This window comes from Saccharothrix sabaoui, assembly GCF_051756985.1.
GTDB lineage: Bacteria > Actinomycetota > Actinomycetes > Mycobacteriales > Pseudonocardiaceae > Actinosynnema.
This window is the reverse complement of the sequence record NZ_JBPKJK010000004.1, coordinates 1-114015: the sequence shown is the minus strand read 5'-3', so window position 1 is coordinate 114015 and position 114015 is coordinate 1. Positions and strand designations below refer to the sequence as shown.

The following is a 114015-nucleotide window of genomic DNA, read 5'->3' as shown; positions in this document are numbered from 1 at the left end:
CAGCAGCGCGACGCCGAGGTTCCACAGCAGCTCGTAGAGGAACGTCGGGTGCACGACCTCGATCGGCGTGTGGTCCAGCGCGACGCCGGCCAGGTCGTCCTTGAAGCCGGTGTCCGGGTTGACCCGCTCGTAGATCTCCAGGCCCCACGGCAGCGTGGTGGGACCGCCGTACAGCTCCTGGTTGAAGTAGTTGCCGAGGCGGCCGATGGCCTGCGCGACCACGATGCCGGGCGCCAGCGCGTCCGCCATCGCGGGCAGCGGGATGCCCTTGCGGCGGCACGCGATCCACGCGCCCACGCCGCCCAGCGCGATGGCGCCCCAGATGCCCAGGCCGCCGTTCCAGATGGCCAGCGCGTCCAGCGGGTTGCGGCCCTCGCCGAAGTACTTGTGGTAGTCCGTCGCCACGTGGTAGAGCCGGCCGCCGACCAGGCCGAACGGCACCGCGAACACCGCGATGTCCGTGACCTCGCCCTTCAGCCCGCCGCGGGCCACCCACCGGCGCTCGCCCCACCAGATCGCCACCACGATGCCGGCGATGATGCAGAGGGCGTAGGCGCGGAGCGGGATCGGTCCGAGCTGCCACACGCCCTGGTCGGGGCTCGGGATCGTCGCGAGGTAAGTCGTCACCACGCCGACCACCGTAGTGGGTGGCCGGGGGTGCTCTGCGCCGACAGCTCGATTGTTACCGGGAAGGGTCGTTCGAGCCGGAGCACGCCGTCCTGGCCGCGCGCCGCCTCGACGTGCTCGACGCCGTCCGGCGTCCGGGGACCCACCCCCGAACGGGCTGGTTCACTCGAACGTGCGTGCTACACGGCAGCCGCCGTGCGGCGCACCCCGCCCGCCAGCTCCTCGGTCAGCGCGGCCACCGTGCCGTCCTGTACCGCCGACACGAACGCCGACCCGACGATGACCCCGTCCGCGAACCCGGCCAGCTCCGCCGCCTGCGCGCCGTTGCGCACGCCCAGCCCCACGCCCACCGGCAGGTCGGTGTGCTCGCGCACCCGCCCGACCAGCGCCGGGGCGGCCGAGGACACGACGTCGCGCGCCCCCGTCACGCCCATCACCGAGGTCGCGTACAGGAACCCGCTCGACGCCCGGGCGGTCATCGCGACGCGCTCCTCGGTGGACGACGGCGCGACCAGGAAGATCCGGTCCAGGTCGTGGGCGCGCGCCGCGGCGATCCACTCCTCGCCCTCGTCGGGCACCAGGTCGGGGGTGATGACGCCGAGCCCGCCGGCCGCCGCGAGGTCGCGCGCGAAGCGGTCCACGCCGTAGGCCAGCACCGGGTTCCAGTAGGTCATGACGACCGCCCGGCCACCCGCCGACGCGACCGACTCGACCACGCCGAACAGGTCGCGCACCCGGAAGCCCTCGCGCAGCGCGGTCTCGGCGGCGCGCTGGATGGTGGGCCCGTCCATCACCGGGTCGGAGAACGGCAGGCCGACCTCCACCAGGTCGCACCCGGACGACACCATCGTCCGCAGCACGTCCTTCGAGCCCTCGACGGTCGGGTACCCGGCGGGCAGGTAGCCGATCAGCGCCGCGCGCGACTCGGCCCGGCACGCCTCGAACAGCGGGGACAGCCTGCTCATGCGTCCACTCCCAGCCCGAACCACTTGACGGCGGTGTCCATGTCCTTGTCGCCGCGACCGGACAGGTTCACCAGGATCAGCGACTCCGGTCCCAGCTCGCGGCCGAGCTTGATCGCACCGGCCAGGGCGTGCGCCGACTCGACCGCCGGGATGATGCCCTCCTCGCGGGAGAGCAGGGCGAACGCGTCCATCGCCTCGGCGTCGGTCACCGGCCGGTACTCGGCGCGCCCGATGTCCTTGAGGTGGGCGTGCTCGGGGCCGACGCCGGGGTAGTCCAGGCCCGCCGAGATGGAGTGCGCCTCGGCGATCTGCCCGTCGGCGTCCTGGAGCACGTACGACATGGCGCCGTGCAGCGAGCCGGGCGTGCCCTTGGTGAGCGTGGCGCCGTGCCGCGCGGTCTCGACGCCGTCGCCGCCCGGCTCCAGGCCGACCAGCCGCACGGACGGGTCGTCGATGAAGCCGTGGAAGATGCCGATCGCGTTGGACCCGCCGCCGACGCACGCGGCGACGACGTCGGGCAGGCGACCGGCCTTCTCCAGGATCTGCTGCCGCGCCTCGATGCCGATGACCCGGTGGAAGTCGCGCACGAGCACCGGGAACGGGTGCGGCCCCGCCGCGGTGCCCAGCAGGTAGTGCGTGTCGTCGACGTTGGCGACCCAGTCGCGCAGCGCCTCGTTGATCGCGTCCTTGAGCGTCCGCGAGCCGTTCTTGACCGGGATGACCTGCGCGCCGAGCAGCCGCATCCGGGCCACGTTGAGCGCCTGCCGCTCGGTGTCGACCTCGCCCATGTAGACGACGCAGTCCAGGCCCATGAGCGCGCAGGCGGTGGCCGTGGCCACGCCGTGCTGGCCGGCGCCGGTCTCGGCGATGACCCGCTTCTTGCCCATGCGCTTGGTCAGCAGCGCCTGGCCCAGCACGTTGTTGATCTTGTGCGAGCCGGTGTGGTTGAGGTCCTCGCGCTTGAGGAACACCCGTGCGCCGCCCGCGTGCGCCGCGAACTTCGGCGCCTCGGTGAGCAGCGACGGGCGTCCGGCGAAGTCGCGCAGCAGCCGGGCGAACTCGTCCAGGAACTCCGGGTCGACCCGCGCCTTCTCGTAGAACGCGGCGAGCTCGTCCACCGCCGCGATCAGGGCTTCCGGCATGAACCGGCCGCCCCACGGCCCGAAGTGACCCCGCTCGTCCGGGTCGTGGGGTGTCGGAGCCAACTGGCCGCGCGACATGCGCACTCCTCCTACCGGCTGTGTCTTACCTGCTGGGCCGGGGGCACGCGGGGTGGGACCCCGCCGTCACCAGCTTGTTCACCGCGACCTTGGGGTCGCCGCTCGTCACCAGGCTCTCGCCGACCAGCACCGCGTCGGCGCCCGCGCCCGCGTACGACATCAGGTCGCCCGGCCCGGTGACCCCGGACTCGGCGATCTTGATCGTGTCGAAGGGCAGGCCGGGCGCGATCCGCCCGAAGACGTCCTTGTCCACTTCCAGGGTGTGCAGGTTGCGGGCGTTCACGCCGATGACGCTCGCCCCCGCCTCCAGCGCGCGGTCGGCCTCCTCGGCCGTGTGCACCTCGACCAGGGCGGTCATGCCCAGCGACTCGACCCGGTCCAGCAGCGAGACCAGCGCGTTCTGCTCCAGCGCCGCCACGATCAGCAGCACCAGGTCGGCGCCGTGCAGGCGCGCCTCGTGCACCTGGTACGGGCTGACGATGAAGTCCTTGCGCAGCAGGGGGACGCCCACCGCCGCGCGCACCGCGTCGAAGTCCTCCAGCGAACCGCCGAAGCGGCGCTGCTCGGTCAGCACGCTGATGCACCGCGCGCCGCCCAGCTCGTACTGGACGGCCAGCTCCGCGGGCTCGGGGATCTCGGCCAGCGCCCCCTTCGAGGGGCTGCGCCTCTTGACCTCGGCGATCACCCCCACGCCCGGCCCGCGCAGGATCGACATCACGTCCTGCGGCGGCGCGACCTTGGCCGTCTTGGCCCTCAGCACGTCGAAGGGCAGTGCCGCCTCGCGCACGGCGAGGTCTTCGCGGACGCCTTCGATGATCGACTCGAGAACGGTCATCCGAGCACCTCGCCCGACTCCGTCAGACCTTCCGGTTCCCTCGCAAGCTCCCGCACGTCATGCTCCCCTTCCCGCCACGTGGATGCTAACCCCGTCGCGGACCGACTCCGGCCACCGGGGTCGCCGCGTTCACGCTGCTGATAAGGGTCCTCACGAGCCCACGTGCGCAAACGTGCGGCACCGGCCGGTCCGGCGGGCGTCACTCCCGCTCGGTCGGGTCGTCCCCGCGCTCCAGCGCGTTCCACAGCTCGCGCTCGGGGTCGGCGCTCCGCCGCGCCGCGCCGGGCGTCTGGTAGCCGCCGCCCAACCGGGGCATCGCCGCGCCCCTGACCAGCAGCAGCAGGCCCGCCGCGGCCATCAGCAGCAGGCCCAGGAGGACGACCGCGTACGCCGCCGCCGGCGGGGAGGCCGCGGTCACCATCCGGCTGACCGCGACGGCCGCGAGCAGCACCAGGGCGCCCAGCACCCGGCGCATCCAGCCCGCGAGCGCCACCGCGGCGGCGACGGCGGCCACGCAGAACAGCGCCACCGGCACCAGGGCGGGCTGGACCTCGGCGCCGGTGGCCTCCGGCTTCACCCGGGTGGCGCCCCAGGTCATGGTCGAGGTGGCCCACAGCGCGCCGGCGGCCAGCAGGAGCAGCAGCACGGCGATCCACAGTGGACGCCTCCGGGCCGCCCCCGCCCGCGCCGCCGCCGCGGCTTCGGGGTCGGCTTCGGGCCGGTGCGGGTCGTGGTCAGACACCGGCCGGGTCCACCGCCGGGGCCATCGTCTGCGCGGTGGCGATGGCCGACAGGACAGCGCCCGCCTTGTTCAGGCACTCGTTGTCCTCGGCCACGGGGTCCGAGTCGGCCACGATGCCGCCGCCGGCCTGCACGTACGCCACCCCGTCGCGCACCAGGGCGGTCCGGATGGCGATGGCGGTGTCCGCGTCGCCCGCGAAGTCCAGGTAGCCGACGACGCCGCCGTACAGGCCGCGCCGGGTGGGCTCCAGCTCCTCGATCAGCTCCATCGCGCGCGGCTTGGGCGCGCCGGACAGGGTGCCCGCCGGGAAGCAGGCGGCCACCGCGTCGAACGCGGTCCTCCCCTCGGCCAGCTCGCCGCTCACCGTGGACACGATGTGCATGACGTGCGAGTACCGCTCGACCTTGAAGAAGTCGACCACGGTCACCGAGCCCGGCTTGCACACCCGGCCCAGGTCGTTGCGACCCAGGTCGACGAGCATGAGGTGCTCGGCGCGCTCCTTGTGGTCGGCCAGCAGGTCCTTCTCCAGCAGCGCGTCCTCCTCGGCGTCCACGCCGCGCCACCGGGTGCCCGCGATGGGGTGCGTGGTCGCCTTGCCGTCGCGCACCGTGACCAGGGACTCCGGGCTGCACCCGACGATGTCGAAGTCGTCCAGCCGCAGCAGGTACATGTACGGGCTGGGGTTGGACGTGCGCAGCACGCGGTAGATGTCGAGCGGGTCGGCGTCGGTGCGCATCTCGAACCGCTGCGAGAGCACGACCTGGAACGCCTCGCCCGCGCGGATGGCCTCCTTGGCCTTCTCCACGACCGCGTGGTGCTCCTCGCGCGTGCGCCGCCGGGTGAACTCCGGCTTGGGGCGGGAGAACACGGCGGCCGTCGCCGGGGCTGCGGACTGGAGGTCCCGGGTCATCCGGTCCAGCCGGGCCACCGCGTCGTCGTAGGCCGCGTCCACGCGCTCCGGGGAGTCGTCCCAGTTGATGGCGTTCGCGATGAGCGTGACGGTGCCCTCGTGGTGGTCCAGCGCCGCGAGGTCGGTGGCGAGCAGCATCACCAGTTCGGGGACCCGCAGGTCGTCCTCGGCGAGTTCGGGCAGCCGCTCCAGGCGGCGCACCGCGTCGTAGCCGATGTAGCCGACCATGCCGCCGGTCAGCGGGGGCAGGCCGGGCAGCGGGTCGGTGCGCAGCACCTCGATGGTCTCGCGCAGCGCCACCATGGGGTCGCCGCCCTCGGGCAGGCCCACGGGGTGCGGCCCGATCCAGGACGCCTCGCCGCCGGTGGCGGTCAGCGCGCCCGCGCTGCGCGCGCCGACGAACGACCAGCGCGACCAGGAGCGGCCGTTCTCGGCCGACTCGAACAGGAACGTGCCCGGCCGGTCCGCCGCCAGCTTGCGGTACAGGCCGACCGGGGTCTCGGCGTCCGCCAGGAGCCGCCGCACCACGGGGACCACCCGCCGCTCGGCGGCCAGCTCGCGGAACTCCTCGCGCGTGGGACTGACCTCGCCCAGACCCGCGCCTGCACCGATGAGGCTCACCATGGGCGACATTGTGACCGATGCCGGCGGGAGGTCCCGCGCCCGGTGAAGTCCATCGTCCGCCGAACGATTTGCGGTGGTCGCCCATGATGGGGGGGTGGACCAGAGCCCGAACCGCACCGGACCGAAGCGCCGAGGCCGCCGCGCCGGCGGCGAGGACACCAGGGCCGCGCTGCTCCAGGCCGCGCGCGAGGTGTTCGTCGAGCGCGGTTACGAGGGGGCCACGGTGCGCTCGATCGCGACGCGGGCCGGCGTGGACGCGGCCATGGTCAACCACTGGTTCGGCGGCAAGGAGGGCCTGTTCGCCAAGGCCGTCCTCCAGGTGCCCATCGACCCGAACGCGCTGGTCGAACAGCTGCTCGACGGTCCGCCCGAGGAGATCGGCGAGCGGATCGTGCGCAACTTCGTGACCATCTGGGACGCCACCGGCGGCGGCCAGTTCGCGGCCCTGGTCCGCAGCGTCACCTCGCAGGAGCAGGTCGCCGGCGTGCTCCAGGAGTTCTTCGTGCAGACCCTGCTCAAGCGCGTGGTCTGCCGGCTGGACGTGCCCGACGCCGACCTGCGCGCCACGCTGCTGGCCAGCCAGATCTTCGGCATGGGCATCATCCGGTACGTGGTGCGCTTCGAGCCGTTCGCCTCGGCCGACGTGGACACCGTGGTCCGGGCGATCGCGCCGAACCTCCAGCGCTACCTGACCGGCGACCTCGACCGGCCGGTGCCCTCCGAGGGGACGACCCCCTAGTCGGGCGTCCCCTGGTCGGGCGTCCCCTGGGCAGGTGGTCGTCCGGCGGGCCCCAGCAGCAGGTCGGCGTCGAAGCAGGTCGCGTCGCCGGTGTGGCACGCGCCACCGACCTGGTCCACGACCACCAGCAGCGCGTCGCCGTCGCAGTCCAGCCGCACCTCGTGCACGTACTGGGTGTGCCCGGACGTCTCGCCCTTCACCCACTGCCGCTGCCGGCTGCGCGAGAAGTACGTGGCGCGGCGCGTGGTCAGCGTGCTGTGCAGGGCCTCGTCGTCCATCCAGGCCACCATCAGCACCTCGCCGGTCCCGCGCCGCTGGACGACGGCGCACACCAGCCCGTCGGCGGTGCGCTTGAGGCGGGAGGCGATCGAGGGGTCGAGCGCGCCGGTCACGGGCGTCCTCCGCGGAAGTGGACCAGGGCGGGTCGGGTGTTGAGCAGCACCACGGCGAACACGTGGACGGCGGAGAGCAGGCCGGACAGCACCCTGATCCACACCGGCCCCTGGTTGAGCACGGCCAGCAGGTGGACCAGCGCCACCAGGCCGAAGACGAACGCGGCGGTCAGCCGGGCGGGTCGCCAGCCGGCGAGCAGGCCGGCCACGGCGAGCAGCGACAGCACCGCGAGGATCACCGGGAAGCGCACCCAGTACGGGTCCGACTCCACCTGCCACCGCACGACGCCCATGAGCACGAACAGCACCGCGCCGGCGGCGCCGATGGCGGTGGCGAGCAGCACCTCGGTGGGCGCGTTGCGCGGGCCGGCCATCAGCGGACCTCCACGCCCGCGTCGCGCAGGCCCTTCTTCACGTCGCCGATGCGCAGCGCGCCGAAGTGGAACACGCTGGCCGCGAGCACGGCGTCCGCGCCCTCGGCCACGGCGGGCGGGAAGTGCTCCAGCCGCCCGGCGCCGCCGCTGGCGATGAGCGGCACGTCGACGACCGCGCGGGTGGACCGGATCAGCTCCAGGTCGAACCCGGCCTTGGTGCCGTCCGCGTCCATCGAGTTGAGCAGGATCTCGCCGACGCCCAGCTCCTGGCCCCGCGCGGCCCACTCGACCGCGTCGATGCCGGTGCCCCGGCGACCGCCGTGCGTGGTGACCTCGAAGCCGGACGGCGTGGGCCGCTCCCCCTCGGGCACGCGGCGCGCGTCGACCGACAGCACGATGCACTGCGCGCCGAACCGGCGGGACAGCTCGCCCAGCAGCTCGGGGCGGGCGATGGCGGCGGTGTTGACGCTCACCTTGTCCGCGCCGGAGCGCAGCAGCTTGTCCACGTCCTCGGGCGTGCGCACGCCGCCGCCCACGGTGAGCGGGATGAAGACCTGCTCGGCGGTGCGGCGGACGACGTCGAACGTGGTCTCCCGGTCGCCGGACGACGCGGTCACGTCCAGGAAGGTCAGCTCGTCGGCGCCCTCGGCGTCGTAGGCGCGCGCCAGCTCGACCGGGTCGCCCGCGTCGACGAGGTTGGTGAAGTTGACGCCCTTGACGACCCGCCCCCGGTCGACGTCCAGGCAGGGGATCACGCGCACCGCTACTGACATGGGTAAAAGCCTACGGGGATCACCCGATCGTGGATCGCGCGGGACATCCGGCCCGAAGTGTGGTTAACTAGAGGAGGTCGAAGGTTTTGTGTCCGTGTCTTCCACGCTCGCGAAACGCGTTTGAGCGTGTGATTCCTCAGGGTCCATGCGTTTGGACCGGCCCCGTCGGTGCGTTCGCCCGGCGGCAGCAGTATGAGGAGATTTGAAGATGGCTCAGGGCACCGTGAAGTGGTTCAACTCCGAAAAGGGCTTCGGCTTCATCACCCCGGAGAACGGTGGCGCGGACGTGTTCGTCCACTACTCGGAGATCCAGAGCGGCGGCTACCGCAGCCTGGAGGAGAACCAGCGGGTGAGCTTCGACGTCGGCCAGGGCGCCAAGGGCCCGCAGGCCACCAACGTCCAGGCCATCTGACCTGACGTGACGTCGAGGCCCTGTCCCCCACCAGGGGGGCGGGGCCTTTGCTCTTTCCCGGGGCACCCTACGTTGTGCCCATGGACCTCGGAGACGGCAAGTACCTGCTGCTGACCACGTTCCGCCGCAGCGGCGCGGCGGTGCCCACCCCGGTGTGGGTGGTCGGCGACGGCGACGCGCTCTACGCGTGGTCGGCGGCCGACGCGGGCAAGGTCAAGCGCATCCGCAACAGCGGTGACGTGCGGGTGGGGCCGTGCGACTTCAAGGGCAACCCGACCGGTGAGCAGGTGCCCGCCACGGCGACCCTGCTGGACCGGGCGGGCAGCGACCGGGTCCGGTCGATGATCGCGCGCAAGTACGGCCTGATGGGCAGGCTGACCCTGCTGGGCAGCCGCCTGCGCCGGGGTGCCGGGGGCACGGTCGGCATCGAGATCCACCCGTCAACCGGGAGTTGACGCCTCTTTACCGTCAACCTAGAGTTGACGCATGGTGGTCACCCCGGTGCAGCTCACCGACCTCATCGTCGCCGTCGCGGCCGAGCACGCCGACGCGCTCGGCCGGTTGGCGGTCGCCGTCGAGATGAGCGGTCAGCTCGACGAGCTCGGCGACCACCTCATCGGGCACTTCGTGGACGAGGCGCGCCGCTCCGGCGCGAGCTGGACCGACATCGGCGAGAGCATCGGCGTGACCAAGCAGGCCGCGCAGAAGCGGTTCGTGCCCAAGGAGTCCGCCGACTTCACGCCCGCCGCCCACGACCGCTACACCGACCGGGCGCGGCGGGTCGTCGTGCTGGCCCGCCACCACGCCCGGTTCAGCGAGCGGATCGGCACCGAGCACCTGCTGCTGGGCCTGCTCGACGAGTCGGGCGGCCTGGCCGCGAAGACCGTCGCGAAGCTGGAAGCCGCCGAGGGCACGACGCGGCTGGCCGTGCTCAACGCCCTGGACCCGGCCGTGCACGAGCGCCCCGACCCGCAGCCGTTCAGCACGCGCTGCAAGAAGGCGCTGGAGCTGGCCGTGCGCGCGTCACTGCGCCTGGGTCACCGCTTCGTGGGCACCGAGCACGTGCTGCTCGGCCTGCTCGCCGAGCGCGAGGGCGCCGCGGCCAAGGCCCTGGGCGACACGGGGGTCACCCTGGAGGCCGCGGAGGCCCACGTCGTGCGGGAGATCGGGGACGCGATCAGCCGCGCACGGCGGCAAGCGCCTCGGGGAGCGTGAACGCGCCCGCGTACAGCGCCTTGCCGACGATCGCGCCCTCCACGCCGTCGCGGTCCAGCGCGGCCAGCGCCACCAGGTCCGCCACGCTGGACACGCCGCCGGAGGCGATCACCGGGGCGTCGGTGCGCGCGCAGACCTCGCGCAGCAGGTCCACGTTCGGGCCGGTGAGCGTGCCGTCCTTGCTGACGTCGGTCACCACGTAGCGGGCGCAGCCGTCCCGGTCGAGCCGTTCCAGCACCTCCCACAGGTCGCCGCCGTCGGTCGTCCAGCCCCGGCCGGCGACCCGGTAGCCCTCCGGGGTGATCCGCACGTCCAGGCCAACGGCGATCTTCTCGCCGTGCTCGGCGATGGCCTTCGCGCACCACTCGGGGTCCTCGATCGCGGCGGTGCCCAGGTTGACCCGGGCGCAGCCGGTGGCGAGCGCGGTGGCCAGCGAGGCGTCGTCGCGGATGCCGCCGGACAGCTCGACCCGCACGTCCAGCTCGCCGACCACGCGGGCGATCAGCTCGCGGTTGCTCCCCCGGCCGAACGCGGCGTCGAGGTCGACCAGGTGGACCCACTCCGCGCCGTCGCGCTGCCACGCGTGCGCGGCGTCCAGCGGGCTGCCGTAGGAGGTCTCGGTGCCGGCCTCGCCCTGGACGAGGCGGACGGCCTGGCCGTCGACCACGTCGACGGCGGGGAGGAGCGTGAAGGTCACGCGAACAGCCTAGTTGACGCTCTTGAGCCAGTTCTCCAGCAGGTGCGCGCCCGCGTCGCCGGACTTCTCCGGGTGGAACTGGGTCGCCCACAGCGGCCCGTTCTCGACCGCGGCGACGAACCGGTCGCCGCCGTGCTCGGACCACGTCACCAGCGGGGGCTTGAGCGCGCCGGTGTCGTTCAGCTCCCACTTCCGCACCCCGTAGGAGTGGACGAAGTAGAACCGGGTGCCCGCATCGAGGCCGGCGAACAGCGCCGACCCCTCGGGGGCCTCGACCGTGTTCCAGCCCATGTGCGGCACGACGGGCGCCTCCAGCCGCTCCACCGTGCCGGGCCACTCGCCGCAGCCCTCGCTGTGCACGCCGTGCTCGATGCCCTTCTCGAACAGGACCTGCATGCCGACGCAGATGCCGAGCACGGGCCGCCCGCCGGCCAGGCGCTGCCCGATCAGGCGACCGCCCCTGACCGCGTTCAGGCCCTCCACGCAGGCGGCGAACGCCCCGACGCCGGGCACGACGAGCCCGTCGGCCTCCAGCACGGCACGGTGGTCGGCCGTGACCTCCACCTCGGCGCCCACGCGCTGCAGGGCGCGTTCGGCGGAGCGGAGGTTGCCTGATCCGTAGTCCAGAACGACGACTCGTGCCACGTGACCAGCCTACCCGCGGGGCCGGCGCGCGCCGGTCAGGCCAGGGGCGAGCCGCCCTGGGTGACCGGGACCACCGGCAGCACGGTGTTGATCGGCAGGCCCGCACCGGTCGGCAGGTTCGTCACCCAGGTGTCGGCCCGGCCCTCGTCGACCAGTGCCCGGACCTCGGCCACGTCGGGGGGCAGGGCGGCGGGGCCCGGTCGCGCGTCCAGGCGCCACCAGTGGAGCAGGCCCACCAGGCGGCGCGGCGCGCCGGTGAAGCCGGCCGCCCCGCCGTCCGTCCACACCTCGGCGTTCGGGCTCCACCGCACCAGGAGGGCCGAGGTGCCCGTCGCGCGGACGCGCTCGGCCAGCTCGGCGGCGGCCCGGAACGTGATCTGCCTGCGCGGCAGCAGCACCGTCCCGGACGCCACGGGCACCAGCGCCGCCGGGCCCGCGACCGCGCGGTGCAGGTTGAGCTGGAGCTCGGCGGTCGGCGCGGGTGTCCAGATCAGGGTTCTCGGCACGCTCACAGGCGGAGATCATGCCGCAGCCGTCGGTCGGCCGAACATCCGACGCACGGCCGCGGCGACGCCGGGCACGTCGAGGTCGTGCGCCGAATCGTGGTCCTCGGCCGTGCCGTAGGCGCGCAGCTCCGCGTCCCGGCGCACGCCGAGCGACCGCAGCCGGTGCGGCACGTCACCCAGCGCCTCGGCCGCCGCGTGCGCCGACGTGCCCTCCAGGTACGGCTCGACCAGCAGCACGTCGTTCGCCCGCCCCGCCCGGACGGCGGCGCGCAGCCCCTCGGCGTCGAACGGCCGGACCGTCGTCGCGTACAGCACGGTCACGTCGACGCCGGCGGTGGCCGCGAGCACGGTGTCCAGCACCGGCCCGACCGCCACGACCACGCCCCGCGCGCCGCGCCGCACCTCGGTGAACCCCTCGACCACCGGGTGCGGCGCGGCGTTCTCCCGCAGGGAGAGCCTGAGGTAGACGCGGTCGTCCCCGGCCAGCGCGCGGCGCACGAGCGGGCCCACCTCGTCGCGGTGCCCCGGCACGTGCACGGTCCAGCCGGGCAGGGTGTCGAACAGCGCCACGTCGCCGGGCGCCTGGTGCGTGCGCCCCCACGCCGGGTCGTCGTAGGAGGCGCCGACGCTGACCAGCACCCCGCCCACGTCCTGGTGCCCGAAGTCGAGCTTGACCTGCTCGAAGGGCCGCTCGACCAGGAACGGCGCGTAGCTGTGCACCACGGGCCGCATCCCGGCCAGCGCCAGCCCCCCGCCGACGCCGACCATGGCCTGTTCGCGGATGCCGACGTTGACCACCCGCTCCTGCGGGCGGAACGCGTCGCGCGAGATCTCGGCGAGCACGACGACGACCCGCGGGTCGTGCCGCATGACCTCCTCGACGGTGTCCACGAACACCTGCCGCATCCCGCTCATCGCTCCCCCACCACCTTCGCCACCACGGCCAGCGGACGGCCGGCGTGCTCCCGCGTGAACGCCCCGTGCAGCGCGTCGTGGTCGCGTCCGTCCACTGTGGAGGTGTCCCACCCCTCGACGGCGAACCGCGCGGCCACGCCGCCGGGCCACCCGTGCGTGCCGGACTCGTTGTCCACCACCACGGCGGTGAGCGAGTCGAGCGCGAACCGGCCGGCCAGCGCGATGGCCTCGTGGTTGCTGCCCTCGTCCAGCTCGGCGTCGCCGACCAGCACCACCGTCCGCGCCGCGCGCCCCTGGAACCGCAGGCCGAGCGCGGTGCCGACGGCCAGCGGCAGGCCGTGCCCCAGCGACCCGCTGCCGATCTCCGCGCCGTTGACCAGCACGCGGTCCGGGTGCTGCCCCAGCGGCGAGCCCCACGTCGTCCACCCGTCCAGCAGGGAGGGGTCCAGGAACCCCTTCGCGGCCAGCACGGCGTAGTACGCCATCGGCCCGTGCCCCTTCGACAGCAGGAACCGGTCGCGGTCCGGGTCGTCCACCCGGTCCGGCGACACGTCCAGCACCCGGTCGTAGAGCACCCACAGCACGTCGAGCGTCGACGCCGCCGCCCACTCGTGCTTCTCGTCCCCCGTCATGCGCCCGAACAACGCGGGGAGGTCCGCGTGGCCGAGCCTGTCCGCAACCGTCATGGACCCAGCGAACAACTTCGACTTAAGTAGAGGTCAACCCATAGGATGCGCACGTGAGCAAGTTGCCGGAGATGTTGACCATCGGTCAGGTGGCCGAGCGCAGCGGCGTGCCGCACACCGCGCTGCGGTTCTACGAGGAGCGCGGGCTGATCGCGTCCGAGCGCACGGCGGGCAACCAGCGGCGGTACGCGCGGTCGGTGCTCCGGCGGCTGGCGTTCATCCGCACCGCGCAGCGGGTCGGCCTGTCGCTGGAGGACGTGCACGACGCGCTGGCGGCCCTGCCCGACGGCCGGACGCCCACCAAGTCCGACTGGAGCAGGCTGTCGGCCGGCTGGCAGGGCGAGCTGGACGCCCGCATCGACGCGCTGATCCGGCTGCGCGACAGGTTGACGTCGTGCATCGGCTGCGGGTGCCTGTCGCTGCGCAGCTGCTTCCTGCACAACTTCGAGGACGGCCAGGCCGCGGACGGTCCGGGCGCGCCGAAGCTGAAGCCCGCCAGCGAGGGCGGCACCTGAAACCCGCTTGCCCGGCGTGCTGCACTGGGGCCGTGCAGGAGAAGGAGATGACCCGCCTGTCGAAGCGGATGTCCAAGGTGCTGCGGCACGCCCCGGAGTCGGTCGGGCTGGTGCTCGACGAGGCGGGCTGGGTGGACCTCGACCGGTTCACGGCGGCGCTGGGCGTGCCGCGCGACCGCGTGCTGGAGGTCGTGGCGCGCAACGACAAGAAGCGGTACGAGGTGGTCGACGGGCGCATCCGCGCCAGTCAGGGCCACACGGTGGAGGTCGAGCTCGGCCTGCCCGTCGCGGAGCCGCCCGCGGTGCTCTACCACGGCACGGTCGGCGCGGTGCTGGACGACGTCCTCCGCGAGGGGCTGCTGCCGATGCGGCGGCACGACGTGCACCTGTCGGCGACCGAGGAGACCGCGGTGCGGGTCGGCGCGCGGCGGGGCCGGCCGGTGGTGCTGGTGGTGGACGCGGCGGCGATGCGCGCCGACGGCCACGAGTTCCGGGTGAGCGCGAACGGGGTCTGGCTGACGTCCGCCGTGCCGCCTAGCTACCTGCGTAGACACGTCTCGTGAGCCAGTCGAGGCCCGCCACCACGTCGTCGGCGGCCAGGCCCCGCACCTGTCTCTGGTAGCGGTAGACCTCGGGGGCCAGCGGTGCCATGAGCGCGTCCACGACGGCGCTGGGCGCGCCGTCGACCAGCCCCTCCACGTGCCGCCGCCAGAACTCGTAGGCCCCGGCCCGGAACCTGGCCCCGCCGGTCTCGGCGCCGAGGACCAGGTGGAGGTGCCGCTCCAGCAGCGCCACCATGACGCGGTAGAAGGCGGCCAGCCGCTCGTCCGGCGGCGCGCCCGGCCCCAGGGGCGGCGGGCCGGCGAGGACGCGGTCCTTGATCTCGGACTCGTGCTCGTCCAGCAGCGCCTGCGCGATCGAGGTGACGTCCGGGTAGCGCCGGTAGAGCGTCGCCCGCCCCACGCCCGCCGACCGCGCGATGTCCTCCATGGTGACCCCGACGGCCCCGCCGGCGGCGAGGAACACCTCTTCCGCGGCGGCCAGCACCCGGGCCCGGTTGCGGGCCGCGTCGGCGCGTTCACGGGGGCGGGTGGCCACTGCGGTGGCCCGGCCTGGTGACGACATGTGACCAACCATACGCAGACAGCCAAGGCGATCCACGATGCATCGTTCAACAATCCAACAGTGTGCCGTTGGATTGTTGAACGATCCAACGAGGCTACAGCAGCCAGGCGACGGCCGCGCCCACCGAGACCAGCGCCAGGACCAGCAGCACGATCGACAGGCCCCGGACCGTCTTCCAGGTGCTGTAGACGCCACCGGCCAGGAAACCGGCCAGCGCCAGCAGCCCGATCACCACCAGCGACTGGGACACCTACAGCACGCCCTTGGTGGAGGGCACGCCCCCGACGCGCGGGTCGGGCTCGACCGCCGCCCGCAGCGCCCGCGCGACGGCCTTGAACTCCGCCTCGGTGATGTGGTGCGGGTCCCGGCCGTACTCCACGCGCACGTGCAGCGCGATCCCGGCGTGGAAGGCCAGCGAGTCGAACACGTGCCGGTTGAGCACGAACGGGTAGTTGCCGCCGATCGTGAAGGTGGTGAACTGCTCCGGCTCGCCGACGTGCACGCAGTACGGCCGCCCCGACACGTCGACCGCCGCGTGCGCCAGCGTCTCGTCCATCGGGATCCACGCGTCGCCGAACCGGCGGATGCCCGCCTTGTCGCCCAGCGCCTCGCGCAGCGCCTGCCCGAGCACGATCGCCACGTCCTCCACCGTGTGGTGGGCGTCGATCTCCACGTCACCCGTCGCCCGCACCACGAGGTCGAACGACCCGTGCACGCCGAGCGCCGTCAGCATGTGGTCGTAGAACGGCACCCCCGTGGCGATCTCGACCTTGCCCGTGCCGTCGAGGTCGATCTCGACGTGCACCGACGACTCCCTGGTGGTGCGCTCCACCTTGCCGACCCGGCTCACCGGTCAACCTCCCTGCTCGCCGCGAGGAACGCGTCGTTCTCCTCCGGAGTACCGACCGTCACCCGCAGATGTCCGGTGATGCCGACGTCCCTGATCAGCACCCCGTGTTCCAGATACGACCGCCACGTGGCCCGCGCGTCCTCGAACCAGCCGAAGAGCACGAAGTTCGCGTCGCTCGGCACCACCGCGAAGCCCATCGCGGTCAGCTCCGCCACCACCCGGTCCCGCTCGGCCGCGAGCTTCGCGACCGACCCCAGCGTCTCCGGCGCGTGCCGCAGCGCCGCCCGTGCCGCCGCCTGGGTCAGCACCGACAGGTGGTACGGCAGCCTGACCAGCAGCAGCGCGTCCACGACGGCGGGCGCGGCGGCGAGGTAGCCCAGCCGGCCGCCGGCGAAGGCGAACGCCTTGCTCATGGTCCGGCTCACGACCAGCTTCGCCGGGTACTCGGCCAGCAGCCGCACCGCCGAGGGCCGCGAGGAGAACTCCGCGTACGCCTCGTCCACCACGACCACGCCGCGCGCGGCCTCGACCAGCACCCGCAGGTCGTCGAGCGGGAGGCTCTGGCCGGTGGGGTTGTTCGGGCTGGTCACGAACACCACGTCGGCGGCGGACGCCGCGACGGTCTCGGCGGCCCGCGCCACGTCCAGCGAGAAGTCGGCGCGGCGCGGCGCGGGCGCCCACTCGGTGCGCGTGCCCGCCGCGATGATCGGGTGCATCGAGTACGACGGCTCGAAGCCCAGCGCCGTCCGGCCCGGCCCGCCGAACGCCTGGAGGAGCTGCTGGAGGATCTCGTTCGACCCATTGGCGGCCCACAGGTTCGCGGCGGTCAGCGGCACGCCGGTCGAGGACGACAGGTAGGCGGCGAGGTCGTCGCGCAGCGCCACCGCGTCCCGGTCCGGGTAGCGGTGCAGCTCGGCGGCGGCCGCCGCGACCTCCTTGGTCACGTCGTCCACCAGGCCCGGCGTGGGCGGGTACGGGTTCTCGTTGGTGTTCAGCCGCACCGGCACGTCGAGCTGCGGCGCACCGTAGGGCGTGCGACCGCGCAGGTCCTCGCGCAGCGGGAGGTCGGCCAGCTCCACCCGCTCGCCGATCGGCTTCACCGGCGGAACCTGGCGGTGACCGCCTGGCCGTGCGCGGGCAGGTCCTCGGCCTCGGCCAGCGCGACCACGTGGTGCGCGACGGAGCGCAGCGCGTCCTCGCCGTAGTCGATCACGTGGATGCCGCGCAGGAACGTCTGCACGGACAGCCCCGACGAGTGCCGCGCGCAGCCGCCGGTGGGCAGCACGTGGTTGGAGCCCGCGCAGTAGTCGCCGAGCGACACCGGCGAGTGCGGGCCGACGAAGATCGCCCCGGCGGCGCGGACCCGCGCGGCGACCGCGCGCGCGTCGGCCGTCTGCACCTCCAGGTGCTCGGCCGCGTACACGTCGACGACGCGCAGCCCGTCGTCCAGGGTCGACACCAGCACGACGCCGGACTGCGGCCCGGTCAGCGCGGTGCGCACCCGCTCGTGGTGCTTGGTCTCGTCGACCAGGCGCCCCAGCTCGCGGTCCACCGCGTCGGCCAGCGCCTCGGACGTGGTGACCAGCACGCTCGCGGCGAGCGGGTCGTGCTCGGCCTGGCTAATCAGGTCGGCGGCCACGTGCACCGGGTCGGCCGTGTCGTCGGCGAGCACCGCGATCTCGGTCGGCCCGGCCTCGGAGTCGATGCCGATCAGGCCGCGCAGCAGCCGCTTGGCCGCGGTCAGGTAGACGTTGCCGGGACCGGTGACCAGGTCGACCGGTTCCAGCTCGGAGCCGTCGGTGTCCGTGCCGCCGTGCGCGAGCAGGGCCACGGCGAGCGCGCCGCCCACCGCCCACACCTCGGTCACGCCCAGCAGCGCGGCGGCGGCCAGCACCGCCGGGTGCGGCAGGCCGCCGAACGCCGCCTGCGGCGGGGAGCAGACCACCAGCGACTCGACCCCGGCGAGCTGCGCCGGGACCACGTTCATGACCACGCTCGACGGGTAGACGGCCAGGCCGCCCGGCGCGTACAGGCCGACGCGCCGCACGGGGACCCACCGCTCGGTGACCGTCCCGCCGGGCACGACCTGGGTGGTCGTGTCCGTCCGGCGCTGGTCGGCGTGCACCGCGCGGGCGCGGGCGACCGACTCCTCCAACGCGGCGCGCACGGCCGGGTCCAGCTCGGCCAGGGCGCGCCCCAGCTCGGCGACGGGCACGCGGACGGCGGCCGGTCGGACCCCGTCGAACCGCTCGGTGTGCTTCAGCACGGCGTCGACGCCGCGGGTGCGCACGTCCTCCACGAGCGGTCGGACCTGATGCAGCACCGCGTCCACGTCGACCTCGGCGCGCGGCAGCGCGGCGCGCAGTTCGGCGGGTGACGGGACTCGACCTCGCAGGTCGATGCGGTTGAGCATGCCCCCAAGGGTAAGCGGTCGACAATTCCGTCAACTGTCAGCCCGGGGCCGCGCGGCGAACCCGACAAACGGGGGCTACCTCGATCAGTGAGCGAGGCGCGACGCTGCGTGTGCACATCTCCGTCGCAAACCCTGCTGATGATGGAGGCTTGATGTTCACCAAGCGACGCGGCCTCGTGGCCGCCGCGCTTGTCGCGAGCGCGACCCTGGTGCTGCCCCTGCACACCGGGTCGGCGCAGCCGTCGACGGCGCAGTCCCCCGAGCGGACCCTCTTCGAGGTCACCGCCACCACGCCGGAGGCGCGGACGAAGGTCGCCCGCACCGGGGTCGACGTCCTCGGCCAGACCGGCGACACGCTCACCGTGATCGCGGAGCCCCGCCAGCAGTGGGCGCTGCGCGCGACCGGCCTGCGGCTGAAGTCCCTCGGCGACGCGGACGCGGAGCTGGCGGCCCTCGGCGAGGCCGACTTCACCGACCGCGTGCCCGGCGAGGTCGGCGCGCAGGACTTCCCGTCCGGCTACACCGGCTACCACAACTACGCCGAGATGGTCGCCGAGCTGAACCAGGCGGTCCGCGACCACCCGACGCTGCTCACCCTGCGCAGCATCGGCAAGTCGTACGAGGGCCGCGACATCTGGGCGGTCAAGATCAGCGACAACCCGGGGTCCGACGAGGCGGAGCCCGAGTCGCTGTTCACCTGCAACCAGCACGCCCGCGAGCACCTGACCGTGGAGATGTGCCTGCGCATCGTCCAGCGGTACACGGACAACTACGCGTCGAACACGACCATCAAGAACACGGTCGACAGCCGGGAGATCTGGGTCATCCCCAGCGTCAACCCGGACGGCGCGGAGTACGACATCGCCACCGGCTCGTTCCGCGCGTGGCGCAAGAACCGGCAGCCGAACTCCACGGCGGTCGGCACCGACCCCAACCGCAACTGGGGCCACCAGTGGGGCTGCTGCGGCGGTTCCAGCGGCAGCGGCTCGTCCGACACCTACCGCGGCACGGCGGCGTTCTCCGCGCCGGAGGTCGCCCGGGTCCGGGACTTCACCAACAGCCGCGTGGTCGGCGGTGTGCAGCAGATCAAGTCGCACATCGACTTCCACACCTACTCGGAACTGGTGCTGTGGCCGTACGGCTACACCTACAACGACACCGCGGCCGGCCTGGACGCCACGCAGGCCAACGTGTTCCAGACGATGGGCCGGCGGCTGGCCGCGCTGAACGGCTACACGCCGCAGCAGGCCAGCGACCTCTACATCACCGACGGCAGCGTCGACGACTGGATGTGGGCCGCGCACAAGATCTGGAGCTACACGTTCGAGATGTACCCGAAGTCCGCCAGCGGGACGAGCGGGTTCTACCCGCGCGACACCGTCATCGCGACCCAGACGGCGCGGAACGACACGGCGGTCCAGCTCCTGCTGGACTACACCGACTGCGTCCCCCGCATCACCGGCCGCACCTGCTGACCGACCGCACCGGGACGTGCCCGTCGGGGGTCCCCCGGCGGGCACGTCCGCGTCGGCGGGCGGTGCCCCCGCGTCAGCGTCGGCGGGCGGTGCCCCGCGTCAGCGTCGGCGGGCGGTGACCTCGCCGACCAGCTCCACGGCCCGGTCCACCTCGTCCAGCCCGACGAAGTAGTGCGGCGAGGCCCGGACCACCTCGGTGAGCCCGCGCCGGGTCATGTCGAGCAGCGTCGAGGACGCCGAGCTGACGGTGACCGTCACCCCGCGCTCCGCGAGCCGGCCCTTCACCTCGCCGGCGGTCAGGCCGTCCGCGGTGAAGGTGACGATGCCGGACCGGCGCTCGCCGATGTCGCGGACGGTCACGCCGGGCAGCGCGGACAGGCCCGCGCGCAACCGCCCGGCGCGTTCGGCGACCTCGCGCTCGATCACGTCCAGGCCCCTGGCCAGCGCGTACCGCACGGCGGCGAGCAGGCCGAGGCGGTCGGCGACGCTCGTCTCCCAGATCTCGTGCACGCGGGCGTCCTCGCGCAGCCGGATCTCGTCCGGGCCGGTCCACTCGGCGCTGTGCAGGTCCACCAGGCGGGGCCGGAGCACCTCGGCCGCCGCGCGCCGCACCACCAGCACGCCGGTGCCGCGCGGGCCGCGCAGCCACTTGCGGCCGGTGCCCGTGATCAGGTCGACGCCCAGCTCGTCGGCGCGCACCGGCATCTGGCCGATCGACTGGCACGCGTCCAGCAGCACCAGCGCGCCCACCTCGTGGGCGGCGGCGGCGACCTCGCGGGCCGGGTTGACCAGGCCGCTGTTGGTGGGCACGTGGGTCAGCGAGACGAGCTTGACGCGCTCGTCCAGCATCCCGGCCAGCGCGTCGAGGTCGAGCTGCCCGTGCCGGTCGGACGGCACGGCCTCGGCGACCGCGCCCACCTCGCGCGCCCGGTGCAGGATCGGGATGGCGGTGCCCGCGTACTCGGCCTCGCCGAACAGCACCCGGTCGCCCTCGGCGAGCGGCACGGCGTCGAACGCGGTCAGCCACGACCGGGTCGCGCTGTCGGTGAACGCGACCTCGTCCGGCCGCGCGCCGAGCAGCTCGGCGACCAGCCCGTACCCGGCCGCCAGGTCGGCCTCGCGCTCCTGCGCGGCGAGGTACCCGCCGACCTCGGCCTCCCGGCGCAGGTGCCCGACGACCTCGTCGAGGACCTCCCGCGGCGGGAGCGAGGACCCGGCCGAGTCGAGGAACACCGTCACCGGGCAGTCCACCTCTCCAGGTTCCACCACGGGCCCCAGGACAGCGCGCCGTGCACGCCCGGGTCCACCACGGCCTGGTAGCCGTTCCAGTTCTCCCGCACGACGTACGCGTGCTGCACGGACGCCAGCACCACCATGCCCGGCGAGGCCAGGTAGGCGCGCTGGAACTGCTTGTAGGCCGCCGCCCGCTGCGCCGGGTCCAGCAGCGCCCGGCCGGTGTCGAGGGCGGCGTCGACCTGCGGGTTCGAGTAGCCCCACGGGTTGCCGGTGTGCAGCGCCCGGTAGGTGGCCAGGTCCGGGTCGAACGGCGTGCCGCCGCCGTGCAGCAGGGCGTCCACGCCGACCCGGCCGGCGATCGCCTCCCGGCCCAGGCCCGCGAGCTGCACGTCCACCCCGACCGCCTTGGCGTCGGCGGCGAACGCGGTGGCCAGGTCGGCGCGCACCGCGTCGCCGAGCGGGTACATCAGCGTGAACCGGGCCGGCACGCCGTCGCGCGCGCGCACCCCGTCCTCGCCGCGCACCCAGCCCGCCTGGTCGAGCAGCAGGTTCGCCAGCGCCTCGTCGTGGGCGAACCGCGCGCCGGGGTCGAGGAACTCGGGCAGCGCGTCCGGGATCGGCGTGCTCGCCGGGCTGCCCTTGCCGCCCAGCAGGCCGTCCACCAGGCCCTCGCGGTCGACGGCGTGGTTGAGCGCCACCCGGATCGCGCTGTCGCCGGTCACCGGGCCGGTGGGCAGGGTGACGGCGCGCAGGTCGGCGCTGCGGTGCGTGATGACGCGCAGCCCGTCGCCGTCGGACTCGTCCGCGAGGCGCGGCGGCAGCTCGGTCCCGTCGAACTCGCCCGCCCGCATCCGCTGGGCGCGCGTGTTGTCGTCCGGCACGAACACGACGGTGAGCCTGCGGATCTTCGGCTCGCCGGCGAAGTGGGAGGCGTTGGCCTCCAGCACCATCCGGTCGCCCTTCTTCCACTCCACCAGCTTGTACGGGCCGGTGCCGACGGGCTTCACCTCGGCCAGCGGACCGCCGAGCGCCTCGCTGGGCAGGATGCCGAGCGTGAGCAGGTGCGGGAACGCGGCCCACGGCTTGTCCAGGGTGAACCGGACGGTGTGCGCGTCGAGCCGCTCCACGCCGGTCAGGCCGGTGAACTCGGTCCGCTCGGTCGAGCCGGACGCGGGGTCCAGCAGCGCCGTGTACGTGGCGAGCACGTCCTCGGGGCCGAACGCCGTGCCGTCGGCGAACGTCACGTCCCGGCGCAGCTCGACGGTCCAGCTCAGGCCGTCCGCGGCGGGTTCGGGCGGCTCGGCGGCGAGCTGGGGCCGCACGCTGCCGTCCGCGCGGTGCCCGACCAGGCCGTCGTAGATCTTGGAGACGCCGCCGCGGCCGTAGCCGAGCAGCGGGTTCAGCGTGGTCGGCTCCACCGGGTCGGCCAGCACGATCGAGCTGCCGTCCGGGGTGCCCTCGGCGCTCGGTGTCGGGCCGCCCGTGCACCCCGCGGCGACGAGGGCGACGGCGGCGACGACGAGCGGGGGGAGGAGGGAGCGCACGGGTCCCGACACTACCTAGAGTGGGCTCATGCGTGTCGCCCTGTGCCAGATCAACTCCTCCACCGACCCGGCGGCCAACCTCGACCTGGTGCGGGAGGGGACGGCGCGGGCGGCGGCGGGCGGCGCCCGGGTGGTCGTGTTCCCGGAGGCGACGATGTGCCGGTTCGGCGTGCCCCTCGGGCCGGTCGCCGAGCCGCTGGACGGGCCGTGGGCGTCGGCGGTGGCCGGGGTCGCCCGTGAGCACGACGTGGTCGTCGTGGCGGGCATGTTCACGCCGTCACCCGACGGTCGGGTGACGAACACCCTGCTGGTGACGGGTGCGGGGCATCACCTGGGCTACGACAAGATCCACCTGTTCGACGCGTTCGGGTTCACCGAGTCGCGCACCGTGGCGCCGGGGTCCTCGGTGGTGACCGTCGAGGTGGACGGCCTCGTGCTGGGCCTGGCCACCTGCTACGACGTGCGGTTCCCGGAGCTGTTCCGGGCGCTGGCCGACCGGGGCGCGCAGGCCGTGCTGGTCTGCGCGTCGTGGGGCGCGGGGCCGGGCAAGCGCGAGCAGTGGGAGCTGCTGGTCCGGGCGCGGGCGCTGGACTGCACGTCGTGGGTGCTGGCGTGCGGGCAGGGCGACCCGGCGACCGACCACGGCGGCGCGCCCACCGGCATCGGCTTCAGCACGGCGGTCTCGCCGCTGGGCGAGGTGGTGGCGCAACTGGCGGGCGAGCCGGGGTCCCTGCTCGTCGACGTGGGCGCGGAGGCCGTCGAGGCGGCGCGGCGCACGGTGCCGGTCCTCGCGAACCGTCGGCTGTGAATTTCCTTCGGGGGAACGTCCGTCCCCCGGCCGCGTGACGGCCGCTTAGGTTTCCACGTCGCTCGGGAAGCCCTTCCTGGTCAGGGAGACCCAGGGCGAAGGGGAGCACGGGCATGATCAACCAGGCCGAAGTGGACCGACTGTACGACTGCGAGGTCGTCGACGAGCACGGCGAGCGCATCGGCTCCGTGAAGCAGATCTGGCTCGACGACCGCGACGGGCGACCGATGTGGGCCTCGGTGCACACCGGTCTGTTCGGGCTCAGGGAGTCGTTCGTCCCGATCCAGGACGCGACCATGGGCAACGGCACCATCACCGTGCACGTGGACAAGCAGCAGGTGAAGGACGCGCCGCGGATCGACGTGTCCGACCAGCACATGTCCGATTCCCAGCAGGACGAGCTGTACGAGTACTACGGGATGATCCCGGCCAACCGCAGCGGCGACCACGACCGCCTGCCCGGGCGCGGGAAGGCCGGCGGCACGGCGGGCGGCATGGCCGCGAGCGGCACGGCGGGCGGCACGGCCGCGTCGGGCGGCATGGCGGACCGGACGCCCGGCGAGGTCGACGAGCACGGCATGACCGGCCGGCAGGGCCGCCACGGGACCCGCGGCGACGACGCCGTGACCCGGTACGAGGAGGACATCCACGTCGGCAAGCGCGACGTGGAGGCCGGCCGGGTGCGGTTGGTCAAGCACACCGTGACCGAGCAGCGGGACATGACCGTGCCGGTCACGCACGAGGAGGTCAGGGTCGTCCGCGAGCCGGCCGACGGCGCCGCTGGCGGGCGGGCGTTCGCCGAGGAGGAGGCGTCGGTCACCCTCCGCCGCGAGGAGCCGGTGGTGGAGAAGACCGCGAAGCCGGTCGAGCGGGTGCGGCTCGACAAGGAGACCGTCACCGAGCAGGAGCGCGTCAGCGGCCAGGTCCGCAAGGAGCGCGTCGACGTGCAGCGCGACGACTCGGGCCGCACCGAGGTGCGCGACACCGACCGCCGCGACACCTGACCGCCGCGACGCCGACCGGGCGCGCACCCCGGCCCGCGCCCGCGTCCCCGTGCCCCGGGACGCGGGCGCTTCCGGCGCGGGGCACGGGCCCGGGGTCCGGCGCAGGTCCCGGGGTCCGGCGCAGGTCCCGGGGTCCGGCGCAGGTCCCGGGGTCCGGCGCAGGTCCCGGGGTCCGGCGCAGGTCGAGCCCGCGCGGTGGGGCCCGCGGTCAGCGCAGGTCGAGCCCGAGGTCCAGCGCGGGCGCCGAGTGGGTCAGGCCGCCCACCGCCAGGTAGTCCACGCCGGTCTCCGCGTACGCCCGCGCCACGTCCAGCGTGAGCCCGCCGGACGCCTCCAGCGCCACCCCGCCGGCCCGCCGGACCGCCTCCGCGCAGTCCGCGACGGTGAAGTTGTCCAGCAGCACGAGCGCCGCCCCCTCGCCGACCGCCTCGTCCAGCTGCTCCAGCGAGTCCACCTCGACCTCGCACGGCAGGTCCGGGGCGTGCGCGCGCACCGCGGCCAGCGCGGCCCGCACCGACCCCGCCGCCCGGACGTGGTTGTCCTTGATCAGCACGGCGTCGCCGAGGCCCAGCCGGTGGTTCACGCCGCCGCCCGCGCGCACCGCGTACTTCTCCAGCAGGCGCAGGCCCGGCAGGGTCTTGCGGGAGTCCCGCACGGCCGCCCGGGTGCCCGCGACCGCCTCCACCCACGCGGCGGTCAGCGTGGCGACGCCCGACAGGTGGCACACCAGGTTCAGCGCGGTGCGCTCGGCGGTCAGCAGGCCGCGCACGGGACCGCGCACGACCAGCGCCGGCTCGCCCGGCACCGCCTTCGTGCCGTCCTCGCGCCGCTCCAGCACCTCCACGTCCGTCACCTGGCGGAACACCTCCAGGGCGGCGGGCACGCCCGCGAGCACGCCGGCCGCGCGCGGCGTCAGCTCGGCCACCGCGACGGCGTCCGCGGGCACGGTGGCCGCGGTCGTCGCGTCCGGCCCGTAGCGCAGGTCCTCCTCCAGCGCCGTCGCGATCACGCGGCGCAGGTCCTCCACGTCGATGGTCACGTCGGTGGTCACGCCACTCCCCTCGCCACGACCGGGTCGGCCAGCACGGGCTGCCCGGACGGGTTGAGCCGGACGACCTGGCTGCGCTGCCCGCGCACGTCGTCGCGTTCGGTGAAATCGGTGCGCACGTGGCAGCCGCGCGACTCCTCGCGCTCGGCCGCCGCCGCGATCAGCGCCCGCGCCGCCACGGTGAGCGCCGCGTCCTCGACCAGTTCCCGGGTGTCGAGCACGCGGTCCACAGTGGACAGGTCGAGCACGGAGCCGACGACCGCGAGGCCCTCGGCGTCGCGCCCGATGGCCGCGTAGCGGGACATCACGCGCTGGAGCGAGTCGCGGTCCGCGACCGGGGCGGTCGGCAGCGCCGCCGTGCCGGTGCAGCGCGCCAGCACGCCCACCGCCAGGTCCGCCGCGACCGCCTCGGCCGCGCGCGTGCCGACGACCAGTCCTTCCAGCAAGCTGTTGGACGCCAACCGGTTCGCGCCGTGCAGGCCGGTCCGGGCCACCTCGCCCGCCGCGTACAGACCGGTCACGCCGGTTCGCCCGTCCACATCGGACACCACGCCGCCGCACGCGAAGTGCGCGGCGGGCGCGACCGGGATCGGCTCGGTCGACGGGTCCACGCCCGCGGTCAGGCACGCCGAGTGCACGGTCGGGAACCGCCGCGCGAAGTCCGGGACGCCGGTCGCGTCGAGGAAGACGTGGTCGTCCACGCCGCCGGGCGCGCCCGCGACGTGCCGGGTGATGGCCGCGGCCACGACGTCGCGCGGCGCCAGGTCCTCCAGCGGGTGCACGCCGCGCATGACGCGCGCGCCGGTCGCGTCGACCAGCACCGCGCCCTCGCCGCGCACCGCCTCGGTGACCAGCGGGCACCGGCCGCGCGCACCCCGCCCGGTGTAGAGCACGGTCGGGTGGAACTGCACGAACTCGACGTCGGCCGCGACCGCGCCGGCCCGCAGCGCGAGCGCCAGGCCGTCGCCGGTGGCCACCTCGGGGTTGGACGTCGCCTGGTAGAGCTGCCCGAGGCCGCCGCTGGCCAGCAGCACGGCGGGCGCGGTCAGCACGCCCGGCACGCCGTTGCCGTCGAGCACCAGCAGCCCGCACACCTGGCCGAGCGGCGTGCGCACGGCGTCCACCGCGATGTGGTTCTCCAGCACGGGGACGCACCCGTCGGACGCGGCGAGCAGCGCGCGCTCCACCTCGGCCCCGGTCGCGTCGCCGCCCGCGTGCACGACGCGGAACGCGCTGTGCCCGCCCTCCCGCGTGCGGGCCAGCGCGCCGGTCGGCCCGGGGTCGAACACCGCGCCGCGCTCGCGCAGCCGGGTCACCGCCGCCGGACCGCCCGAGATGATCGCCCGCACGGCGTCCTCGTCGCACAGGCCCGCGCCCGCGACGAGCGTGTCCCGCACGTGCGCGTCGACGGAGTCGCCCTCGTCGTGCTCGTCGGGCAGCACGACCGCGACGCCGCCCTGGGCCCAGCGGGTGTTGCCGTCACCGCCGGACGCCTTGGTCACGACCAGGACGCGCAGCCCCAGTTCGCGCGCGCGCAGCGCCGCCGTCAGACCGGCCACCCCCGTGCCGACGACCACCAGGTCGGCGCGGGCCTCCCAGAGCGCGGTGCTCACTCGCCGCCGCCGGGCTGCCCGATCTCGATCATGCGCTGCACCGCACCCCGGGCGCGCCCGGCCGTCTCCGGGTCCACGTGCACCTCGTCCTTGCCCTCGCGCAGGCCGCGCAGCAGGGCCGCCGGGGTGATCATCTTCATGTACCGGCACGACGCCCGGTCGTTCACCGCGCGGAAGTCGATCTCCGGCGCGGCGCGGCGGAGCTGGTGCAGCATGCCGATCTCGGTGGCCACGAGCACGGAGGTGGCGCTGGTGCTGCGGGCGGCGGTGATCATGTCGCCGGTCGAGAGGATCTTCACCTTCTCCGCCGGGACGGTGCCCTCGCCCGCGAGGTAGAGCGCCGAGGTCGCGCAGCCGCACTCGGGGTGGATGAACAGGTCGGCGTCCGGGTTGTCGGCCGCCCGCTGGGCCAGCTCGGGGCCGTTGATGCCCGCGTGCACGTGGCACTCGCCGGCCCAGATGTGCAGGTTCTCGCGGCCGGTCTCGCGCTTGACGTGCGCGCCGAGGAACTGGTCCGGCAGGAACAGCACCTCGCGGTCGGCCGGGATGGAGGCCACCACGTCGACGGCGTTCGACGACGTGCAGCAGATGTCGGTCTCCGCCTTCACCTCGGCGGTGGTGTTGACGTAGGAGACGACGACCGCGCCGGGGTGCTCGGCCTTCCACGCCCGCAGCTCGTCGCCGGTGATCGAGTCGGCCAGGGAGCAGCCCGCGCGCTCGTCCGGGATCAGGACCGTCTTGTGCGGGGCCAGGATCTTGGCGGTCTCGGCCATGAAGTGCACGCCGCAGAAGACGATGGTGGACGCGTCGCTCGCGGCCGCGATGCGGCTGAGCGCCAGCGAGTCACCGGTGTGGTGCGCGATGTCCTGGATCTCGGGCAGCTGGTAGTTGTGCGCGAGGATGACCGCGTCCCGCTCGCGCGCCAGCCGCAGCACCTCGTCGCGCCAGTCGGCGTCGGGCTCGATGCCGTCGTACGCGCCGTCCGAGGTTCGCTCCACGTAGGCGGTAGCGACCATGCTTCCTCCTTGGGACAAGGTTTTCGCCTATCGGTCGAAAACGCTGCCGATAGTATCAGCCGGTGGGTCTCGCGGGACATGAGGTGTTGGCCGCAGTGCTCCAGGTGAGAGCCGGATCACTCCAGGTGATGTTGTGGCGACGCGCGCGGGAACCGCACGCTCACCGCTGGTCACTGCCCGGGGGCGGTTTGGGCGATTTCGAGGACGTGGAGTCGTCGATCCGGCGCCAGTTGGCGGAGAAGGTCGACGTGCGACAGTTGTCACACGTGGAGCAGCTGGCCGTCTTCAGCAACCCCGGGCGGGTGCCCGGACCCCGCGTCGTGGCCACCGCGTTCCTCGGCCTGGTGCCCTCCGACATCGACCCGGTGGTGCCGTCGGACACCGAGTGGCACCCGGTGGACTCGTTGCCCCCCACCGCGTTCGACCACGAGTCCATCTGCCGCCGGGCGCGCAGCAGGCTCGCGTCCAAGCTGTCCTACACCAACCTCGGGTTCGCGCTGGCGCCGCCGGAGTTCACGATCTCCGCGCTGCGGTCGCTGTACTCGGCGGCCCTGGGCTACAAGGTGTCGGCGACCAACCTCCAGCGCGTGCTGTCCCGCCGGGGCCTGCTCGAACCCACCGGTGCCACCGCGCCGCCCGGCCCGTCCGGCGGCCGACCTGCGGCGCTGTTCCGCTTCGTGTCGGGCGAAATGCGGGTCACGGACCCGTTCGCCGTGCTGCGGCCACCGTCCACCCGTAGCTTGGGTTCGTGACCACGACGCTCCCCCTGTTCCCGCTGGGCACCGTGCTGCTGCCCGGGGCGTCCCTCCCCCTGCACGTGTTCGAGCCGAGGTACCGCCAGCTGACGGTGGACCTCGTGACGGGCGCGGTACCGGAGCGGACGTTCGGCGTTGTGTCGATCAAGCAGGGCTGGGAGGTCGGGGCGGAGAACATCGAGGCGCTCCAGGTGGTCGGCTGCACGGCCGTGCTCCAGGACGCGAAGCGCCTGCCGGACGGCCGCTTCGACCTGGCCACGCTCGGCGGTCGGCGGTTCCGCCTGCTGGAGGTGGACGAGGACAGCGCGCCGTACCTGGTCGGTTCGGTCGAGTGGCTGCCCGACACCGCCACGCCGCCGGAGCTGGAAGCCGTGATGCCCGTGCTGGCGGCCAGCGCGAGAGCCGCCCACGGCCGCTACCGGGAAGCCGCCTACCAGGGCAACGGCCACCGGCCGCCGGCGGAGGACACGACCCCGGACGAGCTGGCCTACGCCCTGGCCGCCGACTGCCTGCTCACCATGGAGGACCGGCAGCACCTGCTGGAGGAGACCTCCCCGGCCCGCAGGCTGCGCCTGATCCGCAAGGTCATGCACCGCGAGGCCGGAATCCTGACCGCCCTGAGCGCCGTCCCCGCCCCGCTGTCCGAACTGGGCCACCTCCCCCACCGCAACTGACCACCCCGGGTCGGTAGCCCCCGGTCCCGGTAGGCTCCGATCCCGGTCGGCCCCGATCCCGGTCGGCCCCGGTCCGGCAGTCCTCGGCACCGGTGGCCCTCGCCCCAGTCGATCCCGGCCCGATAGCCCCCGGCTCCGATAGCCCCCGGCTCCGGTCGACCCTGGTCTGGTCGGCCCCCGGCCCGGTCAACCCTGGTCCCAGTCCTCGATTTCGGTTCGCTCCGGCGGCCTTCCCCCCTCTCCCGCCCTGGCTGCGCAACCCAGTCCAGCCTCAGCTCCAGCCCCGCACCCTTCGCCCGGCCCCGGCCTTGCGGCTCTGCGTCCCTTTCCCAACCCCGGCTCCAGCCCTGCGGTTCTGCGGCTCTTGTCCAGCCCCGTGCCCGGTCTCGGCCCCGCGCCCGGTCTCGGCCCCGCGCCCGGTCTCGGCCCCGCGCCCGGTCTCGGCCCCTGCCCCCGTCTCTACCTCGGTTCCGAGTCCGGCCTCGCGCGACCGCCACCCAGCCCTGGCCCCTGGCCCCGGACTCCGGGCCTGCGACCGCCGCCCATCCCCATCTCCCCTTCGGCCTTGAACGCCTGGTCACAGGCCCGCGCTGGCCCGCCTCTTCTCCGCCACCCCGGCCCTCTCCTCCGCCTCCGCCGCGGGAAGGCCGGGGTTTTGCGCGTTCGCAGGCGCAGGGCGGTCGTGAAAGTTGTTCTCGTGTTGATTCGTCCTATTGCCCTCTAGTGGGATTGTTCAACAATCCTCTAGCGTGTGTCCCACGGCACACCCCTCTGGCAGCGAGGTGATCCCGACATGAGCACCACCGACACCACCCCCACCGCCACCGGGCCGTTCGCGTGGTTCCACACGCTCGGCCGCAACGGCAAACGGGCGTTCATAGGCGCGTTCGGCGGCTACGGGCTCGACGCCTACGACTTCCAGGTCCTCCCCCTGGGCCTGTTCGCCATCACCGCCTACTTCGGCATCAGCCAGGGCCAAGCGGGCCTGCTGAACACCGTCACCCTGGTCGTCTCGGCCATCGGCGGCGCCGTCGCGGGCATCCTCGCCGACCGCATCGGCCGCGTCCGCACCCTGATGATCACCGTCATCACCTACGCCGTCTTCACGGTCGCCTGCGGTTTCGCCACCAGCTACGAGATGCTGATGGTCTTCCGCGCCCTCCAGGGCCTCGGCTTCGGCGGCGAGTGGGCGGCGGGCGCGATCCTCGTCGCCGAGTACTGCAAACCGCAGTACCGGGGCCGCACGGTGGCGTTCATCCAGAGCTCGTGGGCCGTCGGCTGGGCGCTCAGCGTGGTCGTCTACACCGCCGTCTTCACCTTCGTGCCGCAGGACACGGCCTGGCGCGTGCTGTTCTGGACCGGCGCGATCCCCGCCGTGCTCGTCTTCTACATCCGCCGCAACATCCAGGACGCCCCGCGCGCCGACGCGGCCCTCGGCACCAGCACCCGCAAGGGCAGCTTCCGGGAGATCTTCCGCAACCCCCTCGGCCGCACGACGTTCTTCGCCGCGCTCCTCGCCACCGGCGTCCAGGGCGGCTACTACACGCTCGCGAGCTGGGTGCCGACGTTCCTCAAGACCGAACGCGGCCTCAGCGTCGTCGGCACCGGCGGCTACCTGACCCTGCTCATCGGCGGCGCGTTCGCGGGCTACCTCACCGGCGGCTACCTGACCGACCGGCTCGGCCGCAAGCGCACCTTCACCCTCTTCGCGGTCCTGAGCGCGCTGCTGGTGGTGGCGTTCACCCAGATCCCGGCGGGCGGGAACGGCATCCTGCTGCTCGTCACGTTCCCGCTCGGCTTCAGCACGTCGGCGATTTTCAGCGGGTTCGGCTCGTACCTGGCCGAGCTGTACCCGACCGACCTGCGCGGCACGGGCCAGGGCTTCACCTACAACTTCGGCCGGGGCATGGGCGCGCTGTTCCCGACCGCGGTGGGCTTCCTGTCGACCACGATGGGCGTCGGCGGCGCGATGGTGTTCGGCGCCATCGGCTACGGCATCGCGGTGCTCGCCCTGCTGGGCCTGCCGGAGACGAAGGGCGTGGAACTGCGATGACCCCGAACACGACGAACCCGGCCACGACGACCCCCGCGGCCCTGTCCCCGGCGGAGGTCCGGCGCACGCACACCGGCCCCACCGCCGGCCTCGCCGACGGCTACGCCCAGGCCAACCTGATCGCGGTGCCCGCGGACTGGGCGTACGACGTCCTGCTGTTCACCCAGCGCAACCCCAAGCCGTGCCCGGTCCTCGACGTCACCGACGCCGGGAGCACCACGACCGCGCTGGCGGACAACGCCGACCTGATGCGCGACCTGCCCCGCTACCGCGTGTGGGAGAACGGCCTGCTGCGCGGCGAGTTCACCGACGCCACGCCGTTCTGGCGCGACGACCTGGTGGCGTTCCTCATCGGGTGCAGCTTCACCTTCGAGTCGCAGCTGCGGACCGCCGGCGTCCCGCTCCGCCACGTCGAGCAGGGCCGCAACGTGCCGATGTACGTCACCGACCTCGCGTGCCGCCCCGCCGGGCGGCTGCACGGGCCGGTGGTCGTCTCGATGCGCTACGTCCCGGCCGACCTGGTGGGCACGGCGCGGGAGGTGACCGCCCGGATGCCCGCCGTCCACGGCGCGCCGCTGCACGTGGGCGACCCGGCCGCACTGGGCATCGCCGACCTGGGCGCGCCGGACTTCGGCGAGCCCACCGAACCGCACGACGGCGACGTGCCCGTGTTCTGGGCGTGCGGCGTCACCCCGCAGGCCGCGGTCATGGCGTCGAAGCCGCCGTTCGCGATCACCCACGCGCCGGGGCACATGTTCGTCACCGACGTGCGCGACACCGCGTACGCGCTCTGAGGAACCGGCTAGCCCAGCCGCCGACCGAGGTCGTCCAACCCGTTCCACGCGGCCAGGCAGCCGTAGGCCAGCGCCGCGCCCAGGGGCCACGCGAGCAGTCCCCACCACGTCTCCAGGACGGGGGCCAGCGCGATCACGTCACCGACCTCGGGCGCGGCGCCGAGCGCGTAGTCGCCGGCCGCCGTGCCGAGCCCGGTGCGCTGCGCCAGGAACCCGGCGACCGTCGACCCCAGCACCGCGCCCAGCATCACCACGGGGCCGCGCCGCTCGCGCAGCATCCACACCGCGATGCCGGTCAGCAGCCCCACGACCAACCCCATCAGCACGAACAGCATCAGCCCGTCGAGCCGGTGGTAGCTCTCGCCGGTCACCGGGACCAGCGAGGCGTCCTCCTGCACGACGACGTTCTGCCCCGGCGCGAGCCACGCCCACAGCCACCCGGCGGGCAGCCCGACCAGGGCGACGGCCGACAGGACGGAGAACGCGGGCAGCAGGTCGCGCTTCACCACGACCCGCGGCCGGCGCACCACGTAGTAGTGCTCGAACGTCGGCACGGGTGGCACCCGGACCGGGGCGACCCGCTCGTCCACCGGTTGCTCCGCCACCCGACGACCTCCCTGCACCCCGCGGCCACCGCACCCGTGACCGATGCAGGGCAGGTTACCGCGCGGAGGTGATCTCCCCGTGACGGCTGCACGTGGCGGTCCAGCCGGCCGGGGTCACCTGCACCACCATCCGGCGGGCGCACGCGGCGCAGAAGCGCGGCGGGTCGATCACGCCCAACCGCGCCGCGCACGGCGAGTGGTCCGCGACGGCCAGCTCGCCGCCGCAGTAGCCGCAGTACGTCACGGCAACCGCCGCCCCGGTACCCGTCGTCACAGCGTCTTGCTCAATTCCTTGATCGGCATCGACAGCTCGGTCAGCATGTCCAGGTCCTGCTGCGCCGGGCGGCCGAGGTTGGTCAGGTAGTTGCCCACGATGATGGCGTTGACGCCGCCGAGCATCCCCTGCTTCGCGCCCAGGTCGCCGAAGGTCAGCTCACGGCCGCCCGCGAAGCGCAGGATCGTGCGGGGCAGGGCGAGCCGGAACGCGCCGACCGCGCGCAGCGCGTCGGGCCCCTCGACCACCGGGTAGTTCTCGTACGGGGTGCCCGGGTTGGGGATGAGGAAGTTCAGCGGCACCTCGTCGGGCTCCAGCGCGGCCAGCTGCACGGCGAACTCGGCGCGCTGCGCCAGCGTCTCGCCCATGCCGATGATGCCGCCGCAGCACACCTCCATGCCCGCCTCGCGGATCATGGTGAGCGTGTCCCACCGCTCCTCCCACGAGTGGGTGGTGACCACGTTGGGGAAGTGGGAGCGCGCCGTCTCCAGGTTGTGGTTGTAGCGGTGGACGCCCATCGCCACCAGCTCGTCCACCTGCTCCTGGGTGAGCATGCCGAGCGAGCACGCGATCTGGATGTCGTTGCCGTCCTCGCGGATGGCCTTGATGCCGTCGCGGACCTGCGACAGCAGGCGCTTGTCCGGGCCGCGCACGGCGGCCACGATGCAGAACTCGGTCGCGCCGGTCTCGGCGGTCTGCCGCGCGGCCTTGACCAGGCCCGGGATGTCGAGCCACGCCGAGCGCACCGGGGACGGGAACTGGCCGGACTGGGAGCAGAAGTGGCAGTCCTCCGGGCAGCCGCCGGTCTTGAGCGACACGATGCCCTCGACCTCGACCTCCGGCCCGCACCAGCGCATCCGCACGGCGTGCGCCAGTTCCAGCAGGTCGGGGATGCGCTCGTCGGGCAGCTGGAGGACTTCGAGCACCTGCTCCTCGGACAGCCCGACGCCCTGCTCCAGCACCTGCTCGCGCGCGACGCCGAGGACATCGACCTGTTCAGGGGCTGCGGTCACGACTTCTCCTCCATCGTCGACGGTGGTCCGGCGGTCAGTCTGCCGCACGGACCACCCGGCAGACAGCGACGTACGTCACTGGTCGGGTCGGCACGGGTGCGGGGCGGCGAACTCGTCCGGGTCGAACGTGCCGCCGAACCACGGCGACAGGCCGGCCCGGGCCACGTCGGTGAACTCGGCCCGGCCGAGCGCCGCGGCGCCGTCGGGCAGCGCGCCGAGCAGCGGCGCGCCGGCCGCCTCGGGCAGGTCGACGAGGTTGGTGAGGGAGGCGAGGTCGGGTTCGGCGGGCCAGCGGCCCACCACGACGCCCACCGACTCCAGGCCGCGCCGCAGCAGGGCCTCGGCGGTCAGCGCGGTCGTGTTCAGCGTGCCCAGGCCCGCCTGGGCGACGATGAGCACCGGGGCGTTGAGGGCCCACGCGGCGTCGGCGATCGTGGAGCCGGCCTCGTCGAAGCGCACCAGCAGCCCGCCCGCGCCCTCGACGAGCACCAGGTCGTGCGTGGCGTCCAGCTCCGCGGCGGCGGCGGCCACCTCGCCGGGGTGCACGGTCGGCAGCCCGGAGCGGCGCGCGGCCGTGGCCGGGGCCAGCGGTTCGGGGTAGCGGCGCAGCTCACGGGTGGTGACGGGGCCGGCGAGCCGGACCACCTCCGCCAGGTCACCCGGTTCGCCGTCGGCGATGCCCGTCTGCGCGGGCTTGAGCACGGCGACCCGCCGGCCGTCGGCGGAGGCCAGGGCCGCCAGGGCGGCGACGACCACGGTCTTGCCGACCTCGGTGCCCGTGCCGGTGATCACGAGGACGCTCACGGGCCCTCACCTTAGGCGTACGCGGAGCGTGGCGGTCGTCCGCGTTCTACAGTCACCGCCATGGGTGAGATCGTCCTCTACGGTGCGAACTGGTGCGGTGACTGCCGCCGGGCGAAGGCGTGGCTGCGGGAGCACGAAGTGCCGTTCACGGAGGTCGACGTCGAGCACGACGACGCGGCCCGCGACCGCGCCGTCGAGCTCGCCGGCGGCCGGAAGAACATCCCGGTCGTCGTGCTCCCGGGCGGTCGCGTCCTGGTCGAGCCGACGAACACCGAGCTGGCCGCCGCGGTCGGGACCTGACGTGGGCAAGCCCGGCCGGCGCAAGCGGCGTCAGCGGAGCGGTCAGCGCGAGCGGGACGAGACGGCGTACACCGCCGCGCGGCAGGCCGTGCGGGCGCAGCGGAACTGGTTCAACCGGCAGGGCGGCGGCACGCAGGTCCTCGTGGTCTTCGGCGGGGTCGGCCTCGTCGTCGGGCTGCACTTCCTGCTGTGGGGCGAGCTCATCCCCGCGGTGGGCGTGCTGGTGGGCCGGGTCCCGGTGCTGTCGACCGTCGCCGGCTGGCTGTACGGCGGCGGCGCGGTGATGGCGTGGGGCGTCTACGTCGTCAACCGCGCGACGGCGGGCCCCGAGGTGCGGAAGAGGCTGCTCACCACGGCGTGGGCGTGGACGCCGGTCGCCCTGGCGTGCTTCCCCAGCGAGTTCGCCGACTCCACCGCGCTGCCCGCCGACTACTGGGCGGGCGTGTACGCGAGCGCGTACGGCCTGCTCATCGTCCCCCTGGCCGTCGTGGTGCTGGCCCTGCTCGCGGCGTTGCTGATCAAGCTGTTCCCCCGCCTGGAGGGCGTGGGGGACGGCTGGGTCGGCTGGCTGTGCATCGGCTACTCGTCCCTGCTGCTGGTCTGGGCGTCAACGCTGCTGCGCATGTGACGCCCCGGCCGCGGCCACCACGGCGGCCGAGATGGCGGCCACGTCGTCGTCCGTGCTGATGAACGGCGGCATGGTGTAGATCAGGTCCCGGAACGGCCGCAGCCACACCCCGCGCTCGACGGCGGCGGCGGTGGCGGCGGCCACGTCGACCTGGTGGTCGAGCTGCACCACGCCGATCGCGCCCAGCACCCGCACGTCGCCGGGCGCGCCGGCGAGCCCGGCGCGCAGCCCGTCCGAGACGCGCGCCACGGCCCCCCGCCAGTCCTGCGACAGCAGCAGCTCCGTCGAGGCCAGCGCCACGGCGGAGGCCAGCGGGTTGCCCATGAACGTCGGGCCGTGGGCGAGCACGGGCACCTCGCCGCGCGAGATGCCGTCGGCCACCGCCGCCGTGCACAGGGTCGCCGCCATCGACAGGTAGCCGCCGGTCAGGGCCTTGCCCACGCACATGATGTCGGGGCTCACCCCGGCGTGGTCGGCGGCGAACAGCTCCCCGGTGCGGCCGAAGCCGGTGGCGACCTCGTCGAAGACCAGCAGCACGTCGTGCGCCAGGGTCAGCTCGCGCAGCACGTGCAGGTAGCGCGGGTCGTGGAACCTCATGCCGCCCGCGCCCTGCACGACCGGTTCCACGACGACGGCGGCCAGCTCGTCGGCGTGCTCCTCCACCAGGTCGGCGAGGACCCGCACGTAGTCGGTCTCCAGCTCGCGCGGCGGCGCGGGGGCGAACACCTGCTCGGGCAGCACGCCCCGCCACAGCGAGTGCATCCCGCCCTCCGGGTCGCACACCGACATCGGCTGGAACGTGTCGCCGTGGTACCCGCCGCGCCAGGTCAGCAGCCGCCGCTTCGCCGGCCTGCCCCGGGAGCGCTGGTACTGGAGGGCCATCTTGACCGCGACCTCGACCGACACCGACCCCGAGTCGCACAGGAACACGTGCTCCAGCGGCGCGGGCGTGATCTCCACGAGCTTCGCGCACAGCGCCACGGCGGGCTCGTGGGTGAGGCCGCCGAACATGACGTGGCTCATCCGGCCGAGCTGGTCGCGCACCGCCGCGTCGAGCACGGGGTGCCGGTAGCCGTGGATGGCGGCCCACCAGGACGACATGCCGTCGATCAGCTCGCGCCCGTCGTCCAGCCGCAGCCGGACCCCTGAAGCCGAGGAGACCACCAGCGGCTCCAGGGTGCCCGGCATGGGGCCGTACGGGTGCCAGACGTGCGCCCGGTCCAGCTTCAGCAGATCATCGCGGTCCACGGGGCGTGAGGTTAACCGGCAGCCGGACGAGGCCCCGGATCAACGTCCCCGGCCGCCACGGCAGCGCGTCCAGGTCGGCGGCGGGCGTCACGTCGAACCGGTCGACCAGCGTGCCGATCGCGATCTGCCCCTCCAGCCGGGCCAGCGGCGCGCCCAGGCAGAAGTGGATGCCGTGGCCGAACGCCAGGTGCCCGCCGCCGGGGCGGGTGATGTCGAACCGGTCGGCGTCCGGGAACCTCCCGCTGTCGCGGTTGGCGGACAGCAGCGACACCAGGACGAGGCTGTCGCCCGGGATGACCACGTCGCCCAGCTCGACGTCGTCGGTGGTGTAGCGCAGCGTCGCCTGGTTGACCGGGCTCTCGAAGCGCAGCACCTCCTCGACCGCGCCGGCCAGCAGCGACGGGTCGGCGCGCAGCGCGGCGAGCTGGTCTGGGTGGCGCAGCAGGTGGTGCACGCCGTTGGCGATCAGGTTGACCGTCGTCTCGTGCCCGGCGACCAGCAGCAGGAACGCCATCGAGATCAGTTCGAGGTGGTCGAGCCGGTCGCCGTCCTCGTCCGCGTGGATCAGCGCGGAGAAGAAGTCGTCACCCGGGTTGGCCCTCTTGTGCTCGACGAGCTGGTACAGGTAGGCGCCCATCGCCTTGCCCGCCGCCTCGATGTCGCCCGGCTCGACGCCGCCGCTGACCAGCACGTTCGACCACTCGCGGAACTCGTCGCGCCGGTCGAGCGGCACGTCGAGCATCTCGCAGATGACCGTGATGGGCAGCGGGAACGCCAGGGCGTCGACCAGGTCGACCGGTTCGCCCGCGGGCACCGCGTCGAGCAGCTCGTCGGTGATCTCCTGCACCCGCTCGCGCAGCTGCTCGACCCGGCGCGCGGTGAACGCCTTGGTGACGAGCTTGCGCAGCCGCGTGTGGTCCGGCGGGTCCATGTTCAGCATGTGCCGGCTGAGGGCCTCCTCGAAGGCGACCACGTCGCCGCCCTCGACGACGCGGGACTTCTCCACCACCTCGGGGAAGCCCTCGTAGTCCTTGCTGAAGCGCGGGTCGGCGAGCGCGACCCGCGCCTCGTCGTAGCGGGTCACCAGCCACGCCCGCGACCCGCGCGGGGTCACGATCTCGGTCGCGGCCCCCTCTTCGCGGAGCCTGGCGTGGAAGGCGTGCGGGTCTGCGTAGTACTCCTCGCCCAGGACTTCGAGTCCGGCGATCTTCTCCCCCACGGGGAACCCTCCTCATTTGAGTTAACCCTGTTCACTCAAACGAAGCGAGCGGCTCTCGTGTCCCCGCATCCCGCGGGTATCACCCGATCAGCCCAAGCACCCCGGTCCGAGGAGGGCCTTCAGATCGCCCATCAGGGACGGCGTGGGAGCGACCCGGAGCGCGTCGTCCAGCTTCAGCAGCGTGTTGCGGCTGCTGTTGATGATCAGGTTCAGGTGCACCTCGGTCGACCCCGGGTGGGCGCGCAGCACCTCCTTGAGGGAGGTCACCAGCTTCGGGTCGCACCGCGACGCGGACAGCTTCAGCTTCAGCGCCTGCGAGCCCATCTCGGCCAGGTCCGGCACGACCAGGTCGTTGGCGATCAGCGACGTGCGGTCGTCCCGCTTCGCCACCCGCGCCTTGACCAGCACGATCGCGTCCTCGGCCACGGACATGCCGTGCACGACGTAGCTCTTGGGGAAGAACAGCACCTCGATGCCGCCGGCGAGGTCTTCGAGCATCGCCGACGCCCACGGCTCGCCGTTCTTGTTCACCCGGCGCGTCACCGAGGCGAGGATGCCGCCCAGCGTGACCTGCTGCCCGTCCGGCACGTCGCCTTCCAGGATGCGCGCGATCGAGGTGTCCGAGTACGACGAGAGGATCTGCTCCACGCCGTTGAGCGGGTGGCCCGACACGTACAGGCCCAGCATCTCCCGCTCCAGGGTGAGCTGGTGCTTGGACTCCCAGTGCTCCACGGGGATCTTCACGTCGAACACCGACGCGCCGTCGTCCCCGCCGCCGTCGCCGAACAGGTCGAACTGGCCGCGCGCCTCCTCCTTCTTGGTCAGCATGATCGCGTCGACCGCCTCGACGTGGACCATGTGCAGGCCCTTGCGCGGGTGGCCGAGCGAGTCGAACGCGCCCGCCTTGATCAGCGACTCGACGACCTTCTTGTTGCACGCCTGCGCGTCGACCTTGCGCAGGAAGTCGGAGAAGTCGGTGAACTTCCCCTTCTCCTTGCGGGTGGCGATGATCGCGTCGACCACGTTCGCGCCGACGTTGCGGATCGCGCCCAGGCCGAACCGGATGTCGTCCCCGACCGCGACGAACTCGCGCTCGGACTCGTTGACGTCCGGCGGGAGCACGGTGATGCCCATCCGGCGGCACTCGGCCAGGTAGATGGCCGACTTGTCCTTGTTGTCCGAGTTCGTGGTGAGCAGGGCGGCCATGAACTCGGCCGGGTAGTTCGCCTTCAGGTAGGCGGTCCAGTAGGAGACCAGGCCGTACGCGGCGGAGTGCGCCTTGTTGAACGCGTAGTCCGCGAACGGGACGAGGATGTCCCACAGGGTCTTGATCGCGTCGGCCGGGTAGCCGTTGTCGAGCATGCCCTTCTCGAAGCCGGCGAACTCCTTGTCCAGGATCTCCTTCTTCTTCTTGCCCATGGCGCGGCGCAGCAGGTCCGCCTGGCCGAGCGAGTAGCCCGCCAGCTTCTGCGCGATCGCCATGACCTGCTCCTGGTACACGATCAGGCCGTACGTCGTGCCCAGGATGTCCTCCAGGGCGTCGGCCAGCGCCGGGTGGATCGGCGTGATCTCCTGGAGCTTGTTCTTGCGCAGCGCGTAGTTCGTGTGCGAGTTCGCGCCCATCGGCCCCGGGCGGTACAGCGCGCCCACGGCCGAGATGTCCTCGAAGTTGTCGGGGCGCATCAGCCGCAGCAGGTCCCGCATGGGCCCGCCGTCCAGCTGGAACACGCCCAGCGTCTCGCCCTTCGACAGCAGCGAGTAGGTCTTCTTGTCGTCCAGGCCCAGGTGGTCGAGGTCGACCGGCGGCTTGCCGTTCAGCTCGATGTTCTTGAGCGTGTCGTCGATCGTGGTCAGGTTGCTCAGGCCCAGGAAGTCCATCTTCAGCAGGCCGAGCGTCTCGCACGTCGGGTAGTCGAACTGGGTGATGATCGACCCGTCCTGCGGGCGCATCCAGACCGGGATGTGGTCCGTCAGCGGCTCCGCGGACATGATCACCGCGCAGGCGTGCACGCCCGCGTTGCGGATCAGGCCCTCCAGGCCGCGGCCGGTGTCGATGATCTCCTTGACCTGCGGGTCCGTCTCGTAGAGCGCCCGGACCTCGGCGGCCTCGGAGTACCGCTTGTGCTGCGGGTCGAACACGCCCGACAGCGGGATGTCCTTGCCCATCACGGCGGGCGGCATGGCCTTGGAGATGCGGTCGGCCACCGCGTAGCCCGGCTGCCCGTACAGCACGCGGGCGGAGTCCTTGATCGCCGCCTTCGCCTTGATCGTGCCGAACGTGATCACCTGGGCGACCTTGTCGGCCCCCCACTTGTCGGTCACGTACCGGATCACGTCGCCGCGCCGGCGCTCGTCGAAGTCGATGTCGATGTCGGGCGGGCTGACGCGGTCCGGGTTGAGGAACCGCTCGAAGATCAGGCCGTGCGCCAGCGGGTCCAGGTCGGTGATGCCCATCGCGTACGCGATGAGCGCGCCCGCGGCGGAACCGCGGCCCGGGCCGACGCGGATGCCGTTGGCCTTGGCCCAGTTGATGAAGTCGGCCACCACCAGGAAGTACGACGGGAAGCCCATCTGGAGGATGACGCCGATCTCGAACTCGACCTGCTTCTCGTGGACCTCGTCCACGCCCTCCGGGAACCGGCGGCGCATCCCGGCCCAGACCTCCTCGCGGAAGTACTCGGCCTCGGTCTTGCCCTCCGGGACCGGGTAGCGCGGCATGAGGTTCTGGAAGGCGAACATGCCGGTCGTGTCGACCTTCTCCGCCACCAGCAGGGTGTTGCGGCACCCCTCCTGCCAGGCGTCGGACGAGTCGATGGCGCGCATCTCCTCCGGCGACTTCAGGTAGTAGCCCGTGCCGTCGAACTTGAACCGGCTCGGGTCCTGGAGCGTCTTGCCGGTCTGCACGCACAGCAGCGCCTCGTGCGCCTCGCGGTCCTCGGCGTAGGTGTAGTGCGAGTCGTTCGTCACGACGAACGGGATGGCGAGCTTCTTCGCGATCTCCACCAGGCCGCCGCGCACCCGGCTCTCGATCTCGATGCCGTGGTCCATCAGCTCGACGAAGAAGTTGTCCGCGCCGTAGATGTCGCGCCACTTGGCGGCGGCCTCCAGCGCCTCGCGCTCGTGGCCCAGCCGCAGGCGGGTCTGCACCTCGCCGGACGGGCAGCCGGTGGTCGCCATCAGCCCGGCCGAGTGCTCGGCGATCAGCTCGGCGTCCATCCGGGCCCACTTGCCCAGCTGGCCCTCGGTGGAGGCGCGGCTGGAGAGCTTCATCAGGTTGTGCAGGCCCTCGTTGGTGCGGGCCCAGATGGTCTGGTGGGTGTACGCGCCGCTGGCGGAGACGTCGTCCGACTTCTGCCCCGGGTCGCCCCACAGCACGCGCTTCTTGTTGAAGCGGGACTCGGGGGCGAGGTACGCCTCGATGCCGATCACCGGCTTGACCCCGGCCGCCTTCGCCTGCCGGTAGAAGTCGTAGGCGCCGTACATGTTGCCGTGGTCGGTGATGGCGGCGGCGGGCATGCCCATCCGCTCGCACTCGGCGAACATGTCCTTCAGCTTCGCCGCGCCGTCGAGCATCGAGTACTCGGTGTGCACGTGGAGGTGCACAAACGAGTCAGCCACGCCCAAACCCCCTTGTATACCACGTACAACGAGCCATCAGCGGAGACGAGAGCGCCGCCCGCAGCACACTAGTCCGGACGTGGAAGGGACCACCACCCGACGGGCCGATGCCGCGCGGATCCCCGTGAACGGGTAGCGTTTCGGGTGTGGTGACGCCGGACCCAGTCGACGCACGTCTGCTCGCGCTGCTCGCTGAGTCGGGCCGGGCGGCGGTCCACGAGCTGGCGGCCAAGCTGGGCATGGACCCCCGCGAGGCGGCCACCCGGTTGATCACCCTCTCGGGCAGCGGGCTGCCGCTGCTGGTCGGCGTCGAGTGCGACCCGAACGGCATCCGCAAGGCCCTCGCCAACAGCGTGGCCTGGGGCAACTACTCGGGTCCCCCGGCCGGCCAGGTGCGCGGCACGCCCAGCGGCCCGTACCCGGGAGCGGCGGGCACCCCGTCCGGCCCCTACCCGCCGTACGCGCCGCCGCAGGGCCCGCCCAGCCAGCCCTTCCCCGCCCAGCCGCAGCCGCAGCCCCACCAGTCGGGCCCCGTGCCCGCCCCGGAGCCGATGAGCGTGTGGGGCGTGCCCGGCACGTCGGGCTGGGCGCGCGGCGACCAGCAGCCGGCCCCGCGGGCGCGCACCGGCAAGATCGGCAGCACGCTGGAGACCGAGGGCCTGGAGGGCGCCCGGTTCACGATCCAGCTGGTGGAGGTCGTCGACCCGGCGGACTTCCTGTTCACCGCCGCCGGCTACAAGCTGGCCGCCGGCGAGCGGGCCGTGGTCGTGCACACGGAGCTGGCGAACACGGGCAAGGTGCCGTTCACCGCGCTGCCCGACATGTACCTGGTGCTGATGACGACCACCGGCGAGACGGTGGGCAAGGCCCCCGTCTCCCTGTCGTCCCGGCCGCCGCACAAGATCGGCGTGCAGCCGGGCGAGACGGCGGGCGGGCACACCGTCTACGTGCTGCCGGAGGACACGGCGATCTTCTCGGTCCGCTGGAGCTCCCGCCCGGAGACCGACCTCAACACCCTGGTCTGGACGATCGACGACTGACCCGGTCGGGCGGGTCGGGACGCCGGGCGCCGCGGGCGACGGGTCCGCTCCCTCACCCGTCCCGGCGGAGGAGCCGGTCGAGGAACGAGCGCTTCGCCGACCCCGCCGGCGACCCGTCCCCCCGGTCGGGACCCGCGACGGGCGGCGTGGTCGGCGGCGCGGCGGGCGGCAGCGGTTCGGGTTCCGGCAGCTCTCCCCCGATCACGGCGGGGGCCACGCTCCAGCCGCCCTCGGCGGCCGGCAGCCGGGTACCCCGCGGCGGTGTGAGATCCAGGTCGTCGTCGCCCGTGGACACCACACGTACCTCCCCTCACGAGCGTGTCGTCGGGACCACGCTACGCGAGGTCGGCTCGCGGTCAGTAGCCCTCGGCGCGCAGCAGCTCCAGCGCGTCGCGGAGGTCGGCCGGGTACTCGCTGGTGAACTCGACCCACTGGCCGTCGGCCGGGTGGTGGAAGCCGAGCCTGCGGGCGTGCAGCCACTGCCGGGTGACGCCGAGGCGCTTGGCCAGGACCGGGTCGGCGCCGTAGGTCAGGTCGCCCACGCACGGGTGGCGCAGCGCGGAGAAGTGCACCCGGATCTGGTGGGTGCGGCCGGTCTCCAGGTGCACGTCCAGCAGGGACGCGGCGCGGAACGCCTCGACCACCTCGTAGTGGGTGATGCTCGGCTTGCCGTTGGCCATCACGGCGAACTTGTAGTCGTGCTTGGGGTGCCGGTCGATGGGGGCGTCGATGGTGCCCTTGATCGGGTCCGGGTGGCCCTGCACGAGCGCGTGGTAGAGCTTGTCGACCGTGCGCTCCTTGAAGGCGTGCTTGAGCGCGGAGTAGGCGTGCTCGCTCTTGGCGACGACCATGACGCCGGTGGTGCCGACGTCGAGCCGGTGCACGACGCCCTGCCGCTCGGCCGCGCCGGAGGTGGCGATGCGGATGCCCGCGGCGGCCAGGCCGCCCACCACGGTCGGGCCGGTCCACCCCGGGCTGGGGTGCACGGCCACGCCCACCGGCTTGTCGACCACGATCACGTCGTCGTCCTCGTGCAGCACGAGCAGGCCCTCCACGGGCACCGCCTGCACCTGGACCGGCCGCTCGGGCTCGGGGAGGGTGACCTCCAGCACGGCGCCGGCGACGAGCCGGTCGGACTTGCCGGCGGCCTGACCGTCCAGCACGACGTCACCGGCCTCGGTGAGCGCGGCGACGGCGGTGCGCGACAGGCCGAGCAGCTTGGCCAGGCCCGCGTCGACGCGCATGCCGTCCAGGCCGTCGGGCACGGGCAGGGTGCGGTAGCCGCTCATTCGCCCGCCTCCTTCTCCGCCTGGGCGGGCTTCTTCTTCTCCACGCGCGTCCCGTCGTAGTCGCGCTGGAGCAGGGCCATCAGGACGATGACACCGCCGCCCACGCAGATGGCCGAGTCGGCCAGGTTGAACACCGGGAAGACCCGGCCCCAGGGGTCCAGCACCGAGATGTAGTCCACGACGCCGCCGCGCAGCGGGCCGGGCGCCCGGAAGACCCGGTCGACCAGGTTGCCGGTGGCGCCGCCGAGCACGAGCCCGAGGCCGATGGCCCAGCCGACCGACCGCAGCCGGCGGGCGATCCACAGGATGAACCCGACGACGCCGAACGCGATCAGCGCGAGGATCACCGTCCAGCCCTCGGCCATGCCGAACGCGGCACCGGTGTTGCGGATCAGCGGCAGGTACAGCAGGCCGCCGAACAGCTCGACCGGCTCCCGCCCCTCCAGCTCCTCGACCGCGATCACCTTGACGACGACGTCGAGCGCCAACACGATCGGCGCGATGACCGCCAGCAGCGCGACGCGTCGCTTCGGCAGCGGCGGCTCGGGCTGGTCGGCGTCGTCGGCCGGCTCGGCGCTGGGATCGGTGCTCACCCGGCCATTGTCCAACACGCTGCTCAGCGCAGGAACGGCGGGAGCGCGCGCTGGTCGTCGCACGGCGCCCAGCGGCCGTCGCGCTGCTCGTAGGCCCACCGCGAACCCTCGGTGACGAGACGGCGCAGCGCGGCCACGAACCGGTCGACGTGCTCCTCCGAGCTGCCCAGGCCGAGGGACGCGCGCAGGGCCCGCCCGCCCCCGGTGAGCCGGTGCACGGCGACGTGGGCGCAGAACGCGCCGTCGCGCACGCCGATGCCGTGCTCGGCGGACAGCGCCGCGGCCAGGTAGCCGGCGTCCTGGCCGCCGACGGTGAAGCTCACCACGCCGACCCGGTCCTGCCCGCCGCCGAACAGGGCCAGCTCGTGCACGCCGGGCACGGTCGCCAACCCCTCGCGCAGGCGGGCCAGCAGGACGCGCTCGTGCTCGGCGACCCGCTCCCAGTGCCGCCCGAGGACGTCGCAGGCCACGGCGAGGGCGTGCACGCCGACCACGTTGGGCGTGCCGGCCTCGTGCCGCTCGGGCACCGCCGACCAGGCCACGCCCAGCCGGTCGCCGTGGTCGGTGACGCGGGCCGTGGCACCCCCGCCGACCAGGTACGGCTCGGCGGCCTGGAGCCAGTCGGAGCGGCCGACCAGCGCGCCGGAGCCGAACGGCGCGTACAGCTTGTGCCCGGACAGCACGGTGTAGTCCACGTCGAGGGCGCGCACGTCGACCGGGCGGTGCGGGGCGAGCTGGGCGGCGTCCAGGGCGACGCGCGCCCCGTGCCGGCGGGCGACCCGGGCCAGCTCGGCGACCGGCCACAGCTCGCCGGTCACGTTGGACGCGCCGGTCACCACGACCAGGCGCGGTCCGACGGGGGCCTCGCGCAGCGCGCGGTCCAGCTCCAGCACGGCCGCGGCGGGCGAGGACGGGGTGCGCAGGCGGCGCACGTTCGGGCCGCGCCACGGCAGCAGGGCGGCGTGGTGCTCGGTGTCGAACAGCAGCACGGCGGTGTGCTTCGGCACGCTGCGGGCCAGCAGGTTCAGCGCGTCGGTGGCGTTGCGGGTGAACACGACGGCGTCGGTGGACCGGGCGCCGAGGAAGCGGCGGACCGACGCGCGGGCCTGCTCGTAGACGCGGGTGGAGACCTGCGAGGCGAAGCCGGCGCCCCGGTGCACGCTCGCGTACCAGGGCAGCAGCTCGTCGACGGCGTCGCGGACCTGCTCCAGGCACGGCGCGCTGGCCGCGTGGTCGAGGTTGGCGTACTCGACGCGCTCACCGGTGACCAGCGGCACGCGCAGCGCGGAGCCGACGACGCGGGGCAGGGCGGCGGTGGTAGTGGCAGCGGTCGTGCTGGCAGTGGTCGTGGTGGCAGTGGTGACGGCGGTGGTGGGCCTGGGGACTGCGACGGTCATGACACCCTCCGGGGAGTCCGGGACTCCACCCGTGGGAAGGGAGTCCGCGCTTGCCGGACGCCCTGCGCGCCGGCCAGGTCCTCATCGGGGGCACCCCACCGCGGTAGGAGGGTTGCCGGCCAGCTAGCCCGAGCTTGTCGCTGGCACTCATGACCTTCACCCCGAAGGTAACCGGAACACCGCGCCGCCGTCGAGACGCGCCCACATCGTGGGAGGTCGCGGCTACGGCAGCCCCGCGTCGCCCTTCCAGCGCGCGAACCGGCCGGCCCGGTCGACCGCCCTGATCCGCTGCTCCGTGGCGGTGCGCGCGACCTCCGTGCACACGACCAGCAGCTGGTCGTGCTCCTGGAGCCGGGTGGTCGGCTGGGGCGTGAAGCTGTTCTCCGCCCGCACCACGAGGCTCACCGACGAGCCCGGCGGCAGCCGCAGCTCGGACAGGTAGACGCCGTGCAGCTTGGAGCCGCGCTGGATGCGCACCTGGAGCAGCTCCGCGCCCAGCTCGTCCAGCGCCGAGGAGTCGACCTGCACCTCGTGCGCCTCGCCGGACTTGACCAGGCCGAGCCACTTCGCGAGCCACGGCAGGGTGGTGCCCTGCACCAGGGTCAGCACCACGACCAGCACGAACACCGCGTCGACCAGCCGCTGGGCGCCGTCGACGCCCTGGATCAGCGGGATCAGCGCGAACACGATGGGCACCGCGCCGCGCAGCCCGGACCACGAGATGAACACCTGTTCGCGCCACGGCACCCGGAACGGCAGCGCCGCGCACAGCACCGACAGGGGTCTGGCCAGCAGCACCAGCACCGCGCCCGCGACCAGGGCGGGCACCAGGGCGTCGAGCACCCGACCGGGCGAGGCGTACAGGCCGAGCAGCACGAACAGGCCGATCTGGGCGATCCAGCCGAGGCCCTCGGCGAACGACAGGGTGTCCGCGCGGTGCGGCAGGCGGGCGTTGCCGAGGACCAGCGCGGCGATGTAGACGGCGAGGAAGCCGGAGGCGTGCGCGAGGTCGCCGGCGGTGTAGGCGAGCAGGCACACGGCGACCGTGGCCAGCGGGTACAGGCCGGTGGAGGGCAGGGCGGCGCGGCGCAGCCCCACCCCGCCGAGCCAGCCGAGCGCGATGCCGATCAGGGCGCCCGCGACCAGCTCGTACACCATCAGGGCGGGCGCGGTCCACGTCACCGGGTCGGGCGAGGCGAGCAGCACGACGGCGATGTAGACCGGCGCGTCGTTGATGCCGGACTCCAGCTCCAGCGCGCCGATGAGCCGCTTGCCCACGCCCACCCCGCGCAGCACGCTGAACACGGCCGCCGCGTCGGTGGACGACAGCACCGCGCCCCACAGCAGGGCCGTGCGCCAGTCCATGTCCAGCAGGAAGTGCAGCGCGAAGCCGGTGACCGCGATGCTGACGCCGACGGACACTGTGGACAGTGCGATGCCCAGCCCCATCGCCGGTTTCACCGCGCTCCACCGCGTGGTCAGGCCGCCCTCGGTGAGGATGAGCACGAGCGCGGCCGTGCCGAGGGAACGGGTCAGGTCGGCGTCCTCGAACTGGATGCCGAGCACCGCCTCGCCCAGCAGCACCCCGATGCCGAGGTAGAGCAGGAGCGAGGGCAGGCCGAGCCGGATCGACACCCGCACCGCGATGACCGAGAGGAGCAGCACCGCGGCGGCGAGGCCGAGGAAGCCCGTCACACCACCCACCCGACCTCCCGCCGCCGCCCGTCGGGGCCATTCTTCCCGCTCACGCGGAAATGGACTAATCCGGCAGCAGCGGCGACCACCATCCGAACGCCCCTAGCGCGACCGATGCGCGGGCGTGCATGTTGATGTGCGGGTCCGCCGCCCCGGTCACCTCCACTTCCCTGCGGGAGAACACCGTGAAGTTGCGAACGATCTCCACCGCGCTGCTCCTGACCAGCGCGCTCCTCGGTTCGGGTGCGGCCACCGCCGCGCCCGCCGCCGTCCTGGCCGGGCCGAACATCCCGGTCAGCGCCGTCCAGGCCGACCTCGCCCAGCTGCAGTCGATCGCCACGTCGAACGGCGGCAACCGGGCGCACGGCAGGCCCGGCTACCTCGCGTCGGTCAACTGGGTGAAGTCCAAGTTGGACGCCGCCGGCTACACCACCCGGGTGCAGTCGTTCACCAGCAACGGCGCCATCGGCTACAACCTGATCGCCGACTGGCCGGCGGGCGACGCGAACAACGTCGTCATGGTCGGCGGGCACCTCGACAGCGTCTCCGCCGGGCCGGGCATCAACGACAACGGCACCGGATCGGCGAGCATCCTCGAAGTGGCGCTGGCCGTGCGGTCCAGCGGTTTCCAGCCGGGCAAGCGCTTGCGCTTCGCCTGGTGGGGTGCCGAGGAGCTGGGCCTGGTCGGCTCGACCTACTACGTGAACTCGCTGTCCACAACGGACCGGTCGAGGATCAGGAGCTACCTGAACTTCGACATGACCGGCTCCCCGAACCCCGGCTACTTCGTCTACAGCGCGTCCGGGCAGCCGTCCGGCTCGCTCGCCCTCCAGCAGGTGCTCCAGGGGTACTTCGGGTCCATCGGCGTGCCCACCGAGCTGACCAGCGTGGGCGGCCGGTCCGACCACGCGGCGTTCGCCCGCGCGGGCATCCCGGTCGGCGGCACGTTCACCGGCGCGGAGGGGGTCAAGACCTCGGCGCAGGCGCAGAAGTGGGGCGGCACGGCGGGCACGGCGTTCGACCGCTGCTACCACCGCTCGTGCGACACCTCGTCGAACGTGAACGCGACCGCGCTGGACCGCAACGCGGACGCCATCGCGCACGCCGTGTGGACGCTGGGCGCCTGACAGCGGGCAGGCGGCGCGGCGGGCGGCGGGCGGCCTCAGTCGCCGAGCAGCCGTTCCAGCACGTCCCGGGCGTCGGCCGGGGCGGGGTCGACCTGCACGACCTTGTCCCGGCCGCGCTCGCCCGCGACCACCTCGACGTCCTGCCTGCGCACGCCGAACGCCCTGGCCAGGGCCTTGCGCACGGCCTCGTTGGCCTTGCCCTCGACAGCGGGCGCGGCGACCGCGACGACCAGCGCGCCGCCGTCCCACCGACCGCCGACGGCCTCCCGCCGCGCGCCCGGCTTGACCCGGACCGCGAACCGGAACGCCTCAGGCACGGCCGACCACCGCCGCCAGCGCCTCGTCCACCGCCGCCGCGTCGACCTGCCCGGAGGACGCCAGGTGGGCCTGCCCGAGGTAGACCGAGCAGGCGAGCACCGCCCGCCGCCGGGCCGCGTCGGGCGGGAACCCCAGCGCGCGGAACAGCGCCTCCAGGCAGGCTGCCCGCCGTTCGGTCACCCGGCGCAGCACCGGCGCCACCGCCGGGGCGTCCCGGGCGGCGAGCATCGCGACCTCGACCGCGGTGTCCGCGGGGCGCTCCAGCGCCGCGGTGAGCAGCAGCCGCAGCCCGTCCTCCGGGCCGGCCGCCGCGACCGGGGCGAGGACGGCCTCGGCGTAGTCGCGCTCCCAGCGTTCGAGGGTGGCCCCGAGCAGGTCCTCCCGGTCGGCGAAGTGCCAGTAGGCGCTGCCCTTGGTCGCGCCGAGCCGGGCCGCCAGCGGCTCCACCGCGACCGCCGCCACGCCCCCCGCGGCCAGCGCCTCCAGGGCGACCGCGGTCCAGTCGTCCCGCGTCCTCCTGGCCACGTTTCCATACGCTACCGTACGGTCGCCCGCCGCGCGGTTCACCCCGACAGGTGATCACCGCGGGTCCGCTTGCCGCCCGCCGCCACGAGGAGGAGCGTCGGACGACCGGCGTGACGGGTTTCCTCCACAACCCGCGGTCCCGTCCGTCTACTCGGTACGGGCACCGAGCGAGGGGGAGGAGGGTTCGTGCCGGAAGACCCCGACGACGAGGCCGGCTTCACCGACTTCTACCACCGCGAACGCACCAGGATGTGCCGGTTCGCGGCGGTGGTGTCGCCCCACCTCGACCACGAGTCGGCGGTGCAGGACGCCTTCGTCGGCGCCTGGCGGAACTGGCCGGTGATCGCCCCGTCGGCGCGACGTGCTTGGCTGGTGAGGACGATCCGCAACCTGCTGGTGGACCAGGCCCGCCGGCGGGAGCGGCCGAGCGAGCTGTCCGACGAGGTCGTCGCCCGGCAGCGCGGCACGTTCCGCGTCCTGGTGCAGCGGCACCGGGACGCCGAGGCGTGGCACGAGCTGACCAGCACGCTGGCCGCCGTCGCGGCCCTGCCGGAGCACCTGCGCACCGCGCTGGTGATGCGGTTCTGGGACTTCGACGACGACGAGATCGCCGACGTGCTGGGGTGCCGGCGGGACTCGGTGCGCCGGTACGTGTCGGAGGCGCGGGCGAAGGTCAGCACGCGGGTGGGCAACGAGGAACGCCGCGTGCGCGGGAAGGGGACTGCATGAGCGACGAACTGGACCCTCGGCTCGACCACCTGCGCGCGGAGCTGTCCGAGGCCATCCCCGACGACCCGGAACCGGACGACCTGGGCCTGGCCGCCGTCATGGCGCAGGGCTCGCCGCACGACCGCCAGGCCGCCCTCGTGGTCGCCGGCCGGGCCGGGTCGCGCGAGGCGCTGGACGCCCTGGTCGTCGAGCTGACCCCGCTCGTCTGGCACGTGGCCCGCGGCAACGGCCTGGACCAGGCGACCGCCGAGGACGTCGTGCAGACGGTGTGGCTGAGCCTGCTGCGCCACCTGGACCGCCTGGCCGAGCCGCGGGCCGTCGCCGGCTGGCTGATCGTGGCCACCCGCCGCGAGTCCCAGCGCGCGTGGCGGGAGCGCCACGGCCGCCCGGCCCTGTCCGCGGACTCGGCCCTGGACGTGCCCGACGACCGCTGGCTGCCGGAGCCGGAGGCCCTGCGCGACGACCGCGACCGCCGCCTGTGGCGCGCGTTCGGCGAGATGACGAGGCGCTGCCAGGAGCTGCTCCGCCTGACCGTGCTGGCGGGCCGGGCCGAGTACCGCGCCGTGGCGGAGGCCCTGTCCATGCCGAGGGGCTCCATCGGCCCCACCCGGGGTCGGTGCCTGGGGCAGCTCAGGGACCGGTTGGAGAAGGACGGCGTCATCTGACGGCGGGTCCCCGCGGACCGCCGACAGGCCCGGCACCGCCGTACCCGACCCGCCACCGACAAGCCTGGCCCACCGCCGACCTGCCCAGGCCGCCACCGACGTGCCCGGCCCACCACCAACGTGCCCGGCCCACCGCCGACCTGCCCCGATCGTCCGGCGGACCCCGGATTGTCGGTGCCCGCCGGCAAAATAAAAGCAGGGGTCCCCCGGGCGGGGACCCCTGCGGTCAGCTCAGACCCTGGCCACCGAGACCCGGACCTTCTTCCCGTCACCCACGACGCCGTCGGAGCCCTCGGCCACCGCGCCGTACTCGACGGCCTCGGTGAGGGTCTCCTCCCGCACGAACGCCTCGAACGCGCGCACCGCCGCGTCGACGTCGCCCGGCAGGTCCAGCACCAGCGAGATCCGGTCCGACACGTCCAGCCCGGCGTCCTTGCGCGCCTGCTGCACCACCCGCACCAGGTCGCGCGCGACGCCCTCCGCCGCCAGCTCCTCCGTCACGACCGTGTCGAGCACGACGAGACCCGAGTTGTTCGGCAGCGCCGCCGTCGCGCCCCGGTCCGTGGCGACCAGCCGCTGCTCGTACTCCTCCGGGAACAGCTCGATCCCGGCGGCCACGACGCGGCCGTCCACCTCGGCCCAGTCACCGGCCTTGACGGCCTTGATGACCTTCTGCACGTTCGGCCCGAGCCGCGGCCCGGCCGCCCGCGCGTTGACCGCGAGCTGGAAGTGCCCGTGCGCGTCCACGTCGTCCGTCAGCTCGACGGACTTGACGTTCACCTCGTCCCGCAGCACCTCGGCGAACGGCTCCAGCAGCGCCACGTCCGGCGCGGCGATGACGAGCTTCGCCAGCGGCAGCCGCACGCGCAGCTTGTTCGCCTTGCGCAGCGACAGCGCGGTGGACGCCACCTGCCGCACCTTGTCCATCGCCGCCACCAGGGCGTCGTCGGCCGGCAGGTCGGCGGCGGCCGGCCAGTCGGCCAGGTGCACCGAGCGCCCGCCGGTCAGCCCGCGCCACACGGACTCGGCCGTGAGCGGCAGCAGCGGCGCCGCCACCCGGCTGACCACCTCCAGCACGGTGTGCAGGGTGTCGATCGCGTCCTGCTCGCCCGCCCAGAACCGGTCGCGCGAGCGCCGCACGTACCAGTTGGTCAGCACCTCCAGGAACTCGCGGACCGTCGCGCACGCGCCCGAGATGTCGTAGGCGTCCAGCTGCCCGGTCACGGTCGCGACCAGGTCGTGCGCCTTCGCCAGCGCGTACCGGTCGAGCACGTGCGCCGAGTCGGTCCGCCAGGTCCCCTCGCGCCCCTCGGCGTTGGCGTACAGCGCCAGGAAGTACCAGGAGTTCCACAGCGGCAGCACGGCCTGGCGCACCGCGTCCCGGATGCCCCGCTCGGTGACGACCAGGTCGCCGCCGCGCAGGATCGGCGACGCCATGAGGAACCACCTCATCGCGTCGGACCCGTCGCGCTCGAACACCTCGTTGACGTCCGGGTAGTTCTTGCGCGACTTGGACATCTTCTGGCCGTCGTCGCCCAGCACGATGCCGTGCGCCACGCAGTTGCGGAACGCGGGCCGGTCGAACAGCGCCGTGGCCAGCACGTGCATGGTGTAGAACCAGCCGCGCGTCTGGCCGTTGTACTCGACGATGAAGTCACCCGGGTAGTGGTCCTCGAACCACTCGCGGTTCTCGAACGGGTAGTGCACCTGGGCGAACGACATCGAGCCGGACTCGAACCAGCAGTCCAGCACCTCGGGCACGCGGCGCATCACCGAGCGACCCGTCGGGTCGTCCGGGTTCGGCCTGGTCAGCTCGTCGATCACCGGCCGGTGCAGGTCGGTCGGGCGCACGCCGAAGTCGCGCTCCAGCTCGTCCAGCGAGCCGTACACGTCGACCCTCGGGTACGCCGGGTCGTCCGACACCCACACCGGGATCGGGGAGCCCCAGAACCGGTTGCGGCTGATGTTCCAGTCGCGGGCGTTCTCCAGCCACTTGCCGAACTGGCCGTCCTTGATGTGCTCCGGCACCCAGTTGATCTGCTGGTTCAGCTCGACCATGCGGTCCTTGAACTTCGACACGGCGACGAACCACGACGACACGGCGCGCTGGATCAGCGCGTTGTCGCACCGCCAGCAGTGCGGGTACGGGTGGTCGTAGGTCTCGTGGCGCAGCAGCAGGCCCGCGTCCTTCAGGTCGCGGATGATCGGCTTGTTCGCCTCGAACACCTGGAGGCCCTCGTACGGCGGCACCTCGGCGGTGAACCGGCCGTGCGCGTCCACCGGCACGACGACCTCGATGCCCGCCGCGTCCGTGACGACCTTGTCCTCCTCGCCGAAGGCGGGGGCGATGTGCACCAGGCCCGTGCCGTCCTCGGTGGTGACGTAGTCGGCGGCCAGCACCTGGTGGGCGTTCTCCCGGCCGACGAAGAAGTCGAACGGCGGCGCGTACTTCCGGCCCACCAGGTCGGCGCCCTTGCAGCGGGCCACGACCGGCGGCTCCTCGCCCAGCTCGCGGGCGTAGGCGGGCACGCGGGCCTCGGCGAGCAGGTAGCGCTCGCCGTTCGCCTCGACCGTGACGTAGTCGACGTCCGGGTGCACGGCGGCGGCCAGGTTCGACGGCAGCGTCCACGGCGTCGTCGTCCAGACGAGCGCCAGCTCACCGGTCTCCAGGCGCAGGCCGACGGTCACCGCCGGGTCCTGCCGGTCCCGGTAGGTGTCGTCCATCTTCGTCTCGGTGTTGGACAGCGGCGTCTCGCAGCGCCAGCAGTACCAGAGCACCCGGAAGCCCTCGTAGACCAGGCCCTTGTCCCACAGGGTCTTGAAGGCCCACATGACGCTTTCCATGTAGTCCAGGTCGAGGGTCTTGTAGTCGTTGTCGAAGTCCACCCAGCGGGCCTGCCGGGTCACGTAGTCGCGCCACTGGTCGGTGTAGCGGAGCACCGAGGTGCGGCACGCCTCGTTGAACTTCTCGATGCCGAACGCCTCGATCTCGCTCTTGGACGAGAACCCGAGCTGCTTCTCCGCCTCGACCTCCGCGGGCAGGCCGTGCGTGTCCCAGCCGAACCGGCGCTCGACGTGCCTGCCGCGCATGGTCTGGTAGCGCGGGACGACGTCCTTGACGTAGCCGGTCAGCAGGTGGCCGTAGTGCGGCAGGCCGTTGGCGAAGGGGGGGCCGTCGTAGAAGACGAACTCGTTGGACCCGTTGTCCCCCGCCGGGCGCGCGTCGATCGACGCCTGGAACGTCCCGTCGGACTTCCAGAAGTCGAGGACGCCCTCTTCCAGGGCGGGGAAGGACGGCTGGGAGGGAACGGACCCCTCGCCTGCCTTCGGGTAGGCCATCGTGCTGCTCCTCGCGTGCGTCCATCCGGCTCACGGGGACGACGCGCCGACGGACGGCGCACCGCGGTACCACCCCGCTTGCCAGGGCGCGAAGGCTCTGGCCTCTCGTTGACGGCTGTCACGGGCCGCACCCGTCCGGTTCTACTGGGGCTCGCGCCCGTTCTTCCGGAGGCTCCCCGGTGATGGCCGGATCGACGCCTTGCTACGACCAAGGGTAGCCGAGCGGTGCAAACCGCTTTGAGTAGTTCCCCCCATGGCGGCGGGACAAGCCGGCTCGACAACCTGGTGGGGCAGGTACCGATCACGAGGGGGACACCGTGGGAAGAACCACCGCACTGCTGCTGGCGGCCCTGGCGCTGCCGGCGCTGGCACCACCGGCACTGGCATCACCGGCGCCGGCACTGCCGGCACTGGCACTGCTGGCCTCGGCCACCGAGGAGCGGGTCGCGACGTTCGAGGTCCGGTCCGAGGCGGGGTCGTTCCCCGTCGGCGAGCGGGACGTGGACTGGTCCACCCCGGGGGACGACGTCCGGGTCTGGGAGTCGGGGGGCGTCCTCAAGTTCGACGTGGACTCGGTCGCGGGTCCCGACCTCATCCGGGTCGAGCTGGCGGCGGCGGGCGGCGCGACGCTGGAGGTCGGCACGTACACCGACCCCACCTGGCGGGCCGACCCGGCGAAGCCGACCCTGCGGGTGATCGCCAAGGGGCTCGTGTGCGCCCCGGTGTTCGGGCACTTCACGGTCCACCACGTCGAGCGCGACCCCGGGACGGGGGCGCTCACCGACGTGGACGTGGAGGTCGAGCAGCGCTGCGGCGCCGCCGACGCGCCCGCGTTCCGGGGGCGCGCCACGCTGAGCAGCTGAACACCTGACCGGTCGAGCAGACCGGTCGGTCCGCTGATCCGCTAGGACGCCTCGGTCTCGGCCGGTTCCCCGGAGCCGGCCGAGCGCGCGGCCGCGGCCAGCGAGGAGTCCGGGCGGCACACCGCGCACGGCGTGAACCCGAGCTGGCGCGCCTCCCCGATCGGCAGCCCCAGCGAGGTCCGCTCCCCCAGCCACGAGCACGTGGCCAGGTGGTAGCGGGGTCGCTCGTCGAGCACCCTGACCTCGTCGGTCAGGTCGGCCACGACGAGCGCGTCGGCGGCGTCCGCGTCCTCCTCGCCGGGCTCGGCGTCGGAGCGGTCCACCTGATCGGGTGAACGGGGGGTGTCGCGCACCCCCTCGGTCCCGGCCTGTTGATCACCATCGCTAACCTGGTGGTCGGCGACGACCGCCGCGGCGCCGGCAGCCCCGGCGCCCGACCGGCGGCGGAGCCACCAGTCGAGCACGAGGACCACGGCAGCGGCCCCGCTCGCACCCACCGACAGCCACGCCCAGAACGTCTGGGTCGTGGTGAGGGCGGGCACGAGCAACCCCAGGGCTGCCAGCACCAACAGCAGGACGATGAACAGCACGTCGAGCAGACTAGATCAGCAGCGCCGATCAGCCGGCCTCGGCACGCGCCCCGAACGAGTAGCCACCGGGCTGGCGGCTGTCGGACGGTGCGGCCGGGCCCCGGTCCTGGAGGTCGCGCAGCGACGACTCCAGCATGGTCTTGAGCCGGGTCCGGTACTCGCGCTCGAAGGTCTGGAGCTTGTCGATCTGCTTCTCGAGCGTGTTCTTCTCCTGGGTGATGTTGCCCATCACCTCGGCGTGCTTGCGCTGCGCGTCGCGGTCGAGCGCACCGGCCTTCTCACGGGCCTGCCGCTCCAACGTCTCGGCACGCGTCCGCGCGTCGTTGAGCATGGTCTCGGCACGCGTGCGCGCCTCGTTGACCATGGTGTCGGCCTTCGCGCGGGCCTCGCTCAGCAGCTGCTCGGACTTCGTCCGCGCCTCCGACAGCATCCCGTCGGCCTCGGCCTTGGCCTCGCCGGTGAGCCGGTCGGCCATCTCCTGGGCCAGACCGAGCACCTTGGCGGCCTGGACGTGGTGGTCCCCACCACCACCGGGCGACGTCTGCTCCAGCGCCGAGGGGGGCGGCACCGGCGCGAGCCTGCGCGGCTCGTCCACCACTCGGCTGGGACCGACGCCTGCCGCGACCTTGGCACGGGCGTCTTCGAGGTCGGCACGCGCGGTCTCGACCTGCTGGTCGAGCTGTTCGACCTGCTGGCGCAGGTCGTTGTTCTCCTCGATCAGGCGAGCGAGCTCGCCCTCAACCAGGTCGAGGAACGCGTCCACCTCGTCCTCGTTGTAGCCCCGCTTGCCAATCGGCGGCTTGCTGAACGCGACGTTGTGCACGTCCGCGGGGGTCAACGGCATCAGATCACCTCACGCACTCCTGGGCTGTGGACATCCCCGGTCCCCTCACCTGGGATCGGCTACTCGCATCAGAATGATAACGACCAGCAACAGCACAATAATGGACAAGTCCAGCCCGATGCCCCCGATCCGCACGGTCGGGATGAGCCGACGCAGCAGGCGGACCGGGGGATCGGTCACGGTGTAGACGGTCTCCAGAGCAACTGCCACCCCGCCCGCAGGCCGCCATCCCCTGGCGAAACTGCGGACCAGCTCGACGACGACACGCGCCGTGAGCAGCAGCCAGAACGAGAACAGGACGTAGTAGACCACGAGCCAGAGGGCATCCACATCGTCAACTGTGCCACCACTCAGTCCCGCTTGAGGAACCCGCCCTCGGCGAGGCGCCTCCGGTCCTCCGCAGTCACCTCGATGTTCGGAGGTGAGAGGAGGAACACCTTGTGGGTCACCTTGTCCATGGACCCGCGCAGCGCGAACACCAGGCCGGCGGCGAAGTCGACGAGGCGCTTGGCGTCCGCGTCGTCCATGTCGGTGAGGTTCATGATCACCGGGGTGCCGTCGCGGTAGTGCTCGCCGATGGTGCGCGCCTCGTTGTAGCTGCGCAGGTGCAGGGTGGTGATCCGGGCCAGCGGGTTGCCCGCCGGCTCGGGGGTCGGGCGGAGCCTGCTCACCGGCTCGCGCTGCGGCTCCACGGCCAGCGCGCCGTGCGTCTCCGGGCTCCACGACGACCGGCGCGACCGGGTGCCGCGCTCGGGCTCGTAGTCGTCCGCCTCGTCCAGCTCGGCGCGGTAGGCGCCGGCCGGCCTGCGGCGGGGGCCGCGCTGCTCCGGGTACGGCTCGTAGTCGTCGGACTCCGGGTACTCGGACCGGTAGTCCGAGTAGCGGCGCTCGCCCTCGTAGGCGTCGGGGTCGTCGGCGTACTCGGCGGGGACCATCCCGAAGTAAGCCTTCAGCTTGTGAAACCCGCTCATGGTTCGAGCCCTTCCTCCGCCGATCCCTACCCGCAAGGACGTCGCGGTCGTCCCAGAGGTTCCAGACAGTTACGGCGAGGCTAGTCTCCGGCTGCCCATCAACGCTGTTCCGACACGCACGCACGTCGAACCGTGTGCGATGGCATCTTCCAGGTCACCGCTCATCCCCGCCGAGAGCACGGTGGCATCGGGATGATCGTCCCGCAAGCGGGTTACCGCTTCGTATAGAGCGGCAAACGCCTGCTGTGGAGACATGGAGAGGGGTGCGACGGTCATCACACCTCGCAGAAAAAGTTCACTCGTAAGTGCTACGTGATCGGCCAGTCGCGGTAGGTCACGGATCGGGTAGCCGCCGCGCGCCTCGTCGCCGTCGATGCTCACCTGGAGCAGCACCTCCACCGGCTCCGTCGCGGCCTTGGCGAGGGCGTCGGCGAGCCGGGTGGAGTCGACCGTGTCGACCCGGTCGGCCCAGCCGAGCACCGAGCGCGCCTTGTTCCGCTGGAGGGACCCGACCATCCGCCACGCCGCGGTCGCACCGGGCCGCAGCTCGGCGAACTCGGCGACCTTGCGGCCCGCCTCCTGGTCCCGGTTCTCGGCGAACTCGGTGAGCCCCAGGTCGGACAGGATCGCCACGTCGGACGCGGGCCACGTCTTCGTGACCGCGAGCAGCGACACCTCGTCCTCCGACCGCCCGGCGGCCCGGCAGGCCCGCGAGATCCGCCCGCGCACCTCGGCCAGCGACCGCGCCAGCTCCTCCCGGCGTTCCCCGTCGTCCACCCGCACCGCCCCGCGCTCCACGCCGTCGCGCTCCACGCCGCCGTCTGCCACGCCGCCGCCCTCCCGCTCGCTCACCGCTCCTCCACCCACACCACACCGGCCAGCCGCCCGGTGCCGGGCGTGCGGCGGTGGCTGAACAGCGTCCGCTCCTCCACCGTGCAGCGGGGGTCGACGCCGATCTTCCCGATCCCGGCGTCCGCGAGCTGCTGCCACAGCCCGGCCCGCAGGTCGAGCGCGGGCCGGCCGGCCCGGGTCTTGCTCGCGCTGCCCGGGAGGTGCTTCTCGACGTCGGCGCGCATGTCGGCGGGCACCTCGTAGCACTGGCCGCACACCGCGGGCCCCAGCAGCACCTCGACCCTCTCGCGGACGGCGCCCAGCTCGACCATCCGCTCCACCGCGGCGGGCACCACCCCGACCCGCGCGCCGACCCGCCCGGCGTGCACGGCGGCGACGACCCCCGCCTCGGGGTCGCCCATCAGCACCGGCACGCAGTCGGCGGTCAGCACCACCAGCCCCAGCCCGGCCTGGTCGGTGACCAGGGCGTCGGTGGCCTCCAGCGGTTCGGCGACCGGACCGCGCACCACCCCGACCGTCCGGCCGTGCACCTGCTCCATCCAGACCAACCGGTCGGGCGCCAACCCGATCCCCTCGGCCAACCGCTTCCGGTTGGCCTCGACGGCCGCCGGGTCGTCACCGACGTGGTCGCCGAGGTTGAACGAGTCGTAAGGCGGCTTGGACACCCCACCCTCACGGGTGGTCAGGACACGACGGATGCGCACCCCCCAAGCCTCCCAGACCCGCCCCACCCCCGAGAGTCCAACACCCAGGACCCGAGAGTCCAACGCTCAGGTCCCGAGAGTCCAACGTCCAGGCCCCCTGAGTTCTTCACCCAGGACCCGCACCCGGCAGGTGCCGAAAACGCTCAGGACCCCCGAACGTAGAACTCGGGGGTCCTGAGCGTTGGACTCTCTAGGCCCGGGTGTTGGACTCTCGGGGCCTGGAGGTTGGACTCTCGCGGGTCAGCGGCGCATGAAGGGGGGGACGTCCACCTCGTCGTCGGGGTCGTCGGTCACCGGCACGGCGCGGTTCGGCAGCGAGCCGGTGCCCGGGAGGCCCGGGGACAGGGTGCGCGGCGCGGCGGGCTGCGGCGCGCCGTAGGGGGACGCGCCGTTGCCCTGCACGGGCTGGGGCTGCTGCGGCACGGTCGGGCGCTGCGGCACGACCGGGGGCTGCTGCTCCACCGGCGGGGGCGGGGGCGGGGGCGCGACGACCGGCGGGGGCTGCTGGGGCGCCGACAGCTCGCCCGCGGTCGCCGTGGCGACCGGGTTGCCCCGGGCGGGGCCGGCCAGCACCTGCGGCTCCAGCTTCTTGTGCGTCGGCCCACCGCTGTCGAACCCGGCCGCGATCACCGTCACCCGCACCTCGTCGCCGAGCGAGTCGTCGATGACCGTACCGAAGATGATGTTCGCGTCGGGGTGCGCGGCCTCCTGGACCAGCGACGCCGACTCGTTGATCTCGAACAGCCCGAGGTCGCTGCCGCCCGCGATCGACAGCAGCACGCCGTGCGCGCCCTCCATCGACGCTTCCAGCAGCGGCGAGTTGATGGCCTTCTGCGCGGCCGTCACGGCTCTGCCCTCGCCGCGCGCCGAGCCGATGCCCATGAGGGCGCTGCCCGCCCCGGACATCACGGACTTCACGTCGGCGAAGTCGAGGTTGATCAGACCGGGGGTGGTGATGAGGTCGGTGATGCCCTGGACACCGGACAGCAGCACCTCGTCGGCCGAGCGGAACGCGTCCATCAGCGAGACACCGATGTCGCCGAGCTGGAGCAGCCGGTCGTTCGGGATCACGATGAGCGTGTCGCACTCGTTGCGGAGGGCCTGTATGCCCTCCTCGGCCTGCTTGGCGCGGCGCTTGCCCTCGAACGAGAAGGGCCGCGTCACGACGCCGATGGTGAGCGCGCCGAGCTTGCGCGCGATGGAGGCCACGACGGGTGCGCCGCCGGTGCCCGTGCCACCGCCCTCGCCGGCGGTCACGAAGACCATGTCGGCGCCCTTGAGGACTTCTTCGATCTCCTCGCGGTGGTCTTCGGCGGCCTTGTGGCCGACCTCGGGGTTGGCGCCTGCTCCGAGACCGCGGGTGAGTTCGCGGCCGATGTCGAGCTTCACGTCGGCGTCCGACATCAGCAGAGCCTGGGCGTCGGTGTTCACCGCGATGAACTCGACGCCCTTGAGCCCGACCTCGATCATGCGGTTGACGGCGTTCACGCCGCCACCGCCGATGCCGACGACCTTTATCACCGCGAGGTAGTTGTGCGGGGGCGTCATCGGTCCGCCTTCCTGATCGTGTCCGTGCTCATGTGCTGGAGTGGATGACCACCGGTGTCACAGCCCGGACGGATCTCCACCCGGATTGAAACTCTCAACCAGAGGTCGAGAGTTGTGTCAACCCCGTATGTTCCTGCTGGACGTTATGCACCATGAATGCCTCGGTCCAGCAGCCACGCCGTGTCGTGTCCTGACCGGGTGAGCGGTCCTTACTCGCCGGTCGTCCCGTCGAGCAGTTCCCGCACCGCGTCCAGGTGTCCCGCGTGCCGACCCGTTTCCTCGATCATGTGGATCAGCACCCAGCGCGCGGAAAGGCGTTCGCCGCCGCGGAACGCCACCTCGTGGTCGAGGTCGAGGCCCGCGGCGAGGTCCCGACTCGCCGTGCACTCCGAAGCGTAGTCGGCGAGCAATCCGGAGATCGTCTCGCCCGGCTCGACCCGCCAATCCACGTCCGGGTCGTCCCGGTCGTAGGGGGCCTCGCTGGGCTTCCCGGCGAGGACCACCTGGAACCAGTAGTGCTCCACCCAGCGCAGGTGCTTCACCACGCCCGCTGCCGTGGTGAGCCGCGAGGGCAGCACCGGGCGCGTGGCGTCCTCGTCGGCGAGGTCACGGCACTTGTGCGCGACCGTGCCGCGCAGGTAGTCCAGGAACGACGACAGCAGGGTCCGCTCGTCCCCGGTGAACGGCACGTCGACGCGGTCGTCCGCCTTCTGACTGGTCATGGTGCGGCAGTATCGCCGGCCCGGCGGCCCCTGACGAACGGGTTTCCCGCCGCCAAACCCGTTCCGGGTGTGGGGGTTTTCACTCGTCGTCGCCACTCACGGTGGGCAGTTCCGGGCTGGAGACGTCGAACACCGTGCCGCTGCGGGTCAGCAGGACCTCCAGCACGGCGGCCTTGCGCGGGGTGTCGTCCGGCGAGCCCCAGCGGACCTCGCGCCCGGCGGGGAGGGTGAGCCGGACGTCGGCGGGCGACCCGGCCACGACGGTCAGCACCTCCCGGCGCAACCCTTCGGGGAGCTGCGTGAGCACGCTCACCGCGGCGGTCACCGCGGCCGGCTGCGCGGCGGTCAGCTCGGGCAGGCCCACGGGCGGCTGCGCCACGACGGCGTAGTCGCGCCCGGTCGCGTCGACCAGGTGCGCGCCGTCCTCGGCCCTCAGCACCGCGACCGGCTCGCGCTCGTCGACGGTGAGCCGCACGGTCGACGGCAGCACGCGCTCGACCGTGACGCCGGCGACCCGGGACAGCCGGTGCACGCGGTCGGCGACGGCGCGGGTGTCCAGCTGCACGAGCGGCGTGCCCTCGTCGATCGCGGCGACCTCGCGGACCTGCGCCTCCGTGAGGTCCACCACACCGGCGACCTCGACCTGGCGGACGCCCAGCGCGGGCGTGAACCAGACCGTCACGACCAGTGCCGTGACGACGACCAGCACGAGGACCGCGACCAGCCGCCTGCGCAGCACCGTGCGCCGGGACGGGCCGCGCGACGGGCGTCGCCGCGCGGCGGCTGCGGTGCTGGCCGGGCGACGACGCGCCGTCCGCGTGCTCACGGGCGGTCCAGTTCCCCGACGATCTCCGGGCCGAGCATCGTCACGTCGCCCGCACCCATGGTGACGACGAGGTCACCGTCCGACACGAGGCCCTTCACGAGCGCGGGCACCCGGTCGAACGACGGCTCGTAGTGCACCTTCGCCGCGTCCAGCGGCACCTTCCCGGCCACCAGCGCGCCGGTGACGCCCGGTTCCGGGTCCTCGCGCGCGCCGTAGACGTCGAGCACGACGACCTCGTCGGCCAGGCCCAGCGCGGCGCCGAACTCGTCGGCGAACAGCCGGGTCCGCGAGTACAGGTGCGGCTGGAACACCACGACCAGCCTGCCCTCCCCCGCCACCGGGCGGGCGGCGGTGAGCTGCGCGGCCACCTCGGTGGGGTGGTGGGCGTAGTCGTCGTAGACCCGCACGCCGCCCGCGACGCCCTTGAACTCGAAGCGGCGGCGCACCCCGCCGAACGCGGCCAGGCCCTCCAGCACGCCGGCGCGGTCCGCGCCCAGCTCCAGCGCGGCGACCAGCGCGGCCACCGCGTTGCCGGCCATGTGCTCGCCGGGGACGGCGACGCGCACGTCCACGACCTCGCCGTCCAGTTCGACGCGCGCCAGGCCGCCGTTGCCCTCGGGCCGGTGGTCGACCAGGCGCGCCGAACCGGGCCCGGTGGCCGTGCGGCCGTACGAGCGGACCCGGATGCCGAGCTTCGCGGCCCGTTCGGCCAGCGCCGCCGAACCCGGGTCGTCCGCGCACGCGACGAGCACGCCGTCGGGCTGGACGCGCTCCAGGAACGAGTCGAACACCGCCGTGTACGCCTCGACGGTGCCGTGGTGGTCGAGGTGGTCGGCCTCGACGTTGGTCACCACCGCGACCGACGGCGCGAAGTGCAGGAACGACCCGTCGCTCTCGTCGGCCTCGGCGACGAACACGCCGCCGGAGCCCTGGTGGGCGTTCGCGCCCGACTCGTTCAGGTCGCCGCCGATGGCGAACGACGGGTCCATCCGGCAGTGCTGGAGGGCCACCGTGAGCATCGACGTGGTCGACGTCTTGCCGTGCGTGCCGGCGACGCAGGCGACGCGGTGGTCGTCCATGAGCGCGGCCAGCGCCTCGGCGCGCCGCAGCACGGTGACGCCGCGTTCGCGGGCGGCGACCAGCTCGGGGTTGTCCGCGCGGATCGCGGTGGACACCACGACCGCCGTGGGGCCGCCGTCGAGCTGGTCGAGGTTCGCGCCGTCGTGGCCGACCGCGACCGCCGCGCCCTGCGCGCGCAGCGCGAGCACGGTGCGCGAGTCCTTGGCGTCCGATCCGGAGACCTGCGCGCCGCGGGCGAGCAGGATGCGCGCGATGCCGCTCATGCCGGCACCGCCGATGCCGACTAGGTGGACCCGGTCCAGGACGTCGCTCACTTCTTGACCACTTCCAGGACGATGCGGGCCAGCACCTCGTCGGCCTCGCGGTGACCGGTGCTCAGGGTGGCGGTGGTCATCGCGGCCAGCCGGTTGCGATCGGCGACCAGCGGCACCACGTTCCGGGCGACCCACTCGGGGGTGAGCTGCTCGTCGGGGACGAGCAGGCCGCCGCCCACCGCGACGACCGGGTCCGCGTTGAGCGCCTGCTCGCCGTTGCCGTGCGGCAGGGGCACGAACACCGCGGGCAGGCCCACGGCGGACACCTCGGCCACCGTCATCGCGCCCGAGCGGCACAGCACCGCGTCGGCCGCCGCGTAGGCGAGGTCCATCCGCTCCAGGTACGGCACCGGCACGTACGGCGGCGCGCCGGGCACCGACTGCACGGCGACGGTGTTCTTCGGGCCGTGCGCGTGCAGCACGCCGATGCCGGCCTGCGCGAACGCGGGCGCGGCGGCGGAGACGGCGTTGTTGATCGACCGCGCACCCTGCGAGCCGCCGAACACCAGCAGCACCGGCGCGGTCGGGTGCAGCCCGAAGTGGGCGCGGGCCTGCTGCCGCAGCGCGGCCCGGTTCAGCGAGGTGATCGAGTGGCGCAGCGGGATGCCGATGACCTCGGCGTCGGTCAGGCCGGAGTCGGGCACGGCCGCGGCGACGCGCTCGGCGAACTTCGCGCCCACCTTGTTCGCCAGGCCGGCCTTCGCGTTGGCCTCGTGCACCACGATCGGCACGCGGCCGCGGGCGGCGAGGTAGGCGGGCAGGGCCACGTAGCCGCCGAAGCCGACCACCACGTCCGCCCGCACCCGCTCCAGGACTTCCCGGGTGTGCTTGACCGCGCCGCGCACCCGCAGGGGGAGCTTGAGCAGGTCGGGGGTGGGCTTGCGGGGCATCGGCACCGGCGGGATCAGCTCCAGCGGGTAGCCGCGGGCGGGCACGAGCCTGCTCTCCAGGCCGCGCTCCGTGCCGAGCGCCACCACGCGCGCGTCGGGCCGCAGCCGCATGACGGCGTCGGCCAGGGCCAGTGCGGGCTCGATGTGCCCGGCGGTGCCGCCGCCGGCGACCACCACGCACGGTCCGTTGGGGACAAGCCGATCGCCGGACAGGGGGACCTCCAGGGTGCGGGAAAGCTCGTCGAGTCGACGGGGCGAGCCTAGCAACGGCCTCGCCGGGCACCGGGCGGAACCACACCGCCGCACCCCTCGGGCGGCCGGGCGGGGCGGGTCAGCGGCCGTCGCGGCGGCGGGAGCGGACGTCGCGGTCCTGGGTCACCCGGCGGGTCTCGCGGCGGCGGTACTCGGACGGCGGGGCGTGCCGGCCGGCCATCCGCCTCTCGTCGACCGGCGGCGGGGCGGCCTTGCGGCCCCTGGGCGGCGTGGAGGGGCGCGACGGGCGGCGCTTGGGCGGCGGCTTGTACGCCTCGGGGGCGGGGAGCTTCAGCGCGCCGCCGACCCGGCCCGGCCCCAGCGAGCGCAGCGCCGACACGGCTTCCGGCTCGTGCCGGGCGCAGCTGGCCAGGATGCCGAACACCACCATCGTGGTGACCACCGACGTGCCGCCGGAGGAGATCATCGGCAGCGTGATGCCGGTGACCGGGAGCAGCTGCACGACGTAGCCGATGTTGATGGCGGCCTGCGCGACCAGCCACACCGTGAGGGTGGCCGAGACCATCCTGATCCACGGGTCGGTGTTGCGGGCGGCGATGCGCAGGCCGACCACCGCGAGCAGGGCGAACAGGCCCAGCACCAGCAGGCAGCCGATGAAGCCCAGCTCCTCGCCGATGACCGCGAAGATGAAGTCCGAGTGCACGTTCGGCAAATAGCGCCACTTGGAGCTGCCGTTGGTCAGTCCCTTGCCGAAGAACCCGCCCTCGGCCAGCGCGTACAGCGCCTGGAGGGCCTGCAGGCCCGCGCCCTGCGGGTCGGCCTCGGGGTTGAGGAAGGTCTGCACGCGGGCCAGCCGGTAGGACGCGCCGATCGCCAGCACGACCGCGCTGGTCACCGCGGCGACGGCGATGATGCCGAACAGCCGCATGGGCGCGCCGACGAACCAGAGCAGGCTCATCAGCACCACGCCGAGCGTGATCGTGCCGCCGAGGTCGGGTTGCAGCATCACGAGGGCGAACACGACCAGCGCCACCGGCACGACCGGCACCAGCAGGTGCCGGTACTGGTCGAGCAGCGCGCGCTTGGTGACCAGCACGTGCGCGCCCCACAGCGCCAGCGCCAGCTTCGCCGGCTCGATGGGCTGGAACGACACGGGACCGACCGTGAACCACGACTGCGCGCCGCCCGCGACCGTCCCGAGTGGAGTGAGGACGAGGCTCAGCATGATCACGCAGACGAGCATCGCCATCGTGCTGCCGTGCCGGAACCTGCGCAGCGGGATGCGCAGCACGACGAGGAACGCCACCGCGCCCACGCCCACGTACAGCAGCTGCTTCTTGAACACGCTGTACGCCGACGCGCCCTCGGCCACCTCGCCCGGCGCGGACGCCGAGAGCACCATGATCAGGCCGAGCGCGGTCAGCATGCCGAAGATCGCGAGCAGCAGGTGGAAGTCCGCCAGCGGCCGGCCCAGCCACGCGGTCAACGACGTGCGCGACGGTCGCCGCGGGCGTCGTGGTCGGGCCGCGCGCGCGGCGGGTCGCTGTTCCACCGCAGTCATGCCCCCATGGTCTCCCGCGGGTGCGGAGAAAACATGAACATCCACCGCGTGTCGCGTGAGGAGCCGGTGGCGCGCGGCGGGCGCTCAGCCCCCGACCAGCGCCCGCACGGCTTCGGCGAACGCCTGGCCCCGGTGGGCGTAGTCGCTGAACATGTCCATCGACGCGGCGGCCGGGGCGAGCACCACGGCGTCGCCGGGCCGCGCCATCGACCGGGCCGCGCGCACGGCGTCCTCCATGGTCGCGTCGTCCAGCACGGCCACCGGCACGGCGGGCGCGTGCCTGGTCAGCGCGGTGGCGATGACCTCGCGGTCCGCGCCGATCAGCACGGCCCCGCGCATCCGGTGCGCCTCGGCGCGCACGAGGTCGTCCACCGACGCGCCCTTGAGCAGCCCGCCCGCCACCCACACGACGCTCGCGTGCGACCGCAGCGACGCCGCCGCCGCGTGCGGGTTGGTGGCCTTCGAGTCGTCCACGTAGAGCACGCCGCCGGCGGAGGCGACGACGACCGCCCGGTGCGCGCCCGGCCGGAACGCCCGCAGCCCCGCCGCGACCGCCTCGGCCGGCACGCCGTGCGCGCGGGCCAGCGCGGCGGCGGCCAGCGCGTCGGCCACCCCCGGCGGACCGGCCGGTCGCACGTCGGCGACCGGCAGCAGCACCGCGTCCGGGCCGAACGCCCGGTCCACCAGCGCGCCGTCGCGCACGCCGAGCTGCCCCTCCCCGGGCTCGGAGAGGGTGAAGCCGACGCGCGCGCGGGCGGGCGCGTCGGTCAGCAGCCCGGCGACCACCGGGTCGTCCACGCCGCCGATCGCCACGTCGCCGGTCAGCACCCCGGCCTTCGCCGCCGCGTACGCGTCGAACGTGCCGTGCCAGTCGAGGTGGTCCTCGGCCAGGTTCAGCAGCACCCCGGCGAACGGCCGCACCGACGGCGACCAGTGCAGCTGGAAGCTCGACAGCTCCACCGCCAGCACCCGGTGCCCGGCCAGCAGCGCGTCCACGACGGGCAGGCCGACGTTGCCGCAGGCCACCGCGTCGATGCCGGCCGCGCGCAGGATCGACTCCAGCATCCCCACGGTGGTGGTCTTGCCGTTGGTGCCGGTCACCGCGAGCCACGTCGGCGGGTCGGCCAGCTCCGCGCCCATCCGCCAGGCCAGCTCGACCTCGCCGATCACCTCGACGCCCGCCGACCGCGCCGCGACCAGCAGCGGGCTGTCGGGGCGCCACCCCGGGCTGGTCACGACCAGGTCGGTGCCGGGCGGCGGCGCGACCAGGCCGGGCACCAGCTCCACGCCGGGCAGCAGCTGCTCCAGCGCGGCCAGCCGGTCGGCGGAGCCGTCGGTCACGGTGACCTCGGCGTCCGCCGCCAGCAGCGCCTCGGCCGCGGAGCGACCGGTCACGCCCGCGCCGGCGACCAGGACGTGGCGTCCCGCGAGGAAACCCACGGCGTCAGCTCTCCACCGCGGTGAGCCACTCGCTGTAGAACAGGCCGAGCCCGAGCATGCAGCACATGCCCGCGAGCAGCCAGAACCGGATGATCACCGTGGTTTCCGCCCACCCGGCGAGTTCGAAGTGGTGGTGGAACGGCGCCATCCGGAACAGGCGTCGCCGCGACGTGCGGAACACGGCGACCTGGAGCACCACCGACAGCGCCTCGACCACGAACAGGCCGCCGATGACGACCATGAGCAGCTCGGTGCGGGTCGTGATGGACAGACCGGCGACCAGGCCGCCGAGCGCGAGCGAGCCGGTGTCGCCCATGAAGATCTTGGCGGGCGCGGCGTTCCACCACAGGAAGCCGATGCAGCCGGCCATCGCGGCGGCGGCGACGAGCGCCAGGTCCAGCGGGTCGCGCACGTCGTAGCAGCCGGCGACGAGCAGGTTGGAGCAGTTGTAGCGGAACTGCCAGAAGCTGATGACCACGTAGGTGCCGAGCACCATCGCGGACGTGCCGCCGGCCAGGCCGTCGAGGCCGTCGGTCAGGTTCACCGCGTTCGACCACGCGGAGATCGCCGCGTAGCAGAACACCACGAAGCCGACGACGCCGAACGACACCACGCTGATGTCGCGCACGAAGGACAGGTTGACCGACGCGGGCGTCCAGCCGTCCTTGTTCGGGAACTGCACGACCAGGACGGCGAAGATGATCGTGGCGACGAACTGGCCGACCAGCTTCGCGGTCTTGTTCAGGCCGAGGTTGCGCTGCTTGCGGATCTTGATGAAGTCGTCGAGGAAGCCGACGACGCCGAGCGAGGTCGTCAGCATCAGCACGAGCAGGCCGGACGCGCTGGGCGTCTGGTCCTGCGCGGAGGCCGACATCGAGTTCACCAGGTGCGACCCGAGGTAGCCCGCCCACATCGCCACCAGGATCGCGACGCCGCCCATGGTGGGCGTGCCGCGCTTGGTCTTGTGGCTCTGCGGGCCCTCTTCGCGGATCTCCTGGCCGAAGCCCTGCCGCGAGAAGATCTTGATCAGGTACGGCGTCAGCATGATCGACGTGATCAGCGCGATGGCCGCCGCGATCAGGATGCTCTTCACTTGCTGCCCGCCTCCAGGAGAGCCTCGGCAACCCGCCACAGGCCGTATGAATTGGATGCCTTCACCAGCACGACGTCACCCGGTCGCACCTCGTCGCTCAGCAGCTGGACCGCCGCGGCGACGTCCGGCACCAGAACCGCTTCTTCGCCCCATGATCCTTCCAGGTGCGCTCCCTGGTGCATCGCGCGGGCGTCCTGCCCGACGACGACCAGCTTGTTGATGTCCAGGCGGACCACGAGCCTGCCGATCTCGTCGTGCGCGCGGACCGAGTCCGCGCCGAGCTCCGCCATCGGGCCGAGCACCGCCCAGCTGCGGCGGGGCGGGGTGGCGGACCGCGAGATGGTGGCCAGCGACTTCAGCGCCGCCTTCACCGACTCGGGGTTGGCGTTGTACGCGTCGTTGACGACGGTCACACCGTCAGGACGTTCGGCGACCGCCATGCGGTGCGCCGACACCCGCTCGGCCTTGCCGAGGGCGTCCGCGACCTGCTGCGGCGTCGCGCCGAACTCCAGCGCGACGGCGGCGGCGGTGAGCGCGTTGCCGACCTGGTGCGGGCCGTGCACGGCGAGCCGCACGCGCGCCTCGCCCTGCGGCGCGACCAGCGTGAAGCCGGCGCGGGCCTGCTCGTCCAGCTCGACGTCGACCGCCCGGACGTGCGCGTCGGGGCGTTCGCCGACCAGCACGACGCGGGCCCGCGTGCGCGGCGCCATGCCCGCGACCAGCGGGTCGTCGGCGTTGAGCACGGCCACGCCGTCGGCGGGCAGCGCCTCGACCAGCTCGCCCTTGGCCTGGGCGATGCCCTGCTTGGAGCCGAACTCGCCGACGTGCGCGCTGCCCACGTTGAGCACCGCGCCCACGCGCGGCGGCGCGACCTCGCACAGCTCGGCGATGTGCCCCTTGCCGCGGGCGGACAGCTCCAGCACCAGGAACCGGGTGGTCGCGGTGGCGCGCAGGGCGGTCCACGGGTGGCCCAGCTCGTTGTTGAACGACCCGGGCGGCGCGATGGTCTCGCCGAGCGGCGCGAGGACCTGCGCGATGAGGTCCTTGGTGGAGGTCTTGCCCGACGAGCCGGTCACGCCGACCACGGTGAGGTCCGGCAGCCGGTCGACGACGTGCCGGGCCAGCTTGGCCAGCGCGGCCAGCACCGCCGCGCCCGCGCCGTCGACGTCACCGGACAGCACGTACGCGTTGCCGGTCTTGACCAGCGGCGGGACCACCACGGACGGCGCGTCGACCGGGCGGCCGGCGAGCACCGCCACCGCGCCCGCCCCGATCGCCCGCGCGGCGAAGTCGTGGCCGTCGACGCGTTCGCCGGGCAGGGCCAGGAACAGGTCGCCGGCGGCGACCTTCCGGGTGTCGAACTCGACACCGCCGGTGACGACCTCGTCGCCGGTGGCGTGGTGGACCTCGCCGCCGACGACCTCGGCGATCTCGGCCAGGGTCAGGGGGATCACCGCGCGGCTCCTCGGATGGCGTCGGCCAGGGTTTCGACGTCGGAGAACGGGTGCACGACACCCGCGACCTCCTGGCCGGTCTCGTGGCCCTTGCCGGCCACGACGACGACGTCACCGGCACGGGCCTCGCCCACGGCGTGCGCGATGGCCAGGCGGCGGTCGCCGATCTCCACGACCTCGCCGCGCTCGGCGTCCGGCACCGCCAGGGCGCCGCGCAGCATCGCGGCCCGGATCTCGGCCGGGTCCTCGGTGCGCGGGTTGTCGTCGGTCACGACCAGCACGTCGCTGCGCCGGGCCGCCTCCTCGCCCATGAGCGGGCGCTTGGCGGTGTCCCGGTCGCCGCCGCAGCCCAGGACGGTGATGATCCGGCCGGTCGCCCGCGCCCGCACCGCGTCCAGCGCGAGCGCGACGGCGGCGGGCTTGTGGGAGTAGTCGACGACGGCGGTGAAGTCCTGCCCCTCGTCGACGCGCTGCATCCGGCCCGGCACCTCGACGTCGCGCAGGCCCGCGCGGATGGCCCCGTGGTCGATGCCCCGGGCGTGCAGGCAGCCGATCGCGAGCAGGGCGTTGGCCACGTTGAACTCGCCGGGCAGGCGCAGCTCCACGTCGATCGACGCCCCGTCGGGGCCGTGCGCGGTGAAGCTCTGCTCGCCGGTGGCGCTGACGGTGACACCGCTGGCCGTCCACACCGCGTCGCGGGTGGTCGCCACGGTGACCGTGCCCGGCTTGACCAGCCGCGGGCCCCAGTCGCCGTCGACGCAGACGACCTCCGTGCGGGCCCGGCCGTCGAACAGCTCGGCCTTCGTCCGGAAGTAGTCCTCCATGTCCGGGTGGAAGTCCAGGTGGTCCTGCGACAGGTTGGTGAACGCGCCGACCGCGAACCCGACGCCGCCGACCCGGCCCAGGCGCAGGGCGTGGCTGGAGACCTCCATCGCCACGTCCGTGGTGCCGCGCTCGTGCATCACGGCCAGCAGCGCCTGGAGGTCGGGCGCCTCGGGCGTGGTGAGCGCGCTGTCGAGCCGTTCGCCGGCGATGCGCGTCTCCACCGTGCCGATCAGGCCGGTGGCCCGGCCGGCCGCCTTCAGCGCGGACTCGACCATGTAGGTGGTGGTGGTCTTGCCGGACGTGCCGGTCACGCCCCACACGGCCACCCGCGCGGACGGGTTGCCGTAGACGCGGGCGGCGAGCGCGCCGAGCACGGCGCGCGGCTCCGGGTGCACCAGCACCGGCACGCCGCGGACCTTGGCGGCGCCCTCGGCGTCGGTCAGCACGGCCACCGCCCCGGCCTCGACGGCCCGGTCGGCGAAGTCGGCGCCGTGCACGCGGGTGCCCGGCAGGGCGGCGAACAGGTCGCCGGGCCGCACGTGCTGGGCGCGCAACGTCACCCCGCTCACCAGGACGTGGGCCCGGTCGGGTGCGGTCAGGTGCGCGTCGACGGTCGTGGCGAGCTCCGACACGGGAACGGGCTGGGTGCGGGAAGGGCGAGGCGGGGCGGTCGCGACCTTGCCCTCGAGCTTGGCAGGCACGCGCGGAAGGCTACCGGCGCACGCAGAGTGGTCATGCGGCACGTCCACCGCGGACGTGCCCGAAACCGGTTCCGGCACGTGATCCGCGGTGATCGCGCCGCGTTCGTCGCGTTCGCCCGGCCGGCCGACGAGGCGTTACGGCTTGAGGATCAGCGGCACGACGGGGCTCTGCTCCGCCGACATCGGCACCTGGTAGCGCTGCGCCAGGTAGGACGCGACGTCGTGGAACAGCGGCGCGGCGGACTGCACGCCCCGGGTCGGGTTGTCCAGCACGATCCCGATGACGTAGCGCGGGTTGTCGGCCGGGAAGATGCCCGCGAACGTGATCCAGTACTGGCTCTGCGAGTAGCAGTCGCACTTCGGGTCGACCTGCTGCGCCGTGCCCGTCTTGCCGGTGACCTGGTAGCCGGGCAGCGCCGCGGACGTCCCCGTGCCGCTCTGGTCGGGGTCGCTCGTGGACTTCTGCACGACCGCGCGGAACATGTCGCGGACCGTCTTCGCGGTCTCCGGCGACACCACCCGCACGCCCTCCGGGGCCTGCGCCTCCTTGCGGGCGCCGTCCGCGGAGACCTGGGCGCGGATGATGCGCGGCGGGACGCGCACGCCGTCGTTCGCGATGGCCTGGTACATGCCGGTCATCTGGAGCAGGGTCATGCTCAGGCCCTGGCCGATGGGCAGGTTGCCGAACGTCGAGCCCGACCACTGGTTGCGCGGCGGCACGTACCCCGCCTCCTCGCCGGGCAGGCCGGACTGGGTGCGCTTGCCGAGGCCGAACTTGGTGAGCATGTCGGCGTACCGGTCCTCGCCGATCGCCTGCGCCGCCATCAGCGTGCCGACGTTGGACGACTTGGCGAACACGCCGGTGAACGTCATGTCCTGGAGGGGGTGGTGGACGGCGTCCTTGATGACCCGGTCGGCGACGGCGATGCTGCTGTCGACCTGGAGGACGCTGTCCGGCTGGTAGAGGCCGTCCTCGACGGCCGTGGCGGCGGTGACGACCTTGTTCACCGAACCGGGCTCGAACACGGAGGACACGGCGGCGTTGCGCACCTGGTCCTCGGTGGCCTTGCCCAGCTGGTTCGGGTCGAACGTCTTGTCGTTGGCCATCGCCAGGATCTCGCCCGAGCGCGCGTCGAGCACCACGGCGGACCCGCCGCGGGCGGCCGTGTCCGCGGTGTAGTCGGTGACCATGCGCTGGAGCGCGTACTGCGTGTCGATGTCGAGCGTCAGCTCCAGGCTCTTGCCCGGGGTGGCGGCGGCCAGCTCGCGGGAGCGGCCCGGCCCGGGGATGACCACGTCGTCGTTGCCCTGCATGGTGTCGACGACGCGCCGCCCCTTGTTGCCGGCCAGCAGGTTGTCCTCGGAGATCTCCAGGCCCAGCAGGCCGTGCGTGGCGGGCGGGTCCTCGTTCTTGCGCCAGTTCGCCGCGCCGATGATGTTCGCCGCCAGCTCGCCGTTCGGGTAGACGCGCACCGCCCGGTACTCCGAGCCGATGTTGAAGTACTTCTCGGTGATGACGGCGGCCTTGCCCGGGTCGACGTTGTCGACCAGCTCGACGTAGGTGGTGTCCTGGGAGAGCTTGGCCAGCACGGTGTCCCGGTCGGTCCGCTGGCCGTTGACCTCCTTGCCGAGCGTCTGCTCGACGAACGCCGCGATGTCGGCGATGCGGTCCTCGAAGCTGCCGATGTCCGGGTCGCGCTCCTGCGCCTTGGCCCACTCCTTGCGCATCAGCTGCGGCACGGCGTACAGGGCGCGCGCCTCCACGCTGAACGCGAGCTGGTTGCCGTTGCGGTCCAGGATGGAGCCCCGCGCCGCGGGGATGTCGATGGGCGTGGCGCGCTGCTGCTCGGCCTGCGCGGACAGCGCCTCGGCCTGGAAGCCCTGCACCTGCACCAGCTTGATCCCGGCGGCCAGCAGGGCGCCCACGAGCAGCAGCCGCCCCACCGCCAGGCGGACCCGGCTGTTGCCGCCGCGTCGCCGCTTGGGGGCGGAGCCCCGGACCGACAACGGGCGACGGGCGGGCCTGCCCCGGCTGGGCCCCGGCATCACTGACCTCCTGGTACCGACTGTCCTTCGGGCGGTTGCGCCCCCTGCTCCTGCGCGGGGGGCGGCGCGGCGGGCGGCGCCGCGCTCTGGGTCGTCGTCTGCGGGGGCGGGGGCGGCTGCACGGCGGATGGCTTGCCGTACACCTCGACCGTCCCGTCGGGCAGCTGCCGCAACCGGGCCGGGTCGCCCGCCGGGAGCAGCCCGAGCTTCTCGGCGGCGGCGGCCAGCTCCAGCGGCGACTCGGCGAGCGCCACCTCCTGCCGCAGCTGCTCGACCTGCCGGGCGAGCCTGGTCTCCTCGGCCCGCGCGTCCTGGAGGCGGTAGGAGTCCGCGGTGGCCTGCGTCGACAGCCACATGATCGCGGCGATGCCCACGCCGAGCACCACCATGACCATCACGACGAACGGCGCCTTGGGCGCCACGACGGGTTGCCGCGTCACGGCCGGGCCGCGCCTGGGCGACGTCCGCTGCGCGCGCCGCGCGTAGGCCCGCTCCGCGGCGGGCGACCTGCGGCGCTCCGCCGGGACGGACCGCAGGGCGCGCTCGCGCGGGTTCGCCCCCGTGCCCGACCGGGGCTTGGGCGTCGGCACGCCGCCGCCGGTCCGTGCCGGTGCGGTCATGTCGCCTCCCTGATGCGTTCCGCGGCCCGCAGCCTCACCGACGCGGCCCTGGGGTTGTCCTCGATCTCCTGCTCGTTGGCCTGCTCGGCGCCGCGCGTCACCAACCGCAGCTCGGGGCTGTGGCCGGGCAGCTCGACCGGCAGGTCCAGCGGTGTCGTGGAGGCGGCCAGCTCGGCGAACGCGCGCTTGACCATGCGGTCCTCCAGGGACTGGTAGGACTCCACGACGATCCGGCCGCCGACCGCCAGCACCGACAGCGCCGCGGGCAGGGCCGCGCGCAGCGACTCCAGCTCCTGGTTGACCTCGATCCGCAGCGCCTGGAACGTGCGCTTGGCCGGGTGCCCGCCGGTGCGCCGCGTCGCCGCGGGCACCACGTCGTAGAGCAGCCGGACCAGCCGGCCGCTGGTGGTGAACGGCTCGCGCGCCCGTTCCCGCACGACCGCGCCGGCGATCTTGCGGGCGAACCGCTCCTCGCCGTAGTCGCGCAGCACGCGGGTCAGCTCGCCGGCGGGGTACTCGTTGAGCACGTCGGCCGCCGTCGGCCCCGAGCCCGCGCTCATCCGCATGTCCAGCGGCGCGTCCCTGGAGTAGGCGAACCCGCGCTCCTCGGCGTCGAGCTGCAGGGACGAGACGCCGAGGTCCATCAGGACGCCCTGCACCTTCACGCCGTCGACCGCCTCGACGATGTCGTCGTAGGTGGTCTGCACGAAGGAGACGCGGTCGCCGAACGGCGCGAGCCGCTCCTTCGACAGCGCGATGGCCTGCGGGTCGCGGTCCAGCCCGATCAGCCGCACGTTCGGGTGCGCCCGGAGCACCGCCTCGGAGTGCCCGCCCAGGCCGAGCGTGCAGTCGACGAACACGGCGTCGTCCCGGTCGGCCAGCGCGGGGGCCAGCAGGCCGAGGACGCGATCGAGCAGCACCGGCACGTGCCGCGCCTGCTCCACCACGACCCCTCCCTGGATGGTCCCCCCTCGTGCAACGGAAAAATTCGGGTGTCGTCAGGTCCCCGCCCGCCCGTCGGACCTGGCGCCGGGGAAGGTGCGCCAGGGCCGAAAGCCGAGCGGACCGAGGCCTCACGGCACCCGAAACCTCGAATCACGGCCGATCAGAACAGACCGGGGAACACCTCCTCGCGGGCTTGCGCGTACCGCTCCTCGTGCTCGTCCATGTAGCGCTGCCACGCCGTCGCGTCCCAGATCTCCAGCCGGGTGATCGCGCCGATGACCACGCACTCCTTGGTCAACCCCGCGTACCGGCGCAGTTCCGGGGCGATGAGCACCCGGCCCTGGCCGTCCGGCCGCTGCTCGTCGGTGCCGGCGAACAGGTAGCGCTGGTAGGCGCGGACCGCCTCGTTCGTGAACGGGGCCTCCGCGACCTTGCGCGCCATCTGCTCGAACTCGGCCCGCGGGAACACGTAGAGGCAGTGGTCCTGGCCCTTGGTGACCATGAGACCCCCCGCTAGCGCGTCCCGGAACTTCGCAGGCAGCGTGATCCGACCCTTGTCGTCCAACCTCGGGTTGTGCGTGCCCAGGAACACTGCGCACCCACCTCCCGGGGCCGGATGTCGAACTGACGACCGGCAGTGGGGCCCCCGTCTGCCCCACCGGCCGCCACAGTACCCCACTTTTCCCCACAGTCAACGCTGAAACGGGGGGAGGCGACCCCTCCCCCGGAACGTTTGCGCAGGTAGAGGCGATATGACCAGTGGGGCGGGCGGTGGGGGAAGCGCGCCGTCACCACCTCGCCGGGTGAGCTGAACAGGGCCGAACTTCACCCGAACGGCTCAACAAAATCGGGCAAAACCGGTTCAGCCGGCACCGAGGTGGGGAATCGTGGTGGGCGGGCCTGGACCGGTGGGGCACGCGGGCCGTGGAAACCGGCCGCGCGAGAATGTTCAATCGGTGTGGGGCGCTTCGCCCTGGTTTGACACACTGCGTGAAACGCTCACCGCCACCGCGAACCGGTCGCGGGAGGGCCGCGCCCTGCTCCAGGAGGTCGAGTGACTCCGAGTACCCAGCCAGCCGCGCCCGAGCACCCCTACGGTGCCGGCGGCCCCGCGGTGAACCACGTGGACCAGACGGTGCCGGTGAACGGCTCGCCCCGGCTGGACGAGGTGCTGGGCGAGCTGCACACCGTGGTCGGCCGGATCGCCGCGAACGTCGAGAAGGTCATCGTCGGCAAGCCGGACGTGGTGCGCGTCGCCCTGGTCACCCTGCTGGCCGAGGGGCACCTGCTGGTCGAGGACGTGCCGGGCGTCGGCAAGACGTCGCTGGCCAAGGCGCTGGCCCGGTCGATCGACTGCACGGTCAGCCGCATCCAGTTCACGCCCGACCTGCTGCCCAGCGACATCACCGGTGTGTCGATCTACAACCGGCAGGACAACGACTTCGAGTTCCGCCCCGGCCCGGTGTTCGCGAACATCGTGGTGGGCGACGAGATCAACCGCGCCTCGCCGAAGACGCAGTCCGCGCTGCTGGAGTGCATGGAGGAGCACCAGGTCACCGTCGACGGGCAGACCTACCCGCTCGGCGCGCCGTTCATGGTGATCGCCACGCAGAACCCGATCGAGATGGAGGGCACCTACGCCCTGCCCGAGGCGCAGCGCGACCGCTTCACCGCGCGCGTGTCGATCGGCTACCCCGACCCGCAGGCCGAGCTGGCCATGGTCGACGAGCACGCGGGCCACGACCCGATGTCCGACCTGCGGCCGGTGTCGGACTCCGCGCAGGTGCTCAGGCTGATCCAGGCCGTGCGGCGGGTGCACCTGTCGACCGAGATCCGGCGCTACGCCGTCGAGCTGGTCGGCGCCACCCGGCGGCTGCCCGAGCTGCGGCTGGGCGCGTCGCCGCGCTCGACGCTCCAGCTGGTGCGGTCGGCGCGGGCGCAGGCGGCGCTGGCCGGTCGCGACTTCGTGGTCCCCGACGACGTCCACGCGGTGGCCGTGCCGGTGCTCGCGCACCGCCTGGTGCTGACCGCGGAGGCGCAGGCGGCCCGGCGGTCCTCGGCCGACCTGGTGCGCGGCCTGCTCCAGCGGGTACCGGTGCCGCAGGCCGCGCTCGACCCGACCGGCCAGTTCCTGCACAACACCAACCCGAACCACCACCGCTGACATGCGGGGAGCGCTGTCCGGCCTGACCACCCGCGGCCGGTGCCTGCTGGCGGCCGGGTTCGCCGCGGGCCTGTGCGCGGTCGTGCTGAACGAGCGCGACCTGCTCCGCGTCGCGGCGTTCGTGGTGGCGCTGCCGCTGCTCGCCGCCCTGCTGGCGCAGCGGGCGCGGGTGGGCCTGCACGCGGACCGCGTGCTGCACCCGAGCCGGGTCCAGGTGGGGTCGCCGACCGACGTGCGGGTGGAGCTGCGCAGCGCGGGCCGGCTGCCGACCGGCGGGCTGCTGCTGGAAGATGCGGTGCCCTACGCGCTCGGCGCCCGCCCGCGGTTCGTGGTGGAGCGGCTGCCGCGCAACACGGTGACCGTGCTGCGCTACCCGCTCAAGCCGGTGATGCGCGGCGTCCAGCAGGTCGGACCGCTGCTGGCGCGGATCACCGACCCGTTCGGGCTGGCCGAGTTCGACCGCGAGATGGCGGGCCGCAGCAGGCTCGTCGTCGTGCCGCGGGTGGTGCAGCTGACCGGGCTGCCGAGCGGGTCGGGCATGGGCTCCGGCGACGACGGCTCGATCCGGCTGCGCGCCGGGCAGGGCGAGGACGACGCCGTGGTCCGCCCGTACCGGCACGGCGACGACCTGCGCAAGGTGCACTGGCGCTCGACGGCGCGGCGCGACGAGCTGATGGTGCGCGTCGAGGAGCGGCCGTGGCGCGGCGGCACGACCGTGCTGCTGGACCACCGGCTGGCGGGGCACCGGGGCAGCGGTCCCGGCGCGAGCCTGGAGTGGGCGGTGTCGTTCGCCGCGTCGATCTCGCTGCACCTGCACCGCTACGGCCACCAGGTGCGCCTGGTCGGCGACGACGGCCGGGTGCTGGCGGGCGGACCGGGCGGCGGCGGGTACAGCGACGCGGTGGCGCTCGACGCGCTGGCCGCGTTGCAGCCCTCCCACCGGCGCGAACCCGCCGTGGGCGTCGACCCGGGCGCGGGTCAGGAGGTCATCGCGATCCTCGGCGGCTGCACGCCCGCCGTCGTCGACGCGCTGGTGCGCAACCGCCCGCGCGGGACGCGCAGCCTCGCCGTGGTGCTGGACGTGCGGGCCTGGGCGTCCGCGTCGGAGGACCCGGCGCCGGACCCCGCCGACGCGCGGGAGCTGTTGAGCGGTGCGGGGTGGGGCGTGGTCGTGGCGCGGCCGAACACGCCGATGGGGCAGGTCTGGCAGGAGCTGTGCCACAGCGCGGGGAACCGCGGCCCGGTGGTGCGCACGGAGGTGGGCTGAGTGACCGGCAGGACGGCTGCTCCGGCGGGCGGGAACTGGGTGGTGACCGCGACGCCCGCGGTCGCCGGGCTGGCGACGCTGTGCGCCGCGACCGCGTTGTCGAGCGTGCTCGACGGCGTGCTGTGGATGGTGCACCTGGCGGTCGCGATCGTCGTGGTGGCGGGCAGCGGCGTGCTGCTGCGCTCGTCCAGGCTGCCCGCGCCGCTGGTGGTGCTCGGGCAGGTGGTGGCGCTGCTGTGCCTGCTCGTGGCGCTCTACACGACCAGCGGCGTGCTGGTGTTCCTGCCGGGCCCCGAGTCGTTGCAGGACCTGGGCGCGGTGCTGGGCAACGCGATCGGCGAGGTGCAGACCGGCGTGCCGCCGGTGCCCGACAGCCAGAACATGCGCTGCCTGGTGATGGTGGCGATCGGCCTGGTGGCGGTCGTGGTGGACGCCCTCGCGGTCGGCGCGGCGGCCCCCGCGGCGTCCGGCCTGGTGCTGCTGTGCGTGTTCGCGGTGCCCGCGTCGCTGGCCGACGAGATGCTGCCGCTGTGGACGTTCGTGTTCGGCGCGGCGGCGTTCGCGCTGCTGCTGGCCGTGGACGGGCAGCACCGGCACGAGGCGTGGCGCGGCAGGCTGCCGGGGGCCGGGCAGAGCGGTTCGGGCCCGGCGGCGACCGCGGTGGCGGGCATGGCTGTGGTGATCGCGCTGCTCGCCGGCGGCAGCCTGACGCTGGTCGGCACCGTGGGGCGGCTGCCCGGCACGGGCGACGAGCTCGGCGGCGGCTCCGGCGGGCTCGGCATCGACCCGATCACCGAGCTGCGCGGCATGCTCAACCAGGGCCAGAGCCGCGAGATGTTCCGGGTGCGCGACCTGCCCGAGTCGGCCTACCTGCGCGCGATGACGCTGCCGCAGTACGTGCCCGACAAGGGCTGGACCGGCGGCGGCGACCTGTCGGGCGGCGTGCCCGCCCGCGGCGACCTGCCGCCCCAGCCGGGCGACCCGCGCGACGGCGAGGTCGTGGAGGTCAAGATCGAGCCGGTCACCTGGCTCGACTACTGGCTGCCGGTGTACGGCCGGCCGAGGTCGATGCCCGACGTCGACGAGGCGTACCAGTACGACGCGGGGCGCGGCATGGTCTACGCGACGCGGGCCCGCAAGTCCGGGACGTACACGCTGCGCACGGTGCTGGACACGCCGTCCGCCGACACGCTGCGCAGGGCGACCGGCCCCGTCGACGTCGACCCCGCGTACCTGGAGGCGCCGGGCGTGGAGGACCGGGTCGTCCGGCTGGCGCGCGACATCGTGGCCGGCGAGGACAACCAGTTCGACCGGGCGAGCGCGCTGTACCGGTACTTCACCGACGGCACGCAGGGCTTCACGTACACCACGGAGACCACGAACGACATGAGCGCGGGCGCGCTCGAGGACTTCGTGCTCAACGGCAAGAAGGGCTTCTGCGAGCAGTACGCGTCGGCGATGGCGATCATGGCCAGGTCCGTCGGCATCCCGGCCCGGGTGGCCCTCGGCTTCACCGCCGGGTACCCGACCGGCGACTTCCAGACGATCACCTCGCAGGACGCCCACGCGTGGGTGGAGGTCTACTTCCCCGGCCACGGGTGGATGACCTTCGACCCGACGCCCCTCTCCGACGGCCGCGGCGTGGCCCCGCCGTACATCTCGGGCAACGAGGCCGACGACGAGGAGGACGGCTCCAGCGCCGCCGCCGCCACGACCACCACCACGACCACCGCGCCGGACGCCTCGGCGTCGGCCTCGGCCGCGCCGGACGCGCAGGGCCAGGACGGGACGTCGCAGACGGCCGCCCCGACGCCCGCGTGGCACCTGATCACCCTGGCCGCGGCGGTCGCGACCGCGCTGCTGCTGCTGGGGCTGCTCGTCTTCGGCGGTGTGTGGCTGACCAGGACGACCAGGCTGCGCCCGGCCTTGCTGGCCGCGTCGGCGGTGCTGTGGGCGATCGCGGTGGCCCTGGTCCTGGCGCTGGTCAGCTGGTGGCTGGCCGCGCTGGTGATCGTGGTGGCGCTCGTGGTGGCACCGGCCCTGGTGCGCGCCTGGCGCCGCCGCGAACGGCTCCGCGCCGTCGCCGGCCTGGGCCCGGGCGCGGCGGGCGCGGCGTGGCAGGAGCTGGTCGCCGAGTCCGTGGACCGGGGCACCCGCGTGCCGAGCACGGAGACGATCCGGGTCGCCGCCCGCCGGTTGGCGAAGGCGCACAACCTGGACGACCAGGGCCGCGACGGCCTGCGCACGGTGGTGGGCGCGGTGGAGCGCGCCTGGTACAGCACGCACCAGGAGGCGGACCCGGCCCTGCCCAAGGCGGTGGACGACGTCCGGGCGAGCCTCGGCCGCAACGCGCCCCTGGCCCTGAGGGCCAAGGTCCTCCCCCGCTCGGTGCTCCAGCCGAAGCCGCCCGCGGAGAGCGACCCCGACGACTGAAGACCGGGCGGTCGAGAGCCGGGCGGTCGAGAGCCGGGCGGCTGAAGGTCGGGCCGCTCGGCCTCACCCCGGCCCTGCCCCTCACCTCGACCGCCCGGACCGGACCAGGTCAGGTCAGGTCCGGGCGGTCGAACCCGCCGTCACACCGGTCCCGGCCTTTCCCGGTCTTTCCCGGTTTTCGCCCGGACGTGCGCGAAGTGCCGGTTTTCCGGGCAGGCGCGAATACTGCGGAAACCCGCACGGCCCGCCCCCTGGTGCTCGGGGCGGGCCGTGCGGACGTGTTCAATCGGGGCTGTTACGCGGACTACTCGTCCTCGAAACGGCGACGGAAGCGTTCTTCCATCTTTTGGGAGAACGAGCTGCGGCTGGGCCGGCTTCCCTCCTTGCTGGGCTCCTCGGCAGCCTGGTCACCACGACGGAGTGTCGTCACGGTGAGCAGTACGCCGAAGAACATCAACAGGAAGCCGACCACGCTCACCACCGGGATACCAGCGAGCTTCGGCAACATCACACCTGTCACCAGCAGAGCCACACCCACGGCGAACAGCGCGATGCCTTGGATGCGACGCCGTCGGGACGGCTTGCGCAGCTTGGCGCCGCGCACGGTGGATGCGAACTTCGGGTCCTCGGCGTAGAGCGCGCGCTCGATCTGGTCGAGCAGTCGCTGCTCGTGCTCGGAGAGTGGCATGGCTCCTCCTCCGGCACAGCGGTCGCGGGCGCCGGGTAATCACGGTTGCCGCCGGTCCCGGCGGACGCCCCGCCCTGGGGGCGTCACAACCAGGATACGATTCGGGAGGCTTGGCGACTACCCAGTCCGTGCCCCTAAGCGGTTCGTTCGGTCACCATCATCCTCACGGGTCAACGGTCAGACCTTCGTGAGGTGGCGCACGACCACCCCTTGGTCAACTGTCAAGCCCCTCCAGTCGGTTCTTCCAGCCGGTTCGCACACCGGCCGACACACCGCGTGACCAGCCAACTACGCGGACTTCGACGGCACTCGAACACGCGATGGCCGGCAGTGGACGGGTCGCACGCCGCACACCGCCCCGCCGGCACCGCCCACCACGAGGTGCCCGCCGCACGGACATCACACTTTCGAGTCGTCTGGCCCCGCACCGCCCGGCACGCCTGCCGAGCACACCCACCCGATGGGTGACGGCGGGCAGAAGTCGTAGTCGGGTGGCGGTCCCGGCGGCTCACACCGGCGAGAGCAGAGCGGTCGGCGGTGGGCAGCGGTCGGCGGTGCGGTCGGGCGCGGCGGTGAGATCGGGCGCGGGGGTGGAGCCGGGCGCCGCGGTGCGGTCGAGGACGGCGGTGGGGTCGGGCGCGGCGGTGGACGGGTGGGTGGTTCGGCGGGTGTGGGGGCGGGCGGCTCGGTGGTGGGTGGCTCGGTGGTGGGTGGCTCGGTGGTGGGCGGTGATCGGGGGCGTGGGGCGGCTCGTGGCGCGGGTCGCTGCGGTGAGCAGGGTCCTGGCCACTTCGGTCGGGGCGTGGCGCAGGTGGGCCGGGGAGGTGTGGACCACCACGGCACCCGTCGCGGCGAGGGCGGGGGCATGGGGGTTGCGGGTGGCGAACTGCCAGGCCAGGCCCAGGTCGTCCCACCAGGCGTCGGCCGTGCCCAGGGACCTGCCCGCCGCCGAGCGCAGCGGGACGCCCCACCTCGGTGGCGGCAGGGGCAACGTGGCCAGCAGCGCCTTCGCCCACGCCTGGGGCGCCGAGCGGACGCCCTCCGCCAGTTCGGCCAGGACCTGCTTGGCCGGGGCCGACGCCCTGGACAGGTGGGGGCGCAGGTCGTCGACCCCGACACCACCCCGGCGCAGCGCCCCGGTGAGGACCGCCCGGATGTCGTCGCGCGTCTCCAGGGTCCTGGCGGCGTCGGCCGCCGCCCTCGCCAGCGGCGCGGTGAGGAACCCCCTGCGCAGGACCGGGTCCGGTGGGTGGCGGGTCCTCGTGGTGCGGACCCTGGTCGTCGGCTCCACCGGGCGCGTGGCCAGGACGTGGACCGGGCCGGTGGCCGGCAGGGCGCGCACGCCGTGCAGCTGGAGCGCGTCGAGGCCCGTGACGACGCTGCCGGGGCCGCAGTGGCGCAGGGCCGCCTGGACGAGCTGCGGGCGCGTCGGCGGGCTGCCCGACAGGAGCAGGACCCCCGGCAGCACGCGCTGCCACTCGCCCCCCGGGCGGCAGCGGCGGGACAGCTCCTCGGTGCCCAGGCCGAGGGACAGCAGGTCGGTGGCGGTCGCGACGCGGTGCGGGAAGAGGGCGGCCAGGGCGTCGACGGCGATCGTGGTGCGGGTCGTGGTGTGCATGGGTCCACGATCGCCCCCGTCGACGGGTGGGTCGAGGAGGTGATCGCGAACTGTGGACAACTCCCGGGCCTGTGGACAACTCCGGGTAAATGAGGCATTCCGCGGGCCCGACCGCCCGCGGAATGCCTCGGAGGACGGCGGCCGCCCCTCGTCGGCCACCGCGTGGTCTTCACAGCCGGACGAGGTCCTCGCGGATCTCCAGGTCCAGCTCCTTGCGCACCGCGCGGACGTCGCGCCACGAGTCGTGCACCGCGACCAGGGCGCCCGCGAGCACCAGGGCGACCGCGAGGGCGACGACACCGGCGCCGTCACCGGCGCTCTCGAACCTGGCCACGATCACGACGGCCGCCCACAGCTGGAGGGCGGTGAACACGAGCGTGCAGGCAAGCCGTTCGGTGAACCGGCGGCGGGACTTGGCGGGTTCCTCGGTGTGGTTCATGACTCCCCCTCCGACCAGGACTGATAGGTCATTTCTAGGGGGGTTCGCGACACTTCACCGCGTCAGGTGACGCACAACGGGTATCAGTTGGTGAAATCGTAGAGCCGGCTCACCCGGTGGATCTCGATCTTCCGCCGGCCCGTGCTGATGATGCCCTCCTCGCGCAACGCGCGCAGCACCCGCACGAGGGATTCCCGCGACGTGCCCGCGATGCTCGCCAGCTCCTCCTGGCTGAGCGCGACGGCACCCTGGTCGGCGATGCCGCGCCGCAGCGCCACGTCGATCAGCACGGCCGCGACGCGCTGGGTCGCCGTGCCGCTGATCTGCACGCGCTGCCGGTCGGTGTCGCGCTGCCGGGCGACGACCACGGTCAGCACCGTCCACGCGATGCGCGGGTACCGCTGGCACAGCGAGGCGAACCCGGTCGCCGACAGCACCAGCGCCCGCACCGCGCCCAGCGCCTCCACGGTCGCCGAGCGCGGCAGCCCGTCGACCGCCGAGCGCTCACCGACGATGTCGCCCGCGCCCCGCACGGCCAGCACCTTCTCCGCGCCGCCGGACGTGGTCGCGGTGACCCGCAGCAGGCCGCGCCTGACCACGAGCACGTGCCGCGTGACCTCGCCCTCGCGGTAGATCACCGTCCCGGTGGCGTAGTCGCGCTCCGTGCCCGTCGTGCCGAGCAGCTCGTGCTCGGACTCGCTGAGGAGACCCCAGAACCGCTCCACGGCTCCAGCGTGCACGGTGATCGTCCCGGCGGCGGTGATCACGCCCCCGAACCACCCGAACGGCCCGGTCCGGGGTCGGTGGCCCGCGGCGGCGCGGCCCCGGTCAGCGCTCGGGGCGGGGTTCGGTCTCCGCGGACCGGGTCGGCCCCTGGTCCAGCAGCGACGCCGGGCGCACCGCGGCCCGCCCGAAACGCGACCGCGCCTGGTCCGCCGCCTGCTCGGCCTCGCGCCACCCGCGCTCCGGCGCGTCGAACATCAGCTGCTCGCCGCCGTCGCCCTCCACGAGCTGCTCGACCCGCACGCCGATCAACCGCACCGCGCCCGGCGGCACCTGCTCGTCCAGCAGGGTCGACGCGGTCCGGTAGACCTCCTGCGCGACGTCCGTGGCGACGCGCAGCGTCCTGGACCGGGTGATCGTGGTGAAGTCGCTGAACCGCACCTTGATCGACACCGTCCGGCCGCGCAGCCCGCGCGAGCGCAGCGTCGCCGTCGACCGCTCGGACAGCCTCAGCAGCTCGCGCCGCAGCAGCTCGCGGTCGAAGTGGTCGACCTCGAACGTCTCCTCCGCGCCGATCGACTTCTCCCGGGACGACGCCACGACGGGCCGGTCGTCGTGGCCGCGCGCGAGCGCGTGCAGGTGCTCGGCCAGCGCCACGCCCAGCACCTTGCGCAGCCTCGGCAGCGGTGTCGCCGCCACGTCCGCCACGGTCTCCAGCCCCACCTGGTCGAGCTGCTCGGCGGTCCGCTTGCCCACGCCCCACAGCGCCGACACGGGCAGCGGGTGCAGGAACGACAGCACCTCCGTGCGCGGCACCACCATCAGCCCGTCCGGTTTGCACATCCCGGACGCGAGCTTGGCCAGGAACTTCGTCGGCGCGACACCCACCGAGCAGGTGACCCCGAACGCCTCCTCGACCTGCGCCCGGATGAGCTGCCCGACCGCCGCCGGGGTCGCCCGCATCCGCTTGAGCGCGCCGCTGACGTCGAGGAACGCCTCGTCCAGGCTCAGCGGCTCGACCAGCGGCGTGACGTCGCGGAAGATCGCCATCACCCCGCGCGAGACCTCCTGGTAGCGGGCGAAGTTCGGCGGCACGAACACCGCGTGCGGTGCGAGCCTGCGGGCGTGCGAGGTGGGCATGGCAGAGCGCACGCCGAACTCGCGCGCCAGGTAGTTGGCCGACGCGACGACGCCCCGGTTCGCCGTGCCGCCCACGACCACGGGCCGGTCCGCCAGCTCGGGCCGGTCGCGGATCTCGACCGAGGCGTAGAAGGCGTCCATGTCGACGTGCAGCATCGGGCAGCCGGTGTCGTCGGGCCACGCGTCGCCGCGCGCGAGGAAGCGGTCGACCAGACCGCGCGGCAGGTTGGCGCTGCGGCCCACGTTCCCCTCCCCCGAACCCCGAACACCCGTTCGACACCCTACGCCGGCGGTCGTCGGCGCCGCGGACGGCCGTGCCCGTCCCGACCCGGGGTGGAGCGGGTGCGCGTGGTCAGCGGCTCGGACCCGGTCCCCGCAGCCGCTCCAGCGTGAACAGGTCGTCGGTCGGGTCGACGGTCGCGCGCAGCCGCGCGCCGAGCCGCAGCTCCGGCACGCCACGGCGAGGGCGCGCAGCCCCAGCGACGTCCCGGTGCCGCCGATCGACGCCTGCCTGGCGGTGGACTCCCCTTCGGCGGTCATCCGAGCAGGTCAGCGAGGTGCCGCCGGACTTCCCGGGGCCGAAGCGGGCGGGCGCGGACCCGGCGGCGGCACCGGGGTCCGCCGCGCCGATCGCCGACGTCGTCGAGAGGTCGTGCTAGTCGTGACCGAGCGTCTTGCGTAACCGGGCCAGCGCGCGGTGCTGCGCCACCCGGACCGCCCCGGCCGTGGACCCGACCATCTCGGCGGTCTCCTCCGCGGACATGCCCATGACCACGCGCAGCACCAGGATCTCGCGCTGCCGCTCGGGCAGGACGTTCAGCAGCTCCCCCACCTTCGAGGACAGCTCGCCGTCCAGCGCGCGTTGCTCCGGCCCCGGCTCCTTGCCCGCGCCGTCCGGCAGGTCGGGCACCGACTCCGACCGGTTGCGCGCCGTCGCCCGGTGCGCGTCGGCGACCTTGTGCGCGGCGATGCCGTACACGAACGCCAGGAACGGCCTGCCCTGGTCCCGGTAGGACGGCAGCGCCTTGAGCACCGCCAGGCACACCTCCTGCGCCACGTCGTCCGCCGACGACTGCGACCGCTCCCCGCGGCCCACCCGCGCCCGGCAGTACTTCACGATCAACGGCCGGATCAGCGCGAGCAGCGCCTCCACCGCCCGCCGGTCACCCCGGATGGCGGGCTCGACCAGCGCGTCCGGCCCTCCCTCCGCCGACACCGCCGACACCTCCGCCGACGACATCGACACCGGCACCGGCACCGGGGACACCTCCGCCGGTCCGACCGCCGACGGACCCGAGGACACCGGCTCGTCCTCGTGCTGCGCGGACATCACCGACCTCCTCCCGAAGACGTGCGGCGCACCGCGACGTCCCGGTACCACTCCGAACCCGACCACCGCTGCTGCTTCCATCCCGAGCTCCTCGGCGTCCGTGCGCTGGACCACCCGTTGGGGCACATGTGAACGCGACGTCGATCCCTCACGTGGATGACGCAACTCACTCGAAGTTGCTCCGAACGGCGGCGTTTAAGAGGCGGTCGGAGCAATGTACTACAGCAATTGGTCGCTCTGAGTAATTGTCAGCCGGGCGTGTCGCCGGACTTCCCCGCGCAGCCGGGACAGCGCCCGGTGCTGGGCGACCCGGACCGCGCCGGGCGTGGCGCCGACGACGGCGGCGGTCCGCTCGGCGGAGAGCCCGACCACGACGCGGAGCAGCAGGACCTCCCGCTGCTTCGCCGGCAGCAGGCGCAGCAGCTCGCCGAGCCCGGCCGACACCTCCGCGCGCAGCAGGCGCTGCTCGGGTCCGGCCGACCCGTCCGGGGCGTCGGGCACCTCCGGCACGGGCTCGGCCCGGTCGCGCAGCGCGGCGCGGCGCGCGTCGGCGACCTTGTGCGCCGCGATGCCGTGCACGAACGCGAGGAAGGGCCGACCGAGGCCGGCGCGGTAGGCGGGCAGCGCCGTCAGCACGGCGACGCAGACCTCCTGCGCCACGTCGTCGGCCGAGGTGCCCGAGCGCTCGTGCCGGCCCAGGCGGGCGCGGCAGTAGCGCACGACCAGCGGCCGGACGGCGGCCAGCAGCCACGCCGTCGCCGCCCGGTCACCCGCGACGGCGCGGCGGACGTGCTCCTCCAGGTCGTCGGGGTCCGGAGCACCTCGGTCCGGGCCACCTCGGTCCGGGCCACCTCGGTCCGGGCCACCGCGCACCGGGCCACCGCGGCTCGGACCACCGCGGGCGGGACCACCGCGGTGCCGGGCGCGGTCCGGGGTGGTCACCTCCGGAGCGGGTCCTCCGCGGCGATGGACCTGCGACAGGCGGCGCACTTCCGTCCCACCCCGGGGTCAGGCGGACTTCCGGCCCATCACGTGCAGGCGCGCGGCCACGTCGCGCAGCGGCGAGCGGGTGGACGCGGCCAGCTCCAGCTCGGCCAGCGCCTCCGCCGCGCCGGGGTTGGCGTCCAGCACCGCGCCCGGGACCAGGTCGGACACCACGCCGTGCCCCTGGAGCAGCTCCACCTTCAGCCCGGCGGCGAGCACCAGCGCCTCCAGCCCGGCCACGTCGAACCGGCGCAGCAGCGGGTCGCGGGTGCCCGTGAGCTGGCCCGACTCGTCGTCCAGCAGCCGCCGGGCGTCCACCAGCCGGCCCGCGATGGCCCGGTGCAGCACAGCCGCGAACCGGTTCGCCACCAGCACCGACACCGCGCCGCCGGGCACCGCGGCACCGGCCAGGGCGGCCAGGGCGGCGCTCGCGTCGTCCACGACCTCCAGCACGCCGTGCCCGAGGACGAGGTCGGCGGCGGCGTCGCGCTCCAGCGCGTCCGTGTCGCCCTGGACGGCCGTGATCCGGTCCAGCACGCCCACCTCGGCCGCGCGGCGGTGCAACGTGGCGAGGGCGTCCGGGCTCGGGTCCACGACCGTCACCGAGCACCCGGCCAGGGCCAGTGGCACGGCCCACACGCCGCTGCCCCCGCCCACGTCGAGCACCCTGGGCGGTTTCCCGCCCCGGCGGTCGCGCGCGGCGGCCAGTTCGGCGTCGAGCACCCTCTGTACGGCGTCCGGTCGCATGGCACCAGAGCCTAGGGGCCGTAGGCTGGCTACGTGCATACGGTGGCGGTGCTCAGCCTCAAGGGTGGCGTGGGCAAGACGACGGTCGCGCTCGGTCTCGCGTCCGCCGCGCTGCGGCGCGGCGTTCGCACGCTGGTCATCGACCTCGACCCGCAGTGCAACGCCACCTCGACCCTGGAGCCCGAGGACACCGACCGGAGCATCTTCGACGTCCTCCAGGAGCCGACCGCCGAGAACCTGCGCGACGCCATCTCCCCCAGCGGCTGGGGCGACGGCGTGGACGTCCTGGCCGGTTCCGAGGACGCCGAGTCGCTCAACCACCCCGACCCCGGCGAGACCCGGCTGGGCAAGCTGCGGGAGGCGCTCGCGCTGCTCAAGGAGGACGACGAGCCGTACCAGCTGGTGCTGCTGGACTGCCCGCCGTCGCTGGGCCAGCTGACCCGGTCGGCGCTGGTGGCGGCGGACCGCGCACTGCTGGTGACCGAGCCCACGATGTTCGCGGTGGCGGGCGTGCAGCGGGCGTTCGAGGCGGTGCAGTCCGAGCGGGAGCACAACCCGGAGCTCCAGCCGCTGGGCGTGGTGGTCAACCGGGTCCGGCCGCGCTCGCACGAGCACCAGTTCCGCATCGAGGAGCTGCGCGACATCTTCGGCCCGCTGGTGATGCCGGTGGCGCTGCCCGACCGGCTGGCCGTCCAGCAGGCGCAGGGCGCGTGCATGCCGATCCACGAGTGGGGCACGCCGGGCGCGCGCGAGGTGGCGCTGGCGTTCAACCTGGTGCTGGCGCGCATCCTGCGGATGAGCCGCAGCCGGCGGCGCATCGCCCACCAGGACTTCGACGACGACGAGATCCACGAGGCCGTCGACAGCGGTGCCCGAGGGTGACACGGTCTTCCTGGCCGGTCGGCGCCTGGACGAGGCGCTGTCCGGCCGCACGCTGCTGCGCGGTGAGCTGCGCCACCCCCGGTGGGCCGCGGTCGACCTGACGGGGCGGGAGGTGCTGGGCGTCCGGTCGGTCGGCAAGCACCTGTTCACCCGCTTCTCCGGCGACCTGAGCCTGCACAGCCACTTCCGGATGGACGGCGCGTGGCACCTGTACCGGCCGGGCGAGAAGTGGAAGCGGCCCGGCCACCAGGTGCGGGCGCTGCTGGAGGTGCCCGACCGGGTCGTGGTGGGGTTCTCGCTGCACGACCTGGAGCTGCTGCCCACCGGCGAGGAGGAGCGGCTGGTGGGGCACCTGGGCCCGGACCTGCTCGGCGACGGCTGGGACGAGGTCGCCGAGGACGAGGCGGCGCGCCGGCTGTCCGCCGACCCGGACCGGGAGCTGGGCGTGGCGCTGCTCGACCAGCGGGTGCTCGCGGGCGTGGGCAACCTCTACAAGGCCGAGGTGTGCTTCCTGCTGAAGGTCTCGCCGTGGAGCCCGGTGTCGGCCGTGGACCCGCTGGGGGCCGTGCGGCTGTCGCGCAGGCTGCTGCTGGCCAACGCGTGGCGGCCGGAGCAGAGCACCACCGGCTCGCTGGCCCGCGGCCGGCAGCACTGGGTGTTCGAGCGGACCGGCAAGCCGTGCTTCCGCTGCGGCGCGCGGGTGCGCGTGGGCGGGCAGGGCGAAGGGGTCTACGAACGGCCCGCGTACTGGTGCCCGCGCTGCCAGCCAGGGCCGATCGCTTAGGGTTACCGCCGTGGTCTACAAGAGCGTGGTGCGCAGGGCGTTGTTCCGGATGCACGGCGGTGACGCGGAGCGGGTCCACGAGACCACCCTCGGCCTGCTGGCGGCGGTGAGCCCCGCGGCGAAGGTCGTGAAGCGCCGGCCGGCGCTGCGGCGCACCGTCTTCGGCGTCACCTTCCCCAACCCGGTGGGCCTCGCCGCGGGCCTGGACAAGAACGGCCGGGCGCTGCCCGCGTGGGGCGCGCTCGGGTTCGGGTTCGTCGAGGTCGGCACGGTCACCCGGCACCCGCAGCCGGGCAACCCGGGGCCGCGGCTGTTCCGGCTGCGCGGCAGCGACGCGATCATCAACCGGATGGGCTTCAACAACGACGGCGCGCAGGCGCTGGCGGACCGGCTGGACCGGCTGGGCCCGCTGTCCGTGCCGCTGGGCATCAGCCTGGGCAAGTCCAAGGTGACGCCCGTCGAGGAGGCCGTCGAGGACTACCGGGCCTCGCTGCGCGCCCTGTACCGGCACGGCGACTACTTCGCGATCAACATCAGCTCGCCCAACACGCCGGGCCTGCGCAGCCTCCAGGACCGGGGCGCGCTGACCGAGCTGCTGTCCGGCCTGGACGAGGCCGCGCGCGAGCTGGCGGGCCCGGCGCCGCGCAAGCCGATCCTGGTCAAGATCGCGCCCGACCTGACCGACGAGGCCATCGGCGAGGTGCTGGAGGTGTGCGCGGCGCACGACGTCAGCGGCCTGATCGCGACCAACACCACGCTGTCGCGCGACGGGCTCGCGCCGGCCGACCGGGCGCTCGCGCACGAGGCGGGCGGGCTGAGCGGGCGACCGCTGACCGAGCGGGCGCGCGAGGTCGTGCGGTTCGTGTCCCGGCAGACCGACGGGAAGCTGCCGATCATCGGCGTGGGCGGCATCGCGTCCGCCGACGACGCCGAGCGGATGCTCGACGCGGGCGCGAGCCTGCTCCAGGTCTACACGGGGTTCATCTACGAGGGGCCCGGCCTGGTGCGCCGGATCAACCGGGCCCTGGCCCGGTAGCCGGCGGGTCGGCCCCGGCTCAGCCCTTGCGCACGGCCCCGAGCCGGCGCAGCACCGGGTGCAGGATCACGACCAGCAGCGAGCCCCACACCAGGCCGCCCAGCTGCATGTCGCCCAGCCGCAGGGTCAGGTCGCCGACGCCCGCCACCAGCGCCGCGCCGCCGACCAGGGCGTTGCCGGGGTTGGTCAGGTCGACCCGGTTGTCCATCCAGATCCGCACGCCGACCAGGCTGATCAGGCCGAACAGCACGAGCGTCGCCCCGCCGACCACGCCCTGCGGCACGGTCGCGAGCAGCGCCGCGGCCTTCGGCGAGAACGCCAGCAGCACCGCGGCCACCCCGGTGACCGCGTACGCGGCCGTCGAGTAGACCTTGGTCACGCCCATCACGCCGATGTTCTCCGAGTACGTGGTGGTGCCCGGCCCGCCGCCGACGCCCGCGAGCGCGGTGGACAGGCCGTTGGCGATGATCGAGTCGCCGATGCTGCCGTCGAGGTCGCGGCCGGTCAGCGCGCCGACGGCCTTCACGTGACCCACGTTCTCCGCGACCAGCACGATCACCACCGGCAGCACGAGCAGGGTCACCGAGGGCCTCAGCTCGGGCGAGTGGAACACGGGCAGGCCCACCCAGGCGGCGCGGGCCACCGCGGCCGTGTCGACCAGGCCGAGCCAGAAGCCGAGGGCCCACCCGACGACCACGCCGATCAGCACCGAGAACCGGAAGGACGTGCCGCGGCCCAGCACGCCGCACAGCAGGATGATGCCCATCGTCACCACGGCGGGCAGCGGCTGCTCGGCGAACGAGCCGGTGGCGCGGTGCGACAGGTTCAGGCCGATCAGGACGACCACGGCGCCCGTCACGACCGGTGGCATCACCGACTCCAGCATCCGCACGCCCAGCGCCTTGACCGCGACGCCGATGATCACCACCAGCAGGCCGGCCGCGAGGACGCCGCCGAGCTGCGCGGCGATGCCCTCGTCGCGGGCGGCGGACAGCGGGGCGATGAACGCGAAGGACGCGCCGAGGTAGCTGGGCACCCGGTTGCGGGTGAGCACCAGGAAGATGAGGGTGCCGACGCCGGAGAACAGCAGCGTGGTGGAGACCGGCAGGCCGGTCGTGGCCGGGACGAGGATCGTGGCGCCGGCCATGGCGACGAGGTGCTGCGCGCCGAAGCCGATGGTGAGCGGCCAGCTCACCCGCTCCTGCGGCGCGATGGCGTCGCCGTCGGTGGGACGGCCATCGCCGTGCACGGTCCACAACGCCACTCGACGACCTCCCCGGCGATCAGACCGGACAGCCCTGTCCGACGCGGCGATACTGCCACGCCACGTAGTGGCAGCCGCTATATAACGGTCTGATAATCACACTATTGCAGCAGCGTACGCCACTGCACCGAGAACGTCAGCCCAGCTTCGCTACGCAACGTGATGCAACCGGTGTTCGTGCAGATGGCCGTGCGTGTGCGCGTGCCGACGACTTCGGGGGCCCGCCGCGCCGGGGCGGTCAGCGGGACAGCTCGCGCAGCGCCGACGCCAGGCCCGCCAGGTGGTCGGTCGCGTCGCCCAGGACCTGCCGGGGGTTGGTGGCGGTGCTCTCGGCGAGCACGCGGCCGGCGGCGGCGACCAGGCCGCAGTAGCCCTCCACGCCCTCGTCGAGCTGGGCGCGCAGCCGCCGCACGCCCTCGACGAGCGGCCCCCGGTCCAGCGGGGGCGCGGTGTCGCGGGCGCGTTCGACGGCCTGGAGCTGGTGGGACACGGCGCGGATCGCCGCGCCCGCCTCGTCGCCGGTCGCCCGCGCCTGCTCAACCGACTCGGTGGGCACCGAGGTCAGCGCCGCCGAGTCGAGCTGCCGCAGCAGCTCACGCAGCGTGTCCTCGGCCTGCTCCAGCCGTTCCATCGGCTGGCGCGCGGCCGAGGCGCGACCCGGCAGCGGGGTGCGGACCGGGGCGGCGCTGAGCTGCCGCCGCCGCCGGTCGACGTCGCGCATCCTCATGTTCGTGCGCACCGCCAGCACGGAGGTGCCGGCGAACCCGAGGGCCGCGCCGACACCCGCCGCCACCGGCAGCGCGTTCACCAGCGTGAGCACGCCGACCACCGCGAGCAGCGCCAGCACGATGAGCCAGAAGGTGAGCACGCGGCCCGACCGGCGGTACTGCCGGTCGAGCTTGGCGCGCGGGTCGTTCCACGCGGCTATGCGCCGCTTGACCTGGTCCGCGATCGGCCCCTGGAGCTGGCCACCGACGATCTGGGCGATCTCACCGGTCACCTTCCGAGCTGGGTGCACCGCGGACGCTCCCCTCTCAGCCCCCGTGGGGCTACTGGCCCTGGCTGGGCGGCTGCTGGATCTGCTGGGTCTGCTGCGGCTGCGCCTGCTGCTGCACCCGCTGCTGGATCTCCTGCTGGATGCTCGCGCTCGCGCTGCCCGGCTTGCCCGCGGTCACCTCGCCCGCGACCTTGCCGCCGGCCATCGAGGCGCGGATCTGCTCCAGGCGGGACGAGCCCGCCATCTGCGTGGTCGACTGCTGGACCTCCAGCATCCGGCCCTGCACCGAGTTCTGCGCCAGCTCCGCGGAGCCGAGGGCGGTGGTGTACCGCTTCTCGATCTTGTCGCGGACCTCCTCCAGCGACGGCGTGTTGCTCGGCGCGGCCAGCTCGGTCATCTGGCGCAGCGAGTTCGACACCTGCTCCTGCATCTTCGCCTGCTCCAGCTGGCTGAGGAGCTTGGTGCGCTCCGCCAGCTTGCCCTGGAGCACCATCGCGTTGCGCTCGACGGCCTGCTTGGCCTGCTGCGCGGCCTGCAACGACTGGTCGTGCAGGGTCTTGAGGTCCTCGATGCTCTGCTCGGCGGTCACCAGCTGGGTGGCGAACGACTGCGCGGCGTTCTCGAACTCCGTCGCGCGCTGCTCCTCGCCCTTGCCCCTGGCCTCGTCGGCGAGGACGAGCGCCTGGCGTGCGGACGCCTGGAGCTTCTCCACCTCGCCGAGCTGCCGGTTCAGCTTCATCTCCAGCTGCCGCTGGTTGCCGATCACCGCCGCCGCCTGCTGCGACAGCGCCTGGTGCTGGCGCTGCGCCTCCTCGATGGCCTGCTGGATCTGCACCTTAGGGTCGGCGTGCTCGTCGATCTTCGACGAAAAAGCCGCCATGAAGTACTTCCACGCCTTCACGAAAGGGTTGGCCATCTCCTACGCCTGCCTTCTCCGCACGTCCCTGGCTCGCGCTCGTGATTGGCAACGACCCGGTGCTGTTGTTGGTTCCATCGTTCCAGTTGTGGCGCGCTGCTTCCACCGACCGGGGGAGATATCCGGGTTCACCCTGAGTCACCCCCGAAACTTCGGTCGACGCGGTCATCCTCCCCCGCCGTCGCCGGCGGGGGCGCGGTGACCCCGGGCGGGTTGCCAAGTCGTTGTACGCCCGCGTGGCCAGCCAACGCCGAGAGCCGAGCCGGATCACCGGCTCGGCTCTCGTTCGCCTGGCTGGGGCTACGCCGCCACCACCGCGCCGCGCGGCTTGCTGATGGAGGTGGACAGCCGGTGCGTGAGCACGGGCTGGAGCCGCAGGTCGGACAGGTCGTTGCCGATCATCGCGGGCACGATGGTGCCGCCCTCCAGGCCCGCCGGGGCGGCGGCGGTCCGCTCGGTCAGCTCGGCGGGGCTGGTCACCGGCTGCTGGACGGCGCCGATGTCCGACGCGACCAGGTGCAGCAGTTCGTAGAGGGGCAGGTCCAACGCCTCGCAGATCGCGGCCAGCAGCTCGCTGGACGCCTCCTTGCGGCCACGCTCCACCTCGGACAGGTACCCCAGGCTGACGCGGGCGGTCCTGGAGACCTCGCGCAGCGTGCGGCGTTGGGTGGTGCGGGCATGGCGGAGCCGATCACCGATCGCCTCGCGTAGCAGCACGGTCATCGCGCGCCTCCTTCCGGCCGGCCGTGCCACCACGTTACCGACCCGTCCCGTCGACGGGCAGTGACTTCATGACACGTCCGCTAAGGGTGAACGGGTGAACACCCGCGGAAGTTCCCGCGCGGCCGAGCGGATTTCCGCGCGAAGCCGCAGCTCAGGTCACCCGACCGGGATCTTGAGGTGGACGCGGAGGAGATCGAGGGCCCCCTCGGCGGACCGGGCGCGGATTTCGTGCCTGTCACCACCCAGAGTGAGCGTTCGCGTGAAAGAACCGGGCGGACCGGACAAACCGAGGTGGACGGTGCCGGGCGGCGCGCCGTCCTGCGGGTCGGGGCCGGCCACGCCGGTCAGGCCGAGGCCCCAGGTCGCGCCGCACCGCTCCCGCGCGCCCGCGGCGAGCTGCCGTGCCACTTCCGGGTGAACCGCGCCGTGCTCGGCGAGCAGGTCCGCGGCCACGCCCGCGAGCGAGTGCTTGAGGTCCGTGGCGTAGACGACGAGCCCGCCGCGCACGACGGCGCTGGCACCGGGCACCGCGGTGAGCGCCGCCGTGACCAGGCCCGCGGTGAGCGACTCGGCGGTGGCGACGGTCTCCCCGCGCTCCCGCAGGGCGCGCACGACGTCCTCGGCCGGCGGGAACCTCACGCCCCCGCCACCGCCCGCTTGCCGCGCGCCCGCAGGCGGAACGCGCGGATCACGTAGTCGACGCCCGTGACGACCGTCAGCACGACCGCCAGGCCCATCGAGCCCACGGCCAGCGGCTCCAGCCAGGCGGGCAGCGGCAGCAGGTAGAGGCCGATCGCGAGGACCTGCACGAGCGTCTTGGCCTTGCCGCCCCGGCTGGCCGGGATCACGCCGTGGCGGATCACCCAGAACCGCAGCAGCGTGACGCCCAGCTCGCGCACCGCGATGACGACCGTCACCCACCACGGCAGCTCGCCGAGCAGGCTGAGCCCCACGAGCGCGGCGCCGGTGAGCGCCTTGTCCGCGATGGGGTCGGCGATCTTGCCGAAGTCGGTGATCAGGCCGAGCTTGCGGGCGAGGTTGCCGTCGACGTGGTCGGTCACCGAGGCGACGGCGAACACGGCGAACGCCCACAGCCGCCACACGGGCTCGCCGCCGCCGTCGGCGAACAGCAGGTAGAGGAACACCGGCACGAGCACCAGCCGGGACATCGTCAGCACGTTGGCGATGTTCAGCACCGGCACGCGCGCGGGTTCGGTCACCTCGGGAGCACCTCGATCACGGACACCACCAGGTCGACGCCCTCGGCGGCGTCCACTCGGCACCGGACCAGGTCGCCGACCCGCAGGTCCTGCCCGTCGGCGATCACGCACTCGCCGTCGACCTCGGGCGCCTGGTGCGCGGCGCGGCCGAGGCAGTCGTTCTCGTCGTCCTCCGCGGTCTCGACCAGGACGACGACCTCGTCGCCGACGCGGTCCTCGGCGCGCTGCGAGGTCAGCTCCTCGACCAGGTTGGAGACGCGGGCGACCCGCTCGGCGATGGTGTCCGCGTCGAGCTTGCCGCCCAGGCCCTCGGCCTCGGTGCCGTCCTCGTCGGAGTAGCCGAACACGCCGACCGCGTCCAGGCGCGCCTCGGTGAGGAAGCGCTCCAGCTCGGCCACGTCCTCCTCGGTCTCGCCGGGGAAGCCGACGATGACGTTGCTGCGGATGCCGGCCCGCGGGGCCAGCGCGCGGATCTGCTCGACCAGCCCGAGGAAGGACTCGGTGTTGCCGAACCGGCGCATCCGGCGCAGCACCGGCTCGCTGGAGTGCTGGAACGACATGTCGAAGTAGTCGGCCACGCCCTCGGTGGTCGCGATGGCGCGCACCAGCGACGGCTTGGTCTCGGCGGGCTGGAGGTAGGACACCCGCACGCGGTCGATGCCGGGGACGGCGGCGAGCCGGGCCAGCAGCTGCTCCAGGCCGCCCAGCTCGCGCGGCAGGTCCTTGGCGTAGGAGGTGGAGTTCTCGGAGACCAGGAACACCTCGCGCACGCCCTGCTCGGCCAGCCACGCCGCCTCGGCCACCACCTCGTCGGGGTGGCGGGACACGAACGCGCCGCGGAAGGACGGGATCGCGCAGAACGAGCAGCGCCGGTCGCAGCCGGAGGCGATCTTGAGCGGCGCGACGGGCGTGTCCGCCAGCCGGGTGCGCAGCACGCGCGGCCCCCAGCCGTGGCCGGGCACCTGGACCTCCTCGGCCGCCTTCGGGCGCTGCACGGGCGTCAGCGGCAGCAGCGTGCGGCGGTCCACGGGCTTGTGCGACTCGACGGTCCGGCCGGCCACCACGTCGTCCAGCCGGTCGGCGAGGTTCGCGTAGTGGTCGAAGCCGAGGACGGCGTTCGCCTCGGGCAGGCTGTCGGCCAGCTCGGTGCCGTAGCGCTCGGCCATGCAGCCGACGGCGACGACCTTCGCGCCGCTGTCGGAGGCGGCGAGGAGGGTGTCGACCGAGTCCTTCTTGGCGGACTCGACGAAGCCGCACGTGTTGACCACCACCACGTCGGCGTCGTCGTCGACCAGCTCCCAGCCGCCGGCGGTGAGCCGTCCGGCGAGTTCCTCGGAGTCGACTTCGTTGCGGGCGCACCCGAGGGTCAGCATGGCGACGCGCTTGGTCGTGGTGGGGGAAGACACGGTGCTCAGCGTAACCGGCGCCGGCGCGCGTTCCTGCCGGCCCGGTGGTGGGGGTGCGCACTGGATCACCACGACGGCCCCCGGGGCGGGGACGGGCGAGACCTGAGCGCCGCACCCGGGCGGGTTGGCCTACCGTTGCACCGTGGACGACCCGATCAACGTGCGTCGGGCCCGCACCGGTGACGTGCGGGCGATGAAGGCCCTCATCGACCAGTACGCGGGCAAGGTGCTGCTCTCCAAGCCGCTCGTGACGCTGTTCGAGGACATCCAGGAGTTCTGGGTCGCCGAGGAGGACGGGGTGGTCCTCGGGTGCGGCGCGCTGCACGTGCTGTGGGAGGACCTGGCCGAGATCCGCACGGTCGCGGTGGACCCGGCGCAGGGCGGGCGCGGGATCGGGCACCGGATCGTGACCCGGCTGGTCGAGACGGCGCGCGAGCTCCAGCTGCGGCGGATCTTCGTGCTGACGTTCGAGACCGCGTTCTTCGGGCGGCACGGGTTCGTGGAGATCGACGGGACGCCGGTGTCGCCCGAGGTCTACGAGGAGATCATGCGGTCGGCCGACGAGGGCGTCGCGGAGTTCCTCGACCTGTCCTACGTCAAGCCGAACACGCTCGGCAACTCGCGGATGCTGCTCCACCTCTGACTGTTCGAGCGAAAACTCGAACAGTCTTGACTCGATGAGCGCTGACCCACCAGGATCGGCGCCGTGGAGCAGATGACGGTCGACGAGCTGGCGGTCCGGGTCGGCCTGCCCGGCAGCACCATCCGCATGTACCAGACCAAGGGCGTGCTGCACCCGCCCCGCCGGCAGGGCCGCGTCGCCCACTACGACGCGTCGCACCTGGAGAGGCTGACCCTCGTCCAGCGGCTCCAGTCGCGCGGCTTCTCGCTGCCCGCCATCGCCGAGCTGGTCAAGGCCCGCGAGAAGGGCGCCAGCGTCGCCCAGGTGCTCGGCGTCGGCGACGCCGAGGGCCCGGACGACTGGGTGCGGGTCCGGGTGCGCGACATCAGCCGGCTCGTCCCGATGGGCGACGTCCGCCCGCGCCTCCTCCTCCGCGCCGTGCAGCTGGGCCTGCTCCGCTGGCGGCGCGGGTGGCCGCACGCCCGGCGGTGGGCGCTGGAGGCGGGCAGCAGGCTCGCCGGGCTCAGCGTCCCCTCCGACGACGTGCTCGACCAGTTCGAGCGCCTGCGCCGGGCCACCGACGGCATCGCCGCCGACTTCGTGGCGATCTTCGAGCGGCGGCTGTGGCCGACCCTCGCGGACGGCGCGGCCGAGGACGACCAGCTCGACCGGATGCGCGCGCTGCTCGTGGAGCTGACCTACACCGCCGAGACGGTCGTGGTCGGCACCCTGCGCGAGTCCATCCGGGACGCCGCCGAGGAGTTCGCGCGCCGCCACCGGCTCGTGCCGAACGACGCCTTCCGGCCCGCCTGGGTCGAGGAACCCGTGGCCATCGCCGAGCGCCTCGTCGAGACCGACGTGGACGAGCTGCCCGACGAGCCGACGATCCGGCGGTTCCTCGACCGGGGCGACGACCACGACGAACCGGCGCGGTGATCGCGCTGTGCGGCGCGGTCGTGGGACTGCGTGCGGGATACCGCTACGACCGCTCGACCGGCCGGCACCCGGTCCGCCCGGGGGTGAAGCGCTCGGTGTTCTGGGCGCTGCTGTTCACCGCCGAGTGGCTGCTGGTGCCGTCGACGGCCGTGCTGCTGGGCCCCGCGGTGGGGGTCGCGGCGTTCGGGTACGTGCTGGCGGCGGGCCTGGCCGGGCCGTGGGTGGCGGAGCACTACCGCAGGCGGGCGGCGTGACCGCGCCCTCGGCGGTCCGGCCGGGACGCGCCGACGGGGTGGCGGGCCGGGCACCGGACGAGTACGGGCAGCGCGGCGGCCGGACCCCCCACCCGGAGGTGGCGTAGGGGCTGATCGGGGCTGTGCCGACCGCCGCGAGCCGGTAAGAACCCTCGTGAAACCCGTGTAACGAGGGGAAGAACAGTGCTCGCGAAAACCCTGCGCAACGCGTTCGCCGTCGTGGTCGCCTCGCTCGCCCTGCTGGCGGGGGCCGGTGTCGGCCAGGCCGCCATCAACGCCCCGGCGGTGACCGACGACTACCTCTTCACCAAGTCCCTGTCCCAGTTCAGCAGCCTGCGCGCCCAGCGCCCCTACAGCGACCAGCTCGACTGGTCGTCCGACGGCTGCTCGTGGTCGCCGGACAACCCGTTCGGCTTCAAGTTCCTGCCGGCCTGCCACCGGCACGACTTCGGCTACCGCAACTACAAGCGGCAGGGCCGGTTCACCGAGACCACGCGCCTGCGGATCGACAACAACTTCAGGACCGACCTCTACAACCAGTGCGCGGGCAACTGGTCGTGCAACCGCACCGCGGACCTGTACTACCAGGCGGTGCGCGAGTTCGGCGCGAGCTGAGCCGGGGGGCGGGGGTTCCCGCGACGGGGACCCCCGCCCCACCCCGGCACGTCGCGCGCGTGCCGCACGTCCTCCGGGACGGCCGTCAGTCCTCGTCCTCCGCCGGTCCCCCGCCACCGCCGCCGCGGATCAGGTAGACGACCGAGTCCAGCTCGTCCGGCTTGATCAGCACCTCGCGGGCCTTCGAGCCCTCCGACGGGCCGACCACGCCGCGCGTCTCCAGCAGGTCCATCAACCGGCCCGCCTTGGCGAAGCCCACCCGCAGCTTGCGCTGGAGCATGGACGTGGAGCCGAACTGCGAGGTGACGATCAGCTCGGCCGCCTGGATCAGCAGCTCCAGGTCGTCGCCGATGTCGGCGTCGATCTCCTTCTTCTCGCCCGCCTTCGCCGCCGTGACGCCGTCCGTGTACTCGGGCTGCGCCTGGTTCTTGGTGAAGTCGACGATCTCGGCGATCTCCTCGTCGCCGACGAACGCGCCCTGCACGCGCACCGGCTTCGAGGCGCCCATCGGCAGGTACAGGCCGTCGCCCATGCCGATCAGCTTCTCCGCGCCGGGCTGGTCGAGGATGACGCGCGAGTCGGTCAGCGACGACGTGGCGAACGCCAGCCGCGACGGGACGTTGGTCTTGATCAGGCCCGTCACCACGTCCACGGACGGCCGCTGCGTCGCCAGCACCAGGTGGATGCCCGCCGCGCGCGCCTTCTGCGTGATCCGCACGATGGCGTCCTCGACGTCGCGCGGCGCGGTCATCATCAGGTCGGCCAGCTCGTCGACGATCGCCATGATGTACGGGTACGGCCGGTACTCGCGCTCGCTGCCGGGCGGCGCGCTGATCTCGCCCGACTTCACCTTGCGGTTGAAGTCGTCGATGTGCCGCACCCGGTTGACCTGCATGTCCTGGTAGCGCTGCTCCATCTCCTCGACCAGCCAGGCCAGCGCGGCGGCGGCCTTCTTCGGCTGGGTGATGATGGGCGTGATCAGGTGCGGGATGCCCTCGTACGGCGTCAGCTCGACCATCTTCGGGTCGATCAGGATCATCCGGACCTCGTCCGGCGTGGCCCGCGCCAGCAGGGACACCAGCATCGAGTTCACGAAGCTCGACTTGCCGGAACCCGTGGAGCCGGCGACCAGCAGGTGCGGCATCTTGGTCAGGTTCGCGGTGACGAAGTGGCCCTCGATGTCCTTGCCCAGGCCGATGACCATCGGGTGGTTGTCCTTGACCGTGGACGGCGCGCGCAGCACGTCGCCCAGCCGCACCATCTCGCGGTCGCTGTTGGGCACCTCGATGCCCACGGCGGACTTGCCGGGGATCGGGGCGAGCAGCCGCACGTTGTCGGTGGCCACGGCGTAGGCGATGTTCTTGGTCAGCGCGGTGATCTTCTCGACCTTCACGCCGGGGCCCAGCTCGACCTCGTAGCGGGTGACCGTCGGGCCGCGGGTGAAACCGGTGACCTGCGCGTCGATGGAGAACTGGTCGAGGACGCCGGTGATGGCCTCGATCATCTGGTCGTTGGCCCTGCTGCGGGCCTTCGGCGCGTCGCCGTCCTTGAGGATGGTGGGCGGCGGCAGCTTGTAGTCGCCCTCGACGGCGCGGACGGCCATCCCGGTGTCGCGCGGCGTCGGCTCGGGCTCCGCCTTGGCCTTGATCTTCGGGGCCGGCCGGGACGGCGGGGGCGGCGGCGGGGGGAGCCGGGGCTCCTCCTCGTCGAGCGGCGGTTCGACCTCCTCCAGGGGCGCGAGGTCCGAGGCGGCGGTCTGGCGGCGGTTGCGCGACGGGCGGCGCAGCTTGGCGGGCTTCGGCTCCTCCTCCGCCTCGTCGTCGCGGAGGTCGTCGCGGAAATCGTCGTGCAGGTCGTCGTCGACGTCGGCGAACCCGTCAAGCCGGTCCTCCGCGCGCCGGTGCAGCAGGTTGCCCAGCCTGGACGGCACGTCGCGGATCGGCACGTGCACCAGCAGCAGCACGCCGTAGGCGAAGATCAGCACCAGCAGCGGTCCGGCGACCCACGGCGTGAGCCCCTGGGCGAGGAACCCGCCCGCCAGGTAGCCGAGCGCGCCACCGGCGTCGCGGCGCGCGACCGGGTCCATCGGCAGGCCGCCGACGAGGTGGAACATGCCGAGGAAGCCGACCAGGACGAGGATCGTGCCGATCCACAGGCGGGGCCGGGCCTCGGGGTTCGCGTCGGTGCGCATGAGCGCCACGCCGACCGCCAGCAGCACCACGGGCAGGATCACGGCCGGACCGCCGATCGAGCTGCGGACCGCCACGTCGACCCACTGGCCGACCGGGCCGCCCGCCCGCCACCACACGCCGGCGGCGGTGACCAGGGCCAGCGCGATGAGCAGCAGCCCCAGGCCGTCGCGGCGGTGCTCGGGGTCCAGCTCCTTGCCGCGGCCGACCGCGCGGACCACCGAACCCACGCCGCGCCCGACGACGCCCCACGCCCGGCCGACCGGCGACGGGCCCGATCTCCGCGCCGGGGAACGCCTCGCGGGCGCGCGCTTGGCGGGGGCCCTCTTCGCGGGGGCCTTGGCCGGTGCCTTGGCGGGGGCCCGCTTCGCGGTGGACCGGGACGCGCTCGACCGGGACTTCGACCCCGTCGAGCCCGAGCTGCGGGTCGTGCCCTTGCGCGATGTCCCAGTTCGGCCGGCCATGCCCTTACCGTAGTCCCCCTGATCCCACCAGCCACAGCCGTCACGAGGGACGTGACGTGCGCCGCCGGACGTCCATGGTTGCCCCGAACCCGGTGCGCCGACACCTCGACACGCCGTAGCCTGCCCGCTGTGCCCACACCACTGCTGTGGCGCGTGCTGACCGCCGTCGACCAAGGGGTCGTGGCGTTGAGCGGACGACTCGAAGTCACCGGCGACGTCCCGGCGGACCTGAGGGGCCGTCCCCTGCTGCTCGCGTCCAACCACATCGGCAACCTCGACCCCTTCGTGCTCATCGCGGCCTGCCGGCGGATCGGCCTCGCGCCGCGGTTCCTGCTCGCGGGCGGGCTGCTCGACGCGCCGGTGCTGGGGCCGCTGCTCAGGGCGTCCGGCCACCTGCGCGTGGACCGCTCGTCCGCCGACGTCGGCACCGCGTACGACCGGACCGTCGAGGCGCTGAAGCGCGGCGGCGACCCGATCGCCCTGTACCCGGAGGGCCGGATCAGCCTCGACCCCGGCCTGTGGCCCGAGCGCGGCAAGACCGGCGCGGCGCGGCTGGCGCTCAGCGGCGGCGTCCCCGTGGTCCCGGTGAGCCAGTGGGGCGCGCACGAGGCCGTCTACTGGGGCAACACGCACGTGAACGGCTGGGACGACGCCAAGCCGTACCTGACGTCCTACGCGCGCGGGCTGCGCCGGCGGCCGACGTTCAAGGTGCACTTCGGAAAACCGGTCGAGCTGTCGGACCTGGCGGACGGCAGGCCGGGTGACGCGCGGCGCGCCCACGAGCGGATCATGCGGGCGATCGTGGAGGGCCTCGTGCCGCTGCGCGTGGACGAACCGGACCAGCCCAGGTTCCACGACCCGACGCGGCCGACCACGGGGTCCTCGCCCTGGCGACCGTGAGGGCGCGCGGGACCGCGCTGGCGCTGCTGTCGTCGTTGACCTTCGGCACGTCCGGCGTGCTGGCGAAGCCCGTGATGGCGGCGGGCGCCGCGCCGGCGCAGGTGACCAGCGCCCGGATCGCGCTGGCGGCCGTCGTGCTGGCGGTGGGCGTGGGCCTGTTCCGGCCGGGGGCGCTGCGGTTCGGGCGCGGCGACGGGCTCCTGCTCGTCGGCTACGGCGCGTTCGGCGTGGTCGGGGCGCCGCTGCTGTTCTTCGTGTCGGCGTCGCGCATCCCGGTGGGCATCGCGATGCTGCTCCAGTTCACCGCGCCGGTGCTGGTGGCGCTGTGGGTGCGGTTCGTGCGCGGCACCCGGCTGCCGGCGGCGGTGTGGTGGGGCACCGGCGTGGCCGTGGCCGGGCTGGCGGTGGTCGGCGAGGTCTGGCGCGCGCCCCGGCTGGACGCGGTGGGCGTGGCGGCGGCGCTGTGCTCGGCGCTGTGCATGACGGCCTACTACCTGCTGGGCGAACGGGCCGGCGCGCGCGACCCGTACGGCGTGCTGGCGGGCGGCATGGTGTTCGGCGCGGTGGTGCTGGCGGTGATCAGCCCGCCGTGGTCGGTGCCGCTGGGCGGGTCGACGGCCCTCGGCCCGGCCTGGCTGGTGCTGCTCGCGCTGGCGCTGGTCGCGACCGTGGTGGCCTACCTGGCCGGGGTGCTGTCGATGCGCCACCTGACCCCGTCGGCGGCGAGCGTGATCGGCCTGCTGGAGGTCGTGGTGGCGGCGGTGCTGGCCTGGTGGCTGCTGGGCGAGGCGCTGACGGCGGCGCAGGTGGTGGGCGCGGTCGTGCTGCTGGCCGGCGCGGCGGTGGTGCAGGTGGCGAGCGGGCGGAAGGCCCCGGCTACGCCCGAAGCGGTGCCGCGCGCGTGAAGGCGCGCCACGCGGCGGGGGTGAAGGCGAGCTGCGGAGCGGTGTTCTTGGAGTCCCTGACGCCGATGAGGTCTTCGGACGCGAACGCCACTTCCACGCAGGCTGCCTCGGGGCCTTCGCTATAGCTGCTCTTGCGCCACCCCGACGCCGTCCACCGCACGCTGGGCCTCCCGCAGCCGGTCGTACCTGTCCGCCCACTCGGCGAACACCGTCCGCGATTCTTCCTCAGCCAGCGCTAGTGCGGCCAGGGCGGCGCAACTGCGCTCGTACGCGCCGGTCGCTTCGGGCGCGTCCAGGAACAACGACACCGGTCCGGCCTCCACGTAGGTCACCGGCAGGTGATCGGCGTAGGTCATGTGCGCGAACGAACCGGACAGCCCCACCGGCAGCGCGGCGGTGAACGGCACCAGGCGGATGCCGCCGTGGAAGACCAGGTGCAGCATCTGCTCGTACATGACCTGGGCAGTCCCCACGAGGCGGTGGAGGGCTGCTTCGTAGAGGTAGAACTCGGCCGCCGGGGGCTTCTGCTGGACCAGGACGGACTGCCGGGCCATGCGCCACCCGACCGCTTGCTCGGCATTGTGGGCATCGCCCATGAGCGCGCGGGCGTAGGAGGGGGTTTGGACCAGTCCCGGCACGACCGCGAGTTCGTACCAGAGCATGGTCTCGGCAGTTCGCTCGTGCAGGTACAGGGTGCGCAGGTTGTCCGGCATCCCCATGTCGTGCGGTCGGACGTGGTAGCCGGTGTCGGTTTCGTGGGCCAGGGCCATGATCCGGTCGAACGCGGCCTGCTCGGGCCGCAGGTAGCCGGCGTAGCGGGCGATGTCGAGCGGGCTGGTGCCCCTGGTGCCCGTCTCCAGCTTGGAGATCCGGGCGACCGACCAGCCCAGCTGCTCGACCAGCGCCCCCGTCCTGACCTTGGAGCGGCGGCGGGCCTGGCGGAGCGCGTCGCCGAGTTCACGGCTGAGCGCGGTGGAGGTTCGTGGTTCCATGCGGGCACGCTAGAACCGCCTGACCAGCGGTTCCCAGCCGTTGTTGATGTTTACACCCCAAGGGGTGCAGCTCGTACCCCGGGTCAACAACGGCCGGGAACCACTCGAAGGTGTCAGTTCACCGGGATGATCGTCGGCACGATCATCGGCCGCCGCCGGTAGGTCTCGGCGACCCAGCGGCCGACGACCCGGCGCACGGCCTGCGCGATGCGGTGCGAGTCGGTGATGTTCTCCGCCTCGGTGCGGGACAGCTCCATCTCCACCAGGGAGATGGCCTGGTCCAACGCCTTCGGGTCGTCGGAGAACCCGCGCCCGGACACGGTCGGCGGGGCGACCGCGCGGCCGGTGGCGGAGTCGATCGCCACCGTGATGGCGATGAAGCCGCCCTCGCCCAGCACGAGCCGGTCGGACAGCGTGGACTCGCCGACGTCGCCCACGGACAGGCCGTCGACGTACACGTGGCCCACCTCGACCTTGCCGCTGACGGCCGCCTTGCCGTCGAGCAGGTCCACGACCACGCCGTCCTCGGCGATGACGACCCGCTCCGGGTCGACGCCGGTGGCGACGGCCAGCGCGGCGTTGGCGCGCAGGTGCCGCCACTCGCCGTGCACCGGCATCACGTTCGACGGCCGCACCGCGTTGTAGAGGAACAGCAGCTCGCCCGCCGGCGAGTGGCCGGAGACGTGGACCTTGGCGTTGCCCTGGTGGACGACGGTCGCGCCGAGCCGCGCCAGGCCGTTGACGACGCCGAACACGGCGTTCTCGTTGCCCGGGATGAGCGAGGACGCCAGCACGACGGTGTCGCCGGCCCGGATGGAGATCTGCCGGTGCTCGCCGCGCGCCATGCGCGACAGCGCGGACAGCGGCTCGCCCTGGGACCCGGTGGACACGAAGAGGACCCGGTCCTCGGGCATGTCCATGGCCTCGTTGAGGTCGACGAACAGGCCGTCCGGCACCTGGAGGTAGCCCAGCTCGGCGGCGATGCCCATGTTGCGGACCATGGACCGGCCGACCAGGGCGACGCGGCGCCCGTAGCGCACGGCCACGTCCAGCACCTGCTGCACGCGGTGCACGTGGGAGGCGAAGCAGGCCACGATGACGCGCTGCCCGGCCTGGCGGACGACGTTCTCCAGCACGGGGCCGATCTCGCGCTCGGGCGCGACGAACCCGGGCACCTCGGCGTTGGTGGAGTCCACCAGGAACAGGTCGACGCCCTCGTCGCCCAGGCGGGAGAAGCCCGCGAGGTCGGTCAGGCGGCCGTCCAGGGGCAGCTGGTCGAGCTTGATGTCGCCGGTGTGCAGCACCAGGCCGGCCGGCGTGCGGACGGCGACCGCGACGGCGTCCGGGATGGAGTGGTTGACCGCGAAGAACTCCAGGTCGTACGGCCCGAACGAGCGCCGCTCGCCGTCGGTGATCTCCACCAGGCGCGGCGTCTGCCGGTGCTCCTTGCACTTCGCGGCGAGCAGCGCGAGGGTGAACCGCGACCCCACCACGGGCACGTCGGGCCGCAGCTTCAGCAGGAACGGCACCGCGCCGATGTGGTCCTCGTGGCCGTGCGTCAGCACGAGGGCCTCGATGTCCTCCAGGCGGTCCTCGATGGCCCGGAAGTCCGGCAGGATCAGGTCGACGCCGGGCTGGTCGTCCTCGGGGAAGAGGACACCGCAGTCCACGACCAGCAGCCGCCCGGCGTGCTCGAACACGGTCATGTTGCGGCCGACCTCGCCGATGCCGCCCAGTGCGACGACGCGCAGACCTCCGTCGGGCAGTGCGGGCGGGGGTGAGTTCGGGTTGATCACGCGTGGGCTCCCAATTCGGCCTCGACGGCCTCGACGTCCTCGGTTGATGCGGGTACGAGGGGCAGCCTCGGGTCGCCCACGTCGAGCCCGCGCAGGCGCAGCGCGGCCTTCGTGTAGGTGACGCCGGGCATCCTGCGGAACGGGCGCAGCAGCGGCAGCAGGGCGTGGTGGATCGCGGTGGCGCGCTTGACGTCGCCGGACTCGAACGCGTCGAGCATGTCGCGCAGGCGGTCGGCGGCGAGGTGCGAGACGACGCTGACGAACCCGACGGCCCCGACCGAGAGCCACGGGAGGTTCAGCGGGTCGTCGCCGGAGTAGTAGGCCAGGTCGGTGGCCGCGATGACCTTGCTGCCCTCGTGCAGGTCGCCCTTGGCGTCCTTGACCGCGACGACGCGCGGGTGCTCCGCCAGCCGCAGCAGGGTCTCCACCTCGATGGGCACGACGCTGCGCGGGGGGATGTCGTACAGCATGACCGGCAGGCCGGTGGCGTCCGCCACGGCCGTGAAGTGGGCGAGCAGGCCGCGCTGGGACGGCCGCGAGTAGTACGGCGTCACCACGAGCAGGCCGTGCGCGCCCGCCGCCTCGGCCTCGCGGGCCAGGTGCGCGCTGTGCGCGGTGTCGTTGGTGCCGGCGCCGGCGACGACGGTGGCCCGGTCCCCGACCGCCTCCACGACGGCCCGGAGCAGGTCGGCCTTCTCCGCGTCGGTGGTGGTGGGGCTCTCGCCGGTGGTGCCGTTGACCACGAGCCCGTCGCTGCCGCCGCGGACCAGGTGCTCGGCCAGTTCCTGCGCCTTGCCGAGGTCCACCGCCCCCCGGTCGTCGAACGGCGTGACCATGGCGGTGAGCACTCTGCCGAACGGGCGTCCGGGTGAGGCGGAAGGACTTGCGGTCATGTGCGAAATCTACCGCGTCACCGTCCGCAAGCTGCGACTACACACCCCGGTCGAGGGCCTTGACGAGCCGCACGGCCTCGTCGGCGCCGTCGTGCTCGACCCGGGAGGCGGAGCGCCCGAACACGTGCAGCAGCAGTTCCCCGACCTCGCCGGTCACCACGACGGGGTCCGCCCCGCGCCTGGCCACCACGGCCTCGCCGTCGGGCCGGCGCAGCACCACGCCCACGGGGCTCTTGCGGTACATCAGCTTCGCGGTGGCGGGCAGGCGCTTCCACAGCACCTCGTCGCGCACCGGATCGGGTGAACGCGGCTCCCAGTGGGGGCGGGCGCGCCGCACGTCCTCGTGGTGCACGAAGTACTCGACGGCGTTGACCGCCTCGTCGACCAGGCCGAGCGGCGCGGGCGGGCCGGTGCGCACCAGCTCGACCAACCGCTCCCACGGCCTCGCCGCGTACGAGTCCTGCACGCTCCTGGTGTGCCCGGCGAGGGGCGCGAGCACGATGCCCGCCGCCGCGTCCGGGCGGCGCTCCCGCAGCACGAGGTGCGCGGCCAGGTCGCGGCTCCGCCACGGGTCGCACAGCGTGGGCGCGTCCGGCCCCACCTGGAGGAACAGCTCGCTCAGCAGCCTGCGTTCGTCGCGCGCCACACCCATGCGACCAACCTACCTACTCGGCGGTCACCTGGCTGGACAGCTCGGCCTTGTCCTTGCTCCACAGCACGCAGGAGACCTCGCGGGTGAGGTCGCTGTCGTTGGGGTCGACCTGCCACTCGCTCTCGGTGGGCACGACGGCGGCGTAGTGCAGCTTGTCGACCTTGCCCTCCAGCGGGACGACGTCGGACATGAAGTGCAGCGTGCAGAAGTTCTCGGCGTAGGCGCGCAGCCACTGCTCGCCGGGGTACTCGTGCTTGCCCGAGGAGCCGAACGGGCTGCCGGCCGCGAAGAACTCGACCCGGTGGTCCTTGTTGCACTCGGTGTAGTTGACCGTGACGGTGGGTTCGAGGAAGTTGTCGCCGCACTTCTGGCCGCTCATCTTGAACTGGCTCGCGGACATCGTGCCGCCGGAGCCGAAGCTGATGGTCTCGACCATCGCGGCGGGCCTGGACGGCGTGAACCACCAGCGCCCGAGGAACACGCCCGCGACCAGCAGCACGACGGCCGCCAGCGCGCCGCCGCCGATCAGCGCGCCCTTGAGCCACGGCTTGCGCGCCACGGCCTGCCGGGCGCCGTTCGCGAGCTGCGTGTAGTTCACCGTCGCGTTGGGCGGGACGCCGAACCCGGTGGGCGGGGTGGGCTGGGCGAGGGCGCGTTCGAGCATGGCGCGGGCCTGCTGGCCGGTGAGGCGGGCGTTCGGGTCGGGCATCAGCAGGCCGGTGATGACCGCGCCGAGCACGCCGTGCGCCCTGGTCAGGCGGGGCGCCTCGTTCATGATCGCGTGCAGGGTGGACGCGGTGGACGAGCGCTCGTAGGGGCTCACGCCCTCGACGGCGTAGGCCAGCGTCGCGCCCAGCGCCCACAGGTCCGAGGCGGGCCCGGCCTCGTGGCCGTGGATGCGCTCCGGCGACATGTAGGCGGGCGAGCCGATGAGGCTGCCGCTGGTCGTCAGGCGCGGGTCGTCGACGGCCTGGGCGATGCCGAAGTCGGTCAGCTTGACCCGGCCGTTCGGGGTGATCATGAGGTTGCCGGGCTTGACGTCCCGGTGCACGACCCCCGCCTGGTGCGCGGAGTCCAGCGCGGACAGCGCCTGCACCGCGATGGAGACGACGCGCTCCTGCGGCATGGGGCCCTGGGCGTTGATGAGCGTGGAGAGCGTGGCGGCCTCCACCAGCTCCATCACGATGTAGGTCATGCCGCCCTCGACGACCACGTCGAACACGGTGACCACGGCGGGGTCGTTGAGGCGGCCCGCGGTGCGCGCCTCGCGCAGCACCCGCTCCTCCAGCACCCGGCGCTCCTCGTGCGCGATGCCGTCGGGCAGGTGCAGCTCCTTGATGGCGACCTGGCGGCCGATCACGGTGTCCTGGGCGCGCCACACCACGCCCATGCCGCCGCGCCCCAGCTCGGCGAGCAGGGTGTACCTGCCCGCGATGACCCGCGGTCGCACGCCTTGTGGACTGTTCACCGTCACTCCTCGCCACCAACCCCAGGAACGGGCGGAACGCTAGCTCAGACCCCGCGCGACCCGATCCGGTTTCACGGTTTCGTGACTTCGTGGCCCGCCGCGCGCAGCGCCCGCACGGCGCGCTCCAGGTCCACCGCCTTCACCAGCAGGTGGTCGGTGTCGTACGTGGACAGCGCGAACAGGCTCACGCCCGCGGCGGCCAGCTCGCCGGACAGCGCGGCCATGATGCCGGTGAGGGTGAACTCAAGCGGGCCGCGGACGGTGAGCAGCCGCCAGCCGGGCTGGGCCGCGCCGGCGGCGGGCGCGTGCTCGCCGGGGCACACCACGGACAGCTCGTCGGGCGTCCTGGTGACGGAGACCAGGCCGGGCCGGTCGAGCAGCCCGGCCGGGACGGGCGCGTCGGCGGGCAGCCGCGCGACGGTGTACTCCCCCGGCCGGACGTCGACGATCAGGTGCTTCACGTCAGCCCTCGGTCACCAGCGGGCTGGAGGCGACCTCGGTGCCGTCGGGCAGCTCGGAGATCGCGAAGTCGGCGAACGCGTTGGCCGCCGCCTTCTGGAGCTGGCGCAGGCACTCCACGGCCAGGGCGCGGATCTCCACGTCGGCGTGCTCGGTCGCGCGCATCGCGATGAAGTGCCGCCACGCGCGGTAGTTGCCGGTCACCACGACGCGGGTCTCGGTGGCGTTGGGCAGGACCGCGCGCGCCGCCTGGCGGGCCTGCTTGCGGCGCAGGGTGGCGCTGGGCACGTCGGAGAACTTCTCCTCCAGGCCCTTGAGCAGCTCGTTGTACGCCTCGACGCTGGCCTGCGCGGCCTTGAGGAACATCTCGTGCAGCTCGGGGTCGTCCGCGATGACGTCCGGCTCGACCATGGCGGCGTCGCGCTCGGGCACGTACCGCTGGGACAGCTGGCTGTAGGAGAAGTGCCGGTGCCGGATCAGCTCGTGGGTGAGCGAGCGGGAGATGCCGGTCAGGTAGAAGCTGACCGAGCCGTGCTCCAGCACGGACAGGTGGCCGACCTCGATGATGTGCTTGATGTAGCCCGCGTTGGTGGCGGTGGCCGGGTTGGGCTTGGTCCACGACTGGTAGCACGCGCGGCCCGCGAACTCGGCGAGCGCCTCGCCGCCGTCGGCGTCGGTGGACCACGGGACGTCCGCCGGGGGGAAGAACTCCGTCTTCGCGATCAACTGCACCTTCGGCGACACCGTCTGAGCCACGACGAACCTTCCCTGGAGCTGCAAGCAACGCAGGGAGCCTAGTCGAGGGCCGGGGGGCGACCTCCCATGGTAGAGCGCTCGTGTCCCCCGCCACACGGCTGCGTCAGGCGTGACACCACTCGTCGGTTGCGTGATGTCGGAAGTGATGTCATGGTGGTGTCATGGACCTGTCGCCTTACATCGCCGCACTGCGCGAGGACCTCGCGACGGCCGCGTCCGCCGGGGACGACAACACCCGGCGCACCGCCGCCCTGCTGTCCGCCGCACTGGAGCCGGCCGCACGGCTGGCGCTCATGAACGCGCTGTCCGACCTGGCCGCCGAGGTCACTGCCGCCCTGGACGGACTGGTGGTCGACGTCCGCCTGGACGGTCGTGACGTGCAGGTGGTCGTCACCGGGGGCGCTCCCCGCGAGGACCGCGAACCGGAGCCCCGGGAGGTTCCCCGGCCGGCCGCCGGTGACGCCACGCGCATCACCCTGCGCCTGCTCGACGAGCTGAAGTCGAAGGCCGAGCAGGCCGCCGCGTCGCAGGGCATGTCGTTGAACACCTTCGTCGCGCAGGCCGTGCAGGGCGCGGTCGGCGGTCGGCGGGGTCACCACAAGAGCTGGGCCCCGCCGACGGACCAGCCGGGCGGCTCCGGCTCCCGGGTCCGCGGCTGGGTCCAGGGCTGAGGAGGGGGAACGTGGAGTCATCCGATGTCGTGCGGCAGCAGAGCTTCGAGGTCGACGGCACCGTCGAGGTCGAGGTGTCCGTGCCGGCGGGCCGGGTGCGGGTGCACCTGGTCGAGGAGCCCGGCGCGCACGTCGAGGTGAAGCACCAGCCGGACGCGGGCGGCGAGCCCTGGGCCGCGGGCCTGTCCGGCCTGCTGAACTGGGCCAACGAGCAGTTCGGCGGCCAGTTCGGCGGTGGCCGCACCCAGCCGTCCGGCCCGGCGGAGGCGGTGCGCGACGCGCGCGTCGAGCTGACGGGGTCGCGGCTGGCGGTGCGGGCGTCCGAGGCCCTGCCGCTGCGCGGCGTGCCGCTGGACGTCGTGGTCCGCGCGCCGCGGGGTTCGCACGTGATCGTGAAGTCGAACTCGGCGGACGTGACCGTGACGGGCCCGGCGGGCAGGCTGGAGATCCGGACCGGCACGGGCCACGTGACGGCGGACCGCGCCGAGGGGTCCTCGCAGGTCGACTCGCGCAGCGGCAAGGTGCGGCTGGGCCCGATGCTGGGCGGCCTGCGGGCCAAGACCGGCTCCGGCGACATCGAGGTCTCGTCGATCGGCGGCAACACCGTGCTCTACACCGGCACCGGCGACGTGTGGCTGGGCGCCGTGCAGGACGACGTGCAGGTCCGCACGGGCAGCGGTGACGTGACGGTCGCCGACGCCGCCGCCGGGCGCATCCAGATGGGCACCGGCTCGGGTGACGTCCGCGTGGGCGTGCGGCCCGGCGTGGCGGCCCAGATCGACCTGGTCTCCAGCTCCGGCGCGGCCCGCTCGGAGCTGGACGTGTCCGACACCCCGCCCCCGGGCGACCCGCTGCTGTTCATCACGGGCCGCACGGGCACCGGCACGGCCCTGGTGACGACGGCGACGACCGGCTGAACCGGCCGGACCCGGCCCGACGCGGCGCGCGCACCCC

Annotated in this window: 119 protein-coding genes and 1 riboswitch (1 of these 120 only partly in view); of the genes, 34 read left to right on the top strand and 85 right to left on the bottom strand. The window is 73.5% G+C overall.

Annotated elements, in window-relative coordinates; genetic code table 11:
• The 7 genes from lgt to ACR807_RS02625 form a co-directional block, all read right to left on the bottom strand.
• On the bottom strand, positions 1-627 hold the 5' portion of the coding sequence (lgt, locus tag ACR807_RS02655; protein WP_438919556.1) for a prolipoprotein diacylglyceryl transferase. The gene continues 441 nt to the left of window position 1, outside the view; only the first 627 of its 1068 coding nucleotides appear in the window; its start codon is at positions 625-627; the stop codon falls past the left edge of the window.
• The gene (locus ACR807_RS02650) at positions 624-773 is read right to left on the bottom strand and encodes a hypothetical protein (RefSeq protein WP_438919543.1); all 150 of its coding nucleotides are present in this window, start codon (positions 771-773) and stop codon (positions 624-626) included. The genes lgt and ACR807_RS02650 overlap by 4 nt, the downstream gene beginning before the upstream one ends.
• A 33-nt stretch (positions 774-806) precedes the next feature.
• Positions 807-1592, bottom strand: coding sequence for a tryptophan synthase subunit alpha (gene trpA / locus ACR807_RS02645; RefSeq protein ID WP_438919542.1), 786 nt, complete (start codon positions 1590-1592; stop codon positions 807-809).
• Positions 1589-2812 (bottom strand): tryptophan synthase subunit beta, encoded by a 1224-nt coding sequence (trpB, locus tag ACR807_RS02640; protein ID WP_438919541.1) that lies wholly within the window; start codon positions 2810-2812, stop codon positions 1589-1591. The genes trpA and trpB overlap by 4 nt, the downstream gene beginning before the upstream one ends.
• 25 nt (positions 2813-2837) lie before the next feature.
• Positions 2838-3647 (bottom strand): indole-3-glycerol phosphate synthase TrpC, encoded by an 810-nt coding sequence (gene trpC, locus ACR807_RS02635; RefSeq protein ID WP_438919540.1) that lies wholly within the window; start codon positions 3645-3647, stop codon positions 2838-2840.
• A gap of 199 nt (positions 3648-3846) precedes the next feature.
• On the bottom strand, positions 3847-4389 hold the full coding sequence (locus ACR807_RS02630; RefSeq protein ID WP_438919539.1) for a Trp biosynthesis-associated membrane protein: 543 nt from the start codon (positions 4387-4389) through the stop codon (positions 3847-3849).
• A complete protein-coding gene (locus ACR807_RS02625; protein WP_438919538.1) occupies positions 4382-5923 on the bottom strand; it encodes an anthranilate synthase component I in 1542 nt (513 codons plus the stop codon). The genes ACR807_RS02630 and ACR807_RS02625 overlap by 8 nt, the downstream gene beginning before the upstream one ends.
• A 94-nt stretch (positions 5924-6017) precedes the next feature.
• On the opposite strand from ACR807_RS02625, the gene ACR807_RS02620 reads away from it, so the two are divergent.
• Positions 6018-6662 carry a TetR/AcrR family transcriptional regulator gene (locus ACR807_RS02620; protein WP_438919537.1) on the top strand — a complete coding sequence of 215 codons (645 nt, stop codon included), beginning with the start codon at positions 6018-6020 and terminating at the stop codon, positions 6660-6662.
• On the opposite strand, the gene hisI is transcribed toward ACR807_RS02620, so the two are convergent.
• The 3 genes from hisI to hisF are packed head-to-tail and all read right to left on the bottom strand — an operon-like array spanning position 6659 to position 8201.
• Positions 6659-7054, bottom strand: a complete 396-nt coding sequence (gene hisI, locus ACR807_RS02615; RefSeq protein ID WP_438919536.1) for a phosphoribosyl-AMP cyclohydrolase — start codon at positions 7052-7054, stop codon at positions 6659-6661. The two genes, ACR807_RS02620 and hisI, sit on opposite strands and share 4 nt — an antisense overlap.
• Positions 7051-7428: a hypothetical protein gene (locus tag ACR807_RS02610; protein ID WP_438919535.1), complete on the bottom strand. Its 378-nt coding sequence runs from the start codon at positions 7426-7428 to the stop codon at positions 7051-7053. Before ACR807_RS02610 ends, hisI begins: the two co-directional genes overlap by 4 nt.
• The gene (gene hisF, locus ACR807_RS02605) at positions 7428-8201 is read right to left on the bottom strand and encodes an imidazole glycerol phosphate synthase subunit HisF (RefSeq protein WP_438919534.1); all 774 of its coding nucleotides are present in this window, start codon (positions 8199-8201) and stop codon (positions 7428-7430) included. The genes ACR807_RS02610 and hisF overlap by 1 nt, the downstream gene beginning before the upstream one ends.
• Before the next feature lie 208 nt (positions 8202-8409).
• Between hisF and cspE the strand changes: the two genes are divergently transcribed.
• The 3 genes from cspE to ACR807_RS02590 all read left to right on the top strand — a co-directional run bounded on the left by cspE (position 8410) and on the right by ACR807_RS02590 (position 9828).
• Positions 8410-8613, top strand: a complete 204-nt coding sequence (cspE, locus tag ACR807_RS02600; RefSeq protein ID WP_306749780.1) for a transcription antiterminator/RNA stability regulator CspE — start codon at positions 8410-8412, stop codon at positions 8611-8613.
• A gap of 80 nt (positions 8614-8693) precedes the next feature.
• Complete coding sequence (locus ACR807_RS02595; protein WP_438919533.1) at positions 8694-9068, top strand: PPOX class F420-dependent oxidoreductase; 375 nt, start codon at positions 8694-8696, stop codon at positions 9066-9068.
• A gap of 31 nt (positions 9069-9099) precedes the next feature.
• Complete coding sequence (locus ACR807_RS02590) at positions 9100-9828, top strand: Clp protease N-terminal domain-containing protein (RefSeq protein WP_438919532.1); 729 nt, start codon at positions 9100-9102, stop codon at positions 9826-9828.
• On the opposite strand, the gene priA is transcribed toward ACR807_RS02590, so the two are convergent.
• The 5 genes from priA to ACR807_RS02565 are packed head-to-tail and all read right to left on the bottom strand — an operon-like array spanning position 9791 to position 13277.
• Complete coding sequence (gene priA / locus ACR807_RS02585) at positions 9791-10525, bottom strand: bifunctional 1-(5-phosphoribosyl)-5-((5-phosphoribosylamino)methylideneamino)imidazole-4-carboxamide isomerase/phosphoribosylanthranilate isomerase PriA (RefSeq protein ID WP_438919531.1); 735 nt, start codon at positions 10523-10525, stop codon at positions 9791-9793. The two genes, ACR807_RS02590 and priA, sit on opposite strands and share 38 nt — an antisense overlap.
• A gap of 9 nt (positions 10526-10534) precedes the next feature.
• On the bottom strand, positions 10535-11170 hold the full coding sequence (gene hisH, locus ACR807_RS02580) for an imidazole glycerol phosphate synthase subunit HisH (RefSeq protein ID WP_438919530.1): 636 nt from the start codon (positions 11168-11170) through the stop codon (positions 10535-10537).
• A gap of 35 nt (positions 11171-11205) precedes the next feature.
• A complete protein-coding gene (locus tag ACR807_RS02575; RefSeq protein WP_438919529.1) occupies positions 11206-11682 on the bottom strand; it encodes a hypothetical protein in 477 nt (158 codons plus the stop codon).
• A gap of 9 nt (positions 11683-11691) precedes the next feature.
• A complete protein-coding gene (locus tag ACR807_RS02570) occupies positions 11692-12591 on the bottom strand; it encodes a transketolase family protein (protein ID WP_438919528.1) in 900 nt (299 codons plus the stop codon).
• Positions 12588-13277: a thiamine pyrophosphate-binding protein gene (locus tag ACR807_RS02565; protein ID WP_438919527.1), complete on the bottom strand. Its 690-nt coding sequence runs from the start codon at positions 13275-13277 to the stop codon at positions 12588-12590. Before ACR807_RS02565 ends, ACR807_RS02570 begins: the two co-directional genes overlap by 4 nt.
• A gap of 53 nt (positions 13278-13330) precedes the next feature.
• Here ACR807_RS02565 and soxR point away from each other — a divergent pair, with 53 nt between their 5' ends.
• Together soxR and ACR807_RS02555 are read left to right on the top strand one after the other, a co-directional pair.
• The gene (gene soxR / locus ACR807_RS02560) at positions 13331-13792 is read left to right on the top strand and encodes a redox-sensitive transcriptional activator SoxR (RefSeq protein ID WP_438919526.1); all 462 of its coding nucleotides are present in this window, start codon (positions 13331-13333) and stop codon (positions 13790-13792) included.
• Positions 13793-13839: 47 nt separating this feature from the next.
• Entirely contained in the window at positions 13840-14355 is a 516-nt protein-coding gene (locus ACR807_RS02555; protein WP_438919525.1) for an RNA 2'-phosphotransferase, read from the top strand.
• Here the strand turns inward: ACR807_RS02555 and ACR807_RS02550 are convergent.
• From ACR807_RS02550 to hisD, 5 genes are all read right to left on the bottom strand, one after another.
• Positions 14327-14917, bottom strand: coding sequence for a TetR/AcrR family transcriptional regulator (locus tag ACR807_RS02550; RefSeq protein WP_438919524.1), 591 nt, complete (start codon positions 14915-14917; stop codon positions 14327-14329). The genes ACR807_RS02555 and ACR807_RS02550 overlap by 29 nt on opposite strands.
• A 94-nt stretch (positions 14918-15011) precedes the next feature.
• Positions 15012-15167: a CG2302 family histidine operon protein gene (locus ACR807_RS02545; protein ID WP_438919523.1), complete on the bottom strand. Its 156-nt coding sequence runs from the start codon at positions 15165-15167 to the stop codon at positions 15012-15014.
• Positions 15168-15767, bottom strand: coding sequence for an imidazoleglycerol-phosphate dehydratase HisB (gene hisB / locus ACR807_RS02540; protein WP_438919522.1), 600 nt, complete (start codon positions 15765-15767; stop codon positions 15168-15170).
• Entirely contained in the window at positions 15764-16867 is a 1104-nt protein-coding gene (locus ACR807_RS02535; protein ID WP_438919521.1) for a histidinol-phosphate transaminase, read from the bottom strand. Before ACR807_RS02535 ends, hisB begins: the two co-directional genes overlap by 4 nt.
• Entirely contained in the window at positions 16864-18180 is a 1317-nt protein-coding gene (gene hisD, locus ACR807_RS02530; RefSeq protein ID WP_438919520.1) for a histidinol dehydrogenase, read from the bottom strand. Before hisD ends, ACR807_RS02535 begins: the two co-directional genes overlap by 4 nt.
• Positions 18181-18332: 152 nt before the next feature.
• Here hisD and ACR807_RS02525 point away from each other — a divergent pair, with 152 nt between their 5' ends.
• Positions 18333-19655, top strand: a complete 1323-nt coding sequence (locus tag ACR807_RS02525) for a M14 family metallopeptidase (protein WP_438919519.1) — start codon at positions 18333-18335, stop codon at positions 19653-19655.
• A 99-nt stretch (positions 19656-19754) separates the two neighbouring features.
• Here the strand turns inward: ACR807_RS02525 and ACR807_RS02520 are convergent, their stop codons facing one another.
• Entirely contained in the window at positions 19755-20924 is a 1170-nt protein-coding gene (locus tag ACR807_RS02520; protein WP_438919518.1) for an aminotransferase class V-fold PLP-dependent enzyme, read from the bottom strand.
• Positions 20891-22435, bottom strand: a complete 1545-nt coding sequence (locus ACR807_RS02515) for an ABC transporter substrate-binding protein (protein ID WP_438919517.1) — start codon at positions 22433-22435, stop codon at positions 20891-20893. Before ACR807_RS02515 ends, ACR807_RS02520 begins: the two co-directional genes overlap by 34 nt.
• Before the next feature lie 28 nt (positions 22436-22463).
• On the opposite strand from ACR807_RS02515, the gene ACR807_RS02510 reads away from it, so the two are divergent.
• Both ACR807_RS02510 and ACR807_RS02505 read left to right on the top strand, forming a co-directional pair.
• On the top strand, positions 22464-23243 hold the full coding sequence (locus tag ACR807_RS02510; protein WP_438919516.1) for a carbon-nitrogen hydrolase family protein: 780 nt from the start codon (positions 22464-22466) through the stop codon (positions 23241-23243).
• A gap of 113 nt (positions 23244-23356) precedes the next feature.
• Positions 23357-24247, top strand: coding sequence for a DUF2382 domain-containing protein (locus ACR807_RS02505; RefSeq protein ID WP_438919515.1), 891 nt, complete (start codon positions 23357-23359; stop codon positions 24245-24247).
• A 208-nt stretch (positions 24248-24455) separates the two neighbouring features.
• Here the strand turns inward: ACR807_RS02505 and nadC are convergent, their stop codons facing one another.
• Genes nadC through nadA form a run of 3 tightly spaced genes read right to left on the bottom strand, consistent with a single transcriptional unit; the run spans position 24456 to position 27924 of the window.
• Positions 24456-25286: a carboxylating nicotinate-nucleotide diphosphorylase gene (gene nadC / locus ACR807_RS02500; RefSeq protein WP_438919555.1), complete on the bottom strand. Its 831-nt coding sequence runs from the start codon at positions 25284-25286 to the stop codon at positions 24456-24458.
• Positions 25287-25294: 8 nt separating this feature from the next.
• A complete protein-coding gene (locus tag ACR807_RS02495; protein WP_438919514.1) occupies positions 25295-26908 on the bottom strand; it encodes an L-aspartate oxidase in 1614 nt (537 codons plus the stop codon).
• Positions 26905-27924, bottom strand: a complete 1020-nt coding sequence (gene nadA, locus ACR807_RS02490; RefSeq protein WP_438919513.1) for a quinolinate synthase NadA — start codon at positions 27922-27924, stop codon at positions 26905-26907. Before nadA ends, ACR807_RS02495 begins: the two co-directional genes overlap by 4 nt.
• Positions 27925-27986: 62 nt before the next feature.
• Between nadA and ACR807_RS02485 the strand changes: the two genes are divergently transcribed.
• The 4 genes from ACR807_RS02485 to ACR807_RS02470 all read left to right on the top strand — a co-directional run bounded on the left by ACR807_RS02485 (position 27987) and on the right by ACR807_RS02470 (position 32200).
• Positions 27987-28676: an NUDIX hydrolase gene (locus ACR807_RS02485; protein WP_438919512.1), complete on the top strand. Its 690-nt coding sequence runs from the start codon at positions 27987-27989 to the stop codon at positions 28674-28676.
• On the top strand, positions 28673-29353 hold the full coding sequence (locus ACR807_RS02480) for an LON peptidase substrate-binding domain-containing protein (RefSeq protein ID WP_438919511.1): 681 nt from the start codon (positions 28673-28675) through the stop codon (positions 29351-29353). The genes ACR807_RS02485 and ACR807_RS02480 overlap by 4 nt, the downstream gene beginning before the upstream one ends.
• A gap of 793 nt (positions 29354-30146) precedes the next feature.
• Positions 30147-31406 carry an MFS transporter gene (locus ACR807_RS02475; protein WP_438919510.1) on the top strand — a complete coding sequence of 420 codons (1260 nt, stop codon included), beginning with the start codon at positions 30147-30149 and terminating at the stop codon, positions 31404-31406.
• The gene (locus tag ACR807_RS02470) at positions 31403-32200 is read left to right on the top strand and encodes a putative hydro-lyase (protein ID WP_438919509.1); all 798 of its coding nucleotides are present in this window, start codon (positions 31403-31405) and stop codon (positions 32198-32200) included. Before ACR807_RS02475 ends, ACR807_RS02470 begins: the two co-directional genes overlap by 4 nt.
• An 8-nt stretch (positions 32201-32208) precedes the next feature.
• Here the strand turns inward: ACR807_RS02470 and ACR807_RS02465 are convergent, their stop codons facing one another.
• The 4 genes from ACR807_RS02465 to bioD form a co-directional block, all read right to left on the bottom strand.
• Entirely contained in the window at positions 32209-32805 is a 597-nt protein-coding gene (locus ACR807_RS02465) for a DUF2567 domain-containing protein (RefSeq protein WP_438919508.1), read from the bottom strand.
• A gap of 55 nt (positions 32806-32860) precedes the next feature.
• The gene (gene bsaP, locus ACR807_RS02460; protein WP_438919507.1) at positions 32861-33079 is read right to left on the bottom strand and encodes a biotin synthase auxiliary protein BsaP; all 219 of its coding nucleotides are present in this window, start codon (positions 33077-33079) and stop codon (positions 32861-32863) included.
• On the bottom strand, positions 33076-34092 hold the full coding sequence (gene bioB, locus ACR807_RS02455; protein WP_438919506.1) for a biotin synthase BioB: 1017 nt from the start codon (positions 34090-34092) through the stop codon (positions 33076-33078). The genes bsaP and bioB overlap by 4 nt, the downstream gene beginning before the upstream one ends.
• Positions 34093-34167: 75 nt before the next feature.
• Positions 34168-34896 (bottom strand): dethiobiotin synthase, encoded by a 729-nt coding sequence (gene bioD / locus ACR807_RS02450; RefSeq protein WP_438919505.1) that lies wholly within the window; start codon positions 34894-34896, stop codon positions 34168-34170.
• 60 nt (positions 34897-34956) lie between these two features.
• Between bioD and ACR807_RS02445 the strand changes: the two genes are divergently transcribed.
• Positions 34957-35196, top strand: coding sequence for a glutaredoxin family protein (locus ACR807_RS02445; protein ID WP_438919504.1), 240 nt, complete (start codon positions 34957-34959; stop codon positions 35194-35196).
• A 1-nt stretch (position 35197) separates the two neighbouring features.
• A complete protein-coding gene (locus tag ACR807_RS02440; RefSeq protein WP_438919503.1) occupies positions 35198-35824 on the top strand; it encodes a hypothetical protein in 627 nt (208 codons plus the stop codon).
• Here the strand turns inward: ACR807_RS02440 and ACR807_RS02435 are convergent.
• From ACR807_RS02435 to dnaE, 3 genes are all read right to left on the bottom strand, one after another.
• Positions 35804-37072: an adenosylmethionine--8-amino-7-oxononanoate transaminase gene (locus tag ACR807_RS02435; protein ID WP_438919502.1), complete on the bottom strand. Its 1269-nt coding sequence runs from the start codon at positions 37070-37072 to the stop codon at positions 35804-35806. The genes ACR807_RS02440 and ACR807_RS02435 overlap by 21 nt on opposite strands.
• A complete protein-coding gene (locus tag ACR807_RS02430) occupies positions 37059-38291 on the bottom strand; it encodes a cytochrome P450 family protein (RefSeq protein ID WP_438919501.1) in 1233 nt (410 codons plus the stop codon). The genes ACR807_RS02435 and ACR807_RS02430 overlap by 14 nt, the downstream gene beginning before the upstream one ends.
• An 87-nt stretch (positions 38292-38378) precedes the next feature.
• Positions 38379-41909, bottom strand: a complete 3531-nt coding sequence (gene dnaE / locus ACR807_RS02425) for a DNA polymerase III subunit alpha (protein ID WP_438919500.1) — start codon at positions 41907-41909, stop codon at positions 38379-38381.
• A 146-nt stretch (positions 41910-42055) separates the two neighbouring features.
• Here dnaE and ACR807_RS02420 point away from each other — a divergent pair, with 146 nt between their 5' ends.
• Positions 42056-42949 (top strand): Lrp/AsnC family transcriptional regulator, encoded by an 894-nt coding sequence (locus ACR807_RS02420; protein WP_438919499.1) that lies wholly within the window; start codon positions 42056-42058, stop codon positions 42947-42949.
• 52 nt (positions 42950-43001) lie between these two features.
• Here the strand turns inward: ACR807_RS02420 and ACR807_RS02415 are convergent, their stop codons facing one another.
• From ACR807_RS02415 to ACR807_RS02390, 6 genes are all read right to left on the bottom strand, one after another.
• The gene (locus ACR807_RS02415) at positions 43002-43244 is read right to left on the bottom strand and encodes a hypothetical protein (protein ID WP_438919498.1); all 243 of its coding nucleotides are present in this window, start codon (positions 43242-43244) and stop codon (positions 43002-43004) included.
• A gap of 61 nt (positions 43245-43305) precedes the next feature.
• Positions 43306-44238 carry an RluA family pseudouridine synthase gene (locus tag ACR807_RS02410; RefSeq protein ID WP_438919497.1) on the bottom strand — a complete coding sequence of 311 codons (933 nt, stop codon included), beginning with the start codon at positions 44236-44238 and terminating at the stop codon, positions 43306-43308.
• Positions 44235-44831 carry a signal peptidase II gene (gene lspA / locus ACR807_RS02405; RefSeq protein WP_438919496.1) on the bottom strand — a complete coding sequence of 199 codons (597 nt, stop codon included), beginning with the start codon at positions 44829-44831 and terminating at the stop codon, positions 44235-44237. Before lspA ends, ACR807_RS02410 begins: the two co-directional genes overlap by 4 nt.
• A 23-nt stretch (positions 44832-44854) precedes the next feature.
• A complete protein-coding gene (locus ACR807_RS02400; protein ID WP_438919495.1) occupies positions 44855-46228 on the bottom strand; it encodes an aminotransferase class V-fold PLP-dependent enzyme in 1374 nt (457 codons plus the stop codon).
• Between the two features lie 41 nt (positions 46229-46269).
• A riboswitch (SAM riboswitch) is annotated at positions 46270-46383 on the bottom strand.
• 67 nt (positions 46384-46450) lie between these two features.
• The gene (locus tag ACR807_RS02395; protein WP_438919554.1) at positions 46451-47923 is read right to left on the bottom strand and encodes a potassium/proton antiporter; all 1473 of its coding nucleotides are present in this window, start codon (positions 47921-47923) and stop codon (positions 46451-46453) included.
• A 64-nt stretch (positions 47924-47987) separates the two neighbouring features.
• Positions 47988-48131 carry a hypothetical protein gene (locus tag ACR807_RS02390; RefSeq protein WP_438919494.1) on the bottom strand — a complete coding sequence of 48 codons (144 nt, stop codon included), beginning with the start codon at positions 48129-48131 and terminating at the stop codon, positions 47988-47990.
• Here ACR807_RS02390 and ACR807_RS02385 point away from each other — a divergent pair.
• The gene (locus ACR807_RS02385) at positions 48109-49050 is read left to right on the top strand and encodes a M28 family metallopeptidase (RefSeq protein ID WP_438919493.1); all 942 of its coding nucleotides are present in this window, start codon (positions 48109-48111) and stop codon (positions 49048-49050) included. The genes ACR807_RS02390 and ACR807_RS02385 overlap by 23 nt on opposite strands.
• Before the next feature lie 35 nt (positions 49051-49085).
• Here the strand turns inward: ACR807_RS02385 and ACR807_RS02380 are convergent, their stop codons facing one another.
• Positions 49086-49367, bottom strand: a complete 282-nt coding sequence (locus tag ACR807_RS02380) for a DUF167 domain-containing protein (RefSeq protein ID WP_438919492.1) — start codon at positions 49365-49367, stop codon at positions 49086-49088.
• On the bottom strand, positions 49360-49893 hold the full coding sequence (locus ACR807_RS02375; RefSeq protein ID WP_438919491.1) for a TetR/AcrR family transcriptional regulator: 534 nt from the start codon (positions 49891-49893) through the stop codon (positions 49360-49362). The genes ACR807_RS02380 and ACR807_RS02375 overlap by 8 nt, the downstream gene beginning before the upstream one ends.
• Positions 49894-50079: 186 nt before the next feature.
• On the opposite strand from ACR807_RS02375, the gene ACR807_RS02370 reads away from it, so the two are divergent.
• Together ACR807_RS02370 and ACR807_RS02365 are read left to right on the top strand one after the other, a co-directional pair.
• Positions 50080-50622 (top strand): RNA polymerase sigma factor, encoded by a 543-nt coding sequence (locus tag ACR807_RS02370; protein ID WP_438919490.1) that lies wholly within the window; start codon positions 50080-50082, stop codon positions 50620-50622.
• Between the two features lie 98 nt (positions 50623-50720).
• Entirely contained in the window at positions 50721-51287 is a 567-nt protein-coding gene (locus ACR807_RS02365; protein WP_438919553.1) for an RNA polymerase sigma factor, read from the top strand.
• Positions 51288-51518: 231 nt separating this feature from the next.
• Here ACR807_RS02365 and ileS read toward each other — a convergent pair whose 3' ends face one another.
• The gene (gene ileS / locus ACR807_RS02360) at positions 51519-54626 is read right to left on the bottom strand and encodes an isoleucine--tRNA ligase (protein WP_438919489.1); all 3108 of its coding nucleotides are present in this window, start codon (positions 54624-54626) and stop codon (positions 51519-51521) included.
• A 317-nt stretch (positions 54627-54943) separates the two neighbouring features.
• Between ileS and ACR807_RS02355 the strand changes: the two genes are divergently transcribed.
• Positions 54944-55489, top strand: a complete 546-nt coding sequence (locus ACR807_RS02355; protein ID WP_438919488.1) for a hypothetical protein — start codon at positions 54944-54946, stop codon at positions 55487-55489.
• 41 nt (positions 55490-55530) lie between these two features.
• Here the strand turns inward: ACR807_RS02355 and ACR807_RS02350 are convergent, their stop codons facing one another.
• The 20 genes from ACR807_RS02350 to mraZ form a co-directional block, all read right to left on the bottom strand.
• Complete coding sequence (locus ACR807_RS02350; protein WP_438919487.1) at positions 55531-56079, bottom strand: hypothetical protein; 549 nt, start codon at positions 56077-56079, stop codon at positions 55531-55533.
• 28 nt (positions 56080-56107) lie between these two features.
• Entirely contained in the window at positions 56108-56923 is an 816-nt protein-coding gene (gene wag31 / locus ACR807_RS02345) for a DivIVA-like cell division protein Wag31 (protein ID WP_306750664.1), read from the bottom strand.
• A 45-nt stretch (positions 56924-56968) separates the two neighbouring features.
• Positions 56969-57253, bottom strand: a complete 285-nt coding sequence (locus tag ACR807_RS02340) for a YggT family protein (RefSeq protein ID WP_233812844.1) — start codon at positions 57251-57253, stop codon at positions 56969-56971.
• A gap of 20 nt (positions 57254-57273) precedes the next feature.
• Positions 57274-57894 (bottom strand): cell division protein SepF, encoded by a 621-nt coding sequence (locus ACR807_RS02335; RefSeq protein WP_438919486.1) that lies wholly within the window; start codon positions 57892-57894, stop codon positions 57274-57276.
• A gap of 69 nt (positions 57895-57963) precedes the next feature.
• Positions 57964-58671, bottom strand: coding sequence for a YggS family pyridoxal phosphate-dependent enzyme (locus tag ACR807_RS02330; protein ID WP_438919552.1), 708 nt, complete (start codon positions 58669-58671; stop codon positions 57964-57966).
• Between the two features lie 71 nt (positions 58672-58742).
• Positions 58743-59450 (bottom strand): peptidoglycan editing factor PgeF, encoded by a 708-nt coding sequence (gene pgeF, locus ACR807_RS02325; protein ID WP_438919485.1) that lies wholly within the window; start codon positions 59448-59450, stop codon positions 58743-58745.
• Positions 59451-59690: 240 nt separating this feature from the next.
• On the bottom strand, positions 59691-60998 hold the full coding sequence (gene ftsZ / locus ACR807_RS02320; RefSeq protein WP_438919484.1) for a cell division protein FtsZ: 1308 nt from the start codon (positions 60996-60998) through the stop codon (positions 59691-59693).
• 209 nt (positions 60999-61207) lie between these two features.
• Entirely contained in the window at positions 61208-61720 is a 513-nt protein-coding gene (locus tag ACR807_RS02315; protein WP_438919483.1) for a DinB family protein, read from the bottom strand.
• A 79-nt stretch (positions 61721-61799) separates the two neighbouring features.
• Positions 61800-62546 (bottom strand): cell division protein FtsQ/DivIB, encoded by a 747-nt coding sequence (locus tag ACR807_RS02310; protein WP_438919482.1) that lies wholly within the window; start codon positions 62544-62546, stop codon positions 61800-61802.
• Positions 62543-63940: a UDP-N-acetylmuramate--L-alanine ligase gene (gene murC, locus ACR807_RS02305; protein WP_438919481.1), complete on the bottom strand. Its 1398-nt coding sequence runs from the start codon at positions 63938-63940 to the stop codon at positions 62543-62545. Before murC ends, ACR807_RS02310 begins: the two co-directional genes overlap by 4 nt.
• Complete coding sequence (murG, locus tag ACR807_RS02300; protein WP_438919551.1) at positions 63937-65055, bottom strand: undecaprenyldiphospho-muramoylpentapeptide beta-N-acetylglucosaminyltransferase; 1119 nt, start codon at positions 65053-65055, stop codon at positions 63937-63939. Before murG ends, murC begins: the two co-directional genes overlap by 4 nt.
• A gap of 106 nt (positions 65056-65161) precedes the next feature.
• A complete protein-coding gene (gene ftsW / locus ACR807_RS02295; protein ID WP_438919480.1) occupies positions 65162-66604 on the bottom strand; it encodes a putative lipid II flippase FtsW in 1443 nt (480 codons plus the stop codon).
• A gap of 84 nt (positions 66605-66688) precedes the next feature.
• Positions 66689-68044 (bottom strand): UDP-N-acetylmuramoyl-L-alanine--D-glutamate ligase, encoded by a 1356-nt coding sequence (gene murD, locus ACR807_RS02290; protein ID WP_438919479.1) that lies wholly within the window; start codon positions 68042-68044, stop codon positions 66689-66691.
• Positions 68045-68048: 4 nt separating this feature from the next.
• Complete coding sequence (gene mraY / locus ACR807_RS02285) at positions 68049-69137, bottom strand: phospho-N-acetylmuramoyl-pentapeptide-transferase (protein WP_438919478.1); 1089 nt, start codon at positions 69135-69137, stop codon at positions 68049-68051.
• A complete protein-coding gene (locus ACR807_RS02280; protein WP_438919477.1) occupies positions 69134-70591 on the bottom strand; it encodes a UDP-N-acetylmuramoyl-tripeptide--D-alanyl-D-alanine ligase in 1458 nt (485 codons plus the stop codon). Before ACR807_RS02280 ends, mraY begins: the two co-directional genes overlap by 4 nt.
• Positions 70588-72117, bottom strand: coding sequence for a UDP-N-acetylmuramoyl-L-alanyl-D-glutamate--2,6-diaminopimelate ligase (locus ACR807_RS02275; protein WP_438919476.1), 1530 nt, complete (start codon positions 72115-72117; stop codon positions 70588-70590). Before ACR807_RS02275 ends, ACR807_RS02280 begins: the two co-directional genes overlap by 4 nt.
• A 135-nt stretch (positions 72118-72252) precedes the next feature.
• Positions 72253-74163 carry a peptidoglycan D,D-transpeptidase FtsI family protein gene (locus ACR807_RS02270; RefSeq protein ID WP_438919475.1) on the bottom strand — a complete coding sequence of 637 codons (1911 nt, stop codon included), beginning with the start codon at positions 74161-74163 and terminating at the stop codon, positions 72253-72255.
• The gene (gene ftsL, locus ACR807_RS02265; protein WP_438919474.1) at positions 74163-74783 is read right to left on the bottom strand and encodes a cell division protein FtsL; all 621 of its coding nucleotides are present in this window, start codon (positions 74781-74783) and stop codon (positions 74163-74165) included. Before ftsL ends, ACR807_RS02270 begins: the two co-directional genes overlap by 1 nt.
• Complete coding sequence (gene rsmH / locus ACR807_RS02260; protein ID WP_438919473.1) at positions 74780-75730, bottom strand: 16S rRNA (cytosine(1402)-N(4))-methyltransferase RsmH; 951 nt, start codon at positions 75728-75730, stop codon at positions 74780-74782. The genes ftsL and rsmH overlap by 4 nt, the downstream gene beginning before the upstream one ends.
• Positions 75731-75888: 158 nt before the next feature.
• Positions 75889-76320, bottom strand: coding sequence for a division/cell wall cluster transcriptional repressor MraZ (mraZ, locus tag ACR807_RS02255; RefSeq protein WP_438919472.1), 432 nt, complete (start codon positions 76318-76320; stop codon positions 75889-75891).
• A 462-nt stretch (positions 76321-76782) separates the two neighbouring features.
• On the opposite strand from mraZ, the gene ACR807_RS02250 reads away from it, so the two are divergent.
• The 3 genes from ACR807_RS02250 to ACR807_RS02240 are packed head-to-tail and all read left to right on the top strand — an operon-like array spanning position 76783 to position 81592.
• Complete coding sequence (locus ACR807_RS02250; protein WP_438919471.1) at positions 76783-77892, top strand: AAA family ATPase; 1110 nt, start codon at positions 76783-76785, stop codon at positions 77890-77892.
• Between the two features lies 1 nt (position 77893).
• Positions 77894-79159 carry a DUF58 domain-containing protein gene (locus ACR807_RS02245; RefSeq protein WP_438919470.1) on the top strand — a complete coding sequence of 422 codons (1266 nt, stop codon included), beginning with the start codon at positions 77894-77896 and terminating at the stop codon, positions 79157-79159.
• Positions 79160-81592: a transglutaminase TgpA family protein gene (locus ACR807_RS02240; RefSeq protein WP_438919469.1), complete on the top strand. Its 2433-nt coding sequence runs from the start codon at positions 79160-79162 to the stop codon at positions 81590-81592. It abuts the gene before it with no gap.
• A 304-nt stretch (positions 81593-81896) separates the two neighbouring features.
• Here the strand turns inward: ACR807_RS02240 and ACR807_RS02235 are convergent, their stop codons facing one another.
• The 8 genes from ACR807_RS02235 to ACR807_RS02200 all read right to left on the bottom strand — a co-directional run bounded on the left by ACR807_RS02235 (position 81897) and on the right by ACR807_RS02200 (position 89261).
• On the bottom strand, positions 81897-82280 hold the full coding sequence (locus ACR807_RS02235; protein WP_438919468.1) for an SCO2097 family morphological protein: 384 nt from the start codon (positions 82278-82280) through the stop codon (positions 81897-81899).
• A gap of 508 nt (positions 82281-82788) precedes the next feature.
• A complete protein-coding gene (locus tag ACR807_RS02230; protein WP_438919467.1) occupies positions 82789-83898 on the bottom strand; it encodes a hypothetical protein in 1110 nt (369 codons plus the stop codon).
• 169 nt (positions 83899-84067) lie between these two features.
• The gene (locus ACR807_RS02225; protein WP_438919466.1) at positions 84068-84337 is read right to left on the bottom strand and encodes a hypothetical protein; all 270 of its coding nucleotides are present in this window, start codon (positions 84335-84337) and stop codon (positions 84068-84070) included.
• Positions 84338-84420: 83 nt separating this feature from the next.
• A complete protein-coding gene (locus ACR807_RS02220) occupies positions 84421-85104 on the bottom strand; it encodes a Crp/Fnr family transcriptional regulator (protein ID WP_438919465.1) in 684 nt (227 codons plus the stop codon).
• A gap of 61 nt (positions 85105-85165) precedes the next feature.
• A complete protein-coding gene (locus tag ACR807_RS02215) occupies positions 85166-86443 on the bottom strand; it encodes a DNA polymerase IV (RefSeq protein ID WP_438919464.1) in 1278 nt (425 codons plus the stop codon).
• A gap of 412 nt (positions 86444-86855) precedes the next feature.
• Positions 86856-87440, bottom strand: coding sequence for a sigma-70 family RNA polymerase sigma factor (locus tag ACR807_RS02210; RefSeq protein ID WP_438919550.1), 585 nt, complete (start codon positions 87438-87440; stop codon positions 86856-86858).
• 309 nt (positions 87441-87749) lie between these two features.
• Positions 87750-88331: an RNA polymerase sigma factor ShbA gene (shbA, locus tag ACR807_RS02205; protein ID WP_438919549.1), complete on the bottom strand. Its 582-nt coding sequence runs from the start codon at positions 88329-88331 to the stop codon at positions 87750-87752.
• Positions 88332-88538: 207 nt separating this feature from the next.
• A complete protein-coding gene (locus ACR807_RS02200) occupies positions 88539-89261 on the bottom strand; it encodes a class I SAM-dependent methyltransferase (RefSeq protein ID WP_438919463.1) in 723 nt (240 codons plus the stop codon).
• Positions 89262-89294: 33 nt separating this feature from the next.
• Between ACR807_RS02200 and ACR807_RS02195 the strand changes: the two genes are divergently transcribed.
• Genes ACR807_RS02195 through ACR807_RS02185 form a run of 3 tightly spaced genes read left to right on the top strand, consistent with a single transcriptional unit; the run spans position 89295 to position 91963 of the window.
• On the top strand, positions 89295-90143 hold the full coding sequence (locus ACR807_RS02195) for a ParA family protein (RefSeq protein WP_438919462.1): 849 nt from the start codon (positions 89295-89297) through the stop codon (positions 90141-90143).
• On the top strand, positions 90130-90927 hold the full coding sequence (locus tag ACR807_RS02190) for a DNA-formamidopyrimidine glycosylase family protein (protein WP_438919461.1): 798 nt from the start codon (positions 90130-90132) through the stop codon (positions 90925-90927). Before ACR807_RS02195 ends, ACR807_RS02190 begins: the two co-directional genes overlap by 14 nt.
• 10 nt (positions 90928-90937) lie before the next feature.
• Positions 90938-91963, top strand: coding sequence for a quinone-dependent dihydroorotate dehydrogenase (locus ACR807_RS02185; protein ID WP_438919460.1), 1026 nt, complete (start codon positions 90938-90940; stop codon positions 91961-91963).
• 19 nt (positions 91964-91982) lie between these two features.
• On the opposite strand, the gene ACR807_RS02180 is transcribed toward ACR807_RS02185, so the two are convergent.
• The 7 genes from ACR807_RS02180 to rimO form a co-directional block, all read right to left on the bottom strand.
• Positions 91983-93227 carry a uracil-xanthine permease family protein gene (locus tag ACR807_RS02180; RefSeq protein ID WP_438919459.1) on the bottom strand — a complete coding sequence of 415 codons (1245 nt, stop codon included), beginning with the start codon at positions 93225-93227 and terminating at the stop codon, positions 91983-91985.
• Positions 93228-93465: 238 nt separating this feature from the next.
• Positions 93466-94245, bottom strand: a complete 780-nt coding sequence (gene pspM / locus ACR807_RS02175) for a phage shock envelope stress response protein PspM (protein ID WP_438919458.1) — start codon at positions 94243-94245, stop codon at positions 93466-93468.
• Between the two features lie 31 nt (positions 94246-94276).
• Complete coding sequence (locus ACR807_RS02170; RefSeq protein WP_438919457.1) at positions 94277-95140, bottom strand: PspA/IM30 family protein; 864 nt, start codon at positions 95138-95140, stop codon at positions 94277-94279.
• Between the two features lie 300 nt (positions 95141-95440).
• Positions 95441-95863, bottom strand: coding sequence for a helix-turn-helix domain-containing protein (locus ACR807_RS02165; RefSeq protein ID WP_438919456.1), 423 nt, complete (start codon positions 95861-95863; stop codon positions 95441-95443).
• Between the two features lie 156 nt (positions 95864-96019).
• Positions 96020-96502, bottom strand: coding sequence for a CinA family protein (locus tag ACR807_RS02160; RefSeq protein WP_438919455.1), 483 nt, complete (start codon positions 96500-96502; stop codon positions 96020-96022).
• Positions 96499-97083: a CDP-diacylglycerol--glycerol-3-phosphate 3-phosphatidyltransferase gene (pgsA, locus tag ACR807_RS02155; RefSeq protein WP_438919454.1), complete on the bottom strand. Its 585-nt coding sequence runs from the start codon at positions 97081-97083 to the stop codon at positions 96499-96501. The genes ACR807_RS02160 and pgsA overlap by 4 nt, the downstream gene beginning before the upstream one ends.
• A complete protein-coding gene (gene rimO, locus ACR807_RS02150; protein WP_438919548.1) occupies positions 97080-98456 on the bottom strand; it encodes a 30S ribosomal protein S12 methylthiotransferase RimO in 1377 nt (458 codons plus the stop codon). The genes pgsA and rimO overlap by 4 nt, the downstream gene beginning before the upstream one ends.
• Positions 98457-98631: 175 nt before the next feature.
• Between rimO and ACR807_RS02145 the strand changes: the two genes are divergently transcribed.
• The 4 genes from ACR807_RS02145 to ACR807_RS02130 all read left to right on the top strand — a co-directional run bounded on the left by ACR807_RS02145 (position 98632) and on the right by ACR807_RS02130 (position 100916).
• Positions 98632-99132, top strand: coding sequence for an amino-acid N-acetyltransferase (locus ACR807_RS02145; RefSeq protein ID WP_438919453.1), 501 nt, complete (start codon positions 98632-98634; stop codon positions 99130-99132).
• A 72-nt stretch (positions 99133-99204) separates the two neighbouring features.
• Complete coding sequence (locus tag ACR807_RS02140) at positions 99205-100047, top strand: MerR family transcriptional regulator (protein WP_438919547.1); 843 nt, start codon at positions 99205-99207, stop codon at positions 100045-100047.
• Entirely contained in the window at positions 100044-100301 is a 258-nt protein-coding gene (locus ACR807_RS02135) for a hypothetical protein (protein WP_438919452.1), read from the top strand. The genes ACR807_RS02140 and ACR807_RS02135 overlap by 4 nt, the downstream gene beginning before the upstream one ends.
• A gap of 183 nt (positions 100302-100484) precedes the next feature.
• Positions 100485-100916 (top strand): phospholipase, encoded by a 432-nt coding sequence (locus ACR807_RS02130; RefSeq protein ID WP_438919451.1) that lies wholly within the window; start codon positions 100485-100487, stop codon positions 100914-100916.
• A gap of 85 nt (positions 100917-101001) precedes the next feature.
• Here the strand turns inward: ACR807_RS02130 and ACR807_RS02125 are convergent, their stop codons facing one another.
• Positions 101002-103569, bottom strand: a complete 2568-nt coding sequence (locus ACR807_RS02125; RefSeq protein WP_438919450.1) for a DNA translocase FtsK — start codon at positions 103567-103569, stop codon at positions 101002-101004.
• Between the two features lie 129 nt (positions 103570-103698).
• Between ACR807_RS02125 and ACR807_RS02120 the strand changes: the two genes are divergently transcribed.
• Both ACR807_RS02120 and ACR807_RS02115 read left to right on the top strand, forming a co-directional pair.
• Positions 103699-104469 carry a lysophospholipid acyltransferase family protein gene (locus ACR807_RS02120; protein WP_438919449.1) on the top strand — a complete coding sequence of 257 codons (771 nt, stop codon included), beginning with the start codon at positions 103699-103701 and terminating at the stop codon, positions 104467-104469.
• Positions 104466-105374 (top strand): EamA family transporter, encoded by a 909-nt coding sequence (locus ACR807_RS02115; protein ID WP_438919448.1) that lies wholly within the window; start codon positions 104466-104468, stop codon positions 105372-105374. Before ACR807_RS02120 ends, ACR807_RS02115 begins: the two co-directional genes overlap by 4 nt.
• On the opposite strand, the gene ACR807_RS02110 is transcribed toward ACR807_RS02115, so the two are convergent.
• From ACR807_RS02110 to thyX, 8 genes are all read right to left on the bottom strand, one after another.
• The gene (locus ACR807_RS02110; RefSeq protein ID WP_438919546.1) at positions 105346-105465 is read right to left on the bottom strand and encodes a DUF397 domain-containing protein; all 120 of its coding nucleotides are present in this window, start codon (positions 105463-105465) and stop codon (positions 105346-105348) included. The genes ACR807_RS02115 and ACR807_RS02110 overlap by 29 nt on opposite strands.
• A gap of 28 nt (positions 105466-105493) precedes the next feature.
• The gene (locus tag ACR807_RS02105) at positions 105494-106366 is read right to left on the bottom strand and encodes a helix-turn-helix domain-containing protein (protein WP_438919447.1); all 873 of its coding nucleotides are present in this window, start codon (positions 106364-106366) and stop codon (positions 105494-105496) included.
• A 113-nt stretch (positions 106367-106479) separates the two neighbouring features.
• Positions 106480-108162 carry a ribonuclease J gene (locus tag ACR807_RS02100; protein ID WP_438919446.1) on the bottom strand — a complete coding sequence of 561 codons (1683 nt, stop codon included), beginning with the start codon at positions 108160-108162 and terminating at the stop codon, positions 106480-106482.
• Positions 108159-109055 carry a 4-hydroxy-tetrahydrodipicolinate synthase gene (gene dapA, locus ACR807_RS02095; RefSeq protein ID WP_438919445.1) on the bottom strand — a complete coding sequence of 299 codons (897 nt, stop codon included), beginning with the start codon at positions 109053-109055 and terminating at the stop codon, positions 108159-108161. The genes ACR807_RS02100 and dapA overlap by 4 nt, the downstream gene beginning before the upstream one ends.
• A gap of 37 nt (positions 109056-109092) precedes the next feature.
• The gene (locus tag ACR807_RS02090; RefSeq protein ID WP_438919444.1) at positions 109093-109707 is read right to left on the bottom strand and encodes a TIGR03085 family metal-binding protein; all 615 of its coding nucleotides are present in this window, start codon (positions 109705-109707) and stop codon (positions 109093-109095) included.
• A 13-nt stretch (positions 109708-109720) separates the two neighbouring features.
• Positions 109721-111175: a serine/threonine-protein kinase gene (locus tag ACR807_RS02085; RefSeq protein ID WP_438919443.1), complete on the bottom strand. Its 1455-nt coding sequence runs from the start codon at positions 111173-111175 to the stop codon at positions 109721-109723.
• A 71-nt stretch (positions 111176-111246) separates the two neighbouring features.
• Positions 111247-111636: an ACT domain-containing protein gene (locus ACR807_RS02080; protein WP_438919442.1), complete on the bottom strand. Its 390-nt coding sequence runs from the start codon at positions 111634-111636 to the stop codon at positions 111247-111249.
• Position 111637: 1 nt separating this feature from the next.
• Positions 111638-112390 (bottom strand): FAD-dependent thymidylate synthase, encoded by a 753-nt coding sequence (gene thyX / locus ACR807_RS02075; protein ID WP_438919441.1) that lies wholly within the window; start codon positions 112388-112390, stop codon positions 111638-111640.
• Positions 112391-112551: 161 nt separating this feature from the next.
• On the opposite strand from thyX, the gene ACR807_RS02070 reads away from it, so the two are divergent.
• Together ACR807_RS02070 and ACR807_RS02065 are read left to right on the top strand one after the other, a co-directional pair.
• Positions 112552-113061 (top strand): toxin-antitoxin system HicB family antitoxin, encoded by a 510-nt coding sequence (locus ACR807_RS02070; RefSeq protein WP_438919440.1) that lies wholly within the window; start codon positions 112552-112554, stop codon positions 113059-113061.
• Between the two features lie 11 nt (positions 113062-113072).
• Complete coding sequence (locus tag ACR807_RS02065) at positions 113073-113978, top strand: DUF4097 family beta strand repeat-containing protein (RefSeq protein WP_438919439.1); 906 nt, start codon at positions 113073-113075, stop codon at positions 113976-113978.
• Positions 113979-114015 lie beyond the last annotated feature (37 nt).

Coding starts and splice junctions, on each gene's coding strand:
- ACR807_RS02525 (WP_438919519.1), top strand. CDS start 18,333: ATGTTCACCAAGCGACGCGGCCTCGTGGCCGCCGCGCTTGTCGCGAGC.
- ACR807_RS02510 (WP_438919516.1), top strand. CDS start 22,464: ATGCGTGTCGCCCTGTGCCAGATCAACTCCTCCACCGACCCGGCGGCC.
- ACR807_RS02335 (WP_438919486.1), bottom strand. CDS start 57,894: ATGAGCGGGTTTCACAAGCTGAAGGCTTACTTCGGGATGGTCCCCGCC.
- ACR807_RS02235 (WP_438919468.1), bottom strand. CDS start 82,280: ATGCCACTCTCCGAGCACGAGCAGCGACTGCTCGACCAGATCGAGCGC.
- ACR807_RS02365 (WP_438919553.1), top strand. CDS start 50,721: ATGGCGCAGGGCTCGCCGCACGACCGCCAGGCCGCCCTCGTGGTCGCC.
- dapA (WP_438919445.1), bottom strand. CDS start 109,055: ATGACCGCAAGTCCTTCCGCCTCACCCGGACGCCCGTTCGGCAGAGTG.
- ftsZ (WP_438919484.1), bottom strand. CDS start 60,998: ATGACGCCCCCGCACAACTACCTCGCGGTGATAAAGGTCGTCGGCATC.
- ACR807_RS02475 (WP_438919510.1), top strand. CDS start 30,147: ATGAGCACCACCGACACCACCCCCACCGCCACCGGGCCGTTCGCGTGG.
- ACR807_RS02230 (WP_438919467.1), bottom strand. CDS start 83,898: ATGCACACCACGACCCGCACCACGATCGCCGTCGACGCCCTGGCCGCC.
- ACR807_RS02610 (WP_438919535.1), bottom strand. CDS start 7,428: ATGGCCGGCCCGCGCAACGCGCCCACCGAGGTGCTGCTCGCCACCGCC.
- ACR807_RS02210 (WP_438919550.1), bottom strand. CDS start 87,440: ATGTCGTCGGCGGAGGTGTCGGCGGTGTCGGCGGAGGGAGGGCCGGAC.
- ACR807_RS02590 (WP_438919532.1), top strand. CDS start 9,100: ATGGTGGTCACCCCGGTGCAGCTCACCGACCTCATCGTCGCCGTCGCG.
- trpA (WP_438919542.1), bottom strand. CDS start 1,592: ATGAGCAGGCTGTCCCCGCTGTTCGAGGCGTGCCGGGCCGAGTCGCGC.
- ACR807_RS02625 (WP_438919538.1), bottom strand. CDS start 5,923: ATGGTGAGCCTCATCGGTGCAGGCGCGGGTCTGGGCGAGGTCAGTCCC.
- ftsW (WP_438919480.1), bottom strand. CDS start 66,604: ATGACTGCGGTGGAACAGCGACCCGCCGCGCGCGCGGCCCGACCACGA.
- ACR807_RS02470 (WP_438919509.1), top strand. CDS start 31,403: ATGACCCCGAACACGACGAACCCGGCCACGACGACCCCCGCGGCCCTG.
- trpC (WP_438919540.1), bottom strand. CDS start 3,647: ATGACCGTTCTCGAGTCGATCATCGAAGGCGTCCGCGAAGACCTCGCC.
- wag31 (WP_306750664.1), bottom strand. CDS start 56,923: ATGCCGTTGACCCCCGCGGACGTGCACAACGTCGCGTTCAGCAAGCCG.
- cspE (WP_306749780.1), top strand. CDS start 8,410: ATGGCTCAGGGCACCGTGAAGTGGTTCAACTCCGAAAAGGGCTTCGGC.
- ACR807_RS02550 (WP_438919524.1), bottom strand. CDS start 14,917: ATGTCGTCACCAGGCCGGGCCACCGCAGTGGCCACCCGCCCCCGTGAA.
- nadA (WP_438919513.1), bottom strand. CDS start 27,924: ATGGTCGCTACCGCCTACGTGGAGCGAACCTCGGACGGCGCGTACGAC.
- ACR807_RS02595 (WP_438919533.1), top strand. CDS start 8,694: ATGGACCTCGGAGACGGCAAGTACCTGCTGCTGACCACGTTCCGCCGC.
- ACR807_RS02315 (WP_438919483.1), bottom strand. CDS start 61,720: ATGACCAGTCAGAAGGCGGACGACCGCGTCGACGTGCCGTTCACCGGG.
- ACR807_RS02165 (WP_438919456.1), bottom strand. CDS start 95,863: ATGACCGTGCTGCTACGCGAGGCGATCGGTGATCGGCTCCGCCATGCC.
- ACR807_RS02125 (WP_438919450.1), bottom strand. CDS start 103,569: ATGGCCGGCCGAACTGGGACATCGCGCAAGGGCACGACCCGCAGCTCG.
- ACR807_RS02170 (WP_438919457.1), bottom strand. CDS start 95,140: ATGGCCAACCCTTTCGTGAAGGCGTGGAAGTACTTCATGGCGGCTTTT.
- ACR807_RS02445 (WP_438919504.1), top strand. CDS start 34,957: ATGGGTGAGATCGTCCTCTACGGTGCGAACTGGTGCGGTGACTGCCGC.
- ACR807_RS02070 (WP_438919440.1), top strand. CDS start 112,552: ATGGACCTGTCGCCTTACATCGCCGCACTGCGCGAGGACCTCGCGACG.
- ACR807_RS02090 (WP_438919444.1), bottom strand. CDS start 109,707: ATGGGTGTGGCGCGCGACGAACGCAGGCTGCTGAGCGAGCTGTTCCTC.
- ACR807_RS02565 (WP_438919527.1), bottom strand. CDS start 13,277: ATGACGGTTGCGGACAGGCTCGGCCACGCGGACCTCCCCGCGTTGTTC.
- ftsL (WP_438919474.1), bottom strand. CDS start 74,783: ATGACCGCACCGGCACGGACCGGCGGCGGCGTGCCGACGCCCAAGCCC.
- ACR807_RS02140 (WP_438919547.1), top strand. CDS start 99,205: ATGACGGTCGACGAGCTGGCGGTCCGGGTCGGCCTGCCCGGCAGCACC.
- ACR807_RS02555 (WP_438919525.1), top strand. CDS start 13,840: ATGACCCGCCTGTCGAAGCGGATGTCCAAGGTGCTGCGGCACGCCCCG.
- ACR807_RS02245 (WP_438919470.1), top strand. CDS start 77,894: ATGCGGGGAGCGCTGTCCGGCCTGACCACCCGCGGCCGGTGCCTGCTG.
- hisD (WP_438919520.1), bottom strand. CDS start 18,180: ATGCTCAACCGCATCGACCTGCGAGGTCGAGTCCCGTCACCCGCCGAA.
- rimO (WP_438919548.1), bottom strand. CDS start 98,456: ATGCTGACCCTCGGGTGCGCCCGCAACGAAGTCGACTCCGAGGAACTC.
- ACR807_RS02200 (WP_438919463.1), bottom strand. CDS start 89,261: ATGCGACCGGACGCCGTACAGAGGGTGCTCGACGCCGAACTGGCCGCC.
- ACR807_RS02505 (WP_438919515.1), top strand. CDS start 23,357: ATGATCAACCAGGCCGAAGTGGACCGACTGTACGACTGCGAGGTCGTC.
- ACR807_RS02400 (WP_438919495.1), bottom strand. CDS start 46,228: ATGACCGTCGCAGTCCCCAGGCCCACCACCGCCGTCACCACTGCCACC.
- trpB (WP_438919541.1), bottom strand. CDS start 2,812: ATGTCGCGCGGCCAGTTGGCTCCGACACCCCACGACCCGGACGAGCGG.
- ACR807_RS02570 (WP_438919528.1), bottom strand. CDS start 12,591: ATGAGCGGGATGCGGCAGGTGTTCGTGGACACCGTCGAGGAGGTCATG.
- ACR807_RS02105 (WP_438919447.1), bottom strand. CDS start 106,366: ATGGAACCACGAACCTCCACCGCGCTCAGCCGTGAACTCGGCGACGCG.
- ACR807_RS02225 (WP_438919466.1), bottom strand. CDS start 84,337: ATGAACCACACCGAGGAACCCGCCAAGTCCCGCCGCCGGTTCACCGAA.
- ileS (WP_438919489.1), bottom strand. CDS start 54,626: ATGGCCTACCCGAAGGCAGGCGAGGGGTCCGTTCCCTCCCAGCCGTCC.
- ACR807_RS02410 (WP_438919497.1), bottom strand. CDS start 44,238: ATGAGCGGCTACCGCACCCTGCCCGTGCCCGACGGCCTGGACGGCATG.
- hisF (WP_438919534.1), bottom strand. CDS start 8,201: ATGTCAGTAGCGGTGCGCGTGATCCCCTGCCTGGACGTCGACCGGGGG.
- ACR807_RS02270 (WP_438919475.1), bottom strand. CDS start 74,163: ATGCCGGGGCCCAGCCGGGGCAGGCCCGCCCGTCGCCCGTTGTCGGTC.